Raw genomic sequence first — 113,773 nt, 5'->3', positions numbered from 1 at the left:
CCGTGGTGAGTCTTTCCCGCCAGGGCGGTGTGGCGGCGATCCACGCGTTGACCCGCCCTCGTCGAATCGAATTCGCGCAATGCGACCTCGATCAGCGCACGCGCATCTGTTCATTGCTGGAAGGTTGCCTGCCGCTCGCAGACTCCGCCTCGGGCCGAGGTGATCAGCGCTTCTTTGAAATCGAAGTGGATTTTCGCAGCGGCGAGCAGGACGATCGCATGGTGATGAAAGTGCCTGAGGATCGGGCACCGGGTGAATTGGTGCGGCTGTGGGACAAAGGCGAGGTGTTATGAGCCTGCTGTTGTCGGGCCACGTGAACTAACATTAGCGCATCTTTTCCGTACGGCTGATGCGCCATGATGGCAATCCCTGAATGAATCTGGCCTGGACCAGCGCCGCCATCGGCACGGTGATGTTTGCCCTGATCGTCGCGTTGATCTGTCGCGAGCGCTCGTTGCGCAAGCAGTTGGCCGAATCTCGCGTGCTGATCGCCAGCCTGACCGATGGGCAGACTATTCATCAGGACGGCGACGTCGAACGCTTCAAACGCAGCCAGTACTTCGCTCGCATCGGCACTTGGGACTGGGATGTCGACACCGACAAGCTTTACTGGTCGGACGCGATTTACGGCATGTTCGGCTTCAAGATCGGTGAGGTCACGCCCTCCTACGCGTTGTTTTGCGCTTGCGTGCACCCGGACGATAGGACCAAGGTCCGGGCCGGCGAGCTGCGTTGCCTGGAAACCGGCGAAAACCATGACGAGGAATACCGCGTCATCTGGCCCGACGGCACCCTCCGCTGGCTTCGGGAAACCGGCAATGTGGTCAAGAACGACCACGATGCAACCATCAAGATGATGGGCGTGGTGCGCGATATCACTGAAGAAAAAGCCTCCGCCAGCTACCTGCAACACCTGGCCCACTTCGACCCGCTGACCGGCTTGCCCAATCGTCTGGTGCTCGAAGAGCGTCTGTCCGAGGCCTTGGAGCAGGCGCGCATCAGCGCGACGAGGGTGGCCTTGGTGTTCGTCGACCTGAACGGTTTCAAGGCGATCAACGATGTTTACGGGCATGCCGCCGGCGACCGGGTGCTGATCACCACCGCCACCCGACTGAAGAGAATCCTGCGCTCAACCGACACCGTGGCGCGGATCGGTGGCGATGAATTTGTGGTCATTCTGCAGGGCCTGGCTCAAGGCATCAGCCTGCACGACGAGGCGCGCAACATCTGCCAGAAAATCTTCGTCGAACTCTCGCCGCCCATCAGCATCGGCAACGACCAGCGCCACATCGGCAGCAGCCTGGGTGTCGCGGTATTCCCCGACCACGCGCCGAGCATGGACCGGCTGATTCACATTGCCGACCTGGCGATGTATGAGGCCAAGCGCAGCGGGAATAATCAGTATCGGTTGGGCACGGAAAGCCCGGTGCGCGCTCACAGCGAGTAGCCCCTAGACGGCTTATCGCTCAATCGGCGTGATATCCATGATGGTGCCGTTGGTAATCATCACCATCATGTACTTGTCGTTGATCTGCACCCATTGCGCCTGATCCTTGGGCGCTTTCAGGCCTTTCGCCTTCCAGTTGGTCAGGGCTTTTTCGCTGCGCTGGTAAACGTCCGGGGCGCGGTCGCCGACTTCCAGCTTGCGGGCGTTGTTGACGCCGGGCTGGACGGTTTTTTGCGGTGGGTCATCCGCCTGAACGATCGGGCTGATACCGGCTATGCCTGCGACAAGGGCGAGGCTGGCGATAAGGGTTTTGTTGTTCATTGGTGAACCTCCAGTGATGTCGTTGTACCCAAACTCCGACTGCACTCGCGATCAATCATTCATTACTTTGCGATGATTCTGTGCCGGACTGTACCGGGGACCGACCCAATTGATCCGCTTCATGCATCAATGCATGCCAACAATGCACTTATCATATCGGTCGCCCTGCTCCACCATTCGCCCCAATAAGAACCGTGCACCGCGTTCAGGCGGCGCACGTCATAAAAGCGGTGGAGTACAGGTCAATGACAACATCAATCCATTCCGGGCGCTCCCGCGCCAGTGCGATTTTCCGGGTTACCTCGGGCAACTTTCTCGAACAGTTCGACTTCTTCCTTTTTGGCTTTTACGCCACACAGATCGCTGCCGTGTTCTTCCCGGCGAGCAGCGAATTCGCCTCCCTGATGATGACCTTTGCGGTGTTCGGTGCAGGCTTCCTGATGCGACCTTTGGGCGCGGTGGTGCTGGGTGCGTACATCGACGATGTGGGTCGACGCAAAGGGCTGATCGTCACCCTGTCGATCATGGCCAGCGGCACGATTCTGATTGTGCTGGTGCCCGGTTACGACACCATCGGACTGTTTGCCCCGGCCATCGTGTTGATCGGCCGATTGCTGCAGGGCTTCTCGGCCGGCGCGGAAATGGGCGGTGTCTCGGTGTATCTCTCGGAAATCTCTACTCCGGGGAATAAAGGGTTTTTCACCAGTTGGCAGTCGGCCAGTCAGCAGGTGGCGATCATCGTCGCGGCAGCGCTCGGCTATGGCCTGAACCAATGGATGGCGCCAGCGATGATTGCCGACTGGGGCTGGCGGATACCTTTTTTCGTTGGCTGCATGATCGTGCCGTTCATTTTCTTCCTGCGCCGTAACCTGGAGGAAACCGAGGAGTTCGCTGCCCGCAAACACCGCCCGAGCATGGGCGACGTGTTCCGCACCCTGGCGCAGAACTGGGTGATTGTGTTCGCTGGCATGATGATGGTCGCCCTGACCACTACCGCGTTTTACCTGATCACCGTGTACGCGCCGACCTTCGGCAAAACCGTGCTGCACTTGAGCACCGCCGATGCCCTGTTGGTGACCTTGCTGGTGGGCGTTTCGAACTTTTTCTGGCTGCCGATTGGCGGCGCATTGTCGGACCGCATCGGCCGTCGACCGGTGTTGATCGCCATGGCCCTGCTGACCCTCGCCACCGCATACCCGGCGCTGACGTACCTGGTGCACGCGCCGAGTTTCATCAACATGCTGCTGGTGTTGCTGTGGTTGTCATTTATTTATGGCTTGTACAACGGCGCGATGATTGCCGCGCTGACGGAGATCATGCCGGTCGAAGTGCGAGTCGCCGGGTTCTCGTTGGCGTACAGCCTGGCGACGGCGGTGTTTGGCGGTTTCACCCCGGCGATGTCGACCTTTCTGATCCAGTACACCGGCGACAAGGCTGCGCCCGGTTACTGGATGAGTTTTGCGGCGCTTTGTGCGTTGTGCGCGACGCTGCACCTCTATCGTCGTTCGACCGGTCGCCTGCAACCGGCGATGTCTTGAACCAGCCCTTTTCGAGAAACCCTCCATGAAAAAGCTTTTCAATTTTGCCACCCTGGTCCTCGTGGCCAGCCTCGGTCTGAGCAGCATCGCCCAGGCCGAAGAGATCCGCGTGATGACTTCCGGCGGCTTCACCGCGGCCTACAAAATCCTCGGCCCAAAATTCGCCGCGTCCACCGGCAACACGCTGGATACGGCACTCGGTCCGTCCATGGGTAAGGCCCCGGAAGCGATCCCCAATCGGCTGGCCCGCGGTGAAAAGGCCGACGTGGTGATCATGGTCGGCTACGCCCTCGATGATCTGATCAAGCAAGGCAAAGTCGATCCCGCGTCGCGCGTCGAACTGGCCGATTCGCGAATAGGCCTGGTGGTGCGCGAAGGCGCGCCGAAGCCGGACATCAGCTCCGTCGACAGCCTGAAAAAGACCTTGCTCGACGCGAAGTCTGTCGCCTATTCCGACAGCGCCAGCGGCGTATACATCGAAAATCAGCTGTTCAAGCGACTGGGCATCGAAGAACAACTCAAACCCAAGTCAACGATGGTGCCGAAAATCCCGGTGGGTTCGGTGGTCGCCACCGGCGACTATCAACTGGGCTTCCAGCAGGTCAGCGAGTTGCTGCCGGTCCCTGGCGTGAGTTTTGTCGCGAAGATCCCGGAGTCGGTGCAATCGGTGACCCGCTTCGCCGCCGGTATTCCGGTGGGTGCGCAGCATCCGGCCGAAGCCAGGGCGCTACTGGACTACCTCGCCTCCGCCGCGGCTCAGCCCGATGTGCAAGCCACCGGCCTGGACTCGGTCAATCGCTGACCTGGACTTTCATTTCCACTACCAGGCGTTCCAGCTCCAACGCCGCCGGGGTCAAGGTTCGACCCCGGCGCTTGATCAAGCCGACGCTGCGCATCACCTGCGGATCGGTCAGTGGCACCCGCGTCAGAATCGGGTGATCCGCCGCCGGCATTGCCATCAATGGCACCGCCGCCACACCCAACCCGGCCTCCACCAGACCAATCATTGTCGTCACATGCCGGGTTTCACAGATGCTCGGCCGCTGCGGCACGATGCCCGTGAGCGCCTGATCGAGTAAAAAGCGATTGCCGGACGTCTTGTCCAGCGAGATGTAATCCTGCTGATAAAACTCGTCCCACGTCACGCTGCCGCGCCCGGCCAACGGGTGATCGCGCCGGCAGGCCACCACATAACCTTCCTGCACCAGCGGCTCGAAATCCACTTCGGCCTCCAGGGTGCCCATGAAACTCAGGCCGAAATCCGCTTCACCGTTGACCACCGCACTCAGCACTTCATGGGCGCTGGAGTCGAGCACCTTGACCTTGATTCGCGGAAACTGGCGATGGTAGTGCGCAATCACTCGGGGCATGAAGTAGTACGCCGCCGAGGGCACGCAAGCGACCGTGACGTGGCCGAGCCGGGTCGAGGCGACTTCGCTGATGCCGAGCAATGCCACGTCCAGATCATCCAGCAGCCGCTCGACGCTGGGCATGAAACCGCGTCCTGCCTGGGTCAGGCTGACTTTGCGCGTGGTGCGTTCGAACAATCTGACGCCAAGGGCGTCTTCGAGTTTCTCGATGCGCCGGCTCAGCGCTGGCTGCGAGATGCGCACAGCGTCGGCAGCCTTGCGAAAACTACCCTGCTCGACCACGGCGCGGAAGGCTTGCAGGTCGTTGAGGTCGAAGTTGATGGCCATGGTGGGGGGCTCAAGGGACAGACAGATTGATCAGCTTATCGTATGAATGTAACTAATTGATGCGAAATGTAACGATATCTTTATTGCCTGCAAAGCCGCCTTCGCGAGCAAGCCCGCTCCCACATTCGATCTCTGTCGTACACAAATTCTGTGTTCACCGAAGATCAAATGTGGGAGCGGGCTTGCTCGCGAAAGCGGTGTATCAGTCAACACCGTTGTATGTTCATGGCTGACGCATCCCGCATCACCCTTTATCCTTGTCGCCCCGCCGTACCGAGTTCTGGAGTTTGTCATGCCCCATGAAGGCAACCTGTTGCAAGCCGCTGTCGTGTTTCTGTTCGCGGCGGTGCTCACCGTGCCCTTGGCCAAGCGCCTGCAATTGGGGGCGGTGCTGGGTTATCTGTTTGCCGGGGTGATCATCGGCCCGTCGGTGCTTGGCTTGATCGGCAATCCGCAAAGTGTCAGCCACATTTCCGAGTTGGGCGTGGTGTTGCTGCTGTTCATCATCGGCCTGGAATTGTCTCCGCGGCGCTTGTGGGTGATGCGCAGATCAGTATTCGGCGTCGGCCTGGCGCAGGTGCTGCTGACGGGTTCGATGATTGGCGTGGTGGCGTTGTTTGTCTTCGGGCAGTCACTGAATAGCGCGATTGTCCTGGGCCTGGGCCTGGCCCTGTCGTCCACCGCGTTTGGCCTGCAGAGCCTGGCCGAACGCAAGGAACTGACCAGCCCCCACGGGCGCTTGGCCTTCGCGATTCTGTTGTTCCAGGACATCGCCGCAATCCCGCTGATCGCCATGGTGCCGCTGCTGGCCGGCGGCGATCACACCACCACTGCCGCCGAAGATTTGAACCACGGATTGAGAGTGCTCGGCAGCATCGCCGTGGTGGTGATTGGCGGGCGCTATTTGCTGCGCCCGGTGTTCCGTGTGGTGGCAAAAACCGGTTTGCCGGAAGTCTCCACCGCCACCGCGTTGCTGGTGGTGATCGGCACTGCATGGTTGATGGATCTGGTCGGCGTCTCCATGGCGCTTGGGGCATTCCTGGCCGGTTTGCTGCTGGCGGACTCCGAATACCGGCATGAACTGGAAGCGCAGATCGAACCGTTCAAGGGTTTGCTGCTGGGGCTGTTTTTCATCAGCGTCGGCATGGGCGCGAACCTGAGTTTGCTGCTGAGCGCGCCGATTGTGGTGCTGGGGCTGACCCTGCTGCTGATCGCGATCAAGCTGCCGCTGTTGTTTGTGGTGGGCCGACTGGCGGGTGGCTTGAGCAAAGTCAGTGCGATTCGCCTCGGCATCGTGTTGGCCGCCGGCGGTGAGTTTGCCTTCGTGGTGTTCAAGATCGGCCGCGACCAAGGCTTGTTCGAGCCGCGCCTGTATGACTTGCTGGTACTGACGATCACGCTGTCGATGGCCGTGACCCCGTTGTTGCTGCTGATCTGCGCACGACTGGTCAGCCCCAAGGTTCAGCCGGTGGTGGTGCCGGAGAAATTCCGCGAAATCGATACCGACGCGCCGCGTGTGGTGATCGCCGGCATGGGCCGGATGGGGCAGATCGTGGCGCGGATTCTGCGTGCGCAAAACATCAAGTTCGTCGCCCTCGACACCTCGGTCGAAACCATCGAACTGTCCCGCAGCTTCGGCGGCGTGCCGGTGTTCTACGGCGACCCGATGCGCCCGGAAATCCTCAGTGCGGCCAAGGTCGAGCAAGCGGAGTATTTCGTGATCGCCACCGACGATCCGGACACCAACATCAAGACCGCCGAGCTGGTACACAAGCTGTACCCGCACATGAAAATCATCGCCCGGGCGCGTAACCGCCAGCACGTTCACCGTTTGGTCGACATCGGTGCCGAGGCGATTCGGGAAACTTACTATTCCAGCCTGGAAATGAGCCGGCGGACGTTGGTCGGATTGGGGCTGACCCAGGCCCAGGCGGATGCGCGGATCAAGCGCTTCAAGCATCACGATGAACAGGTGCTGGAAGCCCAGCATGCTATTTATGACGATGCGGCGAAGGTATTGCAGACGGCCCAGGAAGCCCGGGCGGAACTGGCGCGGTTGTTTGAGGCGGATCAATTGGAAGAGGAAGCGGGTAAAAATTGAGGTGCATTTGAGGGCCTCTTCGCGGGCAAGCCCGCTCCCACAGTGGTTTTGGGTGAACCCGATTCTGTGAACATCCATTAACCCTGTGGGAGCGGGCTTGCCCGCGATGAACGATGACGCGGTGCACTGGATAAATGACAACTTCAAAGGAACCCACAATGGCTGCCGACCAACCCTCCCCCGCCCTCAAGGAAATCTTCAACGCCGAGCGCCTCAAGCACATCGCCACCGAGATGACCGCGGTCTACCCCGAGTTCAACGCCAAGGCCTTCCTGAAACTGGCCAACGCCGGGCTCGCCGACTTGTCGATCATGCAGCGCATGGCCCGGGTCAGCGAATGCCTGCACGCCGTATTGCCGCTGGGTTATGAAGAAACGCTCGACGTCCTGCGCGCCCTCGCGCCGCGCCTGAACAGCGGCTTCGTCAGCATCTCGTTGCCGCATTACGTCGCGACCTACGGCGCCCATGCCTTCGAACCGTCCATGGACGCGCTGAAATACTTCACCACCTTCGGCTCAGCGGAATTTGCGATTCGTTATTTCCTGCGCAGCGACCTCGAGCGCTCACTGGCGGTCATGCACGACTGGTCCCTGGACGAAAACGAACACGTACGACGCCTGGCCAGCGAAGGCAGTCGACCGCGCCTGCCCTGGTCGTTTCGCCTGTCGCAGATCCAGGCCGATCCAACACTGGCGGCCGCGATCCTCGACAACCTCAAGGCCGACGACAGCCTGTATGTGCGCAAGTCCGTGGCCAACCACCTCAACGACATCACCAAGGATCATCCCGAATGGGTGCTGAACGTGATCGAAGGTTGGTCACTGGAGAACAAGCACACCGCGTGGATCGCCAAACATGCCCTGCGCAGCCTGATCAAACAGGGCAACCCGAGGGCACTGGCGATCATTGGTGCGGGCGGCAAGCCTGAGGTCGAGATCTCTGATGTGAAGGTCGAACCGGCGGTGATCGGCCTGGGCGAGAAAATCACCCTGTCGTTCACCGTGAAATCAACGGTGCCGGACAGTCAGCGACTGGTGATCGACTACGCCATCGATTACGTCAAAGCCAACGGCAGCACCTCGGCGAAGGTGTTCAAGCTCAAGGCGTTGACGCTTGCGGGCAACGCTGCCGAGTTCATCGCCCGTGGCCAGCACATCAAGGCACTCACCACCCGCAAGCACTACGCCGGCCAACATGCGGTGCACATTCTGGTGAACGGTGAACGCCTGGCCAGTACGGGGTTTGAGATTATCGCTGACGCTGATTGACCGCATTATCGGAGCGACCCGGCAGCATGCGCGTCAGGGTGTTGTCGCGGACCCAATAGTGATGGAGCAATCCTGCCGCCGCGTGCAGACCGATCAGCCAGTAACCGGTGCTGCCGAGCAACTCATGCCAATACTTGAACTGTTTGGCCAGGTCTGGATCCACCGCCACCGGCGACGGCAAGAAGAAGCCGAAGTAAGGCATCGGCTTGCCACCGGCCGACAGCATCAACCACGCCAGTACCGGGGTGACAATCATCAGCCCATACAAGGCCAGGTGCATCAGGTGCGAAGCGCCGGTCTGCCAAGTGGGGAGCGCCGGGGTGATGGGCGGACGCGGGGTGAGCCGCCCGAGCAAACGAACCCAGACCAGGGCAAAAATGCTCAGACCGAATAGCCCGTGCAGTCCGAGAAACAGGCCCCTCAAATGACCGTCGCGCGGCATCAACCCCTTGAGTTCGATGCAAGCGTATACGCCGACAAATAGCGCCAGCATCAGCCAGTGCAGAGTGATCGACAGTTTTCCATACCGTTGTGTTGTTGTATCGCAGGTCATCGTGAGCCTCGTGAACGTCATAAACGGCTGCCGATTCATTCGCACAGCCCGGATCCGGCGTCTCGCCGAACCACCTGACGCCACCCTGCCCGACCAGTCTTAAGGCAACCTGAAGACTCCTCCGACCGTAGCAACAGCTGCTACGGATCGCGTTATGACTAAACCCGGCCGATCTTTTGCGCACCTTCAGACTCCGTTAAGAAATGCTGCCGATACTCCTCCCAAACTTACCCGGGAGGTGTATTCCAATGCACGACTTTGACTGGAACATCCCTCTGCCCCTGCACTTCGGCCACGTCGAAACGCCGCAGTTGAGCCTGGCCAGAGCCTTGCCCGACGAGCCTCTGCGCCCAGTCTACGAAGCCTTTATCCAGCAACGTTTCCGTAAGGCCCACGGCGCCGATATCCGCCATTTCATGCCGGAGCTGTTCGGCATGAACAACGCATCGGGCGAACTCTGTGCGGTGGCTGGTGTACGCCTGGCGAACAGCGGACAGCTGTTTCTCGAGCGGTATCTGGACGAACCGATCGACCCCTTGATCAGCGCCGCTGCCGACCGCCCCGTGGACCGGACCGGTATCGTCGAGGTGGGCAATCTGGCTGCCAGTGACACCGGCAGTGCGCGAATGAGCATCATCGCCATCACCTACCTGTTGGCCATGGGTGGCCTGGAGTGGGTAGCGTTTACCGGCAATGTCGGCCTGGTGAACAGCTTTCATCGACTGGGCTTGAAGCCCGTCACCCTATGCGCTGCCGACCCCGAGCGACTGGGCGACGACCGCCACAGTTGGGGCAGCTATTACGAGAGCAAGCCCTGGGTCCATGTCGGAAACATCCGCGCCGGCTACATCCATTTGCGCAACAGCGGGATGTTCAATCGCCTCGGGTTGCCATCGTCCCTCGAGGAATCCAGTCATGTCGCCTGAAACGGAGCGTTTCAAACAGACCCTGCGCGCCCATGCCGAACGCAGGACCAACGCCATCGCCTTGTGGGGCGATCAGCAGAAACTGGACTACGCCACGCTGTACGCCGAAGTCATCTATCGCCAGCAGCGACTGCGCGCTGAAAACGTCAAGGTGGTTGCATTGGCGCTGGACAATGGCGTCGAGGCGATGCTCTGGGACCTGGCCGTGCTGTTCGAAGGCCTGACCTGCCTGACGTTGCCGCCCTTCTTCAGCCCGGCTCAACGCCGCCATTGCCTGGAACAGAGCCACGCCGCCTTGGTCATTGCCGAACCGGAACTGAATGCCGAACTGGAAACGGCCGGCTACGAAAAAACAGGTGAGTTCTGGCGCCGCACTTTTAGCGGTCCGAGCCGGATGCCCGAAGGCACCGCCAAACTGACCTTCACCTCCGGCACCACGGGGACGCCAAAAGGCGTGTGTCTGAGTGCAAAAAGCATTTTATCCGTCGCCCGGGAGCTGAATCAGGCGAGCAAACCCACCGACCCGCAACATCATCTGGCGCTTTTGCCACTGGCGATTCTGCTGGAAAACCTCGGCTGCTACGCCGCGTTGTATGCCGGCGCGACGTTGAGCCTGCCGAGTCAGAAAACGCTGGGCATTCGAGGCGCCAGTGGTGTTGATGTGCCGCGACTGCTCGGTTGCCTGGCCACACGTGCGCCGGAAAGCCTGATCCTGGTGCCGCAATTGTTGCTCCTGCTGGTCAGCGCCGCCGAGCAAAAAGCATTCAGCCCCTACGCGTTACGTTTTGCCGCCGTCGGTGGCGCTCGGGTTTCCGAAGAATTGCTGCAGCGTGCGCAACGTATCGGCCTGCCGGTCTACGAAGGTTACGGGTTGTCGGAGTGCGCGTCGGTGGTGTGCCTCAATCGGCCAGAAGCGCGCCGCCCTGGCAGCGTCGGTCGGCCGCTGCCCCATGTGGAGATTCGCCTGGCCGAGGATGGCGAAGTGCTGATCAAGGGTTCGACCCTGCTGGGTTATCTGGGCGAAGCGCCGCATGCCGGTGAGTGGTGGCCGAGCGGCGATCTTGGCGAGTTCGACCCCGAGGGTTTCCTCTACCTCAAGGGGCGCAAGAAGCATCAGTTCGTCACCAGTTTCGGTCGCAACGTGAACCCGGAATGGGTCGAGGCCGAATTGACCCAGCGTCGTCATATCGCCCAGGCCTTCGTCTACGGCGAAGCCATGCCGCGCAATCATGCGCTGCTCTGGCCCCATCGCCCGGAGTGCACCGACGAAGACCTGGCCGCCGCCGTGGCCCAGGCCAACGAGACGTTGCCCGATTACGCGCAGGTCCATCACTGGACCCGTCTGGTTCAACCGTTCACCCATGCCAATGGCCTGCTCACCGCCAACGGCCGACCGCGCCGCGAGGCCATCATCGAGCGCTATCACGCGCAACTGACTGAATCCGAACTTTCGGAGGAATCCGCACCATGAGTTTTTTCGACACCCTGCAAGAAGCCACCCACCAGGAACGCCACGCGCTGTTTAATCTGCCGATCATTCGCGACGCGCTCGAGGGCAAGGTCAGCCTGGACAGTTACCGGGCCTTCCTGGCGCAAGCCTATTACCACGTGCGCCACACCGTACCTTTGATGATGGCCTGTGGCGCGCGCCTGCCACAACGCCTCGAATGGCTGCGCGAAGCAGTGTGCGAGTACATCGAGGACGAATACGGGCACGAACAATGGGTGCTCAATGACATCGAGGCCTGCGGCGGAGACAAGGACGCGGTGCGCGACGGTCGTCCGGCCTTGCCAATCGAACTGATGGTCAGTTTCCTCTACGACCTGATCGCCCGGGACAACCCGGTCGGCCTGTTCGGCATGGTCAACGTGCTGGAAGGCACCAGCATTGCCCTGGCCACCCACGCTGCCGGCAGCATTCGCGAACGCCTGGACTTGCCAGAAAGTGCCTTCAGCTACCTCAACTCCCATGGTGCCCTGGATATCGAGCACATGCAGACCTACCGCCGGTTGATGAACACCCTCGACGATCCGGCCGACCAGGCCGCTGTGATTCACGCCTCCAAGGTGGTCTACACGCTCTACACCGACATGTTCCGCGGCTTGCCGCGCAATGGGGAGAATCTGCATGCGCCTGTCTGAGGCTCGCGTGGTATTGACCGGCGCCAGCGGCGGTATCGGTCTGGCGATCACGACCGCCTTGTGTGCCAGTGGTGCAAAGGTGCTGGCAGTGGCCCGGCACCGTGAAGCGTTGGAGCCTTTGCTCGAACGCTATCCGCAACAGCTGTGCTGGGTGGGCGCCGACCTGACCTTTCTCGCCGACCGGCGCAAAGTGCTGGCCGCCGCCGAAGCCATCGGCGGTATCAACCTGCTGATCAACGCCGCCGGGGTCAATCACTTCGCCATGCTCGAACAGCTGGATGACAGCGACATCAACGCGATGCTGGCGGTGAACATCAGCGCGCCGATCTGCCTGACCAAAACCTTGCTGCCGCTGCTCAAGCAAGCCAAAAGCGCGATGGTGGTGAACGTCGGTTCGACCTACGGCTCCATCGGCTACCCCGGTTATGCCAGTTATTGCGCCAGCAAATTTGCCTTGCGCGGGTTTTCCGAAGCCCTGCGCCGGGAACTGGCCGACACCCAAATCGGCGTTTTATATGTCGCACCCCGTGCCACCCGCACGAGCATGAACAGCCCGGCGGCGCAGGCGTTGAATGATGCACTCAAAGCCAATGTCGACGACCCGCAAACAGTCGCCTCGGCGGTGATGCACGCCATCGCCGGCGACCGCCGCGACTTGTACCTGGGCTGGCCGGAGCGCTTTTTCGTGCGCCTGAACAGCCTGCTGCCCAATCTGGTGGATCGAGGTTTGCGCAAGCAATTGCCATTGATCCGTCGCCTGAGTCAGAAGCCCGACAACGAGAACCTCGAACCATGAAAAAATTCGCCGCTTGCCTGTTGCTGGGTGCCTTGAGCCAAAGCGTCTGGGCCTTGGACAATGCTGACCAGCAACGCCTCAATGGCCTCCAGCAAAGCTGGGCGCACATTCAGTACGAACTGCCCGCCGATCAACGCACCGCTGCGTTCGAAAAACTCGCCAACCAAGCCGCGGTGTTCACTCGGGAACGCCAATCGGTGGCCGAAGCCTGGATCTGGTCCGGGATCGTCACCAGCAGTTGGGCCGGCGCCCAAGGTGGGCTCGGAGCACTGAGCAAGGTCAAGGACGCGAAGGTCGATCTGGAGAAAGCCCTGGCCCTGGACCCGAAAGCCCTGCAAGGCTCGGCCTATACCAGCCTCGGGGCGCTGTATGACCGCGTGCCAGGCTGGCCTATCGGCTTCGGCGACTCGGACAAGGCCGAGCAACTGCTCAAGCAGGCCTTGCAACTCAACCCGAACGGCATCGATAGTCTGTACTTCTGGGGCGATCACCTCTACCGTCAAAAACGTTACAGCGAAGCCCAGGGCGCGCTGCAAAAAGCCCTGCAGGCCGACCCGAGGCCAGGACGCGAAGTTGCCGACGCCGGGCGGCGCAAGGAAATCGAAGCGTTGCTGGTGGACGTGAACAAGAAACTCGACTGACAGGAGTCCGTGTGCGCTTATTACTGATTGAGGATGACGTGGCTCTGGGCGAAGGCATTCATCAGGCACTGAGCCGCGAAGGGTATACCGTCGACTGGTTGCAGGACGGCAGCAGCGCCTTGCATTCGCTGCTCAGCGAAACCTTTGACCTGGCGGTGCTCGACCTCGGCCTGCCACGCATGGACGGTCTTGAAGTGCTGCGTCGCCTGCGTGACAGCGGCTCCAACCTGCCCGTGTTGATCCTCACCGCCCGGGATGCCACCGAAGACCGTATCGCCGGGCTGGACGCGGGGGCCGACGATTACCTGATCAAGCCCTTCGATCTAGCCGAACTCAAGGCACGCCTGCGGGCCTTGTTACGGCGCAGCGCCGGTCGCGCCCAAGCGCTGATCGAACATGCCGGCATCAGCCTGAACCCCGGCACCCAGCAAGTCAGTTATCAGGGCAAGCCGGTCGCGCTGACTCCCAAGGAATATCAGCTGCTCCATGAGTTGCTCTCGCCACCGGGCCGGGTCATGACTCGCGATCACCTGATGCAGTTGCTCTACGGCTGGAACGAGGAGGCCGAAAGCAACACCCTGGAAGTACACATTCATCACTTGCGCAAGAAATTTACCACCGACCTGATCCGCACCATTCGCGGTGTCGGTTACCTGGTGGAGGAACGCCGATGACGTCGATCCGGCGCCGCACCCTGACGCTGATCATCGGCCTGATGCTCGCCGGCCTGGCCGTGATCAGCGTATTGAACCTGCACGACAGCAACCACGAAATCGCCGAAGTCTACGATGCCCAGCTCGCGCAGAACGCCAGGTTGTTGCAGGGCGTGATGCGCATGCCCATGGCCAGCAAAGAACACGCTGACCTGTATCAGGCATTCAACCAGGCCTTGAGCGAAGCGGAGCCGAGGGTCGACGGCCATCCCTATGAAACCAAGATTGCCTTCCAGGTCTGGAATCGTCAGGGCCAGGTACTGGTGCACACCGCCAGCGCGCCCTCCTTCACCGCACCACCGTCGAAACCCGGCTTCAGCGATGTGGTAGACCTGAACAACCGCCACTGGCGCGCGTTTGTGCTCGAGGATAAACCAACTGATTTGCGCATCTGGGTCGGCGAACGCGACGATGTGCGTTCGGACCTGGTGGACCGGATTGTGCGCCATACCCTATGGCCCAATGTGCTCGGCAGCTTGATTCTGGCAGCGTTGGTCTGGATGGCCATCGGCTGGGGCCTCAAGCCGCTGGCCGACATGGCATCGACCCTGCGGGCACGACACAGCGGCTCGCTGGAACCGTTGCAACTGACCCCGCTACCCAGTGAACTGGAACCGATGCAAGCAGCGCTCAATCGCATGCTCGCGCAGATTCAGGAAGTACTGGGGCGCGAACGACGCTTCATCGCCGATGCCGCCCACGAAATGCGCACGCCCCTGGCCGTGCTGCGCGTGCATGCGCAAAACCTGCTCGAGGCGGGTACTGAACAGGAGCGCCGTGAATCACTGGAGTTCCTGATCGCCGGTGTCGACCGCACCAGCCGTCTGGTCAATCAGTTGCTGACCATGGCCCGCCTCGAACCCTCCGCCGTGTCACCAGTGCTGCACAGCATCGACCTGACCGAAACCGTCCGTGACAGCCTGGTCCAACTCGCCCCCTGGTTGCTGAGCAAGCACCTGGAACTGGCGTTCGACGTCAACGATCGTCCTTTCAAGGTCGTCACTGACGCCGCAGCCATCGATGTTGCCTTGAACAACCTGATCACGAACGCGGCAAACTTCTCCCCTGAACATGGCGTTATCACCGTGCAGTTGAGTCAGGCGGATGGCTTCTATTCACTGAGCGTCGAGGATCAGGGACCGGGCATCGACGAAACGGAACGCGAGCGATTGTTCGAGCGTTTTTACAGCCGTGGCAATGCTCAAGGGGCTGGATTGGGCCTGACCATCGTCAACACCATTGCGACTCGGCTAGGCGGGCGGATCACGCTGGTCAACCGCCCCGAGGGAGGGTTGCGGGCAACCCTGTCGATTCCGGACGGCCAGTCGCGCAGTCCATTGCCACGAGCTAACCGCGAGCCACCGCCCAAGGGTTGAGTTACTGCGGTCCGAGCAACAAATCCTGCTCACGCTCACACAACTCCACCACGTAATCCCACAACACCCGCAGCCGCACCGATTTGTGCAACTCGCGGCGGGTGCTGATCCAGTAGCTGCGCTGGATGCTCTCATCCGGCAACAAAGGCACCAGACCCGGATCGGCGCTGGCCATGTAGCACGGCAGCACGGCGATGCCCAGACCTGAGCGTGCAGCCTGTTGCTGGGCAATGACGCTGGTGCTGTGGAAGACCACCTGCGGGTTGCGGCAAAAACTGTTGAGGAACATCAATTCCTGGCTGAACAGCAAGTCGTCGACGTAACCGATCCAGGCGTGGCGGCCGAGGTCTTCGCGACTGCTCAGCGGTGGCGAGCGGTCCAGGTAATCCTGGCTGGCGTACAACGCCAGGCGATAGTCGGTGAGTTTGCGCGTGACCAGCATGTCGGCGGACGGGCGCTCCAGGTGGATGCTGATCTCGGCTTCGCGGTTGAGGATGCTGACGAAACGCGGCACCGCCACCAACTCCACTTCCAGCCCCGGATAGCGTTCGAACAGCTCGTTCATGCGACTGGCGAGAAACATGATGCCCAGCCCTTCCGTCACCCCGACGCGAATCTTGCCCAGCGGCGCCGTCGACTGGGTGATTTCTTCCTGGGCCAGCAACGCGACGTTTTCCATGGCTTCAGCGTGCTTGAGCAGCGCCTCACCGGCCGGGGTCAGTTCATAACCCTGGGCGTGCTGGACGAACAGCGCGGTGCCGAGGCTCTTTTCGATGGCCTCGATGTGCCGCGCCACCGTGGCGTGGGTGGTGTTCAAACGGCGGGCAGCGGTGAGCAAACGCCCACTGCGCTGCAATTCGAGAAAAAACCGCAGGTCATTCCAGTCGAACATGAATCGTCCTTGAGGTGAGGCTGTTTAAAAACGCACAGCGGCTGCGCAAAAACTAACATTCTTTTGACGAAAGCTAACAACTAGGATGACCGACAACAAGAACAACAACACGAGGTCAGGGATGCAGACTTCCCTAGATGAATACGATTACATCGTGGTCGGGGCCGGGCCAGCCGGGTGTTTGCTGGCCAATCGGTTGTCGGCCAACCCGCAACATCGAGTGCTGCTGCTTGAAGCTGGCGGTCGCGATAACTATGCGTGGATTCACATCCCCGTGGGTTACCTGTTCTGCATCGGCAACCCGCGCACCGACTGGTGCTTCAAGACCGAGGCGCAACCTGGCCTGCAAGGGCGCGCCCTGAGTTATCCACGAGGCAAGGTGCTCGGCGGCTGTTCCTCGATCAACGGCATGATCTACATGCGCGGCCAGTCCGGCGACTACGACGGCTGGGCGGCCGACGGCAATCCGGGCTGGAGCTGGAACGACGTGCTGCCGCTGTTCAAGAAAAGCGAAAACCATTTTGCCGGCGATTCCGAGTTTCACGGCGCTGCCGGGGAATGGCGGATCGAACGTCAGCGCCTGTCGTGGCCGATTCTCGATGCCTTCCAACAGGCCGCCGCGCAGAGCGGGATCGCCAGCATCGATGACTTCAACCAGGGCGACAACGAAGGCTGCGGCTACTTCCAGGTCAATCAGAAGGCCGGGATTCGCTGGAACGCGGCCAAGGCGTTTCTCAAACCGATCCGCCATCGGCCCAATCTCACCGTACTGACCGACGTCGAAGTCGACCGTGTGCTGCTGGAAAACGGTCGTGCTTGCGCGGTCAGCGCACGCTGGCAGGGCCAGGCGAAAACCTTCAAGGCGCGCCAGGAAATCGTCTTGTGCGCCGGCTCGGTCGGTTCGCCGAGCATCCTGCAACGTTCCGGGATCGGCCCTCGTCCGCTGCTGCAACGCCTGGGGATCGGCGTTGCACATGAACTGCCTGGGGTGGGCGGCAACCTGCAGGATCACCTGCAACTGCGGTTGATCTACAAACTGGAGAACGCCCGCACCCTCAACCAGATCGCCGGCAGCGTGTGGGGCAAGATGGGCATGGGGTTGCGTTACCTGTATGACCGCAGCGGCCCGCTGTCCATGGCGCCAAGCCAGCTCGGCGCGTTTGCCCGGTCGGGGCCGGAGCAGACGTCGGCGAATCTTGAGTACCACGTGCAACCTTTATCGCTGGAACGCTTCGGCGAGCCATTGCACGCCTTCCCGGCCTTCACCGCATCGGTCTGCGACCTGCGTCCGCAAAGCCGTGGCCGTATCGAAATTCGCTCCGTCGATCCGCAGGAAGCGCCGTTGATTCAGCCCAACTATCTGAGCCATCCGGAAGATCTGCGGGTTGCGGCCGATGCCATTCGCCTGACCCGGCGCATCGTCGCAGCGCCGGCCCTGCAAGCGTTCAAACCAGTGGAATACCTGCCCGGTGACAGCTTGCAGAGCGAAGCGGAATTGCAGGAAGCAGCAGCGCGGATCGGCACGACCATTTTCCATCCGGTGGGCACCTGCCGCATGGGCAACGACGCGGACGCGGTGGTTGATGCGCAGCTCAACGTCCATGGCATCCCCGGCCTGCGTATTGCCGACGCCTCGATCATGCCGCGCATTACCTCGGGCAACACCTGTTCGCCTACGCTGATGATTGCCGAAAAGGCCGCCCAGCTCATCCTCAACCCCTCGACAAGGAGCCTCACCCCACCCATGGAACTGGTCACACACCCGTAAACCTGTAGGAGCTCGCTCCTACAGGGGCAAGTACATCCGATACATCGCAGTAGCGGCGCCAGCCCACAAGGACGGAGCCGACAGTGGAACAACAAAAACAATCACTGTGAGGGATACCGATATGTCAGAACATGTTCAGCCTCTGCAAGCCGCGCCGGTCGCGGAAATCAGCCACGACACGCGGAAAGTCATCTTCGCTTCATCGCTCGGGACGGTGTTCGAGTGGTATGACTTTTTCCTTTATGGCGCCCTCGCGGCGGTGATCAGTAAACAATTCTTCGCCGGGGTCAACGACACCACGGCCTTCATCTTCGCCCTGATGGCCTTCGCCGCCGGCTTCATCGTGCGGCCGTTCGGTGCGTTGGTGTTCGGTCGGTTGGGGGACATGATCGGGCGCAAATACACCTTCCTCGCGACCATCATCCTGATGGGCGTGGCCACCTTCTGCGTCGGGCTGCTACCGACTTACGCCAGCATCGGTATCGCCGCGCCGATCATCCTCGTGGTGTTGCGCATGCTCCAGGGCCTGGCCCTGGGCGGTGAATATGGCGGCGCGGCGACGTATGTCGCGGAACACGCGCCAATGGGCAAACGCGGTTTCCACACCAGCTGGATTCAGTCCACCGCGACCCTCGGGCTGCTGCTGTCGTTGCTGGTGGTGCTCGGTTGCCGTTACTTCACCGGTGACCAGTTCGAAGTCTGGGGCTGGCGCATTCCGTTTCTGTTTTCGATCGTTCTGCTGGGCATCTCGACCTGGATTCGCATGAGCCTGCACGAGTCGCCTGCGTTCGTGAAAATGAAAGAGGAAGGCAAACTCTGCAAGTCGCCGCTGCGCGACTCCTTCGGCAAATGGGAAAACCTCAAAGTCGTCTTGATCGCCCTGTTCAGCATCAATGCCGGGCAAGCGGTCACCTTCTATGCGGCCCAGTTCTATGTGCTGTTCTTCCTCACCCAGTTCCTGAAAATGGACCCGGCCCTGGCCAACAGCCTGTTGATCATCAGCGTGATCATTGGCGCGCCATTCTTTATCTTTTTCGGCTGGCTGTCAGATAAGGTCGGGCGTAAACCGGTGTTGATGATCGGCCTGCTGCTGGCCACTGCGCTGTACTTCCCGATCTTCAAGACCCTGGCCCACTATGCCAATCCGGCGATCGACCAGGCCAGTCGCCAGGCGCCGATCACTGTGCTGGCCGACCCGGCTACTTGCACCTTCCAGTTTGATCCGGTGGGCAAGGCGAAATTTGATAGCCCTTGCGACAAGGTCAAAACCTTCCTGGTGAAACAAGGCCTGCCGTACACCAGCCAAGCGGCGCCGGCCGGTAGCGCGGTGCAGGTGAGCGTGGGTGAAGTGAAGATCGATGGCTATGACGAAGCGGCCCTGCGTGGTGCGGTGACGCTGGCCGGATATCCGTCACAGGCTGACACCCAGTTGATCAACAAACCCATGATCGTAGCGCTGATTGTCGCGCTCATCATCATCTCCGCCATGTGCTACGGCCCGCTGGCGGCGCTGATGGTCGAACTGTTCCCGACGCGCATCCGCTACACCTCGATGTCCCTGCCATACCACATCGGCAACGGCTGGTTTGGTGGGTTCTTGCCGACGGTGTCGTTTGCGTTGGTGGTGTATACCGGGGACATTTTCTACGGGCTGTGGTACCCGGTGGTGATTACCGGGGTGAGCCTGGTGGTGGGGATGATCTGTTTGCGTGAGACCAAGAACGTGGATCTGGATACCAACTGAGTGTTGCTTTGAACGGGCTGATGCTTGGGGGAATATCCGTTTTCTCGGTGATGGCCGCTATGGGTTTCGCCCTTACGGCGAGTCACTTTCGAAAAGCGCGAAAGTAACCAAAGCGCTTCTGCCCTGTCGTTCGGTGCCTCGCTGTGGCTCGGCATGCCCTCGCTCCGGTCCTGCTCCGTGGGCCCGCCGCCATCGGCCATCCCTGGCCGGGGGCGGCTAACCCGGCATCCATGCCGGGTTGCCCACTGCGCAGAACCTGCGCTCGGCCTCTCGATGGGCGGTGCATCAAGATCAAAAGCACGGCGGCCTGCCGGCCGGCCTGATTTCTGCACCCGCGCTCCCCTGTTACCTGATCGTTCCCACGCTCCGCGTGGGAATGCATCCCGTGACGCTCCGCGTCACCCGTGCGCAGAGTTCAAGTCTTGCGTCGACAGCGGGACGCGGAGCGTGGGAACGATCAGGTGCGGGCTTGCTCACGATGCTATTGATCTTGCCGTTGCTTTTGCTTTGCTTTGGCTCCAGATCTGCCGCCCCTTTCCCAGAGGCCGAACGTAGGCGTTGCGTAGGGGGTACCGCGGCAAGGATGCCGCGGTAGCCGCCCCCGGCCAGGGATGGCCGATGGCGGCGGGCCCCCGGAGCAATGCCTTCGTTACGGCATGCCGAGCCTAAGCGAGGCACCGAATGGCGGGGCAAAAGCGTTTGGTTACTTTGCGCTTTTCAAAGTGACTCGCTGTAAGAGCGAAACCATATTCAGCCGTTACCGCAGCAACGGATATGTACTCACTCAACAAAAAACAGGTCGGCTGTCAGGCCGCCTTCGTTGGCAATCCAGATCCCGCAACGATTTCGGGGAAACATCCGCAAACCCCGAACGTTTTCGCTACTCTGACACCACGCACCCATCGCCCCGCCACTCACCCGACCGAGGCTCCATGATCATCTCATCCGCATCCGACTATCGAGAGGCTGCCCGCCGCAAACTTCCCAGGTTCCTGTTTGACTACATCGACGGGGGCGCCTACGCCGAGCACACGCTGAGGGCCAACAGCGCCGACCTGACAGGCATCAGCCTGCGTCAGCGCATCCTGAAAAACGTCGAAACCCTGAGCCTGCAAACCACCCTCTTCGATCAACCCCTGGCAATGCCCATCATCCTGGCCCCGGTAGGCCTGACAGGCATGTTCGCCCGCCGTGGCGAAGTCCAAGCGGTAAGAGCCGCGGAAAACAAAGGCATCCCGCTCTGCCTCTCAACCGTCTCGGTATGCTCGATCGAAGAAGTCTCGGCACAAAGCCAGCAATCCATCTGGTTTCAGCTGTACGTGCTGAAAGACCGGGGCTTCATGAAAAACGCGCTGGAGCGTGCGAAAGCCGCCGGCGTGAAAAACCTGGTGTTCACCGTCGACATGCCCACACCCGGCGCCCGCTACCGGGATGCACACTCGGGCATGTCCGGCCCTTTTGCCTCATCGCGGCGAATGCTTCAGGCCATGACCAAACCCGACTGGGCCTTCAACGTCGGCCTTATGGGACGTCCACACGACCTCGGGAACATCTCCAAGTACCTCGGCAAAGCCGTCACCCTCGAAGACTACATGGGCTGGCTGGCCAACAACTTCGACCCCTCGATCAGCTGGAGCGATCTGGAGTGGATTCGTGATTTCTGGAAAGGCCCGATGATCATCAAAGGCATTCTTGATCCGCAAGATGCCAAAGACGCGGTCAGTTTCGGCGCGGATGGCATCGTGGTGTCGAACCACGGTGGCAGGCAGCTCGACGGCGTGCTCTCCACCACCAAGGCATTGCCGCCGATCATGCAGGCCATCGGCAATGACCTCACCGTGCTGGTCGACTCGGGCATCCGCTCGGGGCTTGATGTCGTGCGGATGTTGGCGCTGGGCGCGAAAGGCGTATTGCTGGGGCGCTCCATGGCCTATGCGTTGGCGGCCGATGGTCAACGCGGGGTGGAGAATATGCTGGATATTTTCGCCAGGGAAATGCGTGTAGCGATGACGTTGACCGGGGTGACTTCGATTAGTCAGATTGATGAATCCACGTTGGTTGCCGCCATGCGGTGAGCTGAACGACTGACCCTGAGCGCCGCGCAAATGCGCGGCGTTTTCAGCGTTGTCTGCGTCAGAAACTCGCTTTGACCGACACCATGAAGTTACGTGGGTCACCGTAATAGTTACCGAAGGTCTCGGTACCAACCGTGGTGTAGTAGCGCTTGTCGAACAGGTTATTGCCGTTCAACGCGACCGACCAGGTGTCGTCGATGCGGTAGCCGATACGACCGTTCCAGATCGCATAACCTGACTGGCTGATCTTCTCGCCACTGGCCGGAGAGACGCGGAAGTTATCGCTTTGCGCATTGACGCCGGCACCGATCGTGAAACGATCGAGAGACCCGCCCAAGGCGTAATCACCCCACATGCGCAACACATGCCGAGGCACATAGCTGTTGAACGCTGCGCCGTTCAGGCTGGTGTCGATGTCATCCAGGGTTTTGGTCTGGGTGTAGGTGTAACCCGCAAGCACTTGCAGGCGTTCGATGACCTCACCGCTGATTTCGGCTTCAAAGCCCTGCGCGCGAACCTTCCCGGCGTTGACATAGCAGAAGCCATCGGATGATGGGCAGGAGGAGTTGTAGTCCGTCTGCGCCTGATCTTTCTGGATCGTACGAAACAGGTTGAACGAGCTGTTCAGGCGACCCTCGAACCAGGCGCCCTTGATCCCCAATTCATAGCTTTGACCCACGAGCGGCTTGAGCGCCGAACCGTCTTCCGAGCGGTAATTGCCTTGCGGGGTGAAGATTTCCGAGTAGCTGGCGTAGGCCGTCAGGTTCTCGTTCAGGTCCAGCAACAGGCCGGCAAACGGCGTGACCTGGCCAGTCTCCGTGGTGCTGGAGTGTTCCGAGGTGCCTGTGTTGATGAAGTCGTAGTCGGTGTCGGAGTTGTACCAGCTCACCCGACTGCCGACGACAAAGGTCAATGGATCCGCCAGTTTCAAACGCAGTGTCGAGTAAACGCCCTTCTGTTTGGTCACTGAATTGACGGGCCCGCCGCGCGACGAGTTGTCGATGAAGTAGCTGTCGTCCGGCTCTGGAATATGTTTGTCGGGGTTGAACACATTCTGCCGCTGCGGCAGAAACGCCACCGAATAGAAGTCGTCCTTTTTCGCGCGACTGGCGTTGAAACCGACCACCAGTTCATGGCGTTGACCGAACGCGTCGAACTTGCCATCCACATAGGCGTCGAGGCCGTAATCGACCTGGTCGTAATCGTACAGGCTGCCCAGCATGCCGGTGGTATCGGTGCCCGGCGTCACAGCGCCGGAGGCGAATGCGTATTTGATGTCCTGGGTGTTTTTTGTGTAGACACTGGCGACTTTCAAGCTCCAGTCTTCGTTGATCTGGTGTTTCAGATCACTGAAGACCGTAGTGCGCTGGCTGCGCCACGTGTTCCACGATGGATCGAGGCAGGTCGAGCGGCTGAGCTTCAAGTCGCTGCGGTCCCTGTAACGCGGCAGGCCACCCCAGCACGGATTGGCGTCCACGTCTTCATAGGCAACGCCCAGCCCGAGTGTCGTGTCAGGGCTCAGATCAATGTCGAGCGCGCCGTAGTACACCTGATCCTTGCGACTGGCGTCGTCGACAAAGTAATGCCGGCTCTGCTCGGCGACCACGGCCCGGCCACGGATCGTACCGGATTGGTTCAGCGGGCCACCGGTGTCGACCTGTCCGCGATAGTTGTCCCAGCTGCCACCGGACAGTGTGATGTCGGTATGCGGGGTGCTCTGGCCGCGTTTGCGTACGAAGTTCACCCCGCCGGCGGTGCCACCCGCGCCCTTCATCATGCCCGCTGCACCACGGAGAATTTCGACCCGGTCGTAATACGCCATGTCACCACTGAAACTGTCGGCCTGGACATACAGGTTGCCCATGTCCAGCGGCACGCCATCGTACTGATACTGGCCCGACATGCGGAAACCGCGCGAATAGAAATACTTGCCGCCCATGGTCGAGTCGTAGACGGTAATGCCCGGGGTCTTTTCCATGACCTGGTCGATGGTGTTGAGGTTCTGGTCATCGAGCATCTTGCGGGTCATCACCGTGACCGATTGCGGCGTTTCCTTGAGCGAGTGTTCGCCCTTGCCGATGGTCACCGCGCCCGTGGTGTACGAGCCGCTGTACTCCGTCGTCGCGCCCAGCTGTTGCCCATTGATATTGGTCGCACCCAGTTCGAGCGCCGAGCCGGCAACCGGTACGGGACGCAGCACATACGTACCGTTGGCTTGAGGTTCGGCTTGCAGACCGCTACCGCCGAGAATCCGCGCGAACCCTTCGCTGACACCAAACGCACCTTTGAGGCCGGGGGACTTCAACCCTTCTGTTTGCCGCGCGTCAAAGGAAATGGCGGCACCCGCCGCGCTGGCGAAATGGCTGAGGACTTCGGTCAGGCTGCCCCCGCCGATGTCGAAGGCCTGCACCCTGTTTTGCTGCTGCGCCGGCGCCGCAATGGCTGTAACCGGCCATACGGCCATCGATGTTGCCGCGAGCAACCCGACCTTCACTGCAATCGCCAGACGACCTGGCGCGTACACCCGAGACATGCTTACCCTCCCCCAAAGACCATCAATAAAAACTCACTGAGGGATGAGCCGAACGATGTGAATGAAAAGTGCAAAAGCCTGGAAAATATTTTTGCCGACGCAAAGATCCCTTGTAGGAGCGAGCTTGCTCGCGAAGGCGTGTCAGTCGAACTAAGTGTTGGATGACACACCATCGCGAGCAAGCTCGCTCCTACATAGGCCGAAATTCTCAGCCCGAGACGGTGACCCAATATCGGCTAAGCCGACTGACTTTCAGCGAAAAACCGCTCTCCAGCGCGGCCAGCGCCAGGTCGGTGTTATCGATGGGGAACGCTCCGGACACCTTCAAATGGGCAATCCGTGGATCACAACGCAACACGCCGCGGCGATAGCGCGAAAGATCGGCCAGCAGCTCGGCCAACGGACGATCGATAGCGATGATGCTGCCTTGCTGCCACGCGCCGGTCGACGCATCGTTGCGCCGTACCGCCCCCAGCGAGACGGCATTGAACGTCATGGACTGTCCCGCCTCGAGGCGCACGGCCGAGCCACCGCCAGTCGAAGTCACCTTCACCGCTTTCTCTAGCACCGCCACCTCGCCACCCTCTTCCTGGGACCGGACAATAAAGCGCGTGCCCAGGGCCAACACCTCGCCATGACGCGTGACCACCTTGAACGGCCGCTGCGCAGGGTCAACGGCCGTCGAAACGAGCAGTTCGCCCCACAACAGTTCCAGAACCCGTTGGCGCCCATCGAATCGGAGATTGACCGAGGTGTCAGTGTTCAGCAGCAATGAACTGCCATCCGCCAACCTGAACTCACGACGTTCGCCCACCGCCGTGCGGAAATCGGCAAACAGGTTTTGCGTGGTTTCACTGCGCCATCCCAACCAGCCCAGCGAACCGGCCGAGGCCAGCACCACGACACTGCGCAATATCTGACGACGGGATCGATCAGCCCCGCGCAAGGCCGGCGAAGCCAGGGCGCCCGGCACGCTGTTCATCTGCTCGCCGACGGCGGCCATGCGCTGCCAGGCTTGGCGATGCGACGGGTCAGCGTTCAGCCAGTCGTTCCACGCCGCACGATCCGCGTCGGTCGCGACGCCTGAATGCAGCCGGGCGTACCACCGGGCGGCCACACTGATCGCGTTCAACTCGACGGTTGAAAGGCTCATGCCAGCTGCAACTGTATTTGCACCAGGCAGCAATGCTCCATCGCCTTGGCCATGTAATTGTTGACCGTGCGCACGCTGACATTCAGGCGCTCGGCAATCTGCGGGTAAGTCAGGCCGTCGAACTGCGACAGGATGAAAGCCTGCTTGACCTTAGGCCCCAACCCTTGCAGCAAACGGTCGATTTCCATCAAGGCCTGCAACAGGATCGCCTGTTCTTCCAACGACGGTTGCTGCCATTCGGGCATGGCGGCCAGGGCTTCCAGCCATGACTGTTCCAGCGAACGGCGACGGAACAGATCAATCAACAGCCCCTTGGCGATCATCGACAAATAGGGACGCGGCTCGCGAATCTCCAGCGCGTTACGTGCCTTGATCACCCGTACAAAGGTGTCCTGCGCCAGGTCCGCCGCATCGAAGGCGTTGCCCAGACGCTTGCGCAGCCAGCCATTGAGCCAACCGTGGTGGTCGCAATACAGATCATTGACGGCGCTGCGCAGGGACAAATCGTTGGAGGGCATGACGATGGAATAATTCGCGACTGATAATGACTCGCATTGTCATCGCTACGGGCGGTAATTGGCAATAGATCCAAGTGCCCAAGTGAGATGATGGACACGGCAGGTTTTGCCGATAAGCGAAAAAGCCGCGGTATCGCGGCTTTCTTGATCGACCGAGGCAGCGAGACTTAAACGTCCTTGAGAATCTCGAACGTCACCTGATCGGGATAGAACGCCATATACCCGCGAATCTGCTCGACCGACACCTTGGGGTCCTCGTAACTCCACACCGCGTTCGCGCCTTCATGCCCGGGGATTTGCAGACTGTAATAGCTGGCATCGCCCTTGTAGGGGCAATAACTGGTGTGGTCGGTGCGGGCGTAGTACTTTTCGTCGATGTCCTCCCGGGGCACGTAATACACCGGAGGATAATTGGCCTCGAGCAAAACCAGCGCGCGTGCGGAGGCGGCCACCTGGATACCGTGAAACTTCACCAACAGGCAGCCGGGTTGCTCTGCGATGGTGATGACAGGACTAGGACCGGAGCTTTTCATGGAACACGTTCCTCATGACGGTGATGGACCTGTAGGAGCAAGGCTTGCCCGCGATGGACTGCACAGCGGCCGCAAAAAAACCGAGACCACGACTGTCAGGTATAACCCAGATTTCGCGATCACGACGGCTTCGCAGCCGAACGGAGGATCAAAACATCGCAGCGTTCGTCAGCACGCGCATTGGAATGTGCACACACGGTAGATGTGTCTTGGCCCTCATCGGGCAAGCGCAAGTTTCGGGTCAAAGGGACAGTGGTGGATTGAGCCCCGAAAACATACGCAACAGGTTTTGCTGTACATCCATACAGATAAAGGTTGCTCCAATCGCTTTCCCTGCGCATTCTGTTCACCTCTTCAAACCGACTGAACGATGGTGGTTATGCGGCTGTACCTCTGTGAAAAACCTTCCCAGGCCAAAGACATTGCGGCCGTGCTCGGCGCCAGGCGTCGGGGCGACGGCTGCTGGCTGGGAACGGACGTCACGGTGACCTGGTGCATTGGCCATCTGCTGGAAACCGCGCCGCCGGATGCCTACGACGCGCGCTACAAGCGCTGGGTGCTGGCGGACCTGCCGATCATTCCAGAAAAATGGAAAATGACCGTCAAGCCGCGCACGGCCAGCCAGTACAAGGCGGTCAAACGCTTGCTCGGCGAAGCTGACGAACTGGTCATCGCTACCGACGCCGACCGTGAGGGCGAGATGATTGCCCGGGAACTGGTCGAACATTGTCGCTATCGCGGGCCGATCCAGCGGCTATGGCTATCGGCGCTGGACGATGCCTCGATCCGCAAGGCACTCGCGGCGCTCAAGCCGGGGGCCGAAACCTTCAGTCTTTATCATTCGGCATTGGGGCGCTCCAGGGCCGACTGGCTGATCGGGATGAACATGAGCCGGCTGTTTACCCTGCTGGGGCGGCAGTCAGGTTATCAGGGCGTCTTGCCGGTCGGGCGGGTGCAAACACCGACCCTGCGCCTGGTGGTGGATCGCGATCGCAGCATCGCCGATTTCGTGCCGGTGGCTTACTGGGCCATCGACGTGCAACTGCTGCATGACGGCACGGCGTTCACTGCCCAGTGGCGTGCGGCGTCAGATGTCTGCGACGATCAGGATCGCTGCCTGAATCAGCCGCTGGCACAGAAAGCGGCCGCCGCAATGGGCAGCGCGACGAGTGCGCGGGTGATCAAGCTACGCACCGAACGGATGCGGGAAGTGGCGCCATTGCCATTCGATCTGGGCACCTTGCAGGAAGTCTGCTCGAAGAAACTCGGCCTCGGTGCCCAGGAGACCCTCGACATCGCCCAAGCGCTCTACGAAACCCACAAAGTCATCACCTACCCTCGCAGCGACTGCGGCTACCTGCCTGTGAGCCAGCACAGCGAAGCACCGGGTATTCTGGCGGCGCTGCGCCAGGCTGACCCGGCGCTGAACGCCTTGAACGATCACCTGGAACCCCAGCGACGCTCACGGGCCTGGAACGATGCGAAAGTCAGCGCTCACCACGGCATCATCCCCACCGCTGCGGCGAAAAACCTTGAGCGGCTGGTGGGCAAGCAACGAGCGGTCTACACCCTGATCCGCGCACGCTACCTGGCGCAGTTTCTGCCCAATCATGAATACGATCGGACCCAGGCCGACTTCAACTGTGCCGGTGAAGCCTTGCGCGCGGTGGGCAAGCAGATCGTCGAGCCCGGCTGGAAACGTGCCCTGCCCGAAGCCCTGGCCCCGGCCAAGGGCCGCGAGGCACCAGCCCCGCAAACCCTGCCGGCCCTGGCCGAAGGGCTTGATTGCGCCATCGCCGACGTCAAGCTCAAGGACCTGTGGACGCAGCCGCCCAAGCCGTTCACCGAAGGCGACCTGATCAAGGCCATGAAGAACGTCGCCAAACTGGTGGAAGATCCGCTGCTCAAGCAAAAGCTCAAGGACACCACCGGCATCGGCACCGAAGCAACCCGCGCCTCGATCATCCAGGGCTTGCTCGACCGCGGTTACCTGATCAAGAACGGCAAAGCGCTGGCCGCGACCCCGGCAGCGTTCAGCCTGATCGACGCCGTGCCGCGCGCCATTGCCGATCCGGGAACCACGGCGATCTGGGAGCAGGCGCTGGACATGGTGCAAAGCGGTGAAATGAGCCTGGAAGAATTCGTCACCAAACAGGCGGCGTGGATGAGCAAGCAGGTCGCCCGGTGTGCCGGCCTCAGCCTGACCATCAGCGGCCCGGCAAGCCCGGCCGGACGTGGCGCGACGCCGTGGAAAAACAAACGAAAACCGGCCAAGCGCAAGCCCTCGACCGGGACCCAACGCGCGGCAAAACCAGCGAGTAATGCTTGAGGGCACTTCGAACCGGCTGTGATGGTCTAGTGTTCTTCAAGCTCGGCGACCGCCGCTTTTTCTGAAAAGGGATTGACCATGATCATCGTGCATCACCTGAACAACTCCCGCTCCCAGCGGATTCTCTGGCTACTGGAAGAACTGGCCATCCCCTACGAGCTGAAACTGTATCAGCGCGACCCAAAGACCAACCTGGCGCCGCCGGAGTTGAAAGCGATCAATGCCCTGGGCAAATCGCCGGTGCTGGAAGACGGTGCGCAGAAGCTGATCGAGTCCTCCGCGATCATCGACTACCTGATTCGCCGCCATGGCCAGGGTCGCCTGCAACCCGATCCGTCCACCCCGGCCTACGATGAATACGTGCAGTGGCTGCACTTCGCCGAAGGCTCGGCAATGTTGCCGCTGATGCTCAACCTGTACGTCGGGCGCCTCGGTGAAGCCGGCGCGCCATTGCACCCACGGATCAATTCGGAAGTGGCCAACTACCTCGGTTACCTCGACACGGCACTGAGCCAGTCCGATTACCTGCTGGGCGATGAACTGACCGCCGCCGACATCCAGATGAGCTTCATCGGCGAGATTGCCAGGGCCCAGGGCAAGCTCGGCGGCTATCCTCATGTCGCGGCCTGGATTGAGCGCTTTCAGGCTCGCCCGGCTTATGCAGCCGCACTAAAGAAAGGCGGGAAATACGATTTCGCGCCCCACTGAGTGATCTCGTCCGGGCCACGGATGGCCTGCGCGTCAGGAGCCAACCCGCATGCCTTCGATAGAACTGCACGCCGCCCAGCGCGACGAACTGGAAACGATTGAGAACCTGATGCAGTTCTACCTGTACGACTTCAGCGAGTGGCTGCCGCTGAAACTCGGCGGGCATGGCTTCTTCAACGCCCAGCCTGAACTGGATTACTGGCGAAACCCCGCGACCCGCCCGTTCCTCATCAACGTTGACGGTGAACTGGCCGGTTTTGTGACCGTGGATGATCGGACCCATCTGCCAGGCGCGGAGCACAACATCGGCTACTTTTTTGTCAGCCGACGCTTCCGTGGCCAAGGCGTCGCGAAGTTTGTCGTTTCCACCCTCTTGAGCCAAATCCCCGGTCAATGGCAGATTTTCCACATCGATGCGAACCCGCCTGCGCGGCGGTTCTGGGCCAGGGTGATGCCTGAGCTGACTCAGGGCGAGTTCACCTTGCTTCAACTACCCGTCGACGGTTACCCCTGCACCTTCTACCGTTTCACCGCATCACCGCCGTCAGCCTGACTGGCGTGTTCCGCTGCCCTTTTTAATTCCAAAACCACTTTGTCCGACAATATGTAGTGACTGAAAATAATCACTACATAACGGTTGACGACGCCGTTTTGGCCTTGCATGATGCAGACGTCTCCCCGATCGGGAGTACAGGCAACATGTTTGAGCAAGCTCGTCTGACCGCCGAGCTGTTTTTCCCGGATACACGCTGCCCACAAGGCAGATTGAAGAAGCTGACCTGGCCCGAACGTCCAGTACAAGGACGAGAAGCGCTGGCGATCAATCCTCATGAAGCTTGTGGCCGACCCTGAAAACGTCGGTAGTGGCCTGAAGGTTTTCGCTGCTTCTCTTCGTTGTGACGCTATTGCGTAGCAGTTATTCAACACGACTACATGCAACAGACGCGAGACCCCGTCGATTTGGCGGCCGACCGCTGACGTCCTGGTTTCGGTGCCAGGGATCAACTAACCGATGGGCTACCTGTATTAGCGAATCAACTTTGAAAGATCACCAAATGGTCAAGGGGCTTTATTATGAATCTGAACAATCAACCTACTATCGATGAACTGGCTCGTATGTTCGCTGCGCAAAAAGACAGCCATGACAGCCACATTCTGTGGATCAGCAAGTCGGGCCAGGTTCATATCGACTGCCTGTCGCCTCACGCTCATGAAGCGGAGTTCGACAAGAACAACCAGAACCTGCTGGCCCGACTGAAGATGTACCGTCGCGGCCAGGGCTATGTCGGCAAGAAAGCCGCGGCCGACAAGGACTTCATCGGTAATGTTCTGCAAACGCTGAAACAGGCGTGGGCCTCGATGCAGAACCAGAACGAAGTTCGGGTGATTGACCGGTTCTACTGAGACGTCCCCAGGGTTCTATTTCACCCCCCCACAACCAAAAGGCCCCGCTCGTACTGTCGAGCGGGGCCTTTTTGTTTGTCTCGTGCGGCGCAAACAAAGCTATGGTTAAGCGTACGCGCCAAACCTTGGAGGCTAACGATGAAAACTGTCCTGACGTTCGTGCTGCTGGCAACAACGACTGTCGCCCAGGCCAACAGTGTCCCCGGCGTTCCCTCCTTCGACGTCGACTGCCCCGGAAAAATCGCGGTCCATGCGGATCAGGACGGCCCGGTGTTGATCAACAGCAAAGAAGCGGACACCAAAGCCATCGACGATCGCCGCTTCGAAGCCAAAGGATCGGGGGTCACACTCTCGATCGTCCTCGCCGATGACGACTCGGTGACCGTGAGTTCCACCGGCAAGGCGCCCAATGGTGTGTGCCAATCAGTGGATGACTGACCCCGTCACTCCGCAGCAACCGCGCCCAATAACGGTATCTTGCGCAGGACACGGTCCTCGGTGGCGATGGGTTCCGGCAGGATGGTGGCGATGGCCGTGTGGTGCCGGAACTGCTGACCCAGCAAGAACCCGGCGAACTGTTCGTGATCCGTAACGCCGGCAATATCGTGCCCTCCTACAGCCCGCATCCGGGCGGTGTTTCGGCCACGGTCGAGTACGCCGTTATCAGGTACAGCGCCCCCTCATGGGAGCGCTGTTCTCACTCGATCGCCACGGTTATAAATCGTCCTTCCTGGTGGACGATTGTGGTCGGCTCTCAGGGCTCTCTTCGGCGTTCGGCGCGGTTGGAACACTGCCAGGGGTGAACACGTGAGTCAGCAGTTCCCTGGCATCAATGTCGACGACACCCGGTACCGAACGGGCCAGCGCAACCGCCTGCTCACACTGTTTATGGGTGTTGACGCGCCCGCTCAATGCCACCGTGCCCGCAAGGGTTTTGACATGAATTTGCAGGCCAAGGGATGGCGTGGCCATTGCCAGGGCCGATTTCACCCGGGTGGTAATCCAGGCGTCGTGCGCGACCGCTTCCAACTGATGAGAGTAATGACCAAAGGATTGAAGTTTCATGACGGACCCCTCTCTCAAGACGCAGACTCAGACACACACTAAGTATAGTGCGGCCCTCGCCTGCGGTCGGGGTTCTCAGCGTTTGACCGACAGATCCGTCTGAGTCATGCGGCTGCGAATGGTGAACACGCCATCGCCCGAGAGAATCGCGCTGCGCGCAAACAGGCGCCCGCTCTCCCAGTTCGAAAGCCCCAACTCCGGCTTGTTCAGCGCGTATTGGCCGTCGACCCAACGGGTCATCCCGTTGCCGACAAAAGGCGCGTTGACCGCGTTGTAGAAGCGCTCCTGAGCCTCGGCTGCTTCACTGATCAGCGACACGGTGAATTGCGGGCTGTAGCGATTGAACAAGGCGATGGACTGGTCCAGGTCGTCGACGATCTTCAGGCTGACTTCCGGGGTTTCCTCCCATTCCCACTCGCGGCCCAACTGATTCTCGGGCAACGGTTCGGCCAACGCTTCGGTTTGGTAGCCTTCGGCGCGATACACCTCGACGCTCGCGGTCTGCCAGTGCGCTGGCAACCACGGCTCGCTGCCCTCGACGATGTGCAATTTGCAGCCCTGGCCCCGTGCGGTGCCGGCCTGTTGCAGCGCGTCGAGAAACAGCGGCACCAGTTCGCTGGCGCGGTCACGGTGGATGAGGCAGACATTGAGGGTATTGCAGACTTTGCGGTCCAGCGAGTTGCGCACCACGGCGGCAAAGCGCTGGGCGTCGGCGTCCTGGTTCGCGATCAACCAGGCGCCACCGGTGCCGTGCAGGCTGACGGCGGTGCCGGCCTGTTGCGCGATGCTGCCCAACTGACTGACGGCACGCCCCGATCCACGGGCTACGGCCAACGACAAGCGTCGGTCGGCGAACATCGCCCAACCGGCGGCGTGATTGACGCTTTCCACCAGCGACACTGCACCGGCCGGCAACCCTGCCTCGGACAAGGCTGGATTCAATGCATGGGTGACGATGGCTTGCGCCGTGCCCAAGGCATCACTGCCAATGCGCAGCACCGCAGTGTTACCCGTGCGCAACACCCCGGCAGCATCGGCGAAGACATTTGGCCGGCCTTCGAAGACGAAAGCGACGATGCCCAGCGGCGAGACCACTTGCTCGACTTTCCAGCCGTCATGCTCGACGCAACTGACCACTTTGCCACGGGTGGCCGACGCATCTCGCCAGGCCCGCAGGCCGGCGATCATGTCGGCACGCATGCGCTCATCGGCCAGCAGTCGCGTGGTGGAGCGCCCGCGTGCCTTGGCCCGCTCGATGTCGACCAGGTTGGCCGCCGCGATCAAGCCCCAGCACTCCGGCGTTTCCAGACGTTGGGCAAACAGATCGAAGAATTGGCTGATCGCCTGATCCGAGACCGCGGACATGGCCGTGAATGCCGCTTCGGCCCGTTCGATGGCGACGGCTGCCGCTTGCTGATCGGCTACCGGAATCAACAACAACTCGCCACTGACTTGCTCCACCAACAGGTGGTCGCCGGGCTGAAAGCGCGCCGCCAATTCGGGGCTGACCACAGAGACACGATTACCAGCGAAAGGGATCGGCGTGCCAGCGACTAGACGTTCGAGCGCAAGAGACATGAAGCGGTTTCACCATGCAGTGGACGGGCAGAAAATGTATAGGAAATTGCGCGTAGCGTCATTAACCGCGCGCCTGACCGGTGATCGCAAACCCGCGACCCCAGCGCCCGGCCCTCCTACGCTAAAGGGGTACACCGGCGTTTCCTGTTGCCGAAGGAGGCTGTCATGAGCGATGAATTCAAAAGTCATGGATCGGCTCTTGACGACGAAGGTCTGGCGAATGCCCTGGACCTTGCCAAAGTCAGTGCCGCGCAACTCTGGGCTGTTCTGGCAGTAGAAACCTCGGGCAACGGATACTTTTCCGATCGCCGACCGAAAATCCTCTTTGAGCGTCACGTCTTCAGCCGTCTGACCCACCAGATGTTTGATGCACAACACCCGCAGATCAGCAGCAAAACCCCGGGCAACTACGGCGAATCGGGGGCGCACCAATACGACCGCCTGAACCAGGCCATCCGCTTGAACAGGAACGCCGCGTTGCAAAGTACTTCGTGGGGTCTGGGGCAGACGATGGGGTTCAACTTCGCCCAGACCCGTTCGACGGATGTCGAGTCGATGGTCAAGCGCATGGTCGCCTCCGAGAACGAGCAACTGCTGTGCACCATTGGCACGTTGATCGAAGGCGGCGCAGTGGACGCGTTACGTGCCAAGGACTGGGCCAATTTCGCCCGCCGCTACAACGGCCCCAACTACGCCATCAACAACTATGACTTGCGGCTCAGTGCCGCCTATCAAAAGTTCTCTTATGGCGGCACCCCGGACCTGAGGATCCGCATGGCTCAAACCTACTTGACGTACCTGGGCTTTCATCCCGGCACCATCGACGGCATCGTCGGCAAGCAAACCCGCGACGCGATGAATCTGTTCCAGGCCAAAGAGGGGCTGGGGCCCACCACGGTGCTGGACGACGAAACGCTGGAGCACTTGCGCAGCCGGATCGACGCGTTGCCGTTGTAACCGAACCTCCACGCCGCGCCCCTGTTGGAGCTTGCGCTCGGCAGCTCCTAAAGGGGCGCAGTGTGGTTGAAGTGCTTACGTATCACAGTGTGTACAGCCCCCCTCTCGACACACCCCGGCCATAAAACCCCGCACCAACGACACATCGCAGATACACCTGCTTGATGAAATGTGCCTGTCGATTGGCCAAGCCGATCACCGCGCTCAACTCACTCAACGCTACGGAGTATCACCATGTTCAAGCTCTCGACTGCTTCGCTGACCCTCGGCCTGATCATCGCCGGTGGCCTGGCCCTGTCCAACGTCGCGTCGGCCTCCGAGTCCGAAGCGTTCAGCATGAAACAACTGGCCCACGGCTACAGCCAGGTCCAGGCCGATAGCCCCGAGAAACCCGCTGAAGGCAAATGTGGCGAAGGCAAGTGCGGCGCCGGCGAGTAACCCATTGCGTGGGGCACGCCGTTGCCCCACATCCCTGACTGAACGGAGATCAACCCCATGAACAGCTCAATTTCTTCGGCCGTCAAAGGCCTGCACCTGAACCTCGACCGTGCCGGTAACTGGATCGCGCCGCTGACCCTGCGGTTGTTCCTCGCCTGGGAGTTCTTCGAGTCAGGCCTGGAAAAATGGAATGGCGAAAACTGGTTCGCCGACATCCAGGACCGCTTCCCGTTTCCGTTCGACCACGTCTCGGCCACGCTGAACTGGGAACTGTCGATGTGGGCTGAACTGATCTGCGCCCTCGCCATCCTGATCGGCCTGGGAACTCGGGTTTCAGCCTTCATTCTGATCGTGGTAACCATCGTCGCGACCGCTGCCGTTCACTGGCCGGCCGATTGGTCTACATTGAGTGAGCTTGCCCAGGGTTACTCCATCAGCAACAAGGGTTATGGCAACTTCAAACTGCCGCTGATCTACCTCGCGGCCTTTGTGCCACTGCTGCTCTCGGGTGCCGGCAAGCTCAGTGTCGATGCGCTGCTGGCTCGATTCTTCTGGCGTCGCCACAACCGCTGATACGCCAGGGCTAACTTCTTTTTCCTGACTTTATTGGCGGGCAGAATGAAGCTTCACGCCGCAAAGGGATCGAGAACTCGAAACGCGTGCTGCGTGAACTCATGAAAATAAAAGGCAGCGATCCGTATATTGCCGGTCAAGAACCGAGCATCGGTGACTTTTACCTGGCACCGGGTTGTGCCTATATAGCGATGACCAAGGATGCGCCGCAGGTATTTTCAGTAGACGGTTTCAGCGAATGGTGGAAACGTATGCAGGCACTGCCAAGCTTCCAGGCCATACAGCCACAGTAAGCTTTACCCCACCTCAATTGCGTAGACAGGAGCCACCATGAGCGTGACCACCCAATGGATCGAGATCGACAGCGACGAAGGTAAATTCGGCGCTTACCTGGCGATTCCGCATACCCGCAAAGGTCCGGGGATCGTGCTGATCCAGGAGATCTTCGGCGTGAATGAACACATCCGCTCGGTTGCCGAGCAATACGCGGCTGATGGTTACCTGGTGATCGCACCGGACCTGTTCTGGCGCAACGGCCACCGTATCGAACTGGGCTACGACGAAGCCGGCTGGAAACGCGCCGTCGAATTGATGAACGCCACCGATGTCGGCAAGGCACAAGCCGACATCGAACTGGCCATCGATGCCTTGAAAGCCCGGCCGGAGCTGGACGGCGGCATCGCCTCGCTCGGCTACTGCTTCGGCGGCTTGCTTTCTTACCTCACGGCCACGAACGGGCTGGTGGACGTCGCCGTCGCCTACTACGGCGGTGGAATCCAGAATCACCTGGACCGCGCCGATCAAATCGAAGTGCCGCTGTTGATGCACTTCGGCGAAAACGACAGCCACATTTCACTGGAAGCCGTGGAGCAAATCGCCGAGCGTTTCGAGAACAACGACAACGTGGAAATTGTCGTGTATCCGGAAGCCGAACATGGCTTCAACTGTTCGCACCGCGACAGCTACAACCAGCGCACCGCGGCTGAGGCGCATGGCAATACGTTGATCTTCCTGGGTCAGGAACTGTAAGGCCAGATGAGTAAAAGGGGACTTCCACCGCGTAGGTGGAAGTCCCCTTTTTTTGCGCCTGTGATGGCCTCATCGCGGGCAAGCCACGCTCCCACAGGGGAATCCAATTCAATGTGGGAGCGCGGCTTGCCCGCGATGGGGACGACGCGGTTTAAAGGCTGACTTCTTCCACTGAGCCGATCACTGCCAGCTTCGGATGAGTGCTCCGCTCATGCACATGAGCCTGTGGTGTGCGGTCGATCAGCAGGCTCAGCAGTTCCGGACGGCTGTAGTGGCCACGGGAATCCATCATGCGTTTGCGCCTGTCGATCAGGCTCATGTCGAGGTCGACGATCACCTCGCCTTCGCCTTCAGTCAGCGAACCGAGTATCACGCCATCCGGGCTGATGATCGCGGTGAAGCACCCGCCTGAAATCGGGCCGATGGGGCAACCGGTGTCGGCCATGATCTGCGCCTGTTGCTCAGGGTTGAGCCAGGCGGTGGAGTTGACCACGAAGCACGCCGATTCCAATGCATGCTGGCGGATGTTGACTTCCATTTGCGAAGTGAACAACGGTCCGGCAAACGACCCTGGGTACATCGACGCGTGGATGTGTTCGCCGTCGGCCATCAAGGCGTAACGGGCCAGCGGGTTGTAATGTTCCCAGCAGGCCAATTGGCCGATGCGCCCTACCGCGCTGTCGGTAGCGCGAAGGCCAGAGCCGTCACCCATGCCCCAAATCATGCGTTCGTGATAGGTCGGGGAAATCTTGCGGCGATGCTGGATCAGTGTGCCATCGGCATCGAACAGCAATTGCGCGTTGTACAGCGTGCCGCCGTCACGTTCGTTGACGCCGATGGACACGACCATGCCAGCCTGTTTGGCAGCGGCACCGATGGCATCCGTGGCGGCCGACGGGATGGTCACGGACTGGTCCAACAGTTTGAGGTGTTCGGCGCCCATTTCGAACGGCGACTGCACGAACGAGAAATACGGGTAGTACGGCACGATGGTTTCCGGGAACACGGCGAACTGCACACCCTGGTCACCGAGTTCAAGAATCTTCTGGACAACTTTATCGACAGTGCCTTCACGGCTGTAGAGTACGGGCGCGATCTGGACGGCGGCGGCTTTGATGAGGGTCATGGCGGTGATCTCAATGAAAAAGTGGGCTTCAACAAGATCAACATTACGCCAATAATATTTAGACCTGAATGTCGTATATCCCACCTTTTAGGACACTCTGAAAAATGCCATCAATTCAGACGATGCGTTACCTGCGGCGAGGGAGCTTGCTCCCGCTGGGTCGCGAAGCGGCCCCAAAAAAAAGGACTGCTGTGCAGTCCAGCGGGAGCAAGCTCCCTCGCCACAGGTTCAGTGCCTGACTCACTGGCATCAGGCTCGGTTGGCGCGTTGTATGACTTGCGGCGGTTGGCCGAACGCACGGATAAACGCCCGACGCATCCGCTCCCGATCGCCAAAACCGGTATCGGCAGCCACCACGTCAATGGAGTGCCGACCGGTTTCCATCATCAGGCGCGCGGATTCCACCCGCAGGTTTTCGATGGCCTTGGCCGGTGATTGACCGGTTTCGGCATGGAACACACGGCTGAACTGACGAGGGCTCAAATTGGCTGCGTTGGCCAGTTCCTCGACCGACAACGCGGACTTCAGGTTGTGCTTGGCGTAGGTCAGCGCGGCCTGGATGCGGTCAGTCTTGGGCTCAAGTTCGAGCATCACCGAAAACTGCGATTGCCCGCCCGCGCGCCGATGGTAGACCACCAATTGCCGGGCCACGCGCCGTGCCACTTCGGCACCGAGGTCGTTCTCAACCAGGGCCAGGGCCAAATCGACGCAAGCGCTCATGCCCGCCGCTGTCCAGATATTGCCGTCGTTGATAAAGATCCGGTCTTCTTCCACCTTCACTTTCGGGTACGCCCGCTGCAGCGCCGGGGCATGACACCAGTGCGTGGTCGCCCGTCTGCCATCGAGCAAGCCGGCCTCGGCCAGCACGATAGCGCCGGTGCAGATCGAACCCAGGCGCCGGGTGGTCCGGCTGGCGTTGCGTAAAAATTCGACCATGCCCGGCGTGGTCGGGCGGATCAGGTTGTCACCCATCACCAGCAATGTATCGAACGAGTGCTGGTCGAACGCGCTGGTTTCCACGCCGAATCCGGCGGACGTCTGCACCGTCCCCCCGTGCTCGGACAGCAAGGTAATGCTGTACACCGGCTCGTCGGCGGCCGTGTTAGCCAACTCGAATGAGGCGCACATCGCCAGGCCGAGCACCTGGAATCCGGGGTGAACAATCAGTCCGATCTCGTGCATGACAGCCACCTCTCTTGACCTTAAAAGTGGCATGACTTGTTTTAGGCCACTGAATTGCACTGTACGCCCAAATTGGGTCTATACATAACTGTAATCAGTTGGCCGAAAACAAGAGGCACAGGCCATGGACAACCACGGTTCGGGCACTAACCTGGCGTTTTGGCTGCCAGGCAGTGCGGTGATCCTCAGTCTCGTGGTCTCGATGTTCGCCCTCAACCGCGAGCCGTTCCTTGAACCGCGGCCCATCGGCGCCCAGTTCCAGGCGCAACTGCCCATCGAAGCACGGCTCTGGCAAGACCCTTTCGATGCCGTCGAGCGTTATCGCAAGAAGCTCACCGACAGCAAGAACCCCGATGCGGACAATGTGTGCAGTGCTGATATGGCGTCCCTGTCCGGCGAAAATGCAGCGCCCGATGTGATGGTGGCGCTGGTCGAGGGCGGCCCTTACGCCGACGAAGTCGAACGGCGTCGCCGCATCCGCTACGCCTTGCTGGCGGGGTTCAAGAATTCCCATCGGGTGCCGGATCAGGAACAGTACATCCATTGCTTGAGACTCGCCGCTGACCTGTCGGTCGATGCACCGCAGAAACAGGCTTTCGTCGACGCGCCCTATGAAATTTTCGTCTCCAACCCATTCGATCCGCCGACCGCACTGGAAGGCGCCCCGCCGCCTGATCGAACGATCGTGTTCTGGCTGAAACAGGACGCACTCGGTTCAACCCCGTTGCAGCAACTGGAAAAACTACGCGCAACCCTGAACCACAAAATCGCTCAGGGCTGCACGCCACCCTCCTGTACAGCACCACCCGACAACGCCGTCCTGAAAGTCATCGGCCCTTCCACCTCAACCGTTTTGCGCGACATGTTCCAGGACCAGGACCTCGGCCAGGCCACGGCGACTGTCGAGATTTACTCACCGCTGGCCACGGCCGACAACGAAACCCTGGATCGCGGCTACAAGAAACTTTCACCACCGCTGGCAACCCGAACACCGATGAAGTTGCTGCGCACCGTCAGCGACGACGGCACCATGACGCAGCTGATGTTGGAGGAACTGAAGCTGCGCCGTGTCGACCCGGCCGCTGGCGTGCGGTGCAGCGAAGGCAAGCTGCGACGCATCGGCTCACCATGCACCCGTGACCTGCGCCGCAGCGGCAACCGCATCGCGTTGATTTCCGAGTGGGACAGCTTCTACAGCCGCGCGCTGATTGAAAGCTTCAAGTCGCAGGTCGCCAACGACGCTCGCCTCGGTAACGATGACAAAAACCAGCGGGCAGTGGTCGATCAATGGATTTTGCGCTTCAGCTATTTACGCGGCCTGGACGGTCGCCTGCCCGAGGAGTCGGCCAGCAACGACAAAAGCGCCGCTTCCGATCCCGGCAAAAACAGCAAAGACCCCACCCAGATTGATCTCAGCCCACTGGAGAAATCCGATGGCAATTCCCAACTCGATTACCTGCGACGCCTGGCCGACCACATCGCCAGCGAGGACGCGGCGTATAGGCGCAATGGCGAAAGCGGCATTGGCGCCATCGGTGTGCTGGGCGTCGATGCCTACGACAAGCTGCTGGTGTTGCAGGCGCTGAAGAGTCGGTTGCCGTACAAACTGTACTTTTCCACCGACCTCGACGCGCGCATGTTGCAGCGGGGCCAGGCGCAAACCACGCGCAACCTGATACTCGCCGCGCCCTATGGCCTGACGCTGACCCGTGCGTTGCAACAAGACGTGCCGCCGTTTCGCGACAGCCTGCAAAGTGCCGTGTTCATCTCGGTGCTGGCCGCGCTGGCACCACAATCCTTCGATGCCAAACGGGCGAAGTTCGACTATTCAAAATCCGAGCTGCTGTCGCCGGGGATCTACGAGGTGGGCATCAGCGGCTTCATTCCGCTGGCGAGCCGGCTGACCGCTTCACGCCCGGCCAACTGCGAAGCCCCGACCCAATCCCAGTCCGATCGTGGCGTACGTCCGCACGACCTGATGGCGCTGCGCTGCCTGCAGGATCCCTCGCCACCGCCCTACCCTGAACCCTCCACGTCGATCCGCGAGCGCTTCAAGCAGGCCCAATCGTTTTTCTGGGCCGGGCCGTTGACGCTCACCCTGCTGATACTCGCCGGGTTCATCGTCTGGTGGAAAATCGAAGGCCCGCGAGATGATCACGATGCCCGGCTGGCCTGGGTCCGGGGCGTGCCAATCACGTTGTACATGGTGGCAGCGGCCTGCGCCTTTATCGCCACTCGGTTCTGGCACGCGGAGTTCCTCTGGTTCACGTTCGTGCTGATCCTGCTGGGTATCATCACCGCAAACCTGACCCGGCGCTCCGCAAGAAAACTGGCGATGGCGCAGGATGTGACGGGCAACGCCAGCACCGGCCTGTACGACTCCCGTGCGTGGTACATCGTGGTTCCCCTGGTGATGTTTATCCTTGTCTTGATGATGGCGTATCAGATGCGCAGCACCTTGACGGAAAACGGCCTGGGTGAACCGATGTTCCTGTTCGAAGGCATCAGTGCCTGGCCGACCATGGCCCTGCGACTGCTGGCCGTGCTGATATCGCTCGCGGCATTGGCCTGGGGCTGGCGCAACCTGCGCGTCAACCGGGCCGAGATCGAGACCGCGTACCACCTGACCCTGCACATGCGTAAGTACGAGATGACCTTATGGGGCCAGCTCCGGCGTTTGATTCGTCGCGGCAAGGGCTGGAAGTTCCGGCGCTGGTGCAACGAACTCGGGCATTGCCTGGTGCTGATTTTCTTCCCGCTGATGAGCACCAGCGAAGAATGGTCGAGATCCTGCGCACCGGCCCAGACCACCTGCGCGGACGGGCGCAAGCTGATCTCCATTGCGCGCTTCTGGGGTGAGCACTGTGTGTGCGGTTCCTTCGGTGCCAGAATGCTGCGAGCCATGCTCGCCACGTGGGTCTACGTGGTCGTCACCAGCGTGCTGTTTGTCGTCTGGCCAATGGAAGGCATGCCCGTTCGCGGCCATTCGATGTGGTGGATGATGGGCTGGCTGCTGCCCACGCTGATTTTCCAGGTGCTGGTGTTCTGGGTGGTGGACGCCAATCTGCTGCTGACGCGCTTCATCCGCCACCTCAGCGAACACCATGCGATCTGGCCCGGGACCTTGCAGGCGGAGCACAAGAAAACCTTCGGCATGCTCAGGCATCCGTGCATCGATGAGTGGGTGGATTTGCAACTGATCGCCAAACGCACCTCGGCGGTCAACCGGCTGATCTATGCGCCGACGGTGGTGATGTTGATCCTGCTGGCGTCGCGCAGCAGCCTGTTCGATAACTGGCCGACACCGCCGGGCCTGATCATTTCGTACCTGCTGACGGCGCTGGTCCTGCTCGTCTCGGCATTGTCGCTGCGGCGCGGCGCGGAAAAGGCCCGCACACTTGCGTTGCAACGACTGGACGCCTTCCTGCTGCAAACGCCCGAATCGTCGCCCTGCTACGAGAAGTTCAAGATGATCCGCGAGCGCGTCGCGACGCTCAATACCGGCTCATTCTCCCGCTACTCCGAAGACCCGCTGATCCGGGCACTGCTGCTGTCGCTGACCGGCATCGGCGGCTCGGCGATTGTCGATGCGCTGAACTACGCGAAGTTTTAGCGCGGTCATGGCGTACCGGCGCGCACGACATCCAGCCGCAGGTTTTCGCCAAAAACCGTATAACCAACGGTCTGTGGCCAGTTGAATCGATAGACCGTGGCGGACGGCTCGGGGTGGCATTTGCCGTTATCCGCATCGACACCCACAATCGACCATTGCGCCCGGGACGTCTCACCCAGCTCACGGGCAGCCAGGGGATCGAAACAGCGACTCAGCACCTCATCCGGCACCAACGCGTAGGCTTGCGGATGTTCGCGCAGCCACTGCGCGGCCCGCTCCACCGTGGAATCGAGCATGCCGAAATGCACAATCGGCTGGCGGGCGAACAACCAGTGGCCCTCGCTCCAGTTGACCAATACCAGCTCCGCGCCGTGGCTCAGGGTACTCGCCTGCGCCATGATCAACTGATCCGGATTGACCCCGTCCTTGACCGGCTCGATGAAACCACGGGCGAACCACAGCACAAACCAGGTCACGACCAGCGCCGGAAATGCCCGTCGAAACCGTGGGCGCTGGCGGAACCAGCGCTGCAGCAGCCACGGGATCAGCGGCGCGGCCACCAGCACCAATCCGGGCAGCGCCGGGTAGATGTACAACTTGCGTTTGCCGCTGCTGATACAGAAAAACAGCACCACCAGCGCCACCCAACCGAGCAGCACCAGCACCCGACCGTCGCGTTTGCTCAACTGTCGACGCCAGGCTGGCACCAGCCACGGCAACACCAAAACCAAAGGCAGCCAATACTGCGGAATAACGTTGACGAAGAAGTACCAGAACGGCTCGCGGTGATGCCACGCGGCAGCGTAGCGGCCGGCGGTCTGGCGCAGGAGGATTTCCCGTGCATAGGCAATTTCGTCAGCGCTGCCATTGAGTGCAATGGACAGCGCCAAGGGCAACAGCCAGATCGCAATCGCACCGAGCATCACCACAAAACCCAGCAACCACTTGCGCGCTTCTCCCGGCATGGCCACCACGCCCGGCCAACCTTTGCGCACCGCGTAGGCATACGGGATCAACATCAGCGCCGGAAGGAAGCCGACGCCTTTGGTGATCACGCCAATGCCCATGGCGGCGCAGCCCACATAAAACCAGCGCCACGCCGGGCCGAGCAGCAAGTGACGCGCCAGCCCGTACAGGCCCAGCGAGGTGAACAGAATCAAAAAGCTGTCGATCTGCCCGGTGCGCAGGATGCTGTAGGTCTGGTAAGTCGCCAGGTACAGCAGCGCAGCCGTGCGAGCGGTGCGCTGATTCCAGAGCCGGCGGCCCAGGTCGTAGACCATCGCTGTCACCGTCACCGCCGAAAACAGCCCCGGAATATAAAGCGCGATGTTGGGCTTGCCGGTGAGCCAGACGAAGAACGCCACCGTCCACATGAAAATTGGCGGTTTGTCGCCGTAGATTTCCCCGGCGCGGTGTGGAATCAGCCACGAACCGTTGTTCAGCATCTCCAGCGCCACGCCGAGGAAACGTTCTTCATCGACGTTCTGCGCCTGACGCAGCCCCAGGCCCGCACCGATCAACAGCAAGGCAAGCAGCATCAGGCCCAGGCATTCGACCCTGGGCGATAGGGTTCGGCGCATGGCTTATTCCTTGAGGTTTTTGCTCTTGGCGATCAATTGCAGGTTGCGCAGATACACGATGGAACCAAAGGCCTGGCCGGCAATGAACACCGGGTCTTGGCGGTAAATGGCGTAGGCGAACAGCAAGGTGCTGCCGACAATGCTCAAGTACCAGAAACTCACCGGGATCACGCTGCGTTTCTTGTATTCGCTGTACAGCCACTGCAAGACGAAGCGACCGGTAAATGCAATCTGCCCGGCAAAGCCAATCACCAGCCACAGGACTTCTCGCGACAAAGTCATGCGTCCACCTCCTGGGCGTTGGTGTTCAGGCGGGTGCGTTTGATCAGCCACCAGACACCGACCAGGTCGAGAATGCCGACCAACGCGCGGTCGAGGTTGCCGTACTTGGACACGCCGGCCGTGCGCGGTCGGTGGTTGACCGGGTGGACGATCATTCGCCCGTTGTGGCGCTGGATCAATGCCGGAATGAAGCGGTGCATATGGTCGAAATACGGCAGACGCAGAAAGGCCACTCGCTCGATCAGCTTCAAGCCGCAACCGGTGTCCGGGGTGGCGTCCTTGAGCAGACGGCGACGCAGGCCGTTGGCGAAACGCGAGGCCCAGCGCTTGCTCGCAGTGTCGCGGCGGTTGGTCCGGTGGCCGGCCACCAATTGCACGTCGCCCCTGCCCCGCTCGCCGCGCACCAGTGCCAACATGCCTGGGATGTCCGCCGGGTCGTTTTGCCCGTCGCCATCGAGCGTCGCCAACCATTGCCCCCGCGCTTCACGCGCCGCATGGTAGAGCGAGGTGCTTTGCCCCAGCGAACGTTCGTGACGCAGGATGCGCAAGGTGTCCAGGCCGCTGTTTTTGATCTGCCGCAACTCGTGCAGCGTGGCATCGGTGCTGCCGTCGTCGACCACGATAATTTCATAAGCCTCGTCGGCCAGCGCCACGCGTATTTCTTCAAGCAAGGGCTTGAGGTTGTTCGCTTCGTTTTTTGCTGGAATCAGTACCGATACAAAAATATCCTGGCTCATGGAGTCCCCATTTATCCTCATCACGCCAGCTCCTACAGACCGCCGTCACCGAATTCAAATCTGATAAAACTGCCGATACCACTTCACGAATTCCGCCACGCCGGTTTCAACCGTCACCTGCGGACTGAAGCCAACCCACGCCGCCAGCGCCGACACGTCGGCCCAGGTCTTGACCACATCACCGGCCTGCATCGGCATGAAATGGCGCTGGGCCGGTTTATTCAGCGCCAGCTCCAGGCACTCGACGAAATCCAGCAGCGCCACCGGCATGCCGCGACCGATGTTGAACAGTCGGTTCACGCCAACGGCCTCACCCTCCGGCACTGGCGGCCGCGAGCGCAGTCGGGCGATGCTTTCGACGATGTCATCGATGTAGGTGAAGTCGCGCGACATCTGGCCCTGGTTATAGAGGTCGATCGGCAGGCCTTTGAGGATCGCGTCAGTGAATTTGAACAGCGCCATGTCGGGCCGCCCCCAAGGGCCGTAGACGGTAAAGAAACGCAAGCCGCTGGCCTTCAAGCCATACAAATGGCAATAGCTGTCAGCCAGCAGTTCATTGGCGCGTTTGGTGGCGGCATACAGCGAGATGGGGTGATCGACGGCGTCGTCGACACTGAACGGCATTTTGCTGTTAGTGCCGTACACCGAACTGCTCGAGGCATAGATCAGATGGTCAGGGTGATGGTGACGGCAGGCTTCCAGCACATTGAGGAAACCCACCAGGTTGGATTGGGCGTACACATCCGGGTTATCCAGCGAGTAACGCACGCCGGCCTGCGCCGCCAGATGCACCACCTCGGTAAATCCGTGTTTATCGAACAACGCCAGCAAGGCCGGTTTATCAACGATGTCCATTTTCTGGAATCGAAATCCCGGCAAGGACTCCAGCGCTTTGAGCCGCGCCTGCTTGAGCGTGACATCGTAGTAGTCGCTGAGGTTGTCGATCCCGACCACGTCATGACCGTCCTGGCACAAGCGTCGGACAGTGTGAAAGCCGATGAAACCGGCGGCACCGGTGACCAAGACAGTCACAGGGTGCTCGCCCGGGCAACGCCTGCCCGCCAATGCGCATTCATCGGTGCGTTGTTGCTGATTAACACCCTCTTCAGCTTCATCTGATGTTCCTGCTTATGGCATCACTGACGCACTGTTGCGCCGTGAAACTTATAAAACAGAAATATTTCAGTTTCGGTAACGTTGAGGTATGTCTGCAAAAAAACAGTCAGAAATCGACGCCGCTACTTCGCATCCCCACCCTGCGGTTTATAAAACCGGAACAAGCCGATGTCCACGGTTTTGATGTACTCCTTGGCCCAAACCGGCTTCACGGTGCGGTCATGGAAATACAGCGCGCCATGGGTGCGATCCGGCAATTGCTTGTTCAGCGCCTTGCGGGCGATTTCCTTGGCGAGCGCGTAAGGGACTTCTTCCTGAACCGAATCGGATTTGCCGTCACACCACCACGAGAACTGGCAGCTCTTGGTTTCCGAACCTTGCTTGACCACACCGCACACCGTATCCGGAAAACCCTCGTGGCCCAGGCGGTTCATGACGACGTTGGCGACGGCTTCCATGTCGGCGGAATTCTTGCCTTTGGCTTCCCAGTAAATCGAACGGGCCAGGCAGGTGATTGCATCGTCCAGCGGCGCGGCGCCGGCCGGGTCCACGGCCTGGACTTCGGACTGGGTAATGGCTTGGGCTTTGGTTGCCGGTGCGGGGCTGCTGTTCTCCGCCGCCTTATGCTCAAGCACCTCGGCCTTGTCTTCGGCTACTTTTTGTTTTTGCTCTTGATCCTCGGCGAATGCGGGGCCGGCAAGCAGAGTGAGTGCGAGGCAGGAGGCTAACCAGTCAAAGCGCATGGTGGGAATGACTCAGTGGGCAGTATCGTTTCAGTGTAGTAGTGAAATGTTTGCACACCTCTCCTGACATTCTGGAAAATACGTTGCCTTTGATGGGGTAACTTCGCGCATCATGGGCGCAGTCTGCTCAAGGGGGATTTCCATGCGCTTCACATCATCCGCTATGCGTTTTGCCGGGTTGTCAGTGGGACTGCTGTTCGCTGCCAACGCCGTGGCGAGCGACGCGTCACAGCTGATCGAGTCGATCAACGTCTACCGCAGCCAGTTGCAACGCTGCGCCGGCCAGGTCTCGTCGGAGCTGCCGCCGCTGTCGGCCGATCCACGCCTGGCACTGTCCGCCACCAGCATCGGCAATTTGCAGCAGGCCATGGTGACCGCGGGTTATCCGATGAAGAATGTGCAGGCGATCAGCTTGTCCGGGCCCCGTGATGCGGCCTCGGCGATGAAGGCGATCCAGGAAACTTTTTGCCAGATTGTACTGGACCCGCAATTCGTCGATGTCGGCGTCAGCCGCCAGGACCGCGAATGGCGCATCGTGGTGGCCCGCCCGCTGTTGAGCGCGCGCCTCGGTGATTGGCAGGCGGAGGGCCAGAAACTGCTGGCCGAGCTCAACACCGCCCGCACCCGGCCCCAACAGTGCGGCGCACAATCCTTTGCCGCCACCACGCCGCTGACCTGGAACGCCATACTGGGAACAGCCGCCGAAACGCATTCGCGGGACATGGCCAATAACAACTTCTTCGATCACAAGGACCGTGATGGCCGCACACCGGGTGACCGTGCGGAACTGGCGGGATACAACGCACAGCAGATCGGCGAAAACATCGCCGCCGGGCAAGACACCGTGCGCAAGGTGGTCGACGGCTGGCTGGCCAGTCCCGGTCACTGCGCGAACCTGATGAACCCACAGTTCCGGGATGCAGGGGCGGCCTATGCGGTCGATCCGAAGAGTGATGCGGGGATTTACTGGACGGTGATGTTCGGTGCGCAGTGAACAAACCCGTAGCCGGCAATCATCATTTTCTTTGATCTTTTAAATCATGAAGCCGAATTTTTTATTTGCCTGCGACCTGTTCAATATGGCACCACTTTAAACAGCTTGGACGTTGGCCTCATGAATCTTAACTTTGCATTTGCCTGCATGATCGTTGTTTCGTTTGCGATTGCGTTGGTTCATGGCTGACTGGAATTTCCCACACTTGATCTCCAGCGAACACAAAACCTGTGAGCAACCTGGAACTACTGTGGGAGCGGGCTTGCCCGCGAAGTGGTCAGCACATTCAACACAAATGCCAGCAGACAGCCCGCTCCCTGCGGGACATGTAGCTCAGTCTCAAACCTCAGCCTGCACCACTTCGATCCCCAGCTTGCGGTAATCCTCGATATTCCCCGTTGCCACATGACGCTCGGTGATCAGCATCTGCAGACGCGAACACGGCGCGACAACGAACGGTTCCACCGCCCCCAGTTTGTCCGCCGTGGTGACGGCAATCACCTGTGAGGCGCTGTCAAACAATGCCTGTTTCACCGGCACCTCATCGAAATGCAGTGAGCTGATGCCCACCTCCGGATGAATCGCACACACACCGGTGAACAGCACATCCGCCTTGATGCTTTGCAGCAAGCGCACGGTCTCATGACCGCTGACCGACATCGTCGCCAGGTTAAGTTGCCCACCCGCCATAATCACCTTGATGCCTTTGTATTCCGCCAAGGTAATCGCGGTCATCGGCGAGGTCGTGATCGCGGTGATGCAAATGTCCAAGGGCAACGAACGCGCGATCTGCAGCGTTGTGGAGCCGGAATCGAACATCACGATTTGCCCATCCTCCACCCGCGCGGCCGCAAGCTGCGCCAGATGGGTTTTCACCTCATCGGTTTCGCTAACCCGAGTGAAGTAATCCTTCCCCGTGTCCTTGGGACGCGGCAGCGCCCCGCCGTGCACCCGCTGCACCAGGCCGGCGCTGGCAAGCTCCGAGAGATCCCGTCGAATCGTGTCTTCCGACACCGCGAAATGCTGGCTCAGCTCGGAGGCCATGACCTTGCCGTCACGTTCGAGGATGAGCAGGATTTTCTGCCGACGGAGCTGGGGAAGCTCCGCTGCTGAATGCTGATCTTGCATGCTTATGCCTGTTTTTGCGTGTTTGTGCGAGATTAGCCAAACCGCCGCACAAACTCAATCGAGTCGGTGTCTGATGGTTTTCTGGCAAACGCCCCGGTGCCCCAAGCCAGAGCAGTTACCCATGAATTTTTCCCTTGTCGTCAAGGGTTCCTCGAATCCTCGGGAAGGACTAAAGAATCAAAACCTGTTCCACGTCATGACCTATAACCACTGTTGGCATTACTCTGGATCGGGGCAGCTTGAAGGCGCCCTATGAAATTGATCTCTTCAAAAACAGCAGACAAGTGAATGTCGCTAGGAGATTCGCCGCATGAAAGCTTTAAAAATAGCCGCCAGTGATACCGTGTTTGATTGTTTCCAGACCTCACGGGAAGTGGTCCCGCTCAATCAGACCGACTACACCGACGTCGCGGTCGCGGTGTTCTCGGTGGAAGATGTGATCGCTGGCGCCCTGGACGACATCCAGCGGACCGGGTTTGATATTCCGATTTTCCTGGTCACCGCCCCCGGCACCGGCACACGTGCCCGGGACGTCTACCAGCACCTGGAAGATGTGCTGCTGCAGGTCAACGGCATTTTTGATCCCTCGCGCAACAACGCCGAATACCATGGCCACCAACTGGAAACGGCCGCCAAAGCCTACGAAGAGGGCCTTCTGCCGCCCTTCTTCGACTCGCTCAAACACTACACCGAATCCGCCAATGCGACGTTTGCCTGCCCCGGCCACCAGGGCGGCCAGTTTTTTCGCAAGCACCCGGCTGGCCGGCAGTTCTTCGATTTCTTCGGCGAGACACTGTTTCGCGCCGACATGTGCAACGCCGACGTCAAGCTCGGCGACTTGCTGATCCACGAAGGCCCAGCGCTTTTGGCGCAGAAACATGCGGCGAAGGTGTTTAACGCCGACAAGACTTACTTCGTCCTCAACGGCACATCGGCCTCCAACAAAGTCGTGACCAACGCCCTGCTCACCCCTGGCGACCTGGTGCTGTTCGATCGCAACAACCACAAATCCGTTCACCAAGGGGCGCTGATCCAGGCCGGCGCCACGCCGGTGTACCTGGAAACCGCGCGCAACCCTTATGGCTTCATCGGCGGGATTGACGCCCACTGCTTCGAAGAATCCTACCTGCGTGAACTCATCAGCGAAGTCGCGCCAGACAGGGCGAACCTGCCACGGCCGTTTCGCCTGGCGATCATTCAATTGGGGACCTACGACGGCACCGTCTACAACGCCCGGCAGGTCGTCGATCGCATCGGCAAACTGTGCGACTACATCCTGTTCGACTCGGCGTGGGTGGGCTATGAACAGTTCATCCCGATGATGAAGGATTGCTCGCCGCTGCTGCTTGACCTGCATGAAAACGATCCCGGCATCTTCGTCACCCAATCGGTGCACAAACAGCAGGCGGGGTTTTCCCAGGCGTCGCAGATTCACAAGAAAGACCGCCACATCAAAGGCCAGGCCCGCTATTGCAACCATGCGCGGCTCAACAATGCGTTCATGGCCCAGGCGTCGACCAGCCCGTTTTACCCGCTGTTTGCCTCACTGGACGTGAACGCGCGCATCCACTCTGGCCGCAGTGGCCTGCGCCTGTGGGAAGACTGCGTGAAGTTCGGCATCGATGCGCGCAAGTTGATCCTGGAAGCGTGCACCATGGTCCGCCCGTTCGTGCCGGACACCATCGAAGGGCGTGCGTGGGAAGACTATCCCACTGAAGAAATCGCCAACGACATCCGCTTTTTCGAGTTTCATCCGAAAGATCGTTGGCATGCGTTCTCCGGTTATGGAGACAAGCAGTACTTCATCGACCCGTGCAAGTTGCTGTTTACCACGCCTGGCATCGACCCTGTCGATGGCAGTTACACCGACTTTGGTATTCATGCCGGCATCCTGGCCAACTTCCTGCGGGAGAACGGCATCGTTCCGGAAAAGTGTGACTTGAACTCGATTCTGTTCCTGCTCACCCCGGCCGAAGACTGGGCGAAGATGACCCATCTGGCCGCGCAGATCGCGCGATTTGAACGCTTCATCAATGATGACGCGCCGATGAGCCGGGTGTTGCCGGCGATCTATGCGCGGTACGAAGAGCGCTATCGCAACTACACGATTCGCCAGCTCTGCCAGGAAATGCACGACCTTTACCGCAACCACAACGTCCAGCAATTGCAGAAGGCAATGTTCCGCAAGGAACACTTCCCGAAAAAGGCGATGAACCCTCAGGCGGCCCAATTCGAATTCATTCGCGGCAACGTCGAGTTGGTGGCATTGACAGAGGCGGACGGTCGTATCGCCGCCGAAGGTGCCCTTCCGTATCCACCCGGCGTGCTCTGCGTCGTACCGGGGGAAATCTGGGGAGGTTCGGTGCTCAAGTACTTCCTGGCATTGGAGGACGGCATCAACTCACTGCCCGGTTTCACTCCGGAACTTCAGGGCGTGTACTTGAAAGAGGATGGGGGTCGCATCCGCGCCTATGGCTATGTGATCAAGAACTGAGCCCTGCCCATGACACCACCCGATGCACGATCGGGTGGCCGTCAATTGTTCGCGACTTGCGCCACGTTCCCCGACGTCACCAGGGCTTTCAATGACGCATCGAACTGCTTCAGCGCGTTGATTTGCAGCGCGGTTTGCTGGTCGATCTGCGCGGCAATCTGCGGCGCTGCCTTGTCGTGCACCCAGACCGAGGGCATCTGCTGTTCCCGTGAGCCTTCAGCCTTGCCGATGTATTGCAGGTTCGCGTCGTAGAACTTGGCCAGGAAGCGCGCTTCGACCTGGTTGTTGCGCTTCGACACCAGACGGCTGTACGTGTCCAGCATCACCACCACGTCAGGATGCGCTTGCACCACCGCGTCGAGGTTGTCGTAGACGGTTACCGAAGCGAATTCTTTCTGCAGCGAACCCATCAGCCAATTGATCGCCCGATTCGGATCGGAACTGGTGACGAACGCGTGGCTGATGCGTGAATCCAGCGCAGGGTTCTTCGCGCCGTTCAACGCCACCGAGTGGTATTGCTCAAGGTATTGGAGGGTTTCGACAGTGTTTTCGCTGTAGAGCACCCCCACCGATTGGGCGTGTTGCAAGCGGGCGGTGCTGTCGCCTACCGGGGGAAAATGGCAAGACTGATCGGCCGCGTAGGCAGGCGCTGCGGCGACCACACTGCCGGTCAACACGGCAACAAAGGCAAGCAAGGTAGACATTCTCATCGCACAGGTTCCTTCAATGGCGAGTTCGACATGACGCTATCCTCCTCCCTTGGCGGAAAAACAGAACTTGCGTTTATTGATGGTCGTCATCGATCAAACGAATGATTGGCTGACGCGGTATCGGCAGATGCCCGGGATTTATGTGTCCCCCCATCCCTGTGGGAGCGGGCTTGCCCGCGATGACGGTGTATCAGTCAACGTAGATTTTGAATGTGAAAGCCTCATCGCGGGCAAGCCCGCTCCCACAGGGTCATCAGTCATTGGATGGCTGATACGTGTGGGTTACGCGGCCCGTTTCTGCTGTATCCGCGTTGTTACCTTACAAGCCGTGTTGTCACTTCTGCGCCGCTCGACCGGCCAATAGAGTATGGCTTCGGTGTGATGACATGGACGTGAAAGCGTGTCGGCCCGGTCGTCCACCGATCCCCCCATCACGGAAGAGGTGACACCATGAGTTTTGTAACCGTTGAAAAAAACGATAAGAGTGCCCCGTCGGAAACCGATATGAAAAAAGCCATGACCGACGTTGGCGGCACGCCGGGCACGGTGACGGGCAACAACGAGAGCCGAAAGCTGACCTACACCGGCACGGTCAATCACACCAGCTATGAGAACAAGCTGATCGAGATTGCCAAAGGCAAACGCAACAGCTGGAACTTCGTCTGGGCTGATGTGAAGGCAAGCACCCCGGCTCACTGAGGCCTCGGTGGGGCGGTCGAACGGCCGCCCCGCTGTTTCTGCCCTTGATACACCGGCGTTACGCAGCGTGTTACCTGCCTGATCCGCACCGGCTCAACGGCCCTCGCGACTGTAACGCCAAGACACTTCGCCGCCCCACACGGCGCGCCTACAGTGAAACCGTCAATGTGCTTACAGGGTTGTGACACATCATCGGCACCGCCCGCTTTCCTCGACGGAGGCATGGGAGACCTGTCACGGGTGCCGCTTGTGCAATTCGATGCCCGCTGCCCATTGATTGCCCAACACACCACCAAGGAATAGGGAAACCATGAGCAAATCAATTGCTTTAAGCGAACACGGCCAACAACTTCAAAATGACGTGCAAGAAGCCGTCAAGTCGATCCTGGGCGCCACCAGAGCCCTGACCCACGCTGACTATGGCAAGGTGTTGCGATCGACCCTGGCTGCGACCCAAAAAGTGGTCACCATCGAGATCGCCCCCGGTGATCTGACCCTGCTCAAGAAGTCCGGTTACAAACTGTGCTTCGCCAAGAAGGTGGGCACCGAAGACTACAACGTGGTCTGGCAATCCTATGACGCCTATCTAAGCAACAACGAATTCAGCTGGACGCCTCAGTACCAGCTGTTCGCCTCCAATGTGTTCAAGGACAACGTCACCGTCAAAGCCTCGACCAACACCGTCAATATTGGACTGGGACAAACCTCGATACTTGACTCCAGCGGCCTGATGGGCGCTGCGGTAACGGGCGGTCCCGACGTCTCCTTCACGCTGGTGAATAACTACGCGCCCATTCACCCGGGGGTCAACCAGTTGTCCACCGGCATTGATGGCAATCAGGTCAGCACGCCCATCTACGTGGCAGTCAACCAGGTGGTCACCGGCAACACCGTTTTGACCCCGGTCGAGACTATTCTCGTGTGGTTCGAACAGAACGTGCAGACCAGTACCATGTTCAGCACCTCGCGTTCCAAGTCCATCGAAATAGACCTGACCTTCGCTAATGATGCCGCCCGCCTCTACGAAGGCGGCGAATGGAAAACTGTGTAACCGTCGCATCGGGGGCAACCTTGCGGTTGCCCCCGCTCCATTCATGAGGCGTCCGCCCGGGAGAAATAGCCGGTCAGTGAGCGGCAGATGGACTCCGCCAGATCTTCCTGGGTAGCGATGCCGTACGGTCGATTGCGATCGAACTGCGCTGACCAGCGAATCCGTCCCTGAGCGACATCGATCAGGCGCACAGAGGCGCGGACACGGCTCGGCTCCACCCGCACGCTGCCCTCCAGGAAATAGCTGCTGCGCCCCGCACGCACCGACTCCGGTGTTTTCGCACTGCTGCGCGGCACCTTCATCAACACGTGGTTCGCCTGGGTTTGCGTCTGCTCGAAGGACTCGAACAGCCGGCAACTCAACTCTTCGCACAAGCCCCGGGTAAAATCATCGCCATCGGCAGTGATGCAGGTAAACGGCTGGAGCTGCAGAACAGGATGGCGCATGCCAAGCCCTTTGGGCCGCAGCCGCTGGTACGCCAACCGATAACAACCGGCCGGGATGCTCAGGCGCACAGGATCGTGCTGGCCCACGGAGGCGTAATGGCTGGCGAGCTTGCGCCGCAACCGGCCCATTTGCACCCGCACCACCGGATCATCACCGGTGCAGTAAACCGCCGGGTCACGGCGAAACACCGCGATGCCGATCGCATGTTCAGTCAGAGGAATGTTCGACGATTGCAGGTCATGTTCGACCAGAAACCGCAGCAGGCTGCCCATCCGCCTGGATTTGGCGAACAACGGACTGGCCAGCAGCAGCGACAGCACCTGCTCCATTTCTTCACGATCGAGTGGCTCGGGAACAGCCTCCGCACTCGAATTGCCCACGTGCTTGATCACCATTGCCTGCCTCCGTGCAGGTTGCCGACAGTCCCTCGCCACCTCATTTGAGGTGGGCGGCGGAACTGCAGGGGTACTCCGTCGTCACGCTATCAACGGCCGGCCTTTAACGGGCCCGGACGCAGCCAGATCGAAGCTTAGCAGCCGCAAGGAAATGAGCAGAATATTGTGCTGACTGGCGCGCCGGGCGGGACGTTCAGCAGCAACGCGTGGTGCATTGTTTACCACCGTAGCGGGCTTCCTGACGTTCACGGATAAACGCCGAATGGCTCATGACCGGCTGATCCGGGTGCTTGATCGCCATCTGGGCGACATAGTTGTCGTAATCGGGGACACCGACCATCAAACGCGCGCTCTGGCTGAGGAATTTGGCGGCCTGTTGCAGTTTGGGGTACATGGCAACGCTCACTTTGTGGATGGGGACAGGCCCATGAAAGCGCACTTTTGTATCTGCAATGTGTCAGCCACCACACAACACAACCCCTGTAGCAGCTGTCGAGCTTGCGAGGCTGCTACAGATGGCGGTGAACGTTGGTCTGATCTGTACTTTTATGTGTTTTCTGACGCTGTACCGGAACAGGCCTTCGTCAGACAATGTGCGGAGCACGGCAACAGTTTGTTAATATCCACGCGCTTTTTTCGTCTGATTAATCAGCCGCAGTAGATCTCACGTCGCTACACAGGATTTTTTCCCATGAGTACCTTGTATACCCGTCGCACAGTCCTGCGCGGCATGAGCCTGTTGAGCCTGGGTTTGCTCGCCGGTTGTGATGACAGCAGCAAACTGTCGTTCAAGTACGGCAAGGACCTCAGCGACAAGATCATGGGGCGTACCTTCAAGCTCAAGGATGCCCAGGGCGAAACGAAGATGCTGACCAGCTATCGCGGTCTGATGCCGATGATTTTCTTCGGTTTCACCCAATGCCCGGCAGTCTGTCCGACGACGCTGGCCCGTGCGGTGCAAGCCAAGAAACTGATGGGCCGCGACGGCGAGAAACTGCAAGTGATCTTCATCACCCTGGACCCTGAGCGCGACACACCGCAAATGCTCGACGCCTACGTCAAGTCATTCGACCCAAGCTTTGAGGCACTGCACGGTTCGCTGGAACAAACCGCCGCCACCGCCAAGGAGTTCGGCGTGTTCTATGAAAAGGTCCCGAGCGGTTCCAGCTACACCCTTTCCCACACCGCCACCAGCTACGTCTTCGACTCCCGGGGCAACTTGCGCCTGGGGCTGTCCGCGTCCCTTACCGCCCAAGAGTGCGCAGAAGATCTGCTCACCGTCATGGAAGTCTGCTAATGAATTCGCTACGCGCAACCACCGCTTTTTCGCGCCGTATTAAACAGCTGGTGCTGGGGTTTTCCCTGATCGGCATGGCTTGGCAGGTCTCCGCGCAAACCCAGGTCAACGACGCCTGGGTCCGCGCGACGGTGGCCGGCCAGCAGTCGACCGGTGCCTTCATGACCCTGCAAGCCGACAGCGACAGCAAGTTGCTCAGCGTACAGTCGCCTGTCGCCAACACCGTGCAAATCCACCAATCAAGCATGAAAGACGACGTGATGAGCATGCGTCAGGTCGAGTCCGTTGCGCTGCCGGCCGGCAAGCCGGTGAGCTTTGACCCGCATGGCTACCACGTGATGCTGATTGACCTGACGGCTCAGGTTAAGGAAGGCGATAAAGTCCCGCTGACCCTGATCGTGGAAAACGCCAAGGGTGAGAAAGAGAAGATCGAGGTGCAAGCCGAAGCGCGGGCACTGGGCATGGCTGATCACAGCAAGATGCACTGACGGTCATTTATCTCAGGGCTAATTACTGAGCCGTTCAAGGACGGCTCAACCCGAGTGCTGGATGTCTCGTCTGTTATCGACCCCAATGCCTGATTTCACCCGGCGTTAGCCTCGCCCCCGCCCCACCCCGCTTGAAAACCCGCGTTCCAGACACCTCAAACCGCTCTGCCTCAGTTATTTATACTCAAATGCCAGCTTAATAATATTTTACCGATACCAGGGTGATCCCTAGTCTTGAGCCCAAGAAATGGCAGGCCGTTAGCGACCTAAATCCGACTCGAAGGGTATAGAGATGACCAATGAAAAAATAAAAACAGATACGCTGATTGTTGGCGCCGGTCAGGCTGGCGTGGCCATGAGTGAACACTTGAGCAAACTCGGCGTGCCGCACCTGGTGCTGGAGCGCAACCGTATCGCCGAGCGCTGGCGCACCGGGCGCTGGGATTCGCTGGTGGCGAATGGTCCGGCGTGGCACGACCGCTTTCCAGGCCTTGATTTTGACGACCTCAGCCCCGACGAGTTTGCACCGAAAGAACGTGTCGCCGATTACTTCGAAGCCTACGCGAAGAAGTTCAACGCACCGATCCGCACCGGCGTGGACGTGCTGAAAGTTGAACGCAATGTCGGTCGCCCGGGCTTCACCATTGAAACCTCCGAAGGCGTGATCGAGGCCAACCGTGTGGTGGCGGCCACCGGGCCGTTCCAGCGTCCGGTTATCCCGCCGATCGCGCCGAAAGATCAGCCGTTCATGCAGATCCACTCCGCTGATTACCGCAACCCGGCGCAATTGCCCGAGGGCGCGGTGATGGTTGTGGGTGCGGGTTCGTCCGGCGTGCAAATCGCGGATGAATTGCAGCGTGCCGGCAAGAAGGTTTACCTCTCGGTAGGCGCGCACGATCGCCCTCCTCGCGCCTATCGCAACCGTGACTTCTGCTGGTGGCTGGGTGTGCTCGGCGAGTGGGATCAGGCGGCAATGAAGCCGGGGCGCGAACACGTGACCATCGCCGTGAGCGGTGCGCATGGCGGTCGCACGGTGGACTTCCGCGGGCTGGCCCATCGCGGCATGACGCTGGTCGGCCTGACCCAGGCATTCAATGGCAGCGTGGCGACGTTCCAGCCGAACCTGGCCGACAACCTGGCGCGCGGCGATGAGAACTATCTGGCGCTGCTCAATGCCGCCGATGCCTACATTGAGCGTAATGGCCTGGACCTGCCGGAAGAGCCGGAAGCGCGCATTACCTTCCCCGATCCTGAGTGCGTAACCCAGCCGATTCTTGAGCTGGACCTGGTCAAGGCTGGCGTGACCTCGATCATCTGGGCCACCGGTTTCGCCACGGACTACAGCTGGCTCAAGGTGGATGCCTTCGACGATAACGGCAAGCCACAGCACCAGCGCGGTGTGTCGAGCGAGCCTGGAGTGTATTTCCTCGGCCTGCCGTGGCAGTCGCGTCGCGGTTCTTCGTTCATCTGGGGTGTTTGGCACGACGCCAAGTACGTGGCCGACCACATCGCCATCCAGCGCTCGTATCTCGACTACCACGATGCGGCGCAACGCGAGGCGGACATCGCCCCGGTCGCCCTTAAAACCACGGTCAGCGCTTAAGCCATTTTTCTTTTTCAGGAGCGTCACATGTCCACGCCAACCCATACCCGTATTCGCATGTTCAACACCAAGGAAACCTACCCGAACCAGAGCCTGGACAATGACCTGTGCCAGGCCGTCCGGGCCGGCAATACCGTTTATGTTCGTGGCCAGGTGGGCACCGATTTCGAAGGCAAACTGGTAGGCCTTGGTGACCCGCGTGCGCAAACCGAACAGGCCATGCGCAACGTCAAGCAGTTGCTGGAAGAAGCCGGCAGCGACCTGAGCCATATCGTGAAAACCACGACTTACCTGATTGATCCGCGGTATCGCGAGCCGGTGTATCAGGAAGTCGGGAAATGGCTAAAGGGCGTGTTTCCGATTTCGACCGGGTTGGTGGTGTCAGCGTTGGGGCAGCCGCAGTGGTTGATGGAGATTGATGTGATTGCGGTGATTCCTGAGTAAGCAGGTTTACCGAGTTGCGGCCATCGCGAGCAGGCTCGCTCCCACAGGGGATCTTCAGCGAACACAAAGTGTGTGTGCGACACAGATCAAATGTGGGAGCGAGCCTGCTCGCGATGGCGCCCGCCCAGACGACCTTTTCCTCAAGGCCAAACAAGGAGCAAAACCATGACCTTCTCCATCGCCGCCCGTTGCCCCGAAACCGGTCAGTTCGGCATCGCGATCAGTTCCTCCAGCATCGCCGTCGGCGCCCGCTGCCCGTGGCTGCTGCCGGGTGTCGGCGCCGTCTCCACGCAAAACATCACCCTGCCGTCCCTCGGCCCGGAAACCCTGGCCCTCATGGAACAAGGCCTCGCCCCCGCCGAGGCGCTGGACAACGTCCTGACCCGCAACGGCTACAGCCAGTACCGACAGATCACGGCGATTGACCACCTCGGCCGCACCGCGCATTTCAGCGGTTCCCAAACCCTGGGCAATCACAACGCCGTCTCCGGCGAGCAATGCGTGGCGGCCGGCAACATGCTGGCGGACCGTGCGGTGATCGAGGCCATGGTCAGCGCGTTTGAGCAAGGCGAAGGTCAACTGACCGACCGCCTGCTCGCGGCGATGAAGGCCGCTATCGCAGCGGGTGGTGAAGCCGGACCGGTGCATTCGGCGGCGGTGGTGGTGGTCGGTGAACTGACCTGGCCGATCATCAACCTGCGGGTCGACTGGGCAGACGAAGACCCCATCGGCCAGTTGCAGAAATTGTGGGACGCGTATCGCCCACAGGTTCAGGACTACATCGACCGCGCCCTGGCCCCCGACAAATCCCCCGGCTACGGCGTTGCCGGAGACGACCGATGAGCACCAGCCGCGATTTGCTAAAGCAATTGGTGGCGTTCGACACCACGAGCCGCGAATCAAACCTGCACCTGATCGAGTTTGTCCGCGACTACCTCGAACGCTTCGACGTGCCTTGCGAACTGATCTACAACGAACAACGCAGCAAAGCCAATCTGTTCGCGACTATTGGCCCGGCGGATCGGCCGGGTATCGTGCTGTCGGGCCACACCGACGTGGTGCCCGTCGATGGTCAGCCGTGGACGGTTGCGCCGTTCGAACTCACTGAGCGCGACGGCAAACTCTACGGTCGCGGCACGGCGGACATGAAAGGCTACATCGCTTGCGTGCTCGCGTTGGTTCCGTCACTGGTAAAGGCCACGTTGCGGCTGCCGGTACACATCGCGCTTTCGTACGATGAGGAAGTCGGTTGCCTTGGTGTGCGCTCGTTGCTGTCGGAACTGGAAAAGCGCCCGGTCAAACCGATGCTGTGCCTCATTGGCGAACCGACCGAGCTCAAACCGGTGCTCGGTCACAAGGGCAAACTGGCGATGCGCTGCGACATTCACGGTGAAGCGTGCCACTCGGCGTACGCGCCACTGGGGGTCAATGCGATTGAATACGCCGCCGAACTGATCGGCGAACTGGGGCGGATTGGCAACCGGCTCAAAGCCCCGGAACATCACGATGCGCGGTTTGATCCGCCGTTCAGTACGGTGCAAACCGGCGTGATTTTCGGCGGCAAGGCATTGAACATCGTCCCCGCCGATTGCCGTTTCGACTTTGAAATCCGCGCCCTGCCCTCACATGACCCGAGTCTGGTGGCGCAGGAACTGCAGACCTACGCCGAACAGCAAGTGCTGCCGCGCATGCGCGCTGTGAGTGAACAGAGTGAAATCCGCTTCAGTGAGTTGTCGGCGTATCCCGGTTTGGCGACCGATGCGCACAGCGAAGCCGCTGAGTTAATCGCTGCATTTTCCGGTTCACGGGAGTTCGGCACAGTGGCGTTCGGAACGGAGGGCGGACTCTTCGACGCCGCCGGCATTCCCACCGTCGTCTGCGGCCCCGGCAGCATGGACCAAGGCCATAAACCCGACGAGTTCGTCAGCCTGGCGCAATTGAACGGCTGCGATGAAATGCTGAATCGGATGTTGCAATCAATCAGCTGAATCACCCAAAAACCCTGTGGGAGCGGGCTTGCTCGCGAAGGCGGACTAACATTCAACACCTCTGTTGTCTGCCAGTCCGCCTTCGCGAGCGAGCCCGCTCCCACAGGGTTTTCGCCATCCGCACAGACATACATTTTTTAACGTCTATACCCACAAACTTACTAATTTATCTCTCACTCCCCACCGCACATCATCAACTCCAACAAGAAAAGCGTCGTTCACGCGGCGCTCACCGAAGTACGTCCACGTACTCACTTTTGCCTTGGAGTTCGTCATGGTCACCTCTGAAACAACCTCCGCCCCGCTCATCGAAAAACACACGATTGGATACGTGCCCCCGCAAGATCGCCATGGAAAGGTAAGAGACCTGTTCACCCTCTGGTTCGGCGGCAACATCGCGCCGTTGCCGATCGTCACCGGCGCCCTCGGCGTGCAGATGTTCCACCTGAACCTGGTGTGGGGCATCGTCGCCATCCTTGTTGGCCACCTGGTCGGCGGCGTGCTGATGGCGCTGCACTCAGCGCAAGGCCCGCAGATGGGCATTCCGCAAATGATCCAGAGCCGCGCCCAGTTCGGCTCCCTCGGCGCCCTGCTGGTGGTGCTGATCGCCGGCATCATGTACATCGGCTTCTTCGCCTCCAACATCGTCCTCGCCGGCAAGTCCCTGCATGGCGTGGTCGACAGCGTGCCGGTGCCCGTGGGCATCGTCATCGGTGCCCTCGGTTCCGGCATCATCGGCATCATCGGCTACCGCTTCATCCACGTGCTCAACCGCATCGGCACCTGGGTACTCGGCGCCGGCATCGTGCTCGGTTTCGGCTACATCTTCACCCACGTGCAGACCGCCGACTTCCTCACCCGTGGCAGCTTCAACATCTCCGGCTGGCTCGCCACCGTGTCGCTCGCCGCGCTCTGGCAAATCGCCTTCGCACCGTATGTGTCCGACTACTCGCGCTACCTGCCGGCTGACGTACCCGTCGCCTCGACGTTCTGGACCACTTACCTGGGCACCGTGCTCGGCTCCAGCCTTTCGTTCATCTTCGGCGCCGTCGCCGTCCTCGCCACACCCGTCGGCATGGACACCATGGACGCGGTCAAACTCGCCACCGGCTCCATCGGCCCGTTGATGCTCGTGCTGTTTCTGCTCAGTGTCATCAGCCACAACGCCCTCAACCTCTACGGCGCCGTGCTGTCGCTGATCACCCTGGTACAAACCTTCGCCTACCGCTGGATCCCCACCGCCAAAAGCCGCGCCGTCCTCTCGATCATCATCCTCGCCGCCTGCTGCTTCGCCGCCGTCGGCGCGTCCGCCAACTTCATCGGCCACTTCGTCGACATGGTGCTGGTGCTGCTCGTGGTGCTGGTGCCGTGGACCGCGATCAACCTGATCGACTTCTATGCGATTCACAAAGGCAAATACGACATCAACTCGATCTTCAAGGTCGATGGCGGAATCTATGGCCGGTACAACCCGCAGGCGTTGTTGGCGTACGCGATCGGGATCGTGGTGCAGATTCCATTCATGAACACGCCGCTGTATGTCGGGCCGATTTCAGAGCACATCAATGGGGCGGATTTGTCTTGGTTGGTGGGGCTGTTGGTGACATCGCCGCTGTACTTCTGGCTGGCCAACCGCGACACGGCGTACAAGCGTCGCCTGTCGAGTGGGAAATTGGCAAACAGCATGTAACCCCCTGTGGGAGCGGGCTTGCTCGCGAAGAGGACCTGACATTCAGCATTAATGCTGAATGTCATACCGCTCGCGAGCATAACTTGCTTATGTCTAGCTCCACGCACTACGACGAAACCCGAAAACCACATAAGCACAAGCCAAAGCCCTGATAATTTGGGGCTTTGTAGTATCTGGTTGCAGCCAATCAACAGCAGACTGGAGACCTCTATCTTCAGCCTTCAGATGTGGCAGGACTCCATATATTTGATGTAACCACCGAATATCATCAAGGCTAAAAAAAACAAGAAACCTGAACCCCACGACACAAACAACATCCGTTTAAATCCTTTCGGAAAATTTTCAGCATCAGAGATATCAATAATACCTTTCTTAGCGCACGGCCCAGGTATAGCTAAAACCAACGTAAGAAAGCCATTACGCATGCCTTTTCCGATAAGTCCCGCTTGCGAGTACGCCGCTTTATTCGCCTCCACGAAGCTACTTTTTGGCAATAGCGCTTCCGCTTTTTCTGTGTAGACGAGAACCATGTAAATCAACCAAATCTCTATAAGAATCAGCGGAACCCCAATGCAGAGGCCAATTAGACCGAGCGGAATTTGGGTCATTACCTCACTTCTCCGTAGATACGTTCGCCAATAATTTCCCCACCGGCGCCGCCGAGTTTCCCACCAACAACCCCTCCCACTGCGCCGCCAACCACCCCACACAAAAGTGCCCCGGAACCTCCGGTAGGTATTCCTAGGACCAATACGCAGCCAAGCGTTGCTGTATACCCAGCTATAAAGCCCCCAAATCCCCCTCCTGCCAAGCTTCCAGCCAAAGAAGAACCCTCCACATATTTAGCCCTCGTACACTGATCTTCCCGCCCCAGCGCACACGCGTTCCTGATCTCAAGCCCGGAGGAAGCAACCGTCAGCGCCGTACCAATATAGGTTCCGCTTTTAATCAATTTCGCAGCCTTGGCCACGCCATCGACTTTTTCCGCATACCCCACAATCTCGCCCGTATGCAAATAGCGCTTGGTAGAAATCCCAAGCATTCTTTTTATCGAACCTTGATGACGAAGCCCGGAGCCATAAGAGGTTGCCCTTGCAAGCTGCCCTTCCAGTTTGCTAAACAAGATGACGCGCTCGGCTAAAAACCTTTTCCTGGCGGTTACTGATCCTGTGCGCAGAAACTCCTTATGCAACTGCTCGATCTCTTCCAGGGTTTTCCCGATCGCGGCCATGTGCTTGCTCCACCCGTCACTGACGACACCGGCACCAATAGAACCGTAAAAGAGCACCTCTTTCAGCAGATCGAAGTTGTCGAGAAAGAAGTCGTCCGCATCAACATGGTTGGTCAACAAGCCGATATGGATCTCGCGTGCCTTGGCCATCAAGTACGCCTCTTGACTGGTACTGGATGAAGTAGAGGCATCACCGATGATCACCAGCTCACCTGCCAGCACCACGGTGTTGGTGATGTGGCTGTTGAGCGCATCGAATTTGTTTTTGGAAACATCTGTCAGGCCCAACTGCGCCTTGAGGGATGCGTAAGACTGGGTTTGCGAATTGATAAACGCTAGAGGCTCTGCCATTTCAGCCTCACGAATATTTCTTGTTACTGATGCGATCCCAGCCACCCGCAATATTGCCGCCCCCGCCGCCATCGCTGCGCTTTTGCTGGGTGTAGATGGTCTTGATGCGGCCATAATTCAGTTGCACGATTTCTACAGGAACGCCGGGGGAGGCATTTTGCATGTAGTCGGCAATGATGACTTCCTCGAGCACCACTTCGAAATATTTAAGCTTCTCACCACCCGCACGGCTCAGCACCAAACTGACTTCCTTCAAATGCTCGCCGGCACAACTGGCCTCCATCAGCTTGCAACTGGATTTGTCCAAGACTTTGGTGAAGGTGAAGTTGCTCAGCGTCGTACGGCCAGAGCTCGCGCCGCCATTGGAACTGGCCGTTCCTGACGTACCTTGATGGGTGCTGAAACTGTATCCGCTGACCTCAATCCAGTCGCGGTAGTTTTCATCCAGGGCTTCGCCGGGAATTCCTTCGATTTTGACGAACGCGTCAAACGCCATGCTTTCTCTCCTTGATGATGGAATCGCCAATCATTTTTTCAGGAGTGAATGTACGGTGCTTTGACGAAGCAAATGCCTATCGGGATATCGCCAAATGGAGGAATCAGAACGGTCCTATTCAGCTCCGGCTTCGAGCTGTAGGGCATTTCCTTCGAAGCCAAAAAACGCTGGAATCTGCGCTGCCCGCACGGGACGCTGGTCGAACTTCAGACACCGATAAAATGAACCCTGGCCGCGAGCGCCCACCTAACTGAATGACTATCAGGAGGTGGCTAATGCAAATCGAAACAATCTGGATCGTGCTCGCAGCAGTGCTTTTGCTGGTTGAGTTGTGGGCGATCAACCGGGTGCGTAAAGCCGAAGGCAAATCGAGCAACAAGCTCTTGTGGATCGTAGTGATCGTGTTTGTGCCGCTGTTCGGGGTGGTGGCGTGGGCATTGGCGGGGCCGAAACACACCGAACACAATCCTCATTCACCTCAGGCCAGACAATGATGGCGGTGGGTGTGCGAGTGGACCCAGCAACTGCCGGACAGCAAAACCGCTCCTTGTAGCCGCTGGCGCCGCCTGCGTACGGCTGCGCAGCTGGCGCAAAATCGGCAGTCGCGGTGTATCAGGTGAAACCCGCATGCTGAGTTCACGACGGCTACGCAGCCGAACGCAGGCTTCGCCAGCTGCTACAAAAAACCGAGCAGTGCCGGGTTCAGTCGTCTTTATCCAGCAACTCGCCTACTCCGCGCGCTTTGCCGTCAACCGTACCAGTTCGCCAACATCCGCCAGCGACTCCAACCCCGCAATCATCCCCTCCAACTGATCAATCTCAGACCGCGAAAGACGCCCTTCACACAACGTCCTCGTCGCCTACTGATAGAGGTCAGGAGCGCAATACGCCAATCGCCCTTCGATACTTTTCAATGCGTTCCAGATCATCCCAGGACGGCTGGGCAATCCGCGACAAGTCGCTGTTCTCCTCAAGATCAGCCAGTTTCACCACTCGGCCAATCGGGTTCTGCGCCGCTCGCTCGACGAACGCCTCATAAGACTCTCCCGGCAACTTGGTCACTGATTCAATCGCCGTCAGCACCGTTTCGCTGAAGCCTTCGTTACGCAAATCCTCGAGACTTATGCCACAGTCCTCAACCACATCATGCAGGACCGCCACGATCCGTTCTTGCAGCGTGTCGACCCTCAGCATCACCTTCAGCGGGTGCAGAATGTACGGTGAACCGCCCTTATCGACCTGCCCTTCGTGGGCGGCGGCAGCGATGGCGATGGCACGTTCCAGTGATTGAGTCATCTTGGTTTTCCTTGGGTGGGAGGTCGTAGTGGTCGGTCATGTTGGTTTTCAGCATGGACCAAGCCTGGATCTAAAAATCGACATCCGAAAATCGTGTAGGAAATCATCCATTGCGGCAAGGGCGCATTCTCTTCTATGCCCCGAAACCACCCCACCCTCCACCACACTTTTAAACATCCCCAACCCCTGTAGCAGTTGGCGAAGCCTGCGTTCGGCTGCGCAGCAGCCGCAAAATGAGGCGCCGCAGTGTTTCAGTCAAACCGAGGTGGTTGATTTACGACTGCTGCGCAGCCGAACGCAGGCTGCGCCATCTGCTACAAAAGCCGAGCAGACGTCCTACACACCCGTTTGCAGGCACCAAAATCGCTGCTTATAGTTTGGTCCAGGGATTCGCAGCCCTAAAAAGAGGACACCGAGTACCGCCAGCCACGACACAGACGATTTCCGTCTGTGAAATGGATTTGACGGTGTGATTAACTTTTTAGGATCAAACCAATGACAACCCAAAACCCACCCCGCCGCTTCACCCCCATGTCCCAGTTCGCCACCGACTACCCCGTCCTGCTCGTCGACAGCGACGCCCCACTCCGCGAACTCCACAACTGCGTCAGCGAACGCCTCAACGCCGTCCTCCCCTACCTCCAGCTCATGGGCTGCACCAGCCTCCCCGACTACGCCGAAAACGACATCAACACCGTCGCCAACATTGCTCGGATCTTGCTCCAGGATGTGAGTGATGTGTTTCGGGTGATTGAGCAGCGAGGGTTTGATACTTCCACAGGTCAATGACCGAATTTCACACAAAAAACCCGCGTCAATGCGGGTTTTTGTTGCCTCAGAAATCCTCAACCGGGCGTTGTATGAAAGGTAAATGACATGAGAGAAACAACATTCAATCCCGAGGACATGCCAATCCTCAACGTCGACACTTCTGGTACCAACTGTCACGAAGCTTCCCGCTTCCTCGATAGCCCGGAAATTATGGCCGCTTACATTGCTGAAAGTATGAAGGCGGGCGCCACGGCGCTTGTTCATGCACTGAGTGAAGTTGCAAAAGCTGCAATTATCGAGTTTCAGCCCCCTCCTGCGAGGGCTTTATGACCTGTTTTCCCCAGAATCAGAACAGCCCAGCCAACCGTCCCATCAAAGTAAAAGTTCCTTCACCATCGGAACACAAGCCAACTGAAGCCCAGAGGGCGAATGGTAAATAGCAGGCTCGTCACCCACGAAACCGCATCGCCGGTAAAAGTCAGCCGCGTTTAACGTGGCGTCCAGATTGACCTCCTTCAGCCCTAAATCCCGCGCCACGCATTCCAAGTGGTTCAGGATCCTCACGCCGATGCCTTGTTGCATAAAACCCGGGAGTACAAAGATCGCGCCGATTTCACTGTTTTCCAGATCAAGCATTCCAGTCGCTACGGGTTCATCGTTAATACAGCCCAGATAAAAGTGTTTTTCCATCAACTCGCTGTACCCGTCCTCGGCTGATCCTTTCGTCCAGGCCAGCATTTGTTCAGTGGTGTACGCGCCGATGCACTGGTGCCGTATCGCTTGAAGGCGAATGTCGAATGCTGCTTGGGCGTCGCTGGGCTTGGCGCGTCTGATCTCGAACATTTCATCTCCGTTGGTTATCGGTGGACGGAGAACTAAAAAGCCCCGTCCATTTCTGGCGGGGCTTTGGGTAACTACGTCAAATCCTATGAACGCGTGACCTCACGGCCCGCCAGAGGCGGTCATGGAGGAGCACATCATGTTCATGCGGCGTGTGTAGGTCATGGGCCGATAGTGTTTTGGATGGTCTGAATTGTCAATTCTAGAGGGGAATGACGACATCAGAAGTTAGCCGGTGTATTGGCACTAATAATCTCCGCCTCATCCGCCCCAATATTGCGAAACTTGTGCGGCAGCGTCGTCGGAAAGTAATACCCATCCCCGGCATTCAGCACACTAATCTGCCCATCCACCGTCAGCTCAACAGTGCCCCGCGTTACCAGCCCACACTCCTCGCCTTCCGAGTGCACAATCGGCTCTTCCCCTGAACTAGCGCCCGGCGCGTATTGCTCGCGCAACAGTCGCATCTGCCGGCTCGGCACTGATGCGCCGATCAGCAGCAACCGCAGCCCATGACGCCCGAGGTCCGGTTGTTCGTTGGCGCGGAACACGTATTGGTGTTCGCGAGGTGGTTGGTCGAAGGTGAAGAAGTCCGCCAGGGACATGGGGATGCCTTCGAGCAGTTTTTTCAGGGAGCTGACGGAGGGACTGACGCGATTTTGTTCGATCAGGGAGATGGTGGCATTGGTGACGCCGCTACGCCGGGCCAGCTCGCGCTGGGAGAGTTTGTAGCTTTCGCGTACTAATTTGAGTCGTGAGCCCGTGTCCATGACAGCCTTATGCGAAGAATACTTAAGGGTTATGGGGGTGGATGGCGGGCGACTTTTGGCCGCGAAGGTACCGCTTCCCTGTCCCGGAAATGTGAAAGGCGGGTATTAAATCACGTTTGGTGGTGTTGCTCAGCAGGTTCGATGGGTGGTTGGGTAAAAAGGCTTTTGGGGGTGGGTCAGGTGGCATTGATGGCGGCTGGCTTGGCCTCATCGCGGGCAAGCCCGCTCCCACAGTTTGATCTCGATGGTGCACAGATTTCGTGCCCACCATAAATCCCTTGTGGGAGCGGGCTTGCCCGCGATGAGGACATCACATTCAACATCAATTGCAGCTGTTAGACCGCTATCGCGGGCAAGCCCGCTCCCACAGGGATTGGGTTGATTAGATGCCGAACCGGTCACGCAGCGCATAGTACGCGGCGCCCATGGCGGTGAGTGGGGCCTGGAAGGTACGGCCGCCGAGCATCGGCATGTGTGGCAACGAAGCGAACGCATCGAAGCGTTCGGCGTCGCCGCGGATCATTTCCGAGATCAGTTTGCCGGCCAGGTGCGAGCAGGTGACGCCGTGGCCGCTGTAGCCTTGCATGTAGTAGGCGTTTTTCTCGATGCGGCCGAATTGCGGCATGCGTGACATGGTCAGCAGGAAATTGCCGGTCCAGCGGTAGTCGATCTTCACGTCCTTGAGTTGCGGGAAGGTCTTGAGGATTTTCGGCTTGATCAGTTGCTCGATGTCGTCCGGTTCGCGGGCGCCGTAGACCACGCCGCCGCCGTACAGCAGGCGGTTGTCGGCGGTGAGGCGGTAGTAGTCGAGCAGGTAGTTGCAGTCTTCGACGCAGTAGTTGTTTTTGATCAGGCTGCGCGCAACCTTTTCGGACAACGGTTCGGTGACGACGATTTGCGAGCCGCACGGCATGCTTTTGCGCGTGACGCGGTTGTCGAGGTCTTGCGGCAGGTAGGCGTTGCCGGCGATCAGCAGGTACTTGGCGCGGACCACGCCTTTGGCGGTGCGCACGGTGATCGGTTCGCCGTAGGTGATTTCCACCGCCGCCGATTGCTCGTAGATCTTGCCGCCCAGGCCGATGATGGCCGAGGCTTCGCCGAGGGCCAGGTTCAGCGGGTGGATGTGGCCGCCCTGCATGTCGAGCAGGCCGCCGACGTAGTTGTCGCAGCCGACTTCGCGCTTGATGTCCGCCGCGTCGAGCATTTGCAGGTTTTTATTGCCGTAGCGTTCCCAGCTGCTTTTCTGCTCCGCCAGGCCTTTGAGTTGCTTTTTGTTCAGCGCGGCGAAGATGCCACCCGGGCGGTAGTCGCACTGGATGTCGTAGTGTTGTATGCGCTGACGGATGATGTCGGCGCCTTCGAAGATCATGCTGCCGAGGACTTCGGCGGTCTTGTCGCCGTAGCGTTCTTCGATGACGTCGACGTCGCGGCTGTAGGAGTTGACCAGTTGGCCGCCGTTGCGACCGCTGGCGCCGAAACCGACTTTGGCGGCTTCGAGCACGGTCACGCTGTAGCCGGCTTCAGCCAGGAACAGGGCCGAAGACAAACCGGTGTAGCCGGCGCCGATCACGCAGACGTCGCATTCCACCAGTTCTTCAAGCACCGGGAATTCGCCGGTGAAGTTGCGGGTGGCGGCGTAGTAGCTGTTTACATGTGTTGTGTGTTTCATACGTTTCTCCGATGGCCGCCGATTCGATTCGGCGGCCGCCGTTGTAGAGGTGTCAGAGCTTGATCCAGGTCGCTTTGAGTTCGGTGTATTTGTCGAACGCGTGCAGCGATTTGTCCCGACCGTTACCCGACTGCTTGTACCCGCCGAACGGCGCGGTCATGTCGCCGCCGTCGTACTGGTTGACCCAGACGCTGCCGGCGCGCAAACCGCGAGCGAAGGTGTGGGCCTTGCTCAGGTTGCTGGTCCAGACGCCGGCGGCCAGGCCGAAGATGCTGTCGTTGGCGATAGCCAGGGCTTCTTCAGCGGTGTCGAAGGTGATCAGCGACAACACCGGGCCGAAGATTTCTTCCTGGGCGATGGTCATGGCGTTGGTCACGCCGTCGAAAATCGCCGGTTCCACGTACAGGCCGCCGGTGGCTTCGAGGGTGCGGCTGCCGCCAGCGATCAGTTGTGCGCCCTGGTCTTTACCGACCTGGATGTAGCGCAGCACGTTGTCCAGTTGGCGCTGATCGACGACGGCGCCGACGGTGGTTTCTGGATCGAGGGCGTGCCCCGGTTTCCAGGCCTGCAAGGCTTCCACCAGCAGCGGAATGAACTGCTCACGAATCGAACGCTCGACCAGCAAACGCGAGCCTGCGGTGCAGACTTCGCCCTGGTTGAAGGCAATCGCACCGGCCGCCGCTTGTGCTGCCGCGCGCAAATCCGGCGCGTCGGCGAACACCACGTTCGGGCTCTTGCCGCCGGCTTCGAGCCAGACGCGTTTCATGTTGCTTTGGCCGGAATAGATCAGCAGTTGCTTGGCAATCGCGGTCGAACCGGTGAAGGCCAGCACGTCGACGTCCATGTGCAGCGCCAGCGCCTTGCCGACGGTGTGACCGAAGCCCGGCAGGACGTTGAACACGCCTTTAGGGATGCCAGCATCCAGCGCCAGTTGGGCGATGCGGATGGCAGTCAGTGGCGACTTTTCCGACGGCTTGAGGATGAACGAGTTGCCGGCCGCGAGGGCTGGGGCGAACTTCCAGCTGGCCATGATCAGCGGGAAGTTCCACGGCACGATGGCGGCGACCACACCGGCAGGTTCGCGGGTGATCAGGCCGAGTTGGTCGTGCGGGGTGGCGGCGACTTCGTCGTAGATCTTGTCGATGGCTTCGGCGCTCCAGCGGATCGCGTTGGCGGTCGCCGGGATGTCGATGTTCATCGAGTCGTTGATCGGCTTGCCCATGTCGAGGGTTTCGAGCAGGGCGAGTTCTTCCTGGTTGGCCAGGATCAGGTCGGCGAAGCAAATCAGGATGCGCTTGCGCTCGGCCGGGGCCAGATTGGCCCAGATGCCGGATTCGAAGGTGCGGCGCGCGACGGCGACGGCCGCGTCGGCGTCGGCTTCATCGGTGCTGGCGACGTTGGCCAGGAAGCGGCCGTCGACCGGGCTGATGCATTCGAAGGTTGCGCCGCTGAGGGCTGCGCAGTAGTGGCCGTCGATGAATGCCCGGCCTTCTAGTGTTAGGGACTGGAAGCGTTGTTCCCAGTCGCTGCGAGTGTTTGTCATTGTTGTGACTCGACGCAGAGGAATAAGTAGTTGTCGGATTGAAGCCAACCAGCGAACACCGCCACCCCCTGTGGGAGCGGGCTTGCCCGCGATAGCGGTGTGTCAGGCAAAATCAATGTTGGATGTGCTGCCGTCATCGCGGGCAAGCCCGCTCCCACAGGGATGGGAGGTGCACACCTGTTTCGTGTGCACCCCATGACCCATAACTGCCGGGTAATAGCCATCAAACCGTGTGCAGGTACCAGTTGTACTCAAGGTCGGAGATGGAGTTCTCGAACTCGGCCAGCTCGCTTTCCTTGCACGCCACGAACACGTCGATGTACATCGGGTCGATGTAGCGAGACATGACTTCGCTGTCGTCCAGCTCGCGCAGTGCATCGCGCAGGTTGTTCGGCAGGCTCTGCTCGTTTTGCTCGTAGCTGTTGCCTTCGACCGGTGCGCCCGGTTCGATTTCGTTGGTCAGGCCGTGGTGAATACCGGCCAGGACCGACGCCATCAGCAGGTACGGGTTGGCATCGGCGCCGGCTACACGGTGTTCGATGCGCACCGAGTCCGGCGAACCGGTGGGCACACGGACCGCAACGGTACGGTTGTCGATGCCCCAGCTCGGCGAGTTCGGCACATAAAACTGCGCGCCGAAGCGACGGTACGAGTTGACGTTCGGGCACAGGAAAGCCATCTGCGCCGGCAGGGTCTCGAGCACACCGCCGATCGCGTGACGCAGTGCGGCGTTCTGCTCGGGATCCTCGCTGGCAAAGATGTTGTTGCCTTCTTTGTCGAGAATCGAAATGTGTACGTGCAACCCGTTACCCGCCTGGCCCGGATACGGCTTGGCCATAAACGTGGTGTCCATCTCGTGGTCGTAGGCGATGTTCTTCACCAGACGCTTGAGCAACACCGCGTAGTCGCAGGCCTTGATCGGGTCGTTGACGTGATGCAGGTTCACTTCGAACTGCGCCGGGGCGCTTTCCTTGACGATGGCGTCGGCAGGGATGCCCTGCTCTTTCGCGCCTTCGAGGATGTCTTGCAGGCAATCGACGTATTCGTCGAGGTCGTCGATCAAATACACCTGGGTCGAGATCGGACGCTTGCCGGAGACCGGCGAACGTGGCGATTGCGGACGGCCGTTCACGTTGTCCTGGTCGATCAGGTAGAACTCGAGCTCGAACGCCGCGCAGATGGTCAGGCCCATTGCGTCGAACTTGCTCACCACCTGACGCAGCACTTCGCGAGGGTCAGCGAAGAACGGCTGGCCTTCGAGTTCGTGCATGGTCATTAACAGTTGCGCGGTCGGGCGCTTCTGCCAGGGTTCGATGCTGAGCGTATCCGGGATGGGGAAGCAGATTCGGTCTGAGTCGCCGATGTCCAGACCCAGGCCGGTGCTTTCCACCGTAGAGCCGTTGATGTCCAGAGCAAAGAGAGACGCCGGGAGGTTGATGCCTTTTTCGTAAACCTTATGAAGACTGGTGCGCTCGATGCGCTTGCCGCGCACCACACCGTTCATATCCGCAATCAGAAGGTCGACGTACAAAACCTCAGGATATTTCTTAAGGAATGCGTTTGCTTCGTTGAGTTGAACGGTACGCAGAGGGACCGACATTTTGCACCTATTAGCTGTTAATTATTATGTTCACTACCTTGTTGCGAGCCCAGTCAACCCGAACGGCCAAGTGAAGTCAATAGCGAACACCTGGCCTCTCATCCTTTATTTTCGGGCCTTTTTTGGGCACGAGAGTGCCAGATTAGTCTTGCGTACCGCGTAAATGCTGAAGATCAGACGTGCGGCGTTTAGAATTTTTTACATGAGAGTTGTTAATTAAAATCAACAAGGCTAAGCTCCGGAAAAGCTCGTTCAAGTGTGAAACTTCGAGGTGATAAAAATGGCATTCAAGCCATTGATCGGCGTTACAGCGTGCGTCAAACAGATTGGCCTGCACCCCTACCACATCAGCGGCGACAAGTACTTGCGTGCTGTCAGCGTCGCGGCGCTGGGGTTGCCCGTGGTCATTCCTTCCTTAGGCGACCTGACCGAAATCGAGGACCTGCTCGCGCAGCTCGACGGTCTGTTGCTGACCGGCTCTCCCTCGAATGTGGAACCCTTCCACTATCAAGGCCCGGACAGCGCTCCCGGTACGGATCACGATCCGGCGCGGGATGCCACCACCCTTCCTTTATTGCGTGCAGCCATTGCGGCGGGCGTTCCGGTGCTGGGCATCTGCCGCGGTTTTCAGGAAATGAACGTGGCGTTCGGTGGCAGCCTGCATCAGAGGGTTCACGAAATTCCGGGGATGCTCGATCACCGCGAAGCGGACAGTCCGGAGTTGGCGGTGCAGTACGCACCGGCCCATGCGGTCGCTGTGCAACCGGGTGGTGTGTTTGAAGCGCTGGATCTGCCGCCGGTGTTCCAGGTCAATTCGATTCACAGCCAGGGCATCGACCGACTCGCGCCCGGCCTGCGCGCCGAAGCGGTGGCGCCGGACGGTTTGATCGAAGCGATTTCGGTCGAGCACAGCAAAGCCTTCGCCCTCGGCGTGCAATGGCACCCGGAATGGCAGGTGCTTTCGAATCCCCCCTACTTGAGTATTTTCCAGGCGTTTGGCGAGGCGTGCCGGCAACGGGCGGCGCTGCGTAACCCGCGCTGACTCAGCACTCGATTAATCAATTTACTGCCCCGTGAGTCAGGCGGGCGTGCCTTTGCGCGTCGGTCACTCACGTATTAGATGAACCGCAATAACAACAAGTACGAACAGGCAGCCAGGACGGCGGTGCCGAATAAGCCCGAACCGGGCGATGCCAGTGAAGTATGCGCAAATCCCTGTGGGAGCGGGCTTGCCCGCGAAAGCGGTGTATCAGGTAACGAAGATTTCGACTGACACACCGTCATCGCGGGCAAGCCCGCTCCCACAGGGGTCAGCGCTTTGATTGACTGGCACCGCACGCCCGGGCTTGCAATCCACTATTAAGTCAGGCCGCGTTGGCCCGACGACTGAAACCTGTTGGGAGTTTCACATGGCAAACGCCTCCAGCATCTACAGGAAGGCTCTTGAAGGTCACCAGTCACCGAAAAAGGTGCTGGTGAAAGTCGACCGCGTCACCAAGAAATTCGACGAAACCACCGCCGTGGACGATGTGTCCCTGGAAATCCATCAAGGCGAAATCTTCGCCCTGCTCGGCGGTTCCGGTTCCGGCAAATCGACCCTGCTGCGCATGCTCGCAGGCTTCGAGCGCCCGACCGAAGGCCGGATTCTGCTCGACGGTGTCGACATCACCGACATGCCGCCCTACGAGCGGCCGATCAACATGATGTTCCAGTCCTACGCGCTGTTCCCGCACATGACGGTGGCGCAGAACATTGCCTTCGGCCTGAAGCAGGATCGTTTGTCCTCCAGCGAAATCGACGCCCGCGTCGAAGAGATGCTGCGCCTGGTGCACATGACCCAATACGCCAAACGCAAACCGCATCAGTTGTCCGGCGGCCAGCGTCAGCGCGTCGCCCTCGCCCGTTCCCTGGCCAAGCGTCCGAAGCTGCTGTTGCTCGACGAACCGATGGGCGCGCTGGATAAAAAGCTGCGCTCGCAGATGCAACTGGAGTTGGTGGAGATCATCGAGCGGGTTGGCGTGACCTGCGTGATGGTGACCCACGACCAGGAAGAGGCCATGACCATGGCCCAACGCATCGCCATCATGCACCTCGGCTGGATCGCCCAGATCGGCAGCCCGGTCGACATTTATGAAGCACCGGTCAGCCGCATGGTCTGCGAATTCATCGGTAACGTGAACGCCTTCGACGGCACCGTGGTCGAGGACCTGGAAGGTCACGCGATCATTCACAGCCCGGACCTGGAGCAGAAGATTTACGTCGGTCACGGCGTCAGCACGTCGGTGCAGGACAAGTCGATCACCTACGCGATCCGCCCGGAAAAACTGCTGGTCAGCACCACCCAACCCGACTCGCGCTACAACTGGTCCAGCGGCAAGGTGCATGACATCGCCTACCTCGGCGGGCACTCGGTGTTCTACGTGGAATTGCCTGGCGGCAAAGTCGTGCAGTCGTTCATGGCCAACGCCGAACGCCGTGGCGCGCGCCCAACCTGGGACGACAAAGTCTACGTGTGGTGGGAAGACGACAGCGGCGTGGTACTGCGCTCATGAAAACACTCAATCAGCGGTTTATGCGGCTGATGCCGAGTGGTCGAAAGCTCGTCATCGGGATTCCGTTCCTGTGGCTGTTCCTGTTCTTCATGTTGCCGTTTTTCCTGGTGATGAAGATCAGCTTCTCGGAAGCGGCCCTGGCCATTCCGCCTTACTCAGAGATCTACACCTTCGCCGAGCAGAAATTCCAGCTGCTGCTGAACCTCGGCAACTACTCGTTGCTGACTCAGGATGAGTTGTACATCTCGGCGTACTTCGGCTCGTTGAAGGTGGCGTTTTTAAGCACGCTGATGTGCCTGGTGATCGGTTTCCCGATGGCCTACGCGATCACCAAGGCGAACAAGGAAACGCAAAACGTTCTCCTGCTGTTGATCATGATGCCGACCTGGACTGCGATCCTGATCCGCGTCTATGCGTGGATGGGCATCCTCAGCAACAACGGATTGCTCAACGGTTTCCTGATGTGGACCGGGCTGACCGATCACCCGATCGAGATCCTCAACACCAACACGGCCGTGTACATCGGCGTGGTTTACGCCTACTTGCCGTTCATGGTGTTGCCGCTGTACGCCAACCTGGTCAAGCATGATCACAGCCTGCTGGAAGCCGCGTCGGACCTGGGTTCGAGCAACTTCAACAACTTCTGGAAAATCACCGTGCCGCTGGCCAAGAACGGCATCATTGCCGGCTGCATGTTGGTGTTCATTCCAGTGGTCGGTGAGTTCGTGATTCCGGAACTGCTGGGCGGCCCTGAGACCCTGATGATCGGCCGCGTGTTGTGGCAAGAGTTCTTCAACAACCGCGACTGGCCGGTGGCGTCTGCCCTGGCGGTGGTGATGCTGTTGATCCTGATTGTGCCGATTCTGCTGTTTAACCGCAGCCAGGCCAAAGAGATGGAGGCACGGGGATGAAACGCTTCGGATTTTCAAAGTTCATGCTGATTTTCGGCTTGTCGTTTATCTACTTGCCGATGTTGATTCTGGTGATCTACTCGTTCAACGCCTCCAAACTGGTGACGGTGTGGGGTGGCTGGTCGTTCAAGTGGTACGCCGGTTTGCTCGACAACACGCAACTGATGGGCTCGGTGGTGCGCTCGCTGGAAATCGCCTGCTACACCGCGATTGCTGCGGTGGCATTGGGCACCTTGGCGGCGTTTGTGCTGACTCGCGTCACGCGCTTCAAGGGCCGCACGCTGTTCGGTGGCCTGGTGACCGCGCCATTGGTGATGCCGGAAGTGATCACCGGTCTGTCGCTGTTGCTGCTGTTCGTGGCGATGGCGCAGTTGATCGGCTGGCCGATGGAGCGTGGCATCGTCACCATCTGGATCGCCCATACCACGTTTTGTGCCGCTTATGTGGCGGTGGTCGTCTCCGCGCGCCTTCGTGAGCTGGACCTGTCAATCGAAGAAGCGGCCATGGACCTGGGTGCGAAACCGTTCAAGGTGTTTTTCCTGATCACCATTCCGATGATTGCGCCGTCTCTGGCGGCCGGCGGCATGATGTCGTTTGCCTTGTCACTGGATGACTTGGTGTTGGCCAGCTTCGTATCGGGCCCGGGGTCGACGACCCTGCCGATGGAAGTGTTCTCGGCGGTACGTCTGGGTGTGAAGCCTGAGATCAACGCCGTGGCCAGCCTGATTCTGTTGGCGGTATCGATCGTGACCTTCATGGTCTGGTACTTCAGCCGTCGTGCCGAAGCCACCCGCAAACGGGCGATCCAGGAAGCGATGGACCAGACCGCCAGCGAATCCTGGCAGCAACCTAAAAAGCAAATGGCTGGAGCCACCGCCTGATGCCGCCCCTGTAGGAGCGAGCCTGCTCGCGATGGACGTTAACGATGACGTGGGCTACCTGACTCAACGCGGCGTCCTTGAGTTTTTCGCGAGCAGGCTCGCTCCTACACAGGGAGCGCTCTCGACACAGATGTTTGCTGTGTGATTTTGAATAAAAAAAGAAATGGAGTTGTACCGATGAAAATGTTTGGCAGGACTCTGCTGACACTGTCCTTATTGGGCGCGATCGCCACCGGCGCCCAGGCCAATGACAAGGTACTGCGCGTCTACAACTGGTCGGATTACATCGCCCCGGACACCGTCAAGAAGTTCGAAGACGAGACCGGCATCCGCGTGACCTACGATGTGTTCGACAGCAATGAAACCCTTGAGGCACGCCTGCTCGCGGGCAAATCCGGCTACGACATCGTCGTGCCGTCCAACAGTTTCCTGGCCAAGCAGATCAAGGCCGGCGTCTATCAGGAACTGGACAAGTCGAAGCTGACGAACTGGAAAAACCTCAACCCGGTCCTGTTGAAAAACGCCTCTGCCAGCGACCCGGATAACGCGCATGCCTTCCCGTACATGTGGGGCTCGATCGGCATCGGTTTCAACCCGGACAAGGTCAAGGAAGTGTTGGGCGCCAACGCACCAACCAACTCCTGGGACTTGCTGTTCAAATCGGAAAACGCCGAGAAGCTGAAAGCCTGTGGCATCAGTTTCCTCGATTCGCCGACGGAAATGCTCCCGGCCGCCCTGCACTACCTGGGCTACCCGGTGAACTCCAAGGACCCGCAGCAAATCGCCGAGGCCGAAGCGCTGTTCATGAAGATTCGTCCTTCGGTGGCGTATTTCCATTCGTCGAAGTACATCTCCGATTTGGCCAACGGCAACATCTGCGTGGCGGTCGGTTACTCCGGCGACGTGCTGCAAGCCAAGGCCCGCGCCAAGGAAGCCGGCGACACGGTGAAGATCGACTACAGCATTCCGAAAGAAGGTGCCGGCAGTTTTTATGACATGGTCGCCATCCCGCGTGATGCCGCCAACGTCGAGAACGCTTACCTGTTCATGAACTTCCTGATGCGTCCGGACATCATCGCCGAGATCACCAACAACATCGGCTACAGCAACGCCAACTCGGCGGCCACGCCGTTGGTGGATGAAGCGATTCGCGATGATCCGGGCTCGTACCCGCCGCAAGCGGTAATGGCGACGTTGTATGCGATTCCTGACTTGCCGATTGGTGTTCAGCGCGTGATGACCCGGGGCTGGACGCGGGTCAAGCTCGGGAAATAATTGCTGAATCTGAAATCGCCATCGCGGGCAAGCCCGCTCCCACAGGGATCCGCGTCGTACACAACTCGGCGTTCCACACCAGACCACTGTGGGAGCGGGCTTGCCCGCGATGAGGCCATAAGATTCAACATCAATGCTGGCCGCTTACCGTTTTCCGTTCACGCAGCGCCTTACCACCGCTGCACTCCTCTCAGTAGAACGGCTTCACCTGGCTTCCTCGGTTAAGGTGAATTTGGGCGCCCTTAGGCGCCTTTTTTTATTTTGGTTTACGACGAAACCAGCGGCCATTCAGCGAGCGCCCGATAACGGCCCTTATGGGACTCGAACAGGGTGAAGTGATCGGCGCGCAGGAAAAACTCCGGGGGTGCAGCGGATTCAGGCACCGGCGCCCGATAGTCGCGCATCAAGGTCAGGTGCGGGCGGAATTCCTTGGGCGAATCCTCAGACCTGAACGGCAGCATGGCCTGCTCCAGCGCATACACCAGTCGCAGCAATTCCGGCGGCGCCTGCTCCGGCACCAGCAGCAAAACTCCCGACTTGCGCCAGACGTCCAATCGATCAAGCACCAGGGTCAAGGCCACGCCGGGCGTGCAAACATTCGCCGCCGCTGTGCAGATGTCAGCAATCTTCGCCACTTCGACAGCACCCAAAAACAACAACGTCAGATGAAAGTTTTCCGCCGGCACCGGGCGTCCGCTGCGCAGCTGCAATTCACTACGCCATTGGGCAATGGCCCGGCGCTGTGCAGGCGCGCAGCCCAACGCAAAAAACAGCCGTTTCAGCGGCTCATGGGATTCGTCGCTCATTCCTGGCACCTCCTGACAAGCCAGTTATAGTTCATGCAGACCACACAACGGGAGGGGGCCATGCGACAAATCATCAGCAAAGAGCCGTGGTGGGCCGTGCCGCCGAAGCCCGGTCAGGACGAGTTCGAGCTGGAATGGGGCTGGCTGGTGCATTACAGCGAAGGTGAGCCGCGCTTCGAGTTCGTAAAAGAGCGACCGACGGACCACGAGATTCGCAATCGCAAGAGTTGCAGGATCACCCCGTCGCCGGAGTGATCCTGCGGTCGGTTTTCAAGCCTTCACGATCATGTCGAAACCGCCAAAGATCATCCGCTGGCCATCGAACGGCATCGCATTCATGTCCGGTTGAATACGCGGATCGGACATGACCTTTTCCATCCCGGCATCACGGGTGGCCTTATCGGGCCAGATGATCCAGGAGAACACCACGGTTTCGTCTTCCTTGAGTTTCACCGCCATGGGAAACGACGTCACCTTGCCATCAGGCACGTCGTCACCCCAGCACTCGGCGAGGCTGAGCGCACCGTACTCCATGAACACGGCAGCGGCGGACTCGGCATGTTGCTTGAACTGTTCGCGATTAGCGGTGGGCACGGCAATAACAAAACCATCTACATAGGACATGGTCGTTCTCCTTCGGTTATGGGGCGTTCTGCTGGCTAGTCGATTCGGTCGGGCTCCAATCGACCGCTCCGCTGCTCGAACTGACCGACGGTATCTCGGCACTCCCCGCCAGATTGCCTTCGATCTGCCCCGCCATGTACAGCGTGCCGGCCATCACGCCAGTCGTCGGGTTTTGCACCAGTTTCATCCAGGCCTTGTCGAACGTATTGCCCAGGCTGCTGCGAATCAGCGCCTCGCTGTCCGGCCGGTCGTTGGCCTGGATGATCGCGCGAATCCCCGCCACCCCCACGGAAATCAAGCCCCCGGCCAATTTGCCCGCGGCAGCGGCCACGGCACTGGCCGCACCGCGCGGGACCATTTCGGCTTCCATCCGCTGACTGGCACGCTTGGCCACCGGCGCCATGGCGGTGTCGGTCGAATCAACACCCTTGTCGCCACCCGCCTTGTGAATCTTGTCGATCAACGCCGCATAGGCCGGCAGTGTGTTCAGCGGCTGGGTGTGCACGACCTGATACAGCGAGGCATCACGGGCCGGTGGCGGGCCCAGTGCAATGGCGGGGATTTTCTGGATTCGACCGTTGAGCTGAGCCATCGGCACGCCGTGGCGCTGGGAGATTTTCCGCAGTTCTTCCTGGAGGATGTCGACGTAGAACGCCGTGGCCAGGCCGAGAATCGCGTCGGGATCGATCTCTACCGCGACCGGCGCAAGCACGCGCTCCTGGTATTGCTCCAGCAGATAGGCCGCCAGTCGCTTGGCCGACGCATCCTGCTCGCCCTTGGCGCTAAGGGTGTACCAGCTGACCTTCATCGACAGCCATTCCTGGGTCCAGTAGCTACTGAACCATGGAATGAAGTTCTCTTCGGTCAGTTGATAGACCCGCGTACGCCAGTAATCCATGGCGCCACGCGAGTAGATTCGGGTCTGCTCGGTGGCCGATTGCGACGCCGCGACAATTTCCCGATCCACCTGCTGCCAGGTGCTCTGGGAAATCACCACGGGCGCCACTTCCACCGGGGCAGGCGCAGGCGTGACGCATCCCGCCAAGACCACCAGCACGGCGACGATCAGCGAACGCACGTTCAAGATCGCGGCTTCCTACAGTCGATTTCGGACGAAATGTCCGGTGTTCAAGAGAGACCTATTGATTTGAGTATAGGTGCGGGCGTTTGTTCGCTTGGGTTGGTGGTGTTCTTTCGGCCGCCATCGCGAGCAGGCTCGCTCCCACAGTTTCGAGTTCACCACAGTTAAATGTGGGAGCGAGCCTGCTCGCGATGAGGCCGGGTCAGGCAGCGAAGTTCTGACCATCACTTCCATCGATATTCACCATCGCCGCGAATGCCTTCCGCTCAATAACCGTCAGCGTAGGATCAATCTCAACCCAACGGAAAACCCCACATCGGAGGGGCACATCATGATCATCCATCTCCTCACCTGCCTGGCCCTGACCGCTTTCACACTGAGCATTTTTTCCTGGTACGTCCTGACTGAGGAGCGCATGTCATGATCCACTCCGTCACCCTGGCCGTGAGTTTTCCGGTATTTGGCAACAACTTCTACGCGCAAGAAGCCGTGCCGCGCAAAGTGTTCGCATTGGTGTTCGACAAGAACTTCGAAGCGTTGCTGATCCCTGCCGCCGGCCATCATTTCAACAACGAAGTGGTGGGTTTGAACGATCAATTCCGCTTTTTGAACGATGTGCTGGTCGAACACCTGCTGGAAATGGAAGTGGCACACGCTTCGCCACGTTCAGCGCGTCAGTTCACCTTTTAGCTATCACGCTAGTCATCTTGCAACGCACAGACATCACGCACACAACTACGCAGCCATCTGTGCGCCGGATCGGCCTCCATTCGCGGGTGCCATAACATCGCAACGGTGAACATTGGCATAGCAAACGGCAGCGCAAAACTGTGCATGCCGGCTCGAAGGCTTTCGGTATGCCGCTCTGGCACACTGGCGATCAGGTCGGTGGCTCGGGCGAGCGCCAACGCGGTCGAGAAGCCTGCGACGATGGTCACTATCCGACGTTCCAGCGGTTCAAGCGCTTCATCGATCGGCCCCTTGTCGAGCCCTCGCCGGGACACACTGATGTGACCGCCCGCTGCATAACGGGCGGGCGTGATTTCGCCGTCGCTCAGTGGATGACCGATGCGTACGACCCCGATGAAACGGTCCCGGAACAAGCCCTGGGTACGCAACTCCGGGCTAGTGCTTTTGCCCACCACGCCAGTCTCCAGATCGACCGTTCCGTCGCGAAGCAACGTGCTGTCCTTGTCCGGTTTGTGCATGAAGCGCAGACGAACGCCTGGGGCGTGTTCGGCGATACGCGCGATCAGCGGTGCGCCAAAATTTTCCACGAAGCCTTCACTGGTGCGCAGCGTGAAGGTTCGGACCAACTGCGAAAGGTCCGGTTGTTCAGCTGGGCGCAGCACCGCTTCGGCCTCCTGTACCAACTGACTGACCCGCTCGCGCAGTTCAACCGCTCGCGGCGTGGCCACGAGCCCTCGCCCTGCCCTGACGAGTAACGGATCACCGGTTGTCTCGCGCAATCGCGCCAACGCCCGACTCATCGCCGACGGACTCAGCCGCAAGCGCTTGGCGGCGCGCGCCACGCTGCCTTCGGCGAGCAGCACATCAAGGGTGACCAGCAGGTTCAGATCGGGCGTGGACATGCAGCGCTCCGCAAATGGGATGAGGCGTTTAATGCACGAATACAATGCAAAGGGTGCGTCTTCCGCCATGTTAGGCCCGAGCGTAGATTCCTGATAGCTCCACTTCGCGAGTTGCCAGACAAAGAGAGACAGGATGAAACCGACCCTTGCAGTAGCGGACAACGCGCCACCCACACCCTCGGTTCGCTGGGCCCTGACCAGCCTTGCGCTGTCGATGCTGCTGTCCTCGCTCGGCACCAGCATCGCCAACGTGGGTTTGCCAACATTCGCGCAGGTGTTCGGCGCCTCTTTCCAACACGTGCAGTGGGTTGTCATCGCCTATCTCCTGGCCATCACCACGCTGATCGTCAGCGTCGGCCGACTCGGCGACCTCACTGGCCGTCGGCGGTTGCTATTGATCGGTATCGGCGTGTTTACCCTGGCCTCGGCGCTGAGCGGCTTTGCCCCTTCCCTGCCGCTGCTGATCGCCGCCCGGGCGCTGCAAGGCCTCGGCGCAGCCATCATGATGGCGCTGACCCTGGCGTTTGTCGGCGAGACCGTTGCTAAGGCAAAAACCGGTAGCGCCATGGGGTTGCTGGGCACGATGTCAGCGATTGGCACCGCGATGGGGCCGTCACTTGGCGGCCTGCTGATCGACGGCTATGGCTGGCGTGCGATCTTCCTGATCACGGTGCCGTTGGGCTTGTTGACGTTGGTGCTTGCACATCGCTATCTGCCCGCCGACCGGCAGAAACCCAAGGCTGCGCGAACCGGTTTCGACCCCGTGGGCACGCTGCTGCTGGCACTGACACTGGCGGCGTATGCGCTGGCCATGACCCTGGGGCGAGGCAGTTTCGGCTGGCTCAACATTGCTCTGCTGATGACGGCGTTGTCTGGCCTTGGACTGTTTCTGATGACTGAGGCGCGAGTGGCCTCACCGCTGATTCGCCTGGCCATGTTCCGCGACCCGGTGTTGAGTGGCAGCCTGGCCATGAGCACGCTCGTCGCAACCGTGATGATGGCGACATTGGTGGTCGGGCCCTTTTATCTGTCCCAGGCGCTCGGGCTGGAGGCCGTCGGGGTCGGGCTGGTGTTGTCAGTCGGGCCGTTTGTCGCGGCGCTGACGAGTGTGCCCGCCGGGCGCATCGCTGACCGTTTTGGTGCCCCGCGCATGACCCTCGTTGGGCTCAGCGCAATGGCGATCGGTTGCCTGACGCTTGCGCTGCTACCGCTGACCTTCGGCATCGCAGGCTACATCGCCCCGATGGTCGTGATCACCCTCGGCTATGCCGTGTTCCAGACCGCCAACAACACGGCGGTCATGGCCGAGGTTGCGCCTGACCAGCGTGGTGTTATCTCCGGTCTACTCAACCTGTCGCGAAACCTGGGCCTGATCACCGGAGCCTCGGCCATGGGCGCGGTGTTCGCGCTCGCCTCGGCAGCAGCCGACATCAGCATCGCGCGGCCGGAAGTGGTCTCCGGCGGTATGCGGATCACGTTTGCCGTCGCGCTGGTGCTGATCGCCGCCGCACTGGCCATCGCGATGGGCAGCCGTGTTCGTTCGGGTTCTGCCGAGGTTGCATGATTCAGCGGACGGCGCTCTCTCACGCTTCGCTATTCTTGATGAAAATCGGGATCGGTTTTCACTTTATCCGTTTGAAGAGGCTATACCGACGCGGTTCCGATAGGGCTCGATGAATCCGCAACCGAGGATCTCGTTGAGTCGCTTGGCATCGCTCATTCGGCGGAACAGCCCGAGCGTCTGCCACGGCGCGTGTCCGTCAACATTGGGTGCTCCCAATCCGGCAGTCAGGTCTTCGATCAGGATCGAGCGGGTTTCGAAAGAGACGCGCGTCAGCCCGGTGTGATTGCCGACGCCGGCATGGGCATGCGCCCCGGAAAAGGCCAGCAGACTGCCCGGGGCGATATCAACGGCAATCCCCTGCTGTGCGGCAACCGCTTCCAGCAGATGCGGGATGGCTTCGTCGGCATCCACCGCGTTGCGCCCGTCTCGATGGGATCGCTGGAGGATTGCGCGCATGTCGAAATCGGCGCTGGAATTGAGCAGCGGCCGTTGCCACAGGTCTGGGTACAAGGCAAAAGTTCGCCCGGTGGTGATGGGATAGATCGGCGCCCACCAGTTGGTTTGCGCATAGATGTTCGAGCCCCAGGTGTCGCGATGAAACGCGATGGTCGCCGTGGTGCGGGCACGGGTCGCGACCTGCTCGGGTTCACGATGGGGCTGAAAACGTAAATGTAGGCGATCGCACGCCAGGGCATCCGGGGCAATGCCAAGGCTTTCCACGACGTCTCGCCAGCGCTGCTGAATCTCGGCTGAGCCGGCGAAATCGTTCTGCCATTTGGCGAAGCGTTCCGTCTGCTCGCGGTGGTTCAAGTGACGATGGATCTGTTGCGGCTGCCAGGGATTGAGTGCGTCTTCGAGAAACCCGCGAGCGTATTCCACCAGCGTCGCCATGGGTTGCAAGGCGTCGATACGGATAATCTCGCCGGCATAGATCCGGTCGTGAAACTGGCGAGCGTTGCTCGGCAGGACTAGCGAGCTGTACATGACCTGAAATCCCGTGAAGCGGCGTCACTGACTGTAGGTGCACGCCGGTTGCAGCGAAAGAAGCAGGTGCGGCGAAAAAACACGGATCAGTTTGTCATTGAAGGCGCTAACCCTGTGCCGCACTGCAACCGTAATCACGATCACTGACGACGCAGCGTTGTCCGCTGTCCAGCGGCCGCGCGATCCTCGAAGCCGGCTGCAGAAACCCGAGCAACGCGTGCTGAGCGTCGTGCCAGGCCGCGGAGTGTTCCATATCGAGGAAGTGCCCGGTGTTCTTGATCGTATGAAACCTGGACTGCGGGGCATGTTTGGCAAACAGCCGAGCGTCTTCCGCCGAGGTGTACTCATCCCACTCACCGTTGACAAACAGCAGCGGGATTTCGATGGCATCGGCACAGGCGACGTAGCAGTGGGTGTCCTGGGTCAGCACCTCATTGACATGGAAATGCATCTGCCGGTATTCGTGCTCGGCCAGGCTGCTGACATGTCGGTGATTGAAGCGTTTGAACAGCGAGGGCAGATGCTTGCCGATCGTGCTGTTGATCAAGCGCCCGACATTCAGGCGATCGCAGGCCTGGAGATAGTTCAGGCCGCGCTCCAGGTAATCACGCATCGGCGTATTGATCCGCGCCGAGAATGAACTGATCACCGCCTTCTCGATCCGTCGCGGCTGCTGAGCCAGCGCCAGCAAGGTGGCCGCCCCGCCCCAGGAAAAGGACAGCACATGGTCCACGCAAAAGTGCTCGATCAATTCCAGCAGTATCTGCGCCTCGTCTTCCTTTCGAATCGGCTGGTCGTGGAGGTTGTGCCGTCTCGACTGCCCGGCGTAGGGCTGGTCGTAGAGAACCACGTTGAATCGTGGTTGCAGGTAGCGCACCGTTTGGGCAAAGGACGCGGTAGTTGCCAGCGAGCCGTTGACCAGAATGATGGTCTTGTCAGCGGCGGTGTTGAGATAGTGCTCGGTATAAACCTTGTACTTCTCGCAAATCTCGATAATCGCAGTTTGCGGCATCATGTCTTTCTTCCCTGAACCAATTGGACTGAACGCACAGCGTAAGGGTGCCCGGATGGTTCCCGTGACCGGTCAGTCACTGTCAGACCGGCGATTCAGAGTTAAGCAGGGATTTCCCCGTCTGCAAGAACGCAGACGAGTTATTGCGTTGTACCGCGAGCGTAACGGGCTCAAGGCCCGAATATCGGTGTCCACTCCTGAAATAGGGTTACACCTGTTTCAACCCAACGCCCGATGCACCGCACCGGGCGTTTTGTATTTTCAGGCCAGAAGCGTTCCTGGCGGCGCCTCATGGCTACCCGTGGAAACGATCTGGCTGTAGGACCCTTCTGAATTTTATGTTGAGTATCAGATCAATCTCCGGGCTCTCTCGAGTACCAGCGCACCTTCCGTCCTGCAGCCCCTAAAAAACCATACAGAGCCACCAGGTCGCCACGATTGTGCCTGCCGATACCTGCACGCTAACGTCCAGCCGCATCGCTCCCTCAGCGACCGGGGGCTGATGCCCCGGCCGGGTTGCAGATACCTTTCGGAGTTCTCGGGGCTTTTTGCCGGAGTAAGAATGTTAATGGACTTAGCAGCTATTTTCGCGCCTCGGAATCGGCGTCTGATCACGTTTGTGCCCGCGACAGCCGCGGTGCGTGGCAGCGCCCCGAAGGGTGCCAGCCAATGAACGGCGAAAACTTTTACTGCGTGGCACAAATGACGACCCGCCTGCTTCCCAACTGGCATACGCCGCGAAAAATGGAAGTGCCCGCCGACCTGCCGGGGGTGGTGATCTTCCTGCACGGCGTGAATGACCCCGGGGCGTCCTATGAGTCGGTGGAAACCGGGTTGTGCCAGGGGGTTAACGAGCGGCTGGATCGGCCGGATCTGAAGGCTGGGCGGTATGGGGCTGATTACAGTGAGGCCAAAGAACTGCCACCTGATGAACGGAGTGCCGATCAGAAAACCACGCTCGATGATCCTGATACCTTTCTGTATCAGCGCGACGCAGACGATCCCAAAACCCGTAGCCTGATGATCCCGTTTTACTGGGGCTATCGAGCCGCACCGGAACACGTCAAGCGTGATGATGCCGGTGATCCGTTCAGGATGCGCAATCAGTTTCAGGACATCCAGGGCAATCGCCTGGATCGCCACTTCGCCAAGGCCGGCGGGTTTTTTGTCAATGCCACCAACAACCTGGAGGACATGTATGGCGAGGGTTTCAAGGCCAACAGGAAAACCGCCACCGTCGAGCTCGTGAGCCCGAACAATTACCTGCTCTTCGCCAATGCGCCGCGGCGGCATTACTTTGTGTTGGCCGCCCATCGTCTGGCCATGCTGGTCAGAGAAATCCGCCGGGTATCCCCCGATGAAACCATCACGATCATGGGCCATAGCCAAGGCACCTTGATCTCGTTATTGGCGCAGGCCTTATTGGTGGACAAGGGGCAGCGCTGCGCCGATACCGTCATCATGGTCGACTCGCCTTATAGCGTGCTGCCCAAGGTCACCCCCAAAGACCATGACACACTCGCCACGCTGATCCGTATTGTCACGGCGGTGACGCAGACGCCCCATGCCCAGCCACCGTTATCCGCGCTCAGGGATAGCAAAACCTATGGCGGTCGCAGCGGTCCGAAGTGGTCACCGACTCAAGGAACCCGCAAGGACAAAATCGGCAACCTCACGGTTTTTCCCGAACGCGATAATCGCGGCAAGGTGTACCTGTATTTTTGCCCGGACGACACCACCGTGGCCCTGGACGACGTGCAAGGCATCGGCACCTACGGTGTGCCTGATGCAACGCCCGATGGGCGACCGGCGATGATGGCACTGCAATCCCTGGGCTTTTATCAACGCCTGTGGACCAAACGTCATCGTGACGGGGAGCCGGTGCCGGTGGGCAAGCCTCCACAACCCGAATTCATCCGCGCACCAGGCGAACACCGCTACCCGGGCGCTTCCTTGTTCACCGGAGTGGCTTCGCAAGCCCCGATCTCCCAGGGGCAGGAACGCCTGATCAACGCTGAGGCCCTGAACCCGCCTCATGCGCCGCAGATGTTTGGCGGCGAAGCGATAACAGGCAGCCCGACCACCGCAGGCCAGGACAAGCCTGATGAGGTTGGAAAGAGCATCGCGCTGGGCAAAGACGCCGCGACGTTTTTGTGGATAAAAATGCCCGCTGAGTATGACGCCCCGAACACCACACAACAGGAGGCGTTAGCTCGTTTTAACGGATTATCCGATAACCCGGAGGAACATACGCGCGCCGTACGAAAAGGCGCGGCCCGTTCCGGCTCCAGTTCTTGTCACGAGCGCGAGGAGACCCCGCGAGAGGCCCGGGCGCGCATGGAACATGACAAAGGGACGTGGGGCACCAACTCTTACCACTCGGCGATCTTGCGCAGTCCGGAAAACCAGCGCTGGGTGACGGCGATGGACATTGCCATTGGCCAGGCCCACTGCCTCGATTATCCGGTCATGCGCGAGGTGTTGGTGGCGATTGCGGATTGGAAGATGGACAAAAAACAATTCGAGCAAGTCGGACGGTTGCCAGGATGGTCGCGACTCAGCGCGCAGGCTCAGGCATTAGTGAGAGCCAGTTATTTGTATTACGACAAGGGTATTTTCCCACCCTCGGATTTGGTATCGCTGACACCCCCCTCTCTGCTTGCTGGCACCTCTAAAAAAGGAGTGGCCTTGTGAGCGACCCTCAGCACCGCCCCCGAACATTACCAAGACTCAAGCCTTATCTCTGGATCGCCGGGGTACTGCTGGTTCTTTGGCTCGGCTTCGTCTGGCTTGTCCAAATCAAGGCACAGGAAAACAACGTGGAACTTCGTGACATGAACCCGGTAATGCGCTGGGGTATCGCCGCCATTTTAGGCCCCTTGCTGCTGATGTTCAGCGTTCACTGGTGGGGCAAAGCCGTGGCCAGTGAAAAGGCGGGGCTTGCCGCTTATAAAGCCAAAGTCATGGCGCAAATCACCGAGCAGCAGGCCACGCAAGCGCGGACTTATGCGTTGGAGATACGCGGGGTGGGGCTTGGGATTTACCAGGACCATCAATCGGAGATCTGGCAATTCATCAAGAAGAAAAATAACAACTTCGCTTCGATTTACTCAATGGATCCCAAGGACTATAAAGCGTCACTAAGATCTAGAGAAAACTCCAGAGATATCAAAATCCGTGTTGCGTTCAAACATTCAGCAAACGCGTCAGTAGCCTATTGGCCAATCCCGGTGTTTTCCATTGCGCCGCCCAAGCAACCTGCCGATACAGGGGCTGCGGATAATATTCTCAACGGTCGCAATGCCGCGACGCTCGGGGTCACGCTCTTTTTGTGGCAGGACGCGGAGAATACAACCCACGCCCAGGGCATGATCGAGCGATTGTTCCAGTTCTTTGATGACAACCCCAAAGTGCCCCAAGCCTTGATCGTGAGCGAGGATGGCGACGTCACTCGAAACGGTTTACGCGTGCCAGGCACCCCAGGATTGCAGAACGGCCATGTCGTCCCCACGGTGTACGAAAGCATGACCGGGTTACTGGTCACTCGCTCGGATCGTTTGGATCGGTATATTCGCCGTTATGCCACCTACGAGCCTGAAGACAATCAGAATAAAAACACTGACCTGGGCAAGCTTTGGGCCTTTTATTGGGACCGTGATAGAGCATTTATGGATTGGTATGAAACCGCAGCACGTGCCAAAGCCGCTGAAGCGCCCTACGCACCTACCACCATGTCCACTGCCTACTGGCAATCGCAACTGCCCACCCTCTGGAAAACCATAGCCAACCGCGGGCCAGGAGATTTCGAACCCTCCCCGTGGCTGCCCATACGCTGGGCGCAGCACCAGGTCAAAGAGTTCGACGCCGCGCCGGTGCTGGGTTACTTGCACCGACCGATCAAAGTCTCGATGCAGAATGAACATGGCCAACGGCTTAAACCGGCATTGCAGGCCAAAGCCCTGCAGGAAGCCTGGTTACAGGCTGTTGAGACGCTGCCCAACGAGCAGAAACCAGTCCGCGTGTTCTATGACACCACCGACAACCGGGATGCTGAAATTGCCCTGACCAATGCCTTGCACGTCCTGAATACGGACGGCCATGGTATCGAGTTGGGCAATGTCGATGAGGGTTACGACATCGGACGGCGTCTGGGCACCACCGGGGTGAGTGGGGCTCTGGTGGAAATCAACCTGGCGACCATTGCCAGCTACCTGGACGGCGGAGCCAGCGCGGTGGTCTACGCCGGCCAGGACGGCAGCTTGACGGTACAAATGATCAGCCCCCCGGACGAAGCACGCAAAGCGAAAAACCGCGAGAACCGTGGTACAGATCCCTTCAAGTTTGGCTCCCCTGGTGGGGGTATCCCCAAAGCATGAACCTAGACCGTGCGGGTCGAAAAAAAGCCGCCTGAGGGCGGCGGCTGCCGATCAGCTAAGCCATAACGCAACCTGCAGCAGCTGGCGAAGCCTGCTGCTACAGGGTCGGTGTTGTTGCTAATCCGTCAGCTCCAGTCATTTACGTGTGATGGATTTCCCGATCCTTGGTTTCCGGCAGGAAGAAGGTACCCAGAATGGCCGTCATCACCGCGATGACGATCGGGTACCACAACCCATAATAAATATCCCCGGTGGCCGCGACCATGGCGAAGGCTACCGTCGGCAGGAAGCCGCCGAACCAGCCATTGCCGATGTGGTACGGCAGCGACATCGAGGTGTAGCGGATGCGCGCCGGGAACAGTTCCACCAGCCACGCGGCGATCGGGCCGTAAACCATCGTCACGTAGATCACCAGGATGGTCAGGAACAGCAGCACCATCGGGTAATTGGTCTTGGCCGGGTCGGCCTTCTCAGGGTAGCCGGCTTCCTTGAGCCCGGCGCCGAGGGTGGCGGCGAAGGCATCGTTGCGCGTCTTGAAGTCGGCGGCCGGCATGCCGGTGCCCTCGAAGCTCGGGATCACTTTGTCGCCGATGCGTACCTGCGCGACGGTGCCCGGTTCGGCCTTCACGTTTTTGTAGGGGATGGCTTTTTTCGCCAGCACGGTTTTCGCGAGGTCGCAGGAACTGGTGAATTTGGCCTTGCCCACCGGGTCGAACTGGAACGAGCACTGATCAGGATCGGCGATCACCGTGACCGGGTTCTTCTCCTGTGCGATGAACACGTCGGGGTTACCGTATTGGGTCAACGCATTGAAGATCGGGAAGTAGGTCACCGCCGCGAGGATGCAGCCGGCCATGATGATGCCCTTGCGGCCAATGCGGTCGGACAGGCTGCCGAAGATGACGAAGAACGGCGTGCCGATCAGCAGCGAGCCGGCGATCAACAGGTTGGCGGTCTGCGGGTCGATCTTCAGCGTTTGCAGCAGGAAAAACAGCGCATAGAACTGCCCGGTGTACCAGACCACGGCTTGACCGGCGGTACCGCCGAGCAAGGCCATGATCACTATTTTCAGGTTGTCCCAGCGGGCGAAGGATTCGGTCAGCGGCGCCTTCGAGGACTTGCCTTCGGCCTTCATTTTCAGGAACACCGGCGACTCGCTGAGTTGCAGGCGGATGTACACCGACACGATCAGCAGCAGGATCGACAGCAGGAACGGAATCCGCCAGCCCCAGTCCTCGAAGGCCTCGGTGCCGAGGGCCGTGCGGCAAGCGAGGATCACCAGCAGTGAGAGGAACAGGCCAAGGGTTGCGGTGGTCTGGATCCACGAGGTGAAGTAGCCGCGCTTGCCTTTCGGCGCATGCTCGGCCACGTAAGTCGCCGCGCCGCCGTACTCACCGCCCAGTGCCAGGCCTTGCAACAGGCGCAGGGTGATCAGGATGATCGGCGCCGCCACGCCGATGGTCGCGTAACCGGGCAGAAAGCCCACAATGGCCGTGGAAACACCCATGATCACAATGGTGATGAGGAAGGTGTGCTTGCGCCCGATCATGTCACCCAAGCGGCCGAATACAATGGCGCCGAAGGGCCGTACGGCGAAGCCCGCGGCGAACGCGAGCAGCGCGAAGATGAACGACGTTGTCTCGTTGACCCCGGCGAAGAAGTGCTTGGCGATGATCGCCGCGAGGGAGCCGTAAAGGTAGAAGTCGTACCACTCGAACACAGTGCCCAGGGACGAAGCGAAAATGACCTTGCGCTCCTCCTTGGTGATCCCGTGATGGGGCGTGCTGCCCGTGGTTGTGTTGTCGATTGTGGCCATGAGTCTTCTCCGTCGTGCGCTTGTTGTAGGCCGGAGTACCTCACTCGCTTTTGCCGCACCCAGGCCCTTGGGCTGATGTCACCGGATCGCGGATTGAGCGAAGAATGGGAACAGGCTGCCCGCCTCGCATCGCCGCAAGTCACCTAGAAGCATAATCACCTTCGCGCAGATATCCACTCACCCGCCCGCTAAACCCCGGACTGTCCCGTTGTCCGGGTTTTCTCACACCTTGCGTTCACCCGCAGCGGTCGCCTTGGACTGGTGCACAGGACTGTCGAACGCTATATAAAAGTGCAAGCAACCGTGCCCAACCGGACCTCTTTCTACCTGTAACCCCCGATACAGAAAGGTCAGAAGCTTTCTGGCCCGCTGTTTGCAGCCACCTGATACGCAGTCAACGCTGATTGCACTTATACGACAAAGGCGCCGTGTAACCCCCGTTCTTGACGGAGGGTCACATGGCGCCTTTTTTGTTTCTGGACCGGTCAGGTGCTGGCAGAGATTCGAGGGGCGAGGATGGCAAACCAAACCGTGCGTAGCGTATGTCCCTTTTGTGGTGTGGGCTGCGGCATCGTCATGCAGGTTGAAAACAACCGGGTGGTCAAGGTCACCGGGGATAAGACCCATCCGACCAACTTCGGTCGACTCTGCACCAAAGGCACGACCTGCGGGCAATCCGTCGCCGAGTCCGGCCGGATGGAAACCGCCTACCTGCGCCAGGAGCGCCATCGAGACCCGTCGCGTATCGCCATCGACCAGGCGATCAGTGAAACCGCCAGAAGACTGCGCGAGATCCTCGACGCTCACGGCCCTGACGCCCTGTCGTTCTACGTGTCCGGGCAGATGTCGCTGGAAGCCCAGTACCTCGTCAACAAGCTGGCCAAAGGTTTTGTCCGGACCCACAACATCGAGTCCAATTCGCGCCTGTGCATGGCCAGCGCGGGCAGCGGTTACAAGCTCTCGCTGGGTTCCGATGGGCCGCCCGGTTCTTATCAGGACTTCGATCACGCGGAGTTGTTCTTCGTGATCGGCGCGAACATGGCCGACTGTCACCCGATTCTGTTCCTGCGCATGATGGATCGGGTCAAGGCCGGGGCGAAGTTGATCGTGGTCGATCCACGGCGCAGCGCCACGGCGGACAAAGCCAACCTGTTTATGCCGATCAAACCCGGTACTGACCTGGCATTGCTCAATGGCTTGCTGCACCTGCTGGTGAAAAACGGCCACACCGACCCGGACTTCATCGCCTCCTTCACCGAAGGCTGGGAAGCCATGCCTGAGTTCCTTGAGGATTACGCACCGGAGAACGTCGCCGCCATCACCGGCATTCCCGAGACGGACATTCGCCAGGCCGCGGAATGGATCGGCCAAGCCGCCGAGTGGATGAGTTGCTGGACCATGGGCCTGAATCAAAGCACCCACGGCACCTGGAACACCAACGCCCTGTGCAACCTGCACTTGGCCACCGGTGCTATCTGCCGGCCGGGCAGCGGGCCGTTTTCCCTGACCGGGCAACCGAATGCCATGGGCGGACGCGAAATGGGTTACATGGGCCCGGGCCTGCCGGGGCAGCGCTCGGTGCTGATCGAGGCCGATCGGCTGTTCATCGAAGACCTGTGGGGCATCCCGCACGATAGCCTGCCTCGCGACGTCGGCGGTGGCACCGTGGCGATGTTCGAGCAGATGTGCGCCGGCCAGATAAAAGCCTGCTGGATCATCTGCACCAACCCGGTCGCCAGCGTCCCCAACCGTCAGAAAGTCATTGAAGGTTTGCAAACCGCCGAGCTGGTCATCACCCAGGACGCGTTCCTCGACACCGAGACCAACCGCTACGCCGACATCCTCCTGCCCGGTGCACTCTGGGCCGAGGCCGAAGGGGTGATGATCAACTCCGAGCGCAACCTGACGCTGATGCAAAAAGCCGTGGAGCCACCCGGCGAGACGCTGCCCGACTGGCAGATCATCGCCAGGGTCGCATGCGAAATGGGCTTTGAAGAGGCATTCACCTACGCCTCTTCTGCCGAGGTGTTTGAAGAGATCAAGCGCGCGTGGAACCCCAAGACCGGTTATGACATTCGCGGTGCAAGTTATGCGCGGCTGCGCGAAAAACCGCTGCAATGGCCCTGTGCGTCGGACGACGCCGAGGCTCGTAATCCGATTCGCTACCTGAACAATGGCGTGAGCCAGACGCTCAAAATCGACGCCGATGGCAGCCAACCGGCCATCGTGTTTGCCACCGAGCGCGGCAAGGGCATTTTCCTCGCCCGGCCGCACATGCCGCCAGCGGAAATGCCGGACAAGGCATTCCCCTTCGTCCTCAACACCGGCCGTTTGCAGCACCAATGGCACACCCTGACCAAGACCGGCAAGGTCGCGACTCTGAACAAGCTCAATCCGGGGCCGTTCGTTGAGATTCATCCGGAAGACGCCGCCAGTTTTGGCATTAAAGACAAGGATCATGTCGAGGTCCGCTCGCTGCGTGGCCGAGCCGTGTTGCCGGCGGTGGTGACCGACCGGGTACGCCAGGGCAATTGTTTTGCGCCCTTTCACTGGAACGATGTGTTTGGCGAAAACCTGGCGATCAATGCCGTCACTAACGATGCCGTGGACCCGATTTCGCAACAGCCCGAATTCAAATTCTGCGCGGTCGCGCTGCAACGGGTTGATTTGATCGAGCATGCCTTTCTCGACATGCCCGCATTCGCTGTCGTCGATCGCCCCTCTCCTTCGTCTTTTAAAGAGGAACTTTCCATGTCGTGCATCGAGGCATTCGCCGATCTCGCCGGCATCCACAATCTGCCGCCGCCGCAATTGAACGAGAACGAGCGCACCTACCTCGCCGGTTTTCTCAGCGGCCTGCAATCCACGGCGGGTCGCCAGGCCGGCGGCGTGCCTGCCCTGCCGCCGAACGCGCCCATGGCCGATGGCACCCGGCTATGGCTTGACGGTGTGTTGGGCGGGTTGTTCAGCCGGGTCGAATCAGGCACGCCACGACTCGACAGCAGCGCTGAATCGTCGCCCCTGCCGACGGCCCCCGCAGTGACATTGTTGTGGGCTTCGCAAACAGGGAATGCCGAAGCCTTGGCGGCGCGTTTTGCCTCGCGTTTGCGCGACAGCGGAATAACCGTGGAACTGAGCGCAATGGCCGACTTCCCCGCGAGCAAACTGGCCAGCACCCGCCATCTGGCCGTGATCAGCAGCACCTTTGGTGACGGCGACCCGCCGGACAATGGCGAAGGTTTCTGGAACACCTTGAGCACTGCCGAGACACGTCTGGAGTCGCTGCGCTTTGCGGTGCTGGCGCTGGGCGATCCCAACTACGACCAGTTCTGCCAGCACGGCAAAAAACTTGATCAGCGGCTACATGAATTGGGCGCCACCCGGCTGCTGGAACGCGTCGACTGCGACACCGAATTCGAGGCGCGTGCGGACACGTGGCTAGCCCAATTCCAGCAAATGCTGACTCCAGCGCCACCGGTAACGGTCGAACCCATCCCGAGCGTTGCCGCAAACCCCGTCGCGACACCGGGCAAGGCCAACCCTTTTGCCTCGCGGCTGCTGGTCAACCGTCACCTGAACAAGCAAAGCGCCAACAAAGAAACCCGCCAGTTTTCCTTGGCGCTGGCGGACTCCGGACTGAGTTACGAGGCTGGCGATGCCTTGGGCGTCTGGCCGCGCAACTGTCCGGAATTGGTCGGTGAGTTGCTTGATCTGACCGGGTTGGGTGCCGACACGACAGTAAACGTCGACAAGCTCGGTGAAGTCCCTCTGCACCAGGCACTGACCGAACACTTTGAAATCGCCCGGCCCAACAGCGACACCCTGGCGTTCATCGCCGAACGCAGCCGCAACCCGGCGTTGAAACACCTGCTGGGCAGCGAGCGCAAGGCCGAGTTGAAAGAGTGGCTGTGGGGCCGGCAACTGGCGGACGTGCTGCAGGCGTTTCCCGTCGACTGTTCGGCCAGTGAACTGCTGGGCACCCTCAAGCGCCTGCAACCGCGGCTGTATTCCATCGCCTCCAGCCCCAAGGCGCATCCTGAGGAAGTTCATCTCACCGTTGCCGCCGTGCGCTATGGCAAACGCAAGGGCGTGTCCTCCACCTTCCTCGCCGATCGCGTCGAAAACGCTGAAGTCCCGATCTTTGTCCAGCCATCCAAGCACTTCCGCGCGCCCGCCGATGGCAACCTGCCGATGATCATGATCGGCCCTGGCACGGGCGTGGCGCCGTTTCGGGCGTTCCTGCAAGAGCGACGGGCGCGGGGCGACAAGGGCCAGAACTGGCTGTTCTTCGGTGAACAGCACGCCGCGACCGACTTCTACTACCGCGAGGAACTGCAAGGCATGCAGCGCGACGGCCTGCTGACCCAACTCAGCCTGGCTTTTTCCCGCGATCAGCCAGAGAAGATTTACGTGCAGGACCGAATCCGCGAACAGGGTGCCGAACTGTGGCGCTGGCTACAGGAAGGCGCGCAGCTGTACATCTGTGGCGATGCCAGCCGCATGGCCAAGGATGTTGACCTGGCGCTGCGCCAGGTTGCGCAACGCCATGGTGGGATGAGTCCGGAACACGCCTCTGATTACTGGCGCCAGTTGAGCGAGCAGAAACGCTATTTGCGTGATGTCTACTGACGGCCTGAGGTCTGGTGGCGTGCACGTAGATCAACCCCTGACACGCCCCGATGTAGCAGCTGGCGAAGCCTGCGTTCGGCTGCGCAGCAGTCGTGAAGTCAGACTTCGCGGTGTATCAGGAAAATCGCATGCGCAGGGTTTACGACTGCTGCGCAGCCGAACGCTGCCTTCGGCAGCTGCTACAGGGATCGTGGTGGGTGCAGTCTGCCCCGAACAGCCAACCCGGTTACCAGGCATTTCCCCCGGACTTGGGGGCCCGGATCGAGAATTGACGCCTCAGGGCACCGATACCATTAGCCACGCCTCACAGCGTTCGCTGGCTATTGCCGATACCCTTCGCGATATCGACACCCCAATCCAGCGCCGCTTCCATGTCCAGCAAGTGCGGCTTGGGATCGTGATTCTCAGAGATGACCGAGCCGTCCGGCCAGTAAACACCGATGAACATTTTCAGCGAGCCGTCCCTCAATATCTCGGCCTTGACCTCAATCTTGCATCCGTTCGACAGCGTTTCCTTGTGGTCCAAATGGCGCTCAGTCATTGCTGCATTCCTCCCGTCGTAGACACCCGAGTGACGTAAACCCCTGGATGCAATGTTAGCTCAGTGAAGCCTTCCAGCCGCCTTCATTCACCGAGATGAACCCTGCCCTGACAGCGGCGTAATGCCACCTATACTACTAGCCACCTACCCCCCAAGGGGCCTGCACGCCCAACAATAAGAAGCAGAGGTGGAACATGGTCTGGCAGCAAATCTACGATCCGTTCAGTAACCCGGTGCTTTCCACCATCATGGCGGCAGTGCCGGTCGTGGTGATGCTGGCCTCTTTGGCGTTTTTCCACATCAAGGCGCACCTGGCGGCATTGCTCGCCCTGGCGTCCGCCCTGCTGATTGCCATCTTCGCCTTCGGCATGCCGGCGAACATGGCGGGCTCCGCAGCACTGTACGGCGCCGCTAACGGCTTGCTGCCGATTGGCTGGATCGTGCTCAACATCATCTTCCTGCACCGGCTGACCACTGAAAACGGTTCGTTCAAGGTCCTGCAGGATTCCCTGGCGCGCATCACCGACGATCGACGCCTGCAATTGCTGCTGATTGCGTTCTGCTTCGGTGCCTTCTTCGAAGGCGCGGCCGGTTTCGGCACGCCGGTGGCGGTGACCGGGGCGATTCTGATCGGGTTGGGCTTCTCGCCGCTGGCCGCGTCGGGGCTGGCGTTGATAGCCAACACCGCGCCCGTGGCGTTCGGCGCTTTGGGCACGCCGATCATTACGCTGGCCAAGGTGACCGGGCTGGATGAAATGGAGCTGTCGATGATGGTCGGTCGGCAATTGCCATTCTTCTCGGTGATCGTGCCGTTCTGGCTGATCTGGGCCTTCGCCGGCTGGCGCAAGATGCTGGAAATCTGGCCGGCGATCCTGGTCGCCGGGGTCAGCTTCGCGGTGCCGCAGTTCCTCGTGTCCAACTACCACGGCCCGATGCTGGTGGACGTGATCGCCGCGCTGATTTCAATGGCCTGCCTGACGGGATTCCTCAAAGTCTGGAAGCCGGCCACCGTACACACCTCCGCCGCCCTGTCCGGGCGAGTCGACAACTCCAAAATCGACGCCGAGCATGATGAAAAACCCGTCGCCAGTGCAGCCTTTGCCGCCGACGCGAAACCTGCAGTCATGCGTGCGTGGATGCCGTGGATCATCCTCACGGTGTTCGTCTTCGCCTGGGGCACCCAGGGCTTCAAAAACATGTTCGACACCCGCCCGGCAATCGATCCGGCCACCCAAGCGGCCAAGCTCGACCCTCAAGGCAAGCCGATGCGCGAAGCGAACCCGATCTTCGCCCCGGTCGTGACCTTCACCACGATTCACCAGCAGATCGAGAAAGTCCCGCCGGTGGTACCGACGCCAAAAACCGAGGAAGCCGTCTACAAGTTCACCTGGTTCACCAGCACCGGTAGCGGCATCCTGCTGTCGGCGATCCTGGGTGGGTTGCTGATGGGTTATTCCATTCCGCAACTGATCCACCAGTACCTGCGAACGCTGTGGGTGGTGCGCTATTCACTGATCACCATCACCGCGATGCTCGCCCTCGGTTTCCTCACCCGGTATTCGGGCCTGGACGCCACCATGGGCCTGGCCTTCGCCGCGACGGGGATTTTCTACCCCATGTTCGGCACTCTCCTCGGCTGGCTCGGCGTTGCCTTGACCGGCTCGGACACCGCCTCCAACGTGCTGTTCGGCGGCTTGCAGCGGGTCACCGCCGAGCAACTGGGGATCAGTCCGGTGCTGATGGCCGCCGCCAACAGTTCCGGCGGGGTAATGGGCAAGATGGTCGATGCCCAGTCAATCGTGGTGGCCTCCACCGCTACGCGCTGGTATGGGCATGAAGGAGAAATCCTGCGTTACGTGTTCTTCCACTCGATCATCCTGGCGATTCTGGTCGGTGGGCTGGTGACGTTGCAGGCGTATGTGGCGCCGTTCAGTCACATGGTGGTTGGCGGGCATTGATCGGCTGACACGCCCCATGTCCGGGTTCAGCACCCGGGCATGGTGGAATGCTGTTCACTGGCAACCTCTGAAAACCACGGGTCCTGTTTTCCAACTCAGGAGCGCAGCGCATGTCCAGAATCCTCTTCCTGATGTTCGCCGGCCTGGTCCTGTGCACCAGCCAGGTTGTGGCGGACGGCCTTAAAATCGGCGTGATCGGCGCCGGTAATGTCGGCGGTACGCTTGGCACGCTATGGGCAAAGGCCGGGCACTCGGTGATGTTTTCGTCACGCCACCCCGAGGAACTGACGGACCTGGTCAAGGCTACCGGCCCCAATGCTCAGGCGGGCTCGGTCAACGATGCCGCGGCCTGGGGCGATGTGATCGTGTTGAGTGTGCCCTACGGCGCAATGCCGGCGCTGTCCGAACAGCTTAAAGGCAAGCTGGACGGCAAAGTGCTGTTCAGCACCAGCAACCCCTTCAGCGGCCGTGACGGAGACGTCGGGCGCAAGGCAGTGGAGCTGGGAGTCGCCTTGGCAGACCAGCAATATCTGCCCGGCGTGCACCTGGTGCGGGCGTTCAACGCCATAGGCTACGCCTCAATGAAAAGCGAATCGGGCAAAGGCAAGGCGATTCCTACTTTCGCCGACGACGCCCAAGCCCGGGACCTCGGTGCCCGGCTGGTGCGCGACGCCGGGTTTGTACCGGTGCTTCTGCCGCTGGCACGAGCCAATGAAGGTTTGCCGGGCGGTCCGCTCAGCGGCGTGATGAGCGAGGCCGAGCTCAAGAAAAAGTCGGGGCTTTAGCGAGTGCTTTCATTCGTTCCTCGTTCCCGGGGGGCGACGAGGAACGCAGCACGTCACCGACGCACAGCAATAGTCTGATGGTCTTGCGCCGGCTTCGCCGTACCTCGATGCCAGGCGTCCCGCTGTCGCCCCTTCATGAGCGCGTTGATCGGCTTACTTTTTGATCGGTGTGACGAGCACCGTTTCGTCGGTGTCGAGGACGAACACCGCCAGCAGGCGTGCCGGTTGGGTGTCGCTGGCGTTGGCGCTGACCAAGTGCACGGAACCCGGTTCCTCCACGAAGTTTTCGCCGACGTTGTAGATCTTTTCCGGCTCGCCTTTGACTTTGATGCGAAACGAGCCTTCCAGAACCGTTGCATAGATAAAGGCGGTTTTTGGATGGGGGTGGGATGGCGATGCGGCGCCCGGCCCATACTCGACGAGCACGCCCCGCATGCTCTTGCCTGGGATGTTGGGAATGGGACGGTCGAATACGACCGTCACCTTGCCGGCGGGTGGTTCGGCGGCCGATGCGGCGCTGATCGAGAGCGCTGCAAAGACCGCGGCCAGCAGGATTCGAGTGACCATGGGATTGCTCCTTGATGTGTAGGGAGTTGAGGGTGTGAACCTTTAACGGGCCATCGACTCAGCGAGCCAGTCTTCGAAGTGGATCGCGCCCACGCGCGAGTTCTTGCCGGCGGTCAGCGATTGATCGTCAAGCACGGCGCCGAAGTAGCGCGCGTTCACGTCCGGCACGACCTTGCGGTTGTCCTGGGTGATCCGCAGAAAGCGCTTGGCCAGTTCGTCGAGCGGAAGGGCTTCCGGGCCGCCGACTTCAACCGTGCCATTGACCGGTGCTGCCAGCACGACATCGGCCAGCGCCGCCACCACGTCGTCGGACGCTATCGGCTGGATCAGCGCCGGCGACACACGAAACTCTTCGCCGACGGCGAATGACTGGACGATGCCGTCGACAAACTCGAAAAACTGCGTGGCACGCAGGAGCGTGTAGGGAATGCCGGAGGCCTTGATCAGGTTTTCCTGCGCGATCTTGGCCCGGAAACGACTCGAAGCATCGGGATTCAGTCCCGCGAGCGTCGGGCGTAAAGGTCCATTTTTTACGCCAACTTCCAGCCTGGTGCCTCGGCGTGGCTATAACGGTACAACACGTGGGATTACGCCTGGGGCGGCAGCTGCCAACGTCTACATCCCCTAACGATTAAGCGAGCTCATGTGGTGAAGTGGGCATCACCAAACAGGCATTCTCTTGCTGCAAACGTTGGTACTGAATGGCTGCCTCTGGCCCTGTTCTGCCTCTCGCCAAGGGCAGCAATCGGCCAATAACTGCCAGTGACTGGAGCGATGGAAAATGAGCACCTATGCTTGGTCTGCTGGAAGAACTGATCAAGCAGACTGCGCTGTTCCGACAATGGTGCGCAACATTCGTAAACGGTCATCCGAGCGATTCAATGTCAGTACCACTCAGTGATGACGAGGGCGCAAGGAAAGTGATTGGCCGCGCCGGAAAAATGTCAAAGCGCCATTAGTTCCTAAGTTTGGGTAGTCAATGCATTTGGCATCCACCAGGGAGAACTTTATGACGAATATTTTGAAACCATTGACCGTGCTGACGGCCTTGGCGGCGCTATCGCTACCTGCAATGAACGCGGCTCAGGCGGCCACCGAAATTCCCCCGGGAATCACTACACCCGATCGCATTGAAACCCGTATCGGCACACTGGAGTTCAAGGACGGCGCACCGAGCGTAAAAACCACACAGGACGTCTATGACACCCTGGCTTTCACTCGCGGTATAGATGCGTTCATGAACAGTTTTTCAGGCGCATCGGCCTACGCGATTCGCGAGGGTTTCCACAGCATTGGGGCAGACGACAATACGGTGATCATCTTCTCCGAGTTGATGGACTCCCAATCGCTGTTTCTCACCGCCAACGCCGACACCATCTATACGCTCTCGGTTCTCGACCTGACAAAGGGCCCGCTGGTGGTTGAAGTGCCACCGAAGTCGCTCGGTACGCTCAATGACATGTGGTTCGGCTGGATCATCGACCTTGGTACGCCCGGGCCTGACCGGGGCGAAGGTGGCAAGTATCTGATCGTACCGCCGGACTACGACGGGCCTCTCCCGGACAGTGGCTTCTTCGTAGGCCGAGCGAAAACCAACCACGTGCTCTACGCCGTTCGCGCCTTTATGGAAAATAACGATCCGAAACCTTCAGTCGACCTCATCAAAGACAAGCTGAAGATTTATCCCTATACCCCGGGTGGCTACGGCACCAGCATTGCCACGGCGCTCGCAGGCCAAATCAGGCTGCAGCCCAATCCGCCGATACCGCCGACGAAATTCGTGGACGGCAGCGGCAAGTCTTTCAACACCATTCCTCCTAACGACTTCACCTATTTCGAAACGCTCGACAAACTTGTGCAACTGGAACCCGCCACCTCGTTCAACCCTGAACTCCTGGGTCAACTGGCGGCCATTGGCATCGTGAAGGGCAAGCCATTTGCTCCGGACGAGCGGATGAAGAAGATCCTCACCGACGCGGCCGCCGTGGGCAATGCAGCGGGGCGATCACTGAACTTCCGTGCTGCCGAGTATCCCGGCTGGGCCTACTACCCTAACTCGATGTGGGCCAGCATGTTGTGGCAGGGAGGCTTCGATTTTGAGACACCACCGCCCATGATCACCAAAGAAGGCTTGTTCAAGGCATTGCCACCGACCGGTGCACGGACCCTCGATTCGCGCACGGCCTTCTATTACGGTTACACCATGGACTCACCAGGAATGATCATGCGCCTGCCCAACGTGGGCTCGCAGTACCTCATGGGGTTCTCGGATGCGCAAAAGAATCCCTTTGATGGCGGCAAGACCTACAAAGTGACCCTGCCCCCAAATATTCCAGCGGCCAAATTCTGGTCATTCACCGTATACGACAACCAGACGCGGTCCATGCTCCAGACTCCGCAACGCTACCCGCGAGCGGGTAGCCAAACCTACCCTTCACCGGCCTCAGTCGAGAATGCGGACGGGTCCACAACCATCTATTTCGGTCCTACGAAGCCAGCCGACGCCAAGGAGGGGAACTGGATTCAGACCACGCCTGACAAGGGCTGGTTTACGATCCTGCGCCTCTACAGCCCACTTGAATCGTTTTTCACGAAAACGTGGCGACCGAGCGAGCTCGAACTGGTTCGGTGAGACAGAGTCGCGGTCAGAACAACCGCTCGGGCGAGGCTGACCGTAATGTTGGCTCCTGCCGAATAGGAGGGAACATGTTGCGAATACAACTACCGTTAACTCTCCTATCGGCCGCTATTGTCGCTATGCAGAGCAGTTGGGTACAGGCCGAGGATTCAGCAGAATTGGCAAAGAAGGCACTCAACCCGGTTGCCGCAATGTACAGCCTTCCGGTGCAATACAACTGGGATCAGAAGATGGGGCCGAGCGGTGATGGCATGCACAGCGTCACTAACATCCAGCCCGTATTGCCCTTTAGTTTGAACGACGACTGGAACTTGATTTCGCGAACCATCCTGCCAGTGATCGACCAGCACGGCCTAGCGCCAAATGGCGCGGCGGATAAATCCGGCATCGGCGACGTGACCCAAAGTTTTTTCTTCTCTCCCACAAAACCCACCGGTAATGGTTGGATCCTCGGTGTCGGCCCAGCGCTGTTGATTCCTACCGGCAGCGATAAACTGCTCAGCAGTAAGCAATGGGGTCTAGGCCCGACAGCGGTCGCGCTAAAACAGTCAAACGGCTGGACTCGGGGTATTCTCGCTAACCATATCTGGGGGTTGGAGGACAGCCCTCCGGAAGACAAAGAAAAGGTTAACCAGACCTTCCTGCAACCTTTCATCTCGTACACAACCGCTACCTTCACCACTTATGGGGTGAACACCGAGTCGACCTATAACTGGCAATCCCGGGAGTGGGCAGTACCAGTCAACCTGACGGTCACCCAGTTGTTGAAAGTCGGCGGTCAACCTCTAACGTTGCAAGCTGGTCCACGGTACTGGCTCGACAGTCCGGAGGATGGTGCGCAAGGCTGGGGCTTTCGCGTGGCTGTGACGTTACTGTTTCCACGCTGACGGGTAGATAAGTCCGGCGAAAGACAGGCAATTCGACTGACTTCTGCTTCATACGATGGCCACATTGGGTCGAATAGCGACGGTCTAGCATCGACCGTCACTAGGGGGGTTAGACCTCTGTCTGCTCCGCCATTTCCAGGGCATCATCGACTTCGATTCCCAGGTATCTGACGGTGCTTTCAAGCTACGTATGACCTAGCAGGAGTTGGACAGCTCTTAGGTTCTTCGTCCTGCGATAGATCAGCGAGGCCTTGGTTCGCCGGAGCGTGTGAGTGCCGTACATGCTTGGATCAAGGCCAATGGCGGTCACCTATGCTTTTACTATTCGAGCATATTGCCTGGTGGAGAGATGATCTGAGCTGTGCAGCCGGGTCGGAAACAAAAAATCCTCGCTGCGGAGGTAGGCCTGTCGCATCCAAGCCTCCAGAACCGTTCGGGTTTGCTCAGTGATTTCAAATTGCACTGGGTGCTGGGTTTTCTGCTGCATCATGATGGCCCGTAAGGACCCATGTTCCCCATGGGCTATGTCTCGGACTAGCAGCTTAGTTAAGTCACAGGCACGCAGCTTGCTATCGATGGCCAAGTTGAACAGCGCCAGATCCCGTGTCTTCTCCGCGAGCTGGAGTCTGACCCGAATGGCCCAGATATCTCTGACTCGAAGCGGGGCTTTCTGCCCGACAAGCTTTCCCTTGTTCCAAGGCTGATGTCTGTTTTTAGCAATAATGTTCATGGCTCGTCCTCCACGTTGAGGGAGGACAAGGGTGGATCAATCACAATGAGTGGAGGTCGCTAACCGGCCAGTAGCAGCCCTTCATTTCATACATTCAAGAAACTTCAAGCCAAACCCTGTACCTGCTCCCATAACGGAGCACTGTTATTATTTTCTCCTAGATGGTGATATTTAAAAGGAGGCCGAACGAGGGGCGCGTTTCGTCAGCACATGACTTATCTGTCTATAATAAAGGAACACACGCTCAATAATCTAATCATTCCCGGACGAGTGGTTACGGAGTACGTCTCACGAGAAACTCTGAATCATTCGTCAATATCATCCTCTATCTTTGATTCTCGGAGAAATTTAGGGAGTAATTTTGAGCTACCTGGATTGGGTTCAATGGCCTGCGATGCTGGTAACCGTGGTTGCAGCGTGGCTTATCGGGTCCCAACGACCCGCAAGACGGATGACAGGGTTCGTATGCTTCAGTTTGAGCAATATACTGTGGGTGATTTGGGGGGGGTACGTAGAGGCCTATGCCCTCATCGTTTTGCAGATTTGCCTTTTCCTAATGAACCTTCGCGGGTTCAAGAAGAACCTCGATGTAAACTAGGTTTATCCTTCAAAATCAGGCGCCAGAGGTACTAAACCGTACCTCTGGCGCCAGGCATCAGGAAGCTCGATAGCCGTTAAGATTCTTCTTGGCCACGGGCGTTTATGCCCAGAAGTACGCACTCAAGCAGAATCAATGTATAGGCGTTCGCATGACGCCCCCAGGTTAACCTCAAAGCATTGCTCACGGTGGATCCCCAGAAAGCGATCACCCGCCTACGTAGCTGTTGAGAACCAATGATCCAGGCTGAAATCACTATCACGATCTTCGCGTGCCATTGCCAAGACCAATGTATTCCAAGCCCAATTCTCCCGGTGCCCCCGTTCATTCAAGGAGGAACGTCAGCACTAGCTCGGCAGTAAAGTGGTTGATCACAATGCCGCACCTACAGACGTCAGATAGCATAAGGCTTGATCCGGCGGGTCGCATGACCGCATTAATTTCGCTCAATAACGCAGACACGAACTCATGAATTAAAGGCTATGAGAGTTCGGTAGCGATGACTCATTGAAATGTGAACTCCAAGCTGAATACGCGTCCGAATGTCGCGTTACAGCCGCACTCCACCTTTCACCGGAAAGCTCACGAGCTGAGACCAACATCATCATTTTGTTAACAGCTGCATCTAGGTCTAAAAGCAACTCATGAGATTTAAATCTAAAGTCGTCCGCTGCGTTCATGTCGGATCCAGTACTCCGCGGGTCTGACTCGAAGTTGAGTTGCAGTGCCCACCAAGAATCTTGATTGCGGTTTTTAATGGATAAGCCATAGCGATGGACGGCCGTCGTATTGTCTGGCGGGATCTGGCCCGTGCCCCTGGACTCAGATAGATCAGTGTCCAGGCCTTTTTTATCTGCTTGAATGGATCACCAACGGAAACGTGACAACGAACTCGCTACCCTTGCCATCACCCTCGCTCATGCCGGTAACCTCGCCACCGTGCGCCTCAACCAGCTCGCGGACTACCGTCAATCCGATGCCCAAGCCTGAACCATTGAAGCCGACGGCATGCACGTCTTGCACATAGGGGTCGAAAATAAACGGGAGCGCTTTAGCGGAAATACCGATTCCATTGTCGGAAATCTTTATCTTCAAAACGTCGGACGCTACTGTTAAGGACAGTTCGATTCTACCGTGAGTCGGTGTGTATTTAGCCGCATTCGCTAGAAGGTTTTGGAGAATCTGCGCGAGGCGCCCCGGGTCACCATTGACCATCAAGATGCCATCGGGAAGGTGGGCGTCGAATCGCTGCTCTTGTGCGCTCATTAAGGGGCGACACGTATCAATGGCCTCACGTAGAACTTGAATCATGTCGATATCACGGAGATTGAGTCGCAACTTCCCGGTGCTGGCACGGGAGACGTCCAGCAAATCGTCGACCAGCTGTGACATATGTTGCACTTGGCCCTCGATCAACTGCCGCATTCGAGGCAATTCGTCACTAGGCATCCGAACCATGCGTTCTGCAATCATGCTGATAGGTGTTAATGGATTACGTAGTTCATGGGCCACTGTCGCCAGTATGCTTTTTTGCTGACTCAGTGCGCGCTCGGCTACAGCTTGAAGGTCTTGAGCGCTGAGCGCAGCTATGACCAATTGCGCATTAGCCTCACGCAGTTCCTGATACATCCGCTGTTCTTCCAAACGAGGGGCGACTACTTCTTCTGACTGCACGAGGAGTTTAGCCGGTACCAACTGCTGATTGGCCTCAATCACTTGCTCGGTCTGCTGGCTGTCCCCCAACGGGTTGCTGGCGTCGCTCAACTCTTTTTGCAAGGCTGCCAGCACGGCGCGCGCTTCAACGGTTTTCTGGCCAAGCAGGAAGAGTTCGTGAGCGGCATTAGCGATCTCACGCTCTTTCTTGCCGTCGACATTACTCATGAGTCGGGCTCAAGCATTTTTATCTCCTGGGTGTGATACACCTGAAATCCGCTTTTTGGGGCGGCCTCCGAGTAGACCTTCTTGGTCATGAAGCATTTCGCCAATCTGCAGGCCGTTTTCGTCGATGCGATACAGGCGCAGCTCATCGGAGTGAGCGCTAGCCCGCAACTTGACCACGGCCATGATGCGCAGCAAACGACTCTGCACTTCAATGTAGCGTTGAACGATGATGGCGTCGGTAAGGAACGCTGTGCCGTAAGGGCTAAAACGCAGGTCGGTGTAGCGGTCTTCCAGTTCCGAAGTCATCAGCACAGTTACCCCGGCACGGGTCAGCGCGGTGACCATACGCGATAGCGATTCACGGAAGTCTTCGCGGAAGGTCGGCGCCAGCGCCAGTTCGAAGCCCGACAACGAATCGATCACCACCCGGGTGGCTTTCAGTCGGCTGATCTCGCTGAGCAGCAACTGCACGATTTCGTCGATGGACAAGTCTGGTGCGCGACTGTCCACCAAGCCGACCTGACCGTTTTGGATCAATTGAATGAGGGCGGCATTTTGAAAATGATTGGGTCGTTGTTCGAACACCGCGATGACGCCGGTTTCGCCGTTGCGTGCGCCTTCCGCCAGGAACGTCGCCGCCAGGATGCTTTTGCCCGACCCCGACGGCCCAGCCACCAGCAAGGAATAACCCCGAGGTAGGCCTCCACCGAGCATTTCGTCGAGCTGCGGGACACCCATTTTTAGGCGTCTGATCGGGAATTCCAGAGGCACTTCCGTCAGATTTGACGCAGCAGGCGAGAAGACCTTTATCCCCGAGGGGCCGATGCGGAAGGTGTGCAGTCCCGGTAATGTTGGCTGTCCGCGCATTTTCATGATTTCTATCTTGCGCACCATCGAGTTGCGCTGAACGCTCTGGCGCAGCCAGATCAGGCCATCGGCCACGGTGAAAATCGGGTTGGTGTCGGTTTCGTTGAAGTATTCGCCAATCAGGAAGGTCGTCGCCTGCCAGGTGGTCATCAACATGCCCAGTTGCTGAACGAACTGCGGCAGGTTGTTGTTGGGGTTGTCCTGAGTCTGGCTGGCCAGCACCACCGAACGGAAAGAGTCGACGAACACCAGCGCCGGGGAGTAAGCCTCCACCTCGCTGACGATGCGCCGCAGCACTTCGTCCAGATTCCCGGCCAGGGTGTCGTCGGTCAGGTTGATATAGCGGATCGACTGGTTGATCACTTCGCTGTCGAAAAAGTCGAATTGCTGCTGATAACGCAACATCTTCAGCGGCGGCTCGCCTAGCACGGTAAAGAACAGCGCCGGGCGCTCGGGCGTGGCCAGGGCAAACATCATCTGGTGCGCCAGGGTAGTTTTGCCGCAACCCGGCGGGCCGGCGATCAGGTTGAACGAAAACTCCGGCAGTCCTCCGCCCAGCACCTCGTCTAGCCCTGGCACACCGGTGGCCAGGCGGTTGATAGTCACTTTGGTGCTCATGGCGAGTTTTCCTGCGAAGGGGTGTCACTCAAAGAAGGTTCCCACATGCCACGAAGCAAACGTTCGGTGAGCGAGGGGCCGATGAGCGTGGTCAGCAGCTCGTAGAAAGTGGTCAGCAACACTTCACCGAAAAACAACGCATCGGCGTCGCTTTGCTCAACGATTAAGGACTTGAGGGCAATCAGATCCATGCCCGACTGCTCTTTGTCGTAGGTGCGGGCCAGACGCGAATGAATGGAGACGCACAGATGGAGGCTGCGGCGAAAAAGCGCGGCAAGCCCTTGTTTGCCGATGATGGGCGTGAGGGCTAAATCCATATCCCGCAAGGTTGAAATGATCGCCTGGGCGATCCTTGCAATGTCAGCGTTGGGGCCAACACGGTGCGCCAGAGAAGCTACGATCTGGCGGCTCTCTTCGCTTAGCGTGGACATGGCTCACTGATTTTTGATGGGCACCTATCGATGGTACACCCTATAACCTGTGATCGAGTTTTCATTTGGCGCAGAGCTGATGATGTCCGAATATCTCTCTCAAGCACCTAGTTTGGTGATTTGGATACAAACCGACCAAATTCCAAGCAATATCCAGAACGTCGCAAAGATCCAAGGTATGCGCATTGAAAACAGCAACGCCTTTCGGTACCCCTTCTGCGTGGACTCTCGCTTACAAAATAAAGGCGACTCGTCATACGCCAACCCCATTAACGGCTCGCTATGTAATAGCTCGCTCTGCTTGAAATGCCAATGGCCGATAATGTCGTATGCCGCACGGATACCGGGCCAAGCGTTCAACGAACTTAGCACTCCAAGCAAGGTAAGAAACGGGGGTACTACCAGCGTGAACAACTTGCCCCATTCGGGGTTGAGATTGCCCATAGAGGAGGCAAATGCAATGACCAAAAAAGACTGAGATGCCAAAAAGGCGTTAGTTCGATTAGCCAATATGCTGGTTTCGTACTGAATCTCTCTTCGGTAAAAATCCAAGCGCTCCTTTGGCGACCCGAACATCCTGGCATTGTGCTCGTTTAGTGCGGTGTCACTTATCTGGGAAGTCAAAATTCTCGGCACGGTGAGTTCATCCTTATCAAACATATGAAGCCGGCTTACCACCCATCCCAACCTGCGAATTGAACTGGACTTATCCCACGTTAGCATTGGTACTCACTAACATCAGTGTTAGCCAGACGTTTATCCGCATTCCTCCGCAACGCCAACAAAAATGGCCTCTCAGCCGTTTTGTACTCAAACTAATTTCACTTGGAAAGCCAGGACACTACGATGTCGGAGCCATATTTCGCTTTCCACTCTTTCAATGTATTTTGGTTACCGCCTTTGGTTTCGATAACCTCGCTGGCAAGCGGATTTTTGTAGACTTTTACCCGCGAGGCTTGCTCAACATGTCGCAGATGAAAATTGTCGCCACTTCGTACTCATGGTGTATTTCTAACTCTTTTGCTAAAAACTTCTTGCCTACTCATAGGACTCTCTTGCATCAGACAAAAAAGCATTGATCGAGATTGTCTATCTCAGCTAGTGAGCCGGTACTTTTCAGAATCTGCAATTTAAATCCTAGTGTTAGGCGTATTCATAAAAGCATCCCAGCTGTCATAGGCGTCGTGCTGCCTCTTGCTGGCAAAATCCCAGTCGGGGCCTGAAACGCATTTGGATGTCACCAGCGTCATCATTTCCATCGTAGCGGCGTCGAGCTCTATCAGGAGCTCTTGTGATTTCATCCTAAAATCTTCGATCGATGCCATTAGCTTTGCCTCGGCGCGGAGGTCACCGCCATTGAGAAACAACTGTTCCTCGAGCGGTGGAGTACGAACACGCCAAATAATTCATACCGTCCGATCGCTGGATCGTTTAGCCCCGAAACTTCTCCGTCAAAGTCAGCCTCTATAGCGGGGCGGAAGAGTCGTGCATGAAAGAAGGGAGCGGCCCGATCTTTGTCCCCGCGTTTGAAAGCGACGCGGATCAGTCGATGTCACCGACAATGTGCAGAGCGCGCTGGACGCCATCACAGAAACGAAAAGTTCATCAAGCTAACGCTCGCGGTATTGATGTGGCCGGCGTTAGGGCTTTCGGCCATAAGCGGTCGGTCGTGACCGTCTGCTTATGGCCGATTTCTGCCTGTCGCGACCGGCTGAAAACGGCCAAAGCTGCCAGTTGTATCCGGTAGCAACCGGCCAAAAGCAGGCATTAGACGCGTGTACGAACCCAGCGGCTATTCACTGCTCTAAATCCCGTTGTCTGCCGAAGACGTTCACGGCGCCAACGCCCTATTGCATCGGTCTCGCTGATCCCGCCTCGCACCACCCCGAAAGCATGGGAGGTCAGGGTACGGGGGTCGCCGGTGTTGATTCCGTACGTCGCACTATCCGTCCATCGACGTCCAGGCCTTCCCAACGGCTGCCCTGGCTACAGGTAAACTCGAGGCGTAAAAAAGCCCGCGTTGAGCGGGCATCGGAAATCATCCGAACTAATTCAGGCACCTGATTCAGGGTCACTCGCAGGCATACCGCGAGCTTCCTTATCGTTTTCGTCCTGATCGTCCATCTGTGGGTCGGCGTCAGGGTTATCGACTCGACCGCTCTGTCCAGCTTCTGGATGCTCACTCGACACCGAGTTATTTGCATCCACGTCAGTCATGTCTTCGTCGACAGGAGCCTCGTCGTCTGGAGGCAGCGGAACTTCGGGCTCGTCCCTCTTGGGGTCATGGCCGGTTTCGTTGTCCGTCGTGCGCGTTTCGGGCTGCTGTGATTTGTTGCCAGGTGCGTTCTCGTCAATGTCCATGCTGAACCTCCGTACTGATGCGCGGGATGTCCGTGCTTGAACATGAGAAACGGCAAAGCGTTACAAGTGCAGCGCAGTGGACGGACGGAGAAGAAAAACCCGGCTCACTGGCCGGGCTTTCTCTCCTATCTCCTATCGTCAGAAAGCGGTGTCTGTTCATCCGCCTCTGGGGTAGTCCTCTCACCAGGATCCTTCCAGTCTTCTGGACGATCATCGCTTGGATTTTTCAACGGATCGTATTTGTTCGGATCGTCTGGATCTAGCGTCGGCTCATCTGAACCTGGCTCAGGCTTGGATGGAACAGAACCTTGTGTTTGGTTTTGAAAACTCGAATCGGTAGACATACCCACCTCACCAATGAGGTCCAGCTTTTCTGGGCCGTAATAGTTTGAATTTGGCAGGTGGAAAGTGTGCGACTGAGCAGATGAGCGGGCAGTAAAAAGCCCAGCGGGCGGCTGGGCTTTTGGAGTTGCACGGACTTGCCCCCCATCTGCATCACAACTGACCAGTCATTTGCAGCCGACTTGACCAGCGCACGTGGGAATGACGACCGGTAGAGAACGGCCAATAGCGGACGTTTAGAGTAGTGAAAATAAATCCGTCCCCTTTCTCCCCGGAAAAACCCGGGCGCAGAGGAAGTCGACGAATACCCGCACCTTGGGAGAAGGGTGTTTACTGGAAGGCCAGAGTAAATGAAACTCGCCATTGCGCTCTGTGTGCTCTGGCAAAACGGTCCACAGCTGCCCCTCAGTGAGCGCCTGCCTCACGGAGAACTCCGGCAGATAGGCGATGCCCAGTCCCCGCAAGGCAAAGCATAAACGGGTTTCGATGGTGTTGCAGATCATCGAAATGGGCAAGGATAACTCGGGCTCCTCAGCAGTACGACGCAAGGCCCAGGTTTCCAGCTTGCCGCTATTGGGGAAACGGTAGTGCAAGCAGCTGTGCTGCAGCAGATCGGTTGGTACCTTTGGCGTACCACGCGCTGCCAGGTAGTCCGGCGAGGCGACCAGCAACGAACGGAATGAACCGAGCTTACGCGCCGATAAACGCGAATCCGTAGGCGCGCCGGTTCTGACCACGACGTCGAAACCTTCCTCGATCACATCGACCAGGCGGTCGCTGAAGTCTAGGTCCAATTCAATGGCCGGGTACTCACGCATAAAGTCGCCGAGCACCGGATGTACCAGCGAACTGACCAAGGGCAGGCTGACCCTCAAGCGTCCACGTGGAGCGACGCTGGCTTGCGACAGTTCCAGTTGAGCCGCCTCGATTTCTGCCAGAATCCGACGGCTGCGCTCCAGAAACAGCATGCCTTCGGCAGTCGGCGTGACGCTGCGCGTGCTGCGGTGAAACAGGCGAACACCGAGCTTCTCTTCCAGCCGCGCCACGCTCTTGCCGATGGCCGACGCCGACACCCCCAGCATTCGGCCGGCCGCAACGAAACTGCGATTTTCAGCGACCTGCACAAACACCACAAAGCCATTCAAGCTGTCCATGCTGCCCTCCATTGCGGATGTTCTGCTCCGTATAAAATGGAACTCTACCCCAGTTTTTCTTTAATCCTAGACTTTCTATCGTGGCGGGGTTCTCCACTCTCAGAAGGAACTGCGCATGACCC

General features: G+C 59.4%; 104 protein-coding genes and 5 pseudogenes (2 of these 109 running past the window's edge). 59 read left to right on the top strand and 50 right to left on the bottom strand.

Annotation, left to right across the window (positions count from 1 at the left end; translation table 11 throughout):
* Both ACA057_RS14405 and ACA057_RS14400 read left to right on the top strand, forming a co-directional pair.
* On the top strand, positions 1-293 hold the 3' portion of the coding sequence (locus ACA057_RS14405) for a protealysin inhibitor emfourin (RefSeq protein WP_497349384.1). 31 nt of this gene lie to the left of the window's left edge; the window shows 293 of its 324 coding nt (coding positions 32-324); its start codon lies beyond the left edge, outside the window; the stop codon is at positions 291-293.
* An 80-nt stretch (positions 294-373) separates the two neighbouring features.
* Positions 374-1,447, top strand: a complete 1,074-nt coding sequence (locus ACA057_RS14400) for a diguanylate cyclase domain-containing protein (RefSeq protein ID WP_497349382.1) — start codon at positions 374-376, stop codon at positions 1,445-1,447.
* 12 nt (positions 1,448-1,459) lie between these two features.
* On the opposite strand, the gene ACA057_RS14395 is transcribed toward ACA057_RS14400, so the two are convergent.
* Positions 1,460-1,768, bottom strand: coding sequence for an RcnB family protein (locus tag ACA057_RS14395; RefSeq protein WP_401358908.1), 309 nt, complete (start codon positions 1,766-1,768; stop codon positions 1,460-1,462).
* A 245-nt stretch (positions 1,769-2,013) separates the two neighbouring features.
* Here ACA057_RS14395 and ACA057_RS14390 point away from each other — a divergent pair, with 245 nt between their 5' ends.
* Both ACA057_RS14390 and ACA057_RS14385 read left to right on the top strand, forming a co-directional pair.
* Positions 2,014-3,306, top strand: coding sequence for an MFS transporter (locus ACA057_RS14390; RefSeq protein WP_497349380.1), 1,293 nt, complete (start codon positions 2,014-2,016; stop codon positions 3,304-3,306).
* Between the two features lie 25 nt (positions 3,307-3,331).
* The gene (locus ACA057_RS14385) at positions 3,332-4,108 is read left to right on the top strand and encodes a substrate-binding domain-containing protein (protein ID WP_497349378.1); all 777 of its coding nucleotides are present in this window, start codon (positions 3,332-3,334) and stop codon (positions 4,106-4,108) included.
* Here ACA057_RS14385 and ACA057_RS14380 read toward each other — a convergent pair.
* Entirely contained in the window at positions 4,098-5,003 is a 906-nt protein-coding gene (locus tag ACA057_RS14380) for a LysR family transcriptional regulator (protein WP_497349376.1), read from the bottom strand. The genes ACA057_RS14385 and ACA057_RS14380 overlap by 11 nt on opposite strands.
* Before the next feature lie 292 nt (positions 5,004-5,295).
* Between ACA057_RS14380 and ACA057_RS14375 the strand changes: the two genes are divergently transcribed.
* Both ACA057_RS14375 and ACA057_RS14370 read left to right on the top strand, forming a co-directional pair.
* Positions 5,296-7,104, top strand: a complete 1,809-nt coding sequence (locus tag ACA057_RS14375) for a monovalent cation:proton antiporter-2 (CPA2) family protein (protein ID WP_497349374.1) — start codon at positions 5,296-5,298, stop codon at positions 7,102-7,104.
* 158 nt (positions 7,105-7,262) lie between these two features.
* The gene (locus ACA057_RS14370; RefSeq protein ID WP_497349372.1) at positions 7,263-8,372 is read left to right on the top strand and encodes a DNA alkylation repair protein; all 1,110 of its coding nucleotides are present in this window, start codon (positions 7,263-7,265) and stop codon (positions 8,370-8,372) included.
* Here ACA057_RS14370 and ACA057_RS14365 read toward each other — a convergent pair.
* Positions 8,353-8,925, bottom strand: coding sequence for a cytochrome b (locus ACA057_RS14365; RefSeq protein WP_497349370.1), 573 nt, complete (start codon positions 8,923-8,925; stop codon positions 8,353-8,355). The genes ACA057_RS14370 and ACA057_RS14365 overlap by 20 nt on opposite strands.
* 248 nt (positions 8,926-9,173) lie before the next feature.
* Between ACA057_RS14365 and ACA057_RS14360 the strand changes: the two genes are divergently transcribed.
* The 7 genes from ACA057_RS14360 to ACA057_RS14330 are packed head-to-tail and all read left to right on the top strand — an operon-like array spanning position 9,174 to position 15,519.
* Positions 9,174-9,851 carry a thermostable hemolysin gene (locus ACA057_RS14360; RefSeq protein ID WP_497349368.1) on the top strand — a complete coding sequence of 226 codons (678 nt, stop codon included), beginning with the start codon at positions 9,174-9,176 and terminating at the stop codon, positions 9,849-9,851.
* Positions 9,841-11,322 carry an AMP-binding protein gene (locus ACA057_RS14355; protein ID WP_497349366.1) on the top strand — a complete coding sequence of 494 codons (1,482 nt, stop codon included), beginning with the start codon at positions 9,841-9,843 and terminating at the stop codon, positions 11,320-11,322. Before ACA057_RS14360 ends, ACA057_RS14355 begins: the two co-directional genes overlap by 11 nt.
* Positions 11,319-11,993 carry an iron-containing redox enzyme family protein gene (locus ACA057_RS14350; protein ID WP_497349364.1) on the top strand — a complete coding sequence of 225 codons (675 nt, stop codon included), beginning with the start codon at positions 11,319-11,321 and terminating at the stop codon, positions 11,991-11,993. The genes ACA057_RS14355 and ACA057_RS14350 overlap by 4 nt, the downstream gene beginning before the upstream one ends.
* The gene (locus tag ACA057_RS14345) at positions 11,980-12,789 is read left to right on the top strand and encodes an SDR family oxidoreductase (RefSeq protein WP_497349362.1); all 810 of its coding nucleotides are present in this window, start codon (positions 11,980-11,982) and stop codon (positions 12,787-12,789) included. The genes ACA057_RS14350 and ACA057_RS14345 overlap by 14 nt, the downstream gene beginning before the upstream one ends.
* On the top strand, positions 12,786-13,430 hold the full coding sequence (locus ACA057_RS14340; RefSeq protein WP_497349360.1) for a tetratricopeptide repeat protein: 645 nt from the start codon (positions 12,786-12,788) through the stop codon (positions 13,428-13,430). Before ACA057_RS14345 ends, ACA057_RS14340 begins: the two co-directional genes overlap by 4 nt.
* 11 nt (positions 13,431-13,441) lie before the next feature.
* The gene (locus tag ACA057_RS14335) at positions 13,442-14,104 is read left to right on the top strand and encodes a response regulator (RefSeq protein WP_497349358.1); all 663 of its coding nucleotides are present in this window, start codon (positions 13,442-13,444) and stop codon (positions 14,102-14,104) included.
* Positions 14,101-15,519, top strand: coding sequence for an ATP-binding protein (locus tag ACA057_RS14330; RefSeq protein ID WP_497349356.1), 1,419 nt, complete (start codon positions 14,101-14,103; stop codon positions 15,517-15,519). The genes ACA057_RS14335 and ACA057_RS14330 overlap by 4 nt, the downstream gene beginning before the upstream one ends.
* Position 15,520: 1 nt before the next feature.
* Here ACA057_RS14330 and ACA057_RS14325 read toward each other — a convergent pair whose 3' ends face one another.
* Positions 15,521-16,411, bottom strand: a complete 891-nt coding sequence (locus tag ACA057_RS14325; RefSeq protein WP_497349354.1) for a LysR family transcriptional regulator — start codon at positions 16,409-16,411, stop codon at positions 15,521-15,523.
* Positions 16,412-16,532: 121 nt separating this feature from the next.
* On the opposite strand from ACA057_RS14325, the gene ACA057_RS14320 reads away from it, so the two are divergent.
* From ACA057_RS14320 to lldD, 3 genes are all read left to right on the top strand, one after another.
* Entirely contained in the window at positions 16,533-18,179 is a 1,647-nt protein-coding gene (locus tag ACA057_RS14320) for a GMC family oxidoreductase (protein ID WP_497349352.1), read from the top strand.
* A 121-nt stretch (positions 18,180-18,300) separates the two neighbouring features.
* A complete protein-coding gene (locus tag ACA057_RS14315) occupies positions 18,301-19,923 on the top strand; it encodes an MFS transporter (RefSeq protein WP_497349350.1) in 1,623 nt (540 codons plus the stop codon).
* A gap of 932 nt (positions 19,924-20,855) precedes the next feature.
* Positions 20,856-21,998: an FMN-dependent L-lactate dehydrogenase LldD gene (lldD, locus tag ACA057_RS14310; RefSeq protein ID WP_497349348.1), complete on the top strand. Its 1,143-nt coding sequence runs from the start codon at positions 20,856-20,858 to the stop codon at positions 21,996-21,998.
* Positions 21,999-22,056: 58 nt separating this feature from the next.
* Here the strand turns inward: lldD and ACA057_RS14305 are convergent, their stop codons facing one another.
* The 4 genes from ACA057_RS14305 to ACA057_RS14290 all read right to left on the bottom strand — a co-directional run bounded on the left by ACA057_RS14305 (position 22,057) and on the right by ACA057_RS14290 (position 26,735).
* Complete coding sequence (locus ACA057_RS14305; RefSeq protein WP_497349346.1) at positions 22,057-24,531, bottom strand: TonB-dependent siderophore receptor; 2,475 nt, start codon at positions 24,529-24,531, stop codon at positions 22,057-22,059.
* A 208-nt stretch (positions 24,532-24,739) separates the two neighbouring features.
* Positions 24,740-25,684, bottom strand: a complete 945-nt coding sequence (locus ACA057_RS14300; protein WP_497349344.1) for a FecR domain-containing protein — start codon at positions 25,682-25,684, stop codon at positions 24,740-24,742.
* The gene (locus tag ACA057_RS14295) at positions 25,681-26,202 is read right to left on the bottom strand and encodes a sigma-70 family RNA polymerase sigma factor (RefSeq protein WP_497349342.1); all 522 of its coding nucleotides are present in this window, start codon (positions 26,200-26,202) and stop codon (positions 25,681-25,683) included. The genes ACA057_RS14300 and ACA057_RS14295 overlap by 4 nt, the downstream gene beginning before the upstream one ends.
* Before the next feature lie 167 nt (positions 26,203-26,369).
* Positions 26,370-26,735 (bottom strand): DUF427 domain-containing protein, encoded by a 366-nt coding sequence (locus ACA057_RS14290; protein WP_497349340.1) that lies wholly within the window; start codon positions 26,733-26,735, stop codon positions 26,370-26,372.
* A 379-nt stretch (positions 26,736-27,114) separates the two neighbouring features.
* On the opposite strand from ACA057_RS14290, the gene ACA057_RS14285 reads away from it, so the two are divergent.
* The 6 genes and pseudogenes from ACA057_RS14285 to ACA057_RS14260 all read left to right on the top strand — a co-directional run.
* Positions 27,115-29,064 (top strand): DNA topoisomerase III, encoded by a 1,950-nt coding sequence (locus tag ACA057_RS14285; protein ID WP_497349338.1) that lies wholly within the window; start codon positions 27,115-27,117, stop codon positions 29,062-29,064.
* Positions 29,065-29,142: 78 nt separating this feature from the next.
* The gene (locus ACA057_RS14280) at positions 29,143-29,772 is read left to right on the top strand and encodes a glutathione S-transferase family protein (protein WP_497349336.1); all 630 of its coding nucleotides are present in this window, start codon (positions 29,143-29,145) and stop codon (positions 29,770-29,772) included.
* Positions 29,773-29,821: 49 nt separating this feature from the next.
* Positions 29,822-30,325 carry a GNAT family N-acetyltransferase gene (locus ACA057_RS14275; protein WP_497349334.1) on the top strand — a complete coding sequence of 168 codons (504 nt, stop codon included), beginning with the start codon at positions 29,822-29,824 and terminating at the stop codon, positions 30,323-30,325.
* 521 nt (positions 30,326-30,846) lie between these two features.
* Entirely contained in the window at positions 30,847-31,176 is a 330-nt protein-coding gene (locus tag ACA057_RS14270) for a hypothetical protein (protein WP_059405521.1), read from the top strand.
* 138 nt (positions 31,177-31,314) lie between these two features.
* A complete protein-coding gene (locus tag ACA057_RS14265) occupies positions 31,315-31,614 on the top strand; it encodes a hypothetical protein (protein ID WP_497349332.1) in 300 nt (99 codons plus the stop codon).
* 89 nt (positions 31,615-31,703) lie between these two features.
* A pseudogene (locus ACA057_RS14260) lies at positions 31,704-31,880 on the top strand (carbonic anhydrase); the annotation flags it as partial.
* A 10-nt stretch (positions 31,881-31,890) separates the two neighbouring features.
* Here ACA057_RS14260 and ACA057_RS14255 read toward each other — a convergent pair.
* Both ACA057_RS14255 and ACA057_RS14250 read right to left on the bottom strand, forming a co-directional pair.
* Complete coding sequence (locus ACA057_RS14255) at positions 31,891-32,241, bottom strand: BON domain-containing protein (protein WP_497349330.1); 351 nt, start codon at positions 32,239-32,241, stop codon at positions 31,891-31,893.
* A gap of 75 nt (positions 32,242-32,316) precedes the next feature.
* Positions 32,317-33,819 carry an aldehyde dehydrogenase family protein gene (locus ACA057_RS14250; RefSeq protein WP_497349328.1) on the bottom strand — a complete coding sequence of 501 codons (1,503 nt, stop codon included), beginning with the start codon at positions 33,817-33,819 and terminating at the stop codon, positions 32,317-32,319.
* Positions 33,820-33,984: 165 nt separating this feature from the next.
* Here ACA057_RS14250 and ACA057_RS14245 point away from each other — a divergent pair, with 165 nt between their 5' ends.
* From ACA057_RS14245 to ACA057_RS14225, 5 genes are all read left to right on the top strand, one after another.
* Complete coding sequence (locus ACA057_RS14245) at positions 33,985-34,776, top strand: N-acetylmuramidase domain-containing protein (protein WP_497349326.1); 792 nt, start codon at positions 33,985-33,987, stop codon at positions 34,774-34,776.
* A 234-nt stretch (positions 34,777-35,010) separates the two neighbouring features.
* Positions 35,011-35,214 (top strand): HvfA family oxazolone/thioamide-modified RiPP metallophore, encoded by a 204-nt coding sequence (locus ACA057_RS14240; RefSeq protein ID WP_497349324.1) that lies wholly within the window; start codon positions 35,011-35,013, stop codon positions 35,212-35,214.
* Between the two features lie 57 nt (positions 35,215-35,271).
* Complete coding sequence (locus tag ACA057_RS14235; protein WP_497349322.1) at positions 35,272-35,787, top strand: HvfX family Cu-binding RiPP maturation protein; 516 nt, start codon at positions 35,272-35,274, stop codon at positions 35,785-35,787.
* An 86-nt stretch (positions 35,788-35,873) separates the two neighbouring features.
* The gene (locus ACA057_RS14230; protein WP_497349320.1) at positions 35,874-36,080 is read left to right on the top strand and encodes a hypothetical protein; all 207 of its coding nucleotides are present in this window, start codon (positions 35,874-35,876) and stop codon (positions 36,078-36,080) included.
* Between the two features lie 37 nt (positions 36,081-36,117).
* Entirely contained in the window at positions 36,118-36,816 is a 699-nt protein-coding gene (locus ACA057_RS14225; protein ID WP_497349318.1) for a dienelactone hydrolase family protein, read from the top strand.
* Positions 36,817-36,967: 151 nt separating this feature from the next.
* Here ACA057_RS14225 and ACA057_RS14220 read toward each other — a convergent pair whose 3' ends face one another.
* Both ACA057_RS14220 and ACA057_RS14215 read right to left on the bottom strand, forming a co-directional pair.
* Positions 36,968-37,942, bottom strand: a complete 975-nt coding sequence (locus ACA057_RS14220; protein WP_497349316.1) for a nitrilase-related carbon-nitrogen hydrolase — start codon at positions 37,940-37,942, stop codon at positions 36,968-36,970.
* Positions 37,943-38,191: 249 nt separating this feature from the next.
* The gene (locus ACA057_RS14215) at positions 38,192-39,124 is read right to left on the bottom strand and encodes a GlxA family transcriptional regulator (protein WP_497349314.1); all 933 of its coding nucleotides are present in this window, start codon (positions 39,122-39,124) and stop codon (positions 38,192-38,194) included.
* A gap of 124 nt (positions 39,125-39,248) precedes the next feature.
* Here ACA057_RS14215 and ACA057_RS14210 point away from each other — a divergent pair, with 124 nt between their 5' ends.
* Positions 39,249-42,737, top strand: coding sequence for a hypothetical protein (locus tag ACA057_RS14210; protein WP_497349312.1), 3,489 nt, complete (start codon positions 39,249-39,251; stop codon positions 42,735-42,737).
* A 5-nt stretch (positions 42,738-42,742) separates the two neighbouring features.
* Here ACA057_RS14210 and ACA057_RS14205 read toward each other — a convergent pair whose 3' ends face one another.
* The 5 genes from ACA057_RS14205 to ACA057_RS14185 form a co-directional block, all read right to left on the bottom strand.
* Positions 42,743-44,317: an ArnT family glycosyltransferase gene (locus ACA057_RS14205; protein WP_497349310.1), complete on the bottom strand. Its 1,575-nt coding sequence runs from the start codon at positions 44,315-44,317 to the stop codon at positions 42,743-42,745.
* 3 nt (positions 44,318-44,320) lie between these two features.
* Positions 44,321-44,599, bottom strand: coding sequence for a lipid-A-disaccharide synthase N-terminal domain-containing protein (locus ACA057_RS14200; RefSeq protein WP_497349308.1), 279 nt, complete (start codon positions 44,597-44,599; stop codon positions 44,321-44,323).
* Positions 44,596-45,336, bottom strand: coding sequence for a glycosyltransferase family 2 protein (locus ACA057_RS14195; protein ID WP_497349306.1), 741 nt, complete (start codon positions 45,334-45,336; stop codon positions 44,596-44,598). Before ACA057_RS14195 ends, ACA057_RS14200 begins: the two co-directional genes overlap by 4 nt.
* Before the next feature lie 54 nt (positions 45,337-45,390).
* Positions 45,391-46,368, bottom strand: coding sequence for an NAD-dependent epimerase/dehydratase family protein (locus ACA057_RS14190; protein ID WP_497349304.1), 978 nt, complete (start codon positions 46,366-46,368; stop codon positions 45,391-45,393).
* Positions 46,369-46,574: 206 nt separating this feature from the next.
* Positions 46,575-47,195: a cell wall hydrolase gene (locus tag ACA057_RS14185; RefSeq protein ID WP_497349302.1), complete on the bottom strand. Its 621-nt coding sequence runs from the start codon at positions 47,193-47,195 to the stop codon at positions 46,575-46,577.
* A gap of 142 nt (positions 47,196-47,337) precedes the next feature.
* On the opposite strand from ACA057_RS14185, the gene ACA057_RS14180 reads away from it, so the two are divergent.
* Positions 47,338-48,189 carry a CAP domain-containing protein gene (locus tag ACA057_RS14180; RefSeq protein WP_497349300.1) on the top strand — a complete coding sequence of 284 codons (852 nt, stop codon included), beginning with the start codon at positions 47,338-47,340 and terminating at the stop codon, positions 48,187-48,189.
* 339 nt (positions 48,190-48,528) lie between these two features.
* Here the strand turns inward: ACA057_RS14180 and ACA057_RS14175 are convergent, their stop codons facing one another.
* Positions 48,529-49,317, bottom strand: coding sequence for a DeoR/GlpR family DNA-binding transcription regulator (locus ACA057_RS14175; RefSeq protein ID WP_497349298.1), 789 nt, complete (start codon positions 49,315-49,317; stop codon positions 48,529-48,531).
* A 310-nt stretch (positions 49,318-49,627) separates the two neighbouring features.
* Here ACA057_RS14175 and speF point away from each other — a divergent pair, with 310 nt between their 5' ends.
* Positions 49,628-51,811, top strand: a complete 2,184-nt coding sequence (gene speF / locus ACA057_RS14170) for an ornithine decarboxylase SpeF (RefSeq protein ID WP_497349296.1) — start codon at positions 49,628-49,630, stop codon at positions 51,809-51,811.
* Positions 51,812-51,852: 41 nt separating this feature from the next.
* Here speF and ACA057_RS14165 read toward each other — a convergent pair whose 3' ends face one another.
* On the bottom strand, positions 51,853-52,521 hold the full coding sequence (locus tag ACA057_RS14165) for an ATPase (RefSeq protein ID WP_497349294.1): 669 nt from the start codon (positions 52,519-52,521) through the stop codon (positions 51,853-51,855).
* A 450-nt stretch (positions 52,522-52,971) separates the two neighbouring features.
* Between ACA057_RS14165 and ACA057_RS14160 the strand changes: the two genes are divergently transcribed.
* Complete coding sequence (locus tag ACA057_RS14160; RefSeq protein WP_497349292.1) at positions 52,972-53,220, top strand: hypothetical protein; 249 nt, start codon at positions 52,972-52,974, stop codon at positions 53,218-53,220.
* Positions 53,221-53,530: 310 nt separating this feature from the next.
* Positions 53,531-54,271 (top strand): hypothetical protein, encoded by a 741-nt coding sequence (locus ACA057_RS14155; RefSeq protein ID WP_497349290.1) that lies wholly within the window; start codon positions 53,531-53,533, stop codon positions 54,269-54,271.
* Positions 54,272-54,312: 41 nt separating this feature from the next.
* Here ACA057_RS14155 and ACA057_RS14150 read toward each other — a convergent pair whose 3' ends face one another.
* The gene (locus ACA057_RS14150; RefSeq protein WP_497349288.1) at positions 54,313-55,113 is read right to left on the bottom strand and encodes a hypothetical protein; all 801 of its coding nucleotides are present in this window, start codon (positions 55,111-55,113) and stop codon (positions 54,313-54,315) included.
* Positions 55,114-55,306: 193 nt separating this feature from the next.
* Positions 55,307-55,507 carry a YbdD/YjiX family protein gene (locus tag ACA057_RS14145; protein ID WP_497349286.1) on the bottom strand — a complete coding sequence of 67 codons (201 nt, stop codon included), beginning with the start codon at positions 55,505-55,507 and terminating at the stop codon, positions 55,307-55,309.
* A 297-nt stretch (positions 55,508-55,804) separates the two neighbouring features.
* Here ACA057_RS14145 and ACA057_RS14140 point away from each other — a divergent pair, with 297 nt between their 5' ends.
* From ACA057_RS14140 to ACA057_RS14110, 7 genes are all read left to right on the top strand, one after another.
* Positions 55,805-56,410 (top strand): SCO family protein, encoded by a 606-nt coding sequence (locus ACA057_RS14140; RefSeq protein ID WP_497349284.1) that lies wholly within the window; start codon positions 55,805-55,807, stop codon positions 56,408-56,410.
* Positions 56,410-56,898, top strand: a complete 489-nt coding sequence (locus tag ACA057_RS14135; protein WP_497349282.1) for a copper chaperone PCu(A)C — start codon at positions 56,410-56,412, stop codon at positions 56,896-56,898. The genes ACA057_RS14140 and ACA057_RS14135 overlap by 1 nt, the downstream gene beginning before the upstream one ends.
* A 292-nt stretch (positions 56,899-57,190) precedes the next feature.
* Positions 57,191-58,501, top strand: coding sequence for a flavin-containing monooxygenase (locus tag ACA057_RS14130; RefSeq protein ID WP_497349280.1), 1,311 nt, complete (start codon positions 57,191-57,193; stop codon positions 58,499-58,501).
* A gap of 27 nt (positions 58,502-58,528) precedes the next feature.
* Complete coding sequence (locus ACA057_RS14125) at positions 58,529-58,945, top strand: RidA family protein (protein ID WP_201202981.1); 417 nt, start codon at positions 58,529-58,531, stop codon at positions 58,943-58,945.
* 165 nt (positions 58,946-59,110) lie between these two features.
* Positions 59,111-59,788, top strand: a complete 678-nt coding sequence (locus ACA057_RS14120; RefSeq protein WP_497349278.1) for a DUF1028 domain-containing protein — start codon at positions 59,111-59,113, stop codon at positions 59,786-59,788.
* Entirely contained in the window at positions 59,785-60,933 is a 1,149-nt protein-coding gene (gene argE / locus ACA057_RS14115; RefSeq protein ID WP_497349276.1) for an acetylornithine deacetylase, read from the top strand. Before ACA057_RS14120 ends, argE begins: the two co-directional genes overlap by 4 nt.
* A gap of 274 nt (positions 60,934-61,207) precedes the next feature.
* Entirely contained in the window at positions 61,208-62,623 is a 1,416-nt protein-coding gene (locus ACA057_RS14110) for a purine-cytosine permease family protein (RefSeq protein ID WP_497349274.1), read from the top strand.
* 221 nt (positions 62,624-62,844) lie between these two features.
* Here the strand turns inward: ACA057_RS14110 and ACA057_RS14105 are convergent, their stop codons facing one another.
* The 3 genes from ACA057_RS14105 to ACA057_RS14095 are packed head-to-tail and all read right to left on the bottom strand — an operon-like array spanning position 62,845 to position 64,701.
* Positions 62,845-63,231: a hypothetical protein gene (locus ACA057_RS14105; RefSeq protein ID WP_497349272.1), complete on the bottom strand. Its 387-nt coding sequence runs from the start codon at positions 63,229-63,231 to the stop codon at positions 62,845-62,847.
* Positions 63,231-64,205, bottom strand: a complete 975-nt coding sequence (locus ACA057_RS14100) for a hypothetical protein (RefSeq protein WP_497349270.1) — start codon at positions 64,203-64,205, stop codon at positions 63,231-63,233. Before ACA057_RS14100 ends, ACA057_RS14105 begins: the two co-directional genes overlap by 1 nt.
* 7 nt (positions 64,206-64,212) lie before the next feature.
* Positions 64,213-64,701: an Hcp family type VI secretion system effector gene (locus ACA057_RS14095; RefSeq protein WP_497349268.1), complete on the bottom strand. Its 489-nt coding sequence runs from the start codon at positions 64,699-64,701 to the stop codon at positions 64,213-64,215.
* A 275-nt stretch (positions 64,702-64,976) separates the two neighbouring features.
* Here ACA057_RS14095 and ACA057_RS14090 point away from each other — a divergent pair, with 275 nt between their 5' ends.
* Positions 64,977-65,195 (top strand): PLD nuclease N-terminal domain-containing protein, encoded by a 219-nt coding sequence (locus ACA057_RS14090; protein ID WP_497349266.1) that lies wholly within the window; start codon positions 64,977-64,979, stop codon positions 65,193-65,195.
* Between the two features lie 379 nt (positions 65,196-65,574).
* Here ACA057_RS14090 and ACA057_RS14085 read toward each other — a convergent pair whose 3' ends face one another.
* Entirely contained in the window at positions 65,575-65,997 is a 423-nt protein-coding gene (locus ACA057_RS14085; RefSeq protein ID WP_497349264.1) for an HD domain-containing protein, read from the bottom strand.
* A 495-nt stretch (positions 65,998-66,492) separates the two neighbouring features.
* On the opposite strand from ACA057_RS14085, the gene ACA057_RS14080 reads away from it, so the two are divergent.
* Entirely contained in the window at positions 66,493-66,786 is a 294-nt protein-coding gene (locus ACA057_RS14080) for a fructose-bisphosphate aldolase (protein WP_497349262.1), read from the top strand.
* Positions 66,787-66,873: 87 nt separating this feature from the next.
* A pseudogene (locus ACA057_RS14075) lies at positions 66,874-67,056 on the top strand (addiction module antidote protein); the annotation flags it as partial.
* Between the two features lie 84 nt (positions 67,057-67,140).
* Here the strand turns inward: ACA057_RS14075 and ACA057_RS14070 are convergent.
* From ACA057_RS14070 to ACA057_RS14050, 5 genes are all read right to left on the bottom strand, one after another.
* Positions 67,141-67,611, bottom strand: coding sequence for a GNAT family N-acetyltransferase (locus ACA057_RS14070; protein ID WP_497349260.1), 471 nt, complete (start codon positions 67,609-67,611; stop codon positions 67,141-67,143).
* A 218-nt stretch (positions 67,612-67,829) separates the two neighbouring features.
* Positions 67,830-68,378, bottom strand: coding sequence for a cupin domain-containing protein (locus tag ACA057_RS14065; RefSeq protein ID WP_084322852.1), 549 nt, complete (start codon positions 68,376-68,378; stop codon positions 67,830-67,832).
* Positions 68,379-68,760: 382 nt separating this feature from the next.
* On the bottom strand, positions 68,761-70,047 hold the full coding sequence (locus tag ACA057_RS14060; RefSeq protein WP_497349257.1) for an NAD(P)/FAD-dependent oxidoreductase: 1,287 nt from the start codon (positions 70,045-70,047) through the stop codon (positions 68,761-68,763).
* A 52-nt stretch (positions 70,048-70,099) separates the two neighbouring features.
* Positions 70,100-71,590 carry an aldehyde dehydrogenase gene (locus tag ACA057_RS14055; RefSeq protein ID WP_497349255.1) on the bottom strand — a complete coding sequence of 497 codons (1,491 nt, stop codon included), beginning with the start codon at positions 71,588-71,590 and terminating at the stop codon, positions 70,100-70,102.
* A gap of 223 nt (positions 71,591-71,813) precedes the next feature.
* A complete protein-coding gene (locus ACA057_RS14050; RefSeq protein ID WP_128869638.1) occupies positions 71,814-73,190 on the bottom strand; it encodes a glutamine synthetase family protein in 1,377 nt (458 codons plus the stop codon).
* Between the two features lie 280 nt (positions 73,191-73,470).
* Between ACA057_RS14050 and ACA057_RS14045 the strand changes: the two genes are divergently transcribed.
* The 5 genes from ACA057_RS14045 (at position 73,471) to ACA057_RS14025 (ending at position 78,809) form a co-directional block, all read left to right on the top strand.
* Positions 73,471-74,232, top strand: a complete 762-nt coding sequence (locus ACA057_RS14045; RefSeq protein ID WP_497349253.1) for a gamma-glutamyl-gamma-aminobutyrate hydrolase family protein — start codon at positions 73,471-73,473, stop codon at positions 74,230-74,232.
* Positions 74,233-74,599: 367 nt separating this feature from the next.
* Entirely contained in the window at positions 74,600-75,742 is a 1,143-nt protein-coding gene (gene potA / locus ACA057_RS14040) for a polyamine ABC transporter ATP-binding protein (RefSeq protein WP_497349251.1), read from the top strand.
* Between the two features lie 29 nt (positions 75,743-75,771).
* Positions 75,772-76,653, top strand: a complete 882-nt coding sequence (locus ACA057_RS14035) for an ABC transporter permease subunit (RefSeq protein WP_497349898.1) — start codon at positions 75,772-75,774, stop codon at positions 76,651-76,653.
* On the top strand, positions 76,650-77,534 hold the full coding sequence (locus ACA057_RS14030) for an ABC transporter permease subunit (RefSeq protein WP_497349249.1): 885 nt from the start codon (positions 76,650-76,652) through the stop codon (positions 77,532-77,534). Before ACA057_RS14035 ends, ACA057_RS14030 begins: the two co-directional genes overlap by 4 nt.
* A gap of 177 nt (positions 77,535-77,711) precedes the next feature.
* Positions 77,712-78,809 (top strand): polyamine ABC transporter substrate-binding protein, encoded by a 1,098-nt coding sequence (locus ACA057_RS14025; protein WP_497349247.1) that lies wholly within the window; start codon positions 77,712-77,714, stop codon positions 78,807-78,809.
* 266 nt (positions 78,810-79,075) lie between these two features.
* On the opposite strand, the gene thpR is transcribed toward ACA057_RS14025, so the two are convergent.
* Complete coding sequence (thpR, locus tag ACA057_RS14020; protein ID WP_497349245.1) at positions 79,076-79,615, bottom strand: RNA 2',3'-cyclic phosphodiesterase; 540 nt, start codon at positions 79,613-79,615, stop codon at positions 79,076-79,078.
* Between the two features lie 60 nt (positions 79,616-79,675).
* Between thpR and ACA057_RS14015 the strand changes: the two genes are divergently transcribed.
* Complete coding sequence (locus ACA057_RS14015) at positions 79,676-79,870, top strand: hypothetical protein (RefSeq protein WP_401359055.1); 195 nt, start codon at positions 79,676-79,678, stop codon at positions 79,868-79,870.
* Between the two features lie 15 nt (positions 79,871-79,885).
* Here ACA057_RS14015 and ACA057_RS14010 read toward each other — a convergent pair whose 3' ends face one another.
* Entirely contained in the window at positions 79,886-80,239 is a 354-nt protein-coding gene (locus ACA057_RS14010) for a DUF1428 domain-containing protein (RefSeq protein WP_497349243.1), read from the bottom strand.
* Between the two features lie 16 nt (positions 80,240-80,255).
* Entirely contained in the window at positions 80,256-81,323 is a 1,068-nt protein-coding gene (locus tag ACA057_RS14005) for a hypothetical protein (RefSeq protein ID WP_497349241.1), read from the bottom strand.
* A gap of 417 nt (positions 81,324-81,740) precedes the next feature.
* On the opposite strand from ACA057_RS14005, the gene ACA057_RS14000 reads away from it, so the two are divergent.
* Positions 81,741-82,010, top strand: coding sequence for a hypothetical protein (locus ACA057_RS14000; RefSeq protein ID WP_497349239.1), 270 nt, complete (start codon positions 81,741-81,743; stop codon positions 82,008-82,010).
* An 8-nt stretch (positions 82,011-82,018) separates the two neighbouring features.
* On the opposite strand, the gene ACA057_RS13995 is transcribed toward ACA057_RS14000, so the two are convergent.
* Complete coding sequence (locus ACA057_RS13995) at positions 82,019-82,912, bottom strand: LysR family transcriptional regulator (RefSeq protein WP_497349237.1); 894 nt, start codon at positions 82,910-82,912, stop codon at positions 82,019-82,021.
* A gap of 133 nt (positions 82,913-83,045) precedes the next feature.
* Here ACA057_RS13995 and ACA057_RS13990 point away from each other — a divergent pair, with 133 nt between their 5' ends.
* A complete protein-coding gene (locus ACA057_RS13990) occupies positions 83,046-84,476 on the top strand; it encodes an MFS transporter (protein ID WP_497349235.1) in 1,431 nt (476 codons plus the stop codon).
* A 63-nt stretch (positions 84,477-84,539) separates the two neighbouring features.
* Here ACA057_RS13990 and ACA057_RS13985 read toward each other — a convergent pair whose 3' ends face one another.
* Both ACA057_RS13985 and ACA057_RS13980 read right to left on the bottom strand, forming a co-directional pair.
* Complete coding sequence (locus tag ACA057_RS13985) at positions 84,540-85,460, bottom strand: hypothetical protein (protein ID WP_497349233.1); 921 nt, start codon at positions 85,458-85,460, stop codon at positions 84,540-84,542.
* 106 nt (positions 85,461-85,566) lie between these two features.
* Positions 85,567-86,475 carry an alpha/beta fold hydrolase gene (locus tag ACA057_RS13980; protein ID WP_497349231.1) on the bottom strand — a complete coding sequence of 303 codons (909 nt, stop codon included), beginning with the start codon at positions 86,473-86,475 and terminating at the stop codon, positions 85,567-85,569.
* 666 nt (positions 86,476-87,141) lie between these two features.
* Here ACA057_RS13980 and ACA057_RS13975 point away from each other — a divergent pair.
* Together ACA057_RS13975 and ACA057_RS13970 are read left to right on the top strand one after the other, a co-directional pair.
* Positions 87,142-89,166 carry a T6SS effector phospholipase Tle3 domain-containing protein gene (locus tag ACA057_RS13975; protein ID WP_497349229.1) on the top strand — a complete coding sequence of 675 codons (2,025 nt, stop codon included), beginning with the start codon at positions 87,142-87,144 and terminating at the stop codon, positions 89,164-89,166.
* Positions 89,163-90,848: a type VI lipase adapter Tla3 domain-containing protein gene (locus ACA057_RS13970; RefSeq protein ID WP_497349227.1), complete on the top strand. Its 1,686-nt coding sequence runs from the start codon at positions 89,163-89,165 to the stop codon at positions 90,846-90,848. The genes ACA057_RS13975 and ACA057_RS13970 overlap by 4 nt, the downstream gene beginning before the upstream one ends.
* A gap of 139 nt (positions 90,849-90,987) precedes the next feature.
* On the opposite strand, the gene ACA057_RS13965 is transcribed toward ACA057_RS13970, so the two are convergent.
* Complete coding sequence (locus ACA057_RS13965; protein WP_497349225.1) at positions 90,988-92,664, bottom strand: MFS transporter; 1,677 nt, start codon at positions 92,662-92,664, stop codon at positions 90,988-90,990.
* 516 nt (positions 92,665-93,180) lie between these two features.
* Between ACA057_RS13965 and ACA057_RS13960 the strand changes: the two genes are divergently transcribed.
* The gene (locus ACA057_RS13960) at positions 93,181-97,293 is read left to right on the top strand and encodes a bifunctional nitrate reductase/sulfite reductase flavoprotein subunit alpha (protein WP_497349223.1); all 4,113 of its coding nucleotides are present in this window, start codon (positions 93,181-93,183) and stop codon (positions 97,291-97,293) included.
* Positions 97,294-97,597: 304 nt separating this feature from the next.
* Here the strand turns inward: ACA057_RS13960 and ACA057_RS13955 are convergent, their stop codons facing one another.
* Positions 97,598-97,834, bottom strand: coding sequence for a hypothetical protein (locus ACA057_RS13955; RefSeq protein ID WP_497349221.1), 237 nt, complete (start codon positions 97,832-97,834; stop codon positions 97,598-97,600).
* A gap of 194 nt (positions 97,835-98,028) precedes the next feature.
* Here ACA057_RS13955 and ACA057_RS13950 point away from each other — a divergent pair, with 194 nt between their 5' ends.
* On the top strand, positions 98,029-99,792 hold the full coding sequence (locus ACA057_RS13950; protein ID WP_497349219.1) for an L-lactate permease: 1,764 nt from the start codon (positions 98,029-98,031) through the stop codon (positions 99,790-99,792).
* Between the two features lie 110 nt (positions 99,793-99,902).
* Complete coding sequence (locus ACA057_RS13945; protein ID WP_497349217.1) at positions 99,903-100,577, top strand: NADPH-dependent F420 reductase; 675 nt, start codon at positions 99,903-99,905, stop codon at positions 100,575-100,577.
* A gap of 153 nt (positions 100,578-100,730) precedes the next feature.
* Here ACA057_RS13945 and ACA057_RS13940 read toward each other — a convergent pair whose 3' ends face one another.
* Together ACA057_RS13940 and ACA057_RS13935 are read right to left on the bottom strand one after the other, a co-directional pair.
* Positions 100,731-101,144 carry a cupin domain-containing protein gene (locus ACA057_RS13940; RefSeq protein WP_497349215.1) on the bottom strand — a complete coding sequence of 138 codons (414 nt, stop codon included), beginning with the start codon at positions 101,142-101,144 and terminating at the stop codon, positions 100,731-100,733.
* Between the two features lie 42 nt (positions 101,145-101,186).
* A pseudogene (locus ACA057_RS13935) lies at positions 101,187-101,618 on the bottom strand (SDR family oxidoreductase); the annotation flags it as partial.
* Positions 101,619-102,153: 535 nt separating this feature from the next.
* Here ACA057_RS13935 and ACA057_RS13930 point away from each other — a divergent pair.
* A complete protein-coding gene (locus ACA057_RS13930; protein WP_497349213.1) occupies positions 102,154-103,776 on the top strand; it encodes a DUF1254 domain-containing protein in 1,623 nt (540 codons plus the stop codon).
* 125 nt (positions 103,777-103,901) lie between these two features.
* The gene (locus ACA057_RS13925; RefSeq protein WP_497349896.1) at positions 103,902-104,669 is read left to right on the top strand and encodes a transporter; all 768 of its coding nucleotides are present in this window, start codon (positions 103,902-103,904) and stop codon (positions 104,667-104,669) included.
* Positions 104,670-104,778: 109 nt separating this feature from the next.
* Here ACA057_RS13925 and ACA057_RS13920 read toward each other — a convergent pair.
* Positions 104,779-105,399, bottom strand: a pseudogene (locus tag ACA057_RS13920) (tyrosine-type recombinase/integrase).
* A 394-nt stretch (positions 105,400-105,793) separates the two neighbouring features.
* Here ACA057_RS13920 and ACA057_RS13915 point away from each other — a divergent pair.
* Positions 105,794-105,997 carry a hypothetical protein gene (locus tag ACA057_RS13915; RefSeq protein ID WP_497349894.1) on the top strand — a complete coding sequence of 68 codons (204 nt, stop codon included), beginning with the start codon at positions 105,794-105,796 and terminating at the stop codon, positions 105,995-105,997.
* An 849-nt stretch (positions 105,998-106,846) separates the two neighbouring features.
* Here the strand turns inward: ACA057_RS13915 and ACA057_RS13910 are convergent.
* From ACA057_RS13910 to ACA057_RS13870, 9 genes and pseudogenes are all read right to left on the bottom strand, one after another.
* Entirely contained in the window at positions 106,847-107,878 is a 1,032-nt protein-coding gene (locus ACA057_RS13910; RefSeq protein ID WP_497349211.1) for a sensor histidine kinase, read from the bottom strand.
* A gap of 9 nt (positions 107,879-107,887) precedes the next feature.
* Positions 107,888-109,363, bottom strand: a complete 1,476-nt coding sequence (locus ACA057_RS13905; protein WP_497349209.1) for an ATPase domain-containing protein — start codon at positions 109,361-109,363, stop codon at positions 107,888-107,890.
* Entirely contained in the window at positions 109,360-109,794 is a 435-nt protein-coding gene (locus ACA057_RS13900) for a hypothetical protein (protein ID WP_497349207.1), read from the bottom strand. Before ACA057_RS13900 ends, ACA057_RS13905 begins: the two co-directional genes overlap by 4 nt.
* Positions 109,795-109,893: 99 nt before the next feature.
* A complete protein-coding gene (locus ACA057_RS13895; RefSeq protein WP_497349892.1) occupies positions 109,894-110,430 on the bottom strand; it encodes a hypothetical protein in 537 nt (178 codons plus the stop codon).
* Positions 110,431-110,615: 185 nt separating this feature from the next.
* Positions 110,616-110,753: pseudogene (locus ACA057_RS13890) on the bottom strand (transcriptional regulator); the annotation flags it as partial.
* Positions 110,754-110,924: 171 nt separating this feature from the next.
* Positions 110,925-111,119: a hypothetical protein gene (locus tag ACA057_RS13885; protein WP_497349205.1), complete on the bottom strand. Its 195-nt coding sequence runs from the start codon at positions 111,117-111,119 to the stop codon at positions 110,925-110,927.
* A 727-nt stretch (positions 111,120-111,846) separates the two neighbouring features.
* Positions 111,847-112,155 (bottom strand): hypothetical protein, encoded by a 309-nt coding sequence (locus ACA057_RS13880; RefSeq protein WP_123366410.1) that lies wholly within the window; start codon positions 112,153-112,155, stop codon positions 111,847-111,849.
* A 125-nt stretch (positions 112,156-112,280) separates the two neighbouring features.
* Positions 112,281-112,499 (bottom strand): hypothetical protein, encoded by a 219-nt coding sequence (locus ACA057_RS13875; protein ID WP_109636033.1) that lies wholly within the window; start codon positions 112,497-112,499, stop codon positions 112,281-112,283.
* Positions 112,500-112,733: 234 nt separating this feature from the next.
* Complete coding sequence (locus tag ACA057_RS13870; RefSeq protein WP_458377305.1) at positions 112,734-113,651, bottom strand: LysR family transcriptional regulator; 918 nt, start codon at positions 113,649-113,651, stop codon at positions 112,734-112,736.
* A 115-nt stretch (positions 113,652-113,766) separates the two neighbouring features.
* On the opposite strand from ACA057_RS13870, the gene ACA057_RS13865 reads away from it, so the two are divergent.
* Positions 113,767-113,773, top strand: the 5' portion of a protein-coding gene (locus tag ACA057_RS13865) for a serine hydrolase domain-containing protein (protein WP_497349202.1). The gene runs 1,187 nt beyond the window's last position; only the first 7 of its 1,194 coding nucleotides appear in the window; the start codon lies at positions 113,767-113,769; the stop codon falls past the right edge of the window.

Source organism: Pseudomonas sp. LBUM1661 (assembly GCF_059695925.1).
This window is presented reverse-complemented; position numbering and strand designations above follow the sequence as displayed.

Coding starts and splice junctions, on each gene's coding strand:
- ACA057_RS14400 (WP_497349382.1), top strand. CDS start 374: ATGAATCTGGCCTGGACCAGCGCCGCCATCGGCACGGTGATGTTTGCC.
- ACA057_RS14395 (WP_401358908.1), bottom strand. CDS start 1,768: ATGAACAACAAAACCCTTATCGCCAGCCTCGCCCTTGTCGCAGGCATA.
- ACA057_RS14390 (WP_497349380.1), top strand. CDS start 2,014: ATGACAACATCAATCCATTCCGGGCGCTCCCGCGCCAGTGCGATTTTC.
- ACA057_RS14385 (WP_497349378.1), top strand. CDS start 3,332: ATGAAAAAGCTTTTCAATTTTGCCACCCTGGTCCTCGTGGCCAGCCTC.
- ACA057_RS14380 (WP_497349376.1), bottom strand. CDS start 5,003: ATGGCCATCAACTTCGACCTCAACGACCTGCAAGCCTTCCGCGCCGTG.
- ACA057_RS14375 (WP_497349374.1), top strand. CDS start 5,296: ATGCCCCATGAAGGCAACCTGTTGCAAGCCGCTGTCGTGTTTCTGTTC.
- ACA057_RS14370 (WP_497349372.1), top strand. CDS start 7,263: ATGGCTGCCGACCAACCCTCCCCCGCCCTCAAGGAAATCTTCAACGCC.
- ACA057_RS14365 (WP_497349370.1), bottom strand. CDS start 8,925: ATGACCTGCGATACAACAACACAACGGTATGGAAAACTGTCGATCACT.
- ACA057_RS14360 (WP_497349368.1), top strand. CDS start 9,174: ATGCACGACTTTGACTGGAACATCCCTCTGCCCCTGCACTTCGGCCAC.
- ACA057_RS14355 (WP_497349366.1), top strand. CDS start 9,841: ATGTCGCCTGAAACGGAGCGTTTCAAACAGACCCTGCGCGCCCATGCC.
- ACA057_RS14350 (WP_497349364.1), top strand. CDS start 11,319: ATGAGTTTTTTCGACACCCTGCAAGAAGCCACCCACCAGGAACGCCAC.
- ACA057_RS14345 (WP_497349362.1), top strand. CDS start 11,980: ATGCGCCTGTCTGAGGCTCGCGTGGTATTGACCGGCGCCAGCGGCGGT.
- ACA057_RS14340 (WP_497349360.1), top strand. CDS start 12,786: ATGAAAAAATTCGCCGCTTGCCTGTTGCTGGGTGCCTTGAGCCAAAGC.
- ACA057_RS14330 (WP_497349356.1), top strand. CDS start 14,101: ATGACGTCGATCCGGCGCCGCACCCTGACGCTGATCATCGGCCTGATG.
- ACA057_RS14325 (WP_497349354.1), bottom strand. CDS start 16,411: ATGTTCGACTGGAATGACCTGCGGTTTTTTCTCGAATTGCAGCGCAGT.
- ACA057_RS14320 (WP_497349352.1), top strand. CDS start 16,533: ATGCAGACTTCCCTAGATGAATACGATTACATCGTGGTCGGGGCCGGG.
- ACA057_RS14315 (WP_497349350.1), top strand. CDS start 18,301: ATGTCAGAACATGTTCAGCCTCTGCAAGCCGCGCCGGTCGCGGAAATC.
- lldD (WP_497349348.1), top strand. CDS start 20,856: ATGATCATCTCATCCGCATCCGACTATCGAGAGGCTGCCCGCCGCAAA.
- ACA057_RS14305 (WP_497349346.1), bottom strand. CDS start 24,531: ATGTCTCGGGTGTACGCGCCAGGTCGTCTGGCGATTGCAGTGAAGGTC.
- ACA057_RS14300 (WP_497349344.1), bottom strand. CDS start 25,684: ATGAGCCTTTCAACCGTCGAGTTGAACGCGATCAGTGTGGCCGCCCGG.
- ACA057_RS14295 (WP_497349342.1), bottom strand. CDS start 26,202: ATGCCCTCCAACGATTTGTCCCTGCGCAGCGCCGTCAATGATCTGTAT.
- ACA057_RS14290 (WP_497349340.1), bottom strand. CDS start 26,735: ATGAAAAGCTCCGGTCCTAGTCCTGTCATCACCATCGCAGAGCAACCC.
- ACA057_RS14285 (WP_497349338.1), top strand. CDS start 27,115: ATGCGGCTGTACCTCTGTGAAAAACCTTCCCAGGCCAAAGACATTGCG.
- ACA057_RS14280 (WP_497349336.1), top strand. CDS start 29,143: ATGATCATCGTGCATCACCTGAACAACTCCCGCTCCCAGCGGATTCTC.
- ACA057_RS14275 (WP_497349334.1), top strand. CDS start 29,822: ATGCCTTCGATAGAACTGCACGCCGCCCAGCGCGACGAACTGGAAACG.
- ACA057_RS14270 (WP_059405521.1), top strand. CDS start 30,847: ATGAATCTGAACAATCAACCTACTATCGATGAACTGGCTCGTATGTTC.
- ACA057_RS14265 (WP_497349332.1), top strand. CDS start 31,315: ATGAAAACTGTCCTGACGTTCGTGCTGCTGGCAACAACGACTGTCGCC.
- ACA057_RS14255 (WP_497349330.1), bottom strand. CDS start 32,241: ATGAAACTTCAATCCTTTGGTCATTACTCTCATCAGTTGGAAGCGGTC.
- ACA057_RS14250 (WP_497349328.1), bottom strand. CDS start 33,819: ATGTCTCTTGCGCTCGAACGTCTAGTCGCTGGCACGCCGATCCCTTTC.
- ACA057_RS14245 (WP_497349326.1), top strand. CDS start 33,985: ATGAGCGATGAATTCAAAAGTCATGGATCGGCTCTTGACGACGAAGGT.
- ACA057_RS14240 (WP_497349324.1), top strand. CDS start 35,011: ATGTTCAAGCTCTCGACTGCTTCGCTGACCCTCGGCCTGATCATCGCC.
- ACA057_RS14235 (WP_497349322.1), top strand. CDS start 35,272: ATGAACAGCTCAATTTCTTCGGCCGTCAAAGGCCTGCACCTGAACCTC.
- ACA057_RS14225 (WP_497349318.1), top strand. CDS start 36,118: ATGAGCGTGACCACCCAATGGATCGAGATCGACAGCGACGAAGGTAAA.
- ACA057_RS14220 (WP_497349316.1), bottom strand. CDS start 37,942: ATGACCCTCATCAAAGCCGCCGCCGTCCAGATCGCGCCCGTACTCTAC.
- ACA057_RS14215 (WP_497349314.1), bottom strand. CDS start 39,124: ATGCACGAGATCGGACTGATTGTTCACCCCGGATTCCAGGTGCTCGGC.
- ACA057_RS14210 (WP_497349312.1), top strand. CDS start 39,249: ATGGACAACCACGGTTCGGGCACTAACCTGGCGTTTTGGCTGCCAGGC.
- ACA057_RS14205 (WP_497349310.1), bottom strand. CDS start 44,317: ATGCGCCGAACCCTATCGCCCAGGGTCGAATGCCTGGGCCTGATGCTG.
- ACA057_RS14200 (WP_497349308.1), bottom strand. CDS start 44,599: ATGACTTTGTCGCGAGAAGTCCTGTGGCTGGTGATTGGCTTTGCCGGG.
- ACA057_RS14195 (WP_497349306.1), bottom strand. CDS start 45,336: ATGAGCCAGGATATTTTTGTATCGGTACTGATTCCAGCAAAAAACGAA.
- ACA057_RS14185 (WP_497349302.1), bottom strand. CDS start 47,195: ATGCGCTTTGACTGGTTAGCCTCCTGCCTCGCACTCACTCTGCTTGCC.
- ACA057_RS14180 (WP_497349300.1), top strand. CDS start 47,338: ATGCGCTTCACATCATCCGCTATGCGTTTTGCCGGGTTGTCAGTGGGA.
- ACA057_RS14175 (WP_497349298.1), bottom strand. CDS start 49,317: ATGCAAGATCAGCATTCAGCAGCGGAGCTTCCCCAGCTCCGTCGGCAG.
- speF (WP_497349296.1), top strand. CDS start 49,628: ATGAAAGCTTTAAAAATAGCCGCCAGTGATACCGTGTTTGATTGTTTC.
- ACA057_RS14165 (WP_497349294.1), bottom strand. CDS start 52,521: ATGAGAATGTCTACCTTGCTTGCCTTTGTTGCCGTGTTGACCGGCAGT.
- ACA057_RS14160 (WP_497349292.1), top strand. CDS start 52,972: ATGAGTTTTGTAACCGTTGAAAAAAACGATAAGAGTGCCCCGTCGGAA.
- ACA057_RS14155 (WP_497349290.1), top strand. CDS start 53,531: ATGAGCAAATCAATTGCTTTAAGCGAACACGGCCAACAACTTCAAAAT.
- ACA057_RS14150 (WP_497349288.1), bottom strand. CDS start 55,113: ATGGTGATCAAGCACGTGGGCAATTCGAGTGCGGAGGCTGTTCCCGAG.
- ACA057_RS14145 (WP_497349286.1), bottom strand. CDS start 55,507: ATGTACCCCAAACTGCAACAGGCCGCCAAATTCCTCAGCCAGAGCGCG.
- ACA057_RS14140 (WP_497349284.1), top strand. CDS start 55,805: ATGAGTACCTTGTATACCCGTCGCACAGTCCTGCGCGGCATGAGCCTG.
- ACA057_RS14135 (WP_497349282.1), top strand. CDS start 56,410: ATGAATTCGCTACGCGCAACCACCGCTTTTTCGCGCCGTATTAAACAG.
- ACA057_RS14130 (WP_497349280.1), top strand. CDS start 57,191: ATGACCAATGAAAAAATAAAAACAGATACGCTGATTGTTGGCGCCGGT.
- ACA057_RS14125 (WP_201202981.1), top strand. CDS start 58,529: ATGTCCACGCCAACCCATACCCGTATTCGCATGTTCAACACCAAGGAA.
- ACA057_RS14120 (WP_497349278.1), top strand. CDS start 59,111: ATGACCTTCTCCATCGCCGCCCGTTGCCCCGAAACCGGTCAGTTCGGC.
- argE (WP_497349276.1), top strand. CDS start 59,785: ATGAGCACCAGCCGCGATTTGCTAAAGCAATTGGTGGCGTTCGACACC.
- ACA057_RS14110 (WP_497349274.1), top strand. CDS start 61,208: ATGGTCACCTCTGAAACAACCTCCGCCCCGCTCATCGAAAAACACACG.
- ACA057_RS14105 (WP_497349272.1), bottom strand. CDS start 63,231: ATGACCCAAATTCCGCTCGGTCTAATTGGCCTCTGCATTGGGGTTCCG.
- ACA057_RS14100 (WP_497349270.1), bottom strand. CDS start 64,205: ATGGCAGAGCCTCTAGCGTTTATCAATTCGCAAACCCAGTCTTACGCA.
- ACA057_RS14095 (WP_497349268.1), bottom strand. CDS start 64,701: ATGGCGTTTGACGCGTTCGTCAAAATCGAAGGAATTCCCGGCGAAGCC.
- ACA057_RS14090 (WP_497349266.1), top strand. CDS start 64,977: ATGCAAATCGAAACAATCTGGATCGTGCTCGCAGCAGTGCTTTTGCTG.
- ACA057_RS14085 (WP_497349264.1), bottom strand. CDS start 65,997: ATGACTCAATCACTGGAACGTGCCATCGCCATCGCTGCCGCCGCCCAC.
- ACA057_RS14080 (WP_497349262.1), top strand. CDS start 66,493: ATGACAACCCAAAACCCACCCCGCCGCTTCACCCCCATGTCCCAGTTC.
- ACA057_RS14070 (WP_497349260.1), bottom strand. CDS start 67,611: ATGTTCGAGATCAGACGCGCCAAGCCCAGCGACGCCCAAGCAGCATTC.
- ACA057_RS14065 (WP_084322852.1), bottom strand. CDS start 68,378: ATGGACACGGGCTCACGACTCAAATTAGTACGCGAAAGCTACAAACTC.
- ACA057_RS14060 (WP_497349257.1), bottom strand. CDS start 70,047: ATGAAACACACAACACATGTAAACAGCTACTACGCCGCCACCCGCAAC.
- ACA057_RS14055 (WP_497349255.1), bottom strand. CDS start 71,590: ATGACAAACACTCGCAGCGACTGGGAACAACGCTTCCAGTCCCTAACA.
- ACA057_RS14050 (WP_128869638.1), bottom strand. CDS start 73,190: ATGTCGGTCCCTCTGCGTACCGTTCAACTCAACGAAGCAAACGCATTC.
- ACA057_RS14045 (WP_497349253.1), top strand. CDS start 73,471: ATGGCATTCAAGCCATTGATCGGCGTTACAGCGTGCGTCAAACAGATT.
- potA (WP_497349251.1), top strand. CDS start 74,600: ATGGCAAACGCCTCCAGCATCTACAGGAAGGCTCTTGAAGGTCACCAG.
- ACA057_RS14035 (WP_497349898.1), top strand. CDS start 75,772: ATGCCGAGTGGTCGAAAGCTCGTCATCGGGATTCCGTTCCTGTGGCTG.
- ACA057_RS14030 (WP_497349249.1), top strand. CDS start 76,650: ATGAAACGCTTCGGATTTTCAAAGTTCATGCTGATTTTCGGCTTGTCG.
- ACA057_RS14025 (WP_497349247.1), top strand. CDS start 77,712: ATGAAAATGTTTGGCAGGACTCTGCTGACACTGTCCTTATTGGGCGCG.
- thpR (WP_497349245.1), bottom strand. CDS start 79,615: ATGAGCGACGAATCCCATGAGCCGCTGAAACGGCTGTTTTTTGCGTTG.
- ACA057_RS14015 (WP_401359055.1), top strand. CDS start 79,676: ATGCGACAAATCATCAGCAAAGAGCCGTGGTGGGCCGTGCCGCCGAAG.
- ACA057_RS14010 (WP_497349243.1), bottom strand. CDS start 80,239: ATGTCCTATGTAGATGGTTTTGTTATTGCCGTGCCCACCGCTAATCGC.
- ACA057_RS14000 (WP_497349239.1), top strand. CDS start 81,741: ATGATCCACTCCGTCACCCTGGCCGTGAGTTTTCCGGTATTTGGCAAC.
- ACA057_RS13995 (WP_497349237.1), bottom strand. CDS start 82,912: ATGTCCACGCCCGATCTGAACCTGCTGGTCACCCTTGATGTGCTGCTC.
- ACA057_RS13990 (WP_497349235.1), top strand. CDS start 83,046: ATGAAACCGACCCTTGCAGTAGCGGACAACGCGCCACCCACACCCTCG.
- ACA057_RS13985 (WP_497349233.1), bottom strand. CDS start 85,460: ATGTACAGCTCGCTAGTCCTGCCGAGCAACGCTCGCCAGTTTCACGAC.
- ACA057_RS13980 (WP_497349231.1), bottom strand. CDS start 86,475: ATGATGCCGCAAACTGCGATTATCGAGATTTGCGAGAAGTACAAGGTT.
- ACA057_RS13975 (WP_497349229.1), top strand. CDS start 87,142: ATGAACGGCGAAAACTTTTACTGCGTGGCACAAATGACGACCCGCCTG.
- ACA057_RS13965 (WP_497349225.1), bottom strand. CDS start 92,664: ATGGCCACAATCGACAACACAACCACGGGCAGCACGCCCCATCACGGG.
- ACA057_RS13960 (WP_497349223.1), top strand. CDS start 93,181: ATGGCAAACCAAACCGTGCGTAGCGTATGTCCCTTTTGTGGTGTGGGC.
- ACA057_RS13955 (WP_497349221.1), bottom strand. CDS start 97,834: ATGACTGAGCGCCATTTGGACCACAAGGAAACGCTGTCGAACGGATGC.
- ACA057_RS13950 (WP_497349219.1), top strand. CDS start 98,029: ATGGTCTGGCAGCAAATCTACGATCCGTTCAGTAACCCGGTGCTTTCC.
- ACA057_RS13945 (WP_497349217.1), top strand. CDS start 99,903: ATGTCCAGAATCCTCTTCCTGATGTTCGCCGGCCTGGTCCTGTGCACC.
- ACA057_RS13940 (WP_497349215.1), bottom strand. CDS start 101,144: ATGGTCACTCGAATCCTGCTGGCCGCGGTCTTTGCAGCGCTCTCGATC.
- ACA057_RS13930 (WP_497349213.1), top strand. CDS start 102,154: ATGACGAATATTTTGAAACCATTGACCGTGCTGACGGCCTTGGCGGCG.
- ACA057_RS13925 (WP_497349896.1), top strand. CDS start 103,902: ATGCAGAGCAGTTGGGTACAGGCCGAGGATTCAGCAGAATTGGCAAAG.
- ACA057_RS13915 (WP_497349894.1), top strand. CDS start 105,794: ATGCTGGTAACCGTGGTTGCAGCGTGGCTTATCGGGTCCCAACGACCC.
- ACA057_RS13910 (WP_497349211.1), bottom strand. CDS start 107,878: ATGAGTAATGTCGACGGCAAGAAAGAGCGTGAGATCGCTAATGCCGCT.
- ACA057_RS13905 (WP_497349209.1), bottom strand. CDS start 109,363: ATGAGCACCAAAGTGACTATCAACCGCCTGGCCACCGGTGTGCCAGGG.
- ACA057_RS13900 (WP_497349207.1), bottom strand. CDS start 109,794: ATGTCCACGCTAAGCGAAGAGAGCCGCCAGATCGTAGCTTCTCTGGCG.
- ACA057_RS13885 (WP_497349205.1), bottom strand. CDS start 111,119: ATGGCATCGATCGAAGATTTTAGGATGAAATCACAAGAGCTCCTGATA.
- ACA057_RS13880 (WP_123366410.1), bottom strand. CDS start 112,155: ATGGACATTGACGAGAACGCACCTGGCAACAAATCACAGCAGCCCGAA.
- ACA057_RS13875 (WP_109636033.1), bottom strand. CDS start 112,499: ATGTCTACCGATTCGAGTTTTCAAAACCAAACACAAGGTTCTGTTCCA.
- ACA057_RS13870 (WP_458377305.1), bottom strand. CDS start 113,651: ATGGACAGCTTGAATGGCTTTGTGGTGTTTGTGCAGGTCGCTGAAAAT.